The sequence below is a fragment of the Citrobacter sp. RHBSTW-00986 genome (assembly GCF_013783065.1).
Taxonomy (GTDB): domain Bacteria; phylum Pseudomonadota; class Gammaproteobacteria; order Enterobacterales; family Enterobacteriaceae; genus Citrobacter; species Citrobacter braakii.
The window spans coordinates 57672-171330 of sequence record NZ_CP056201.1; the positions used below are offsets into that span (position 1 = coordinate 57672).

Genomic DNA, 113659 nt, shown 5'->3' on the forward strand with positions numbered 1-113659 from the left:
CGGTCTGCAAACTGACTGAACATTTCTTCGCTGGCCTGACAGGGCGGACACCAGGGTGCAGAGAAACGTACCACCGATATTCCTTTGTACTGTTCTATCTGGCGGAAATTATCTTCGTTATAGGATGTTAATGTACGCATGGTGATGACCTCGCAAAGTGAGTGACAATTCAAAAATGGCCGCGTCATGAGAAAAAGTACGGCATGCCCATTGACCTACCTACTAGATGGTTGGTATATTGCCACCCATCAGATGTTTATGCAACTCCAGTGCGCGACGTCCGGTCGATGATACTTCCGGGTTGTGCAAATCCCTGTCGGGATAACTCCTTTTTGCTTTTGTGAGGTACACGATGAGTAAGCTTTTCACCCCCTACAATCTGTCTGGCCTGGCGTTAAAAAACCGTGTAGTCATGGCACCGATGACCCGCACCCGCACCATGAATGACGTGCCGGATGAGGTCGTGGCTTTGTACTATGCACAGCGTGCTTCTGCTGGCCTGCTCATCACCGAAGGGATGCCGGTTTCAGAAGAAGGCCGGGGTTACCTTTATACCCCTGGTATCTACAACGACGAACACGTCCAGGGCTGGCGTAAGGTGACACAAGCGGTTCACGCCAAAGGTGGCCGTATTTTCGCGCAGCTCTGGCACGTCGGCCGTATGTCTCACGTCTCTCTTCAGCCAGGCCACATAGCGCCGGTTTCAGCGGGCACCGTTCAGGCGGTCAATACCACCGTTTTTGCGCTGACCGAATCCGGAGAACCGGGCCCGGTTGTACCAAGCCAGCCACGCGCGCTGGAAACGCATGAAGTGAAACGCATCACTGCAGACTTCGTGCACTCCGCACGCCTGGCGATGGAAGCCGGCTTTGACGGCGTGGAAATCATGGCTGCAAACGGATTCATCTTTGACCAGTTCCTCAGTAGCGAACTGAACACCCGCACCGACGAATACGGCGGCTCGGTGGAAAATCGTCAGCGTTTCCTGCTGGAGACCATTGACGCCGTGGCGGAAGCCGTGGGTAACAGCCACGTTGCCGTGCGCCTGTCACCGTTCGGCCGCATTTATGACCTCGCGCCGTATGAAGGTGAAGAGCAAACCTGGTCAGCCATCACCGACGCGCTCGGTCAGCGGGAACTGGCCTACGTACACCTTTACTATCAGCCGGTGTACACCAAAGCGCCACTTCCGGAAGGATTCCGCCGCCGTTTTCGCAACACGTTTAAAGGCACCATCATCGCTGCCGGCGGGTTTACCCGTGATATCGCAGAGCAGGCTCTGGAAGATGATGAGCTGGATCTGGTGGCATTTGGTGTGCCCTACATCGCTAACCCGGATCTGGTTGAAAGAATGCAAAACGGCTGGCCACTGGCAGAAAGTGACCGCGCCACCTACTACGGCGTCAGTGGTTCCCCGGAAAAAGGCTATACCGATTACCCGGTCTGGCAGGCGCAATAAATCCCATACGGTCGCGGTTCTCTGATAAGTGAGACCCGACCGCCCAAGGTCTTTGAGGAATCATTATGCAAACGCTGAAACCCACCCTTACTATCGATATCTGGTCAGATTTGGTCTGCCCGTGGTGCTGGATTGCTAAAAAAAGATTTGAACAGGGTCTGAATCGCTTTGAATTTCGCGATCAGGTGGTGCTCCGTCATCACAGCTACCGTCTGGCCGGTGGTACTCCCGCTATGCCTTTTAAGGATGCCATCGTTAAAAAACTGGGCAGTCAGCATTCAGCGGAGCTGATGATGAATCAGGTGGGCACCGCCGGTAAATCTGAAGGTCTGATCTACAACTTTGACGGCATGATGTTTGGTGATACAGAAGATGCACACACCCTGCTGGTTGCCGCGCGTAAGGCCGGAATTGCGGACGCGGTGGAAGAACGTTTTTATCACGGCAGTATCACCGAAGGTCGCTCTCTCTTTGACCGTCAGCAGCTCGTTGCAATGGCCGTAGAAGCCGGTATGCCGAAAGCTGACGCTGAAGCCGCCCTGGAAAATGACGATTTTCGCGCCACCGTTTCCGACGATGAAGCCCACGCACAGTCTATTGGCCTCAGCGGCGTTCCGGTTTTTGTGATGAACGAAAAATATGCCATCAGCGGGGCTCAGGCAGCAGATAACTTTTTGAATGCCCTGCGTCAGGTATGGGATGAACAGCAAACCGAATTTTCAGCCACGGCGGGTCAGACCTGCGGAACGGATGGCTGCAGTATTTAATCCGTCAACCGCCGGCAGTTTCACCCTGCCGGCAACGTCTTACCCACCAGTAATGGAGTCAGAAAATGAACACTTTTTTCAAAGGTAAAAAACTGCTCGTCGTCGGCGGTACCAGCGGCATGGGTCTGGCCGTCGCACGCATGGTACTGGAAGCGGGCGGCAGTGTGGTGCTGACCGGGAATAAAAAAGACAAAGCCGAAGCGGTGCAAAAAGAACTGAGTCCTCTGGGACCGGTTGCGGTTATTGCGGCGAACCTGATGACCGAAGAAGGTATGGAAACTATCCGTCGGGAAATTAATGCCCGCCACCGCGATATCAGCCTGATGGTGAATGCCGCCGGGATCTTCATGCCGAAAGGCTTTACCGATCACAGCTTTGACGATTATGACATGTATCTTGCGCTGAACCGCGCCACGTTCTTTATTACGCAGGATGTCGTGAAGAACATGCTCGCCGCGAAGCTCGAAGGGTCTATCGTCAATGTCGGTTCGATTGGCGCCCAGGCAGCACTGGGTGACTCGCCGGCCTCGGCCTATTCAATGGCAAAAGCGGGTCTGCATGCCCTGACGCGTAATCTGGCGATTGAGCTGGCCAGCGCGGGTATTCGTGTCAACGCTGTGTCTCCCGGGATTGTTCATACGCCAATATACGAAGGCTTCATGGACAAAGCGGATATCGCTGATGCTATGAAGTCGTTGAACGATTTCCACCCGCTGGGACGCGTCGGAACTGCCGAAGACGTTGCAAACACTATTCTCTTCCTGTTGTCTGACAAAACCTCATGGGTGACGGGCGCTATCTGGGATGTCGATGCGGGCATCATGGCGGTCAGACGATAACCCCGTGACGCTGGCATGAGCCGCCCCTTTACGGGCGGCATTTTTTTGTCGCCAGAATGTCTTCAGCAGGCTTCACTCAGGATATTCACGACCTGTTTCCGTACCTGGATATAGGCGACAGAGAACAGCACCGCATACGCCATGAGGTAAAACCCGCTCAGCGGACGCCACAGCGATAATGTGGTCCTGGCGTGATAAAAGAGGAAGGGGGACAGGACGAATGCACCACTGGCCAGCCTGAGGCTGCTGAATGAAAGGGGATCAATGTGGCCTCCTTGCAGGGCCAGACGACACAGAATGGAGTTTGCCGCAAATGCCAGCATTGCCAGTGATATTTTAAGAATGAGCGCGCACCTGGCCATTCGAGAAGTCCTCACAAAAATCCTGCAAACTACCATCTAGTTGGAAGCATGGCGTAAGTGATCACCGAACAGGAAGCAATAACCAGCTTTCAAACTGGAAGGTGAGGACAGGCATTCGGAATGAATTCTGTTTCACATCCCCAGTGGAGGACGGAAAACGCGTTATGCCAGATGCAGAGCAGAAGCTTTTTTTTCTCCTGCGATCAAACATATGACATCAGTTTAAGGCCCGGAATATCCTATGAAAAAACTAAAATTTACGTTCAAAAATGCGGCGGGTGAAGAACTGGCCGGATTGCTTGAACTTCCTGAAAATCCTAAAGCGTTTGCGCTGTTAGCTCATTGTTTTACGTGTGGCAAAGACCTCAAAGGCGCGGCGCGTATTGCGCGGAAACTGACAGAGAAAGCTATCGCCGTTCTCCGGTTTGATTTTACTGGTCTGGGAAACAGCGAAGGGGATTTTTCCAACACCAACTTCTCATCCAATATTTCGGACCTGCTTTGCGCGGTAGATTATCTCCGCCGACAGTACGAAGCGCCTTCTTTGCTCATCGGTCATAGCCTGGGGGGATCTGCCATCCTGTCTATCGCCGGCGAAGTTCCTGAGGCAAAGGCCGTTGTCACCATAGGATCACCCGGAGAACTGACACACGTAAAAGGGGTCGGTTCCGGCTGAGGGCGAAATGACACCCTAAGCGTTAGCTCTGTGTCGTTGCACGATGTCAGCGACGGTATTCTTGCTGATACCGAGCTCGCGTGCGATCCAGCGATAGCTGCGTCCCTCGGCCCTCATCGCAACCACCTTAGGCAAAAGTCGGTCTGATTTTGGTCGCACTCCGGCCTGACGACCAAGCCTCTTACCACGTGCCTTCGCAACAGCAAGGCCTGACTTGACCCGCTCGCTGATGAGATCCCGCTCAAACTCCGCAATGCCGGAAAGAAACGTCGCCAGCATTCGTCCATACGGCGACGAAAGATCGAACGCCATTCCATTCATGGCTATCACGGAAACCTTCCAGTTCTCCAGTTCACGTAGCGTATTGAGCAGATCGAGCGTCGAGCGCCCCCACCGGGAAAGCTCAGTGACCAGGATTGCATCAATTTGTCTGGACTGGGCAAGCGCCAGGACTTTCTTTCGCTCGGCCCGGTCGAGTTTAGTTCCTGAACCTGTTTCCTTAAATATTCCCACCACGTCGTAGCCGGCACGGCCGGCGAAGGCTCGCAGATCAAATTCCTGGCGTTCACAAGACTGATCCGCTGTTGAAACCCGGCAGTAAATGGCGGCACGATGTCCCAATTGAACCCTCCTGGATTTTTGTATCGGAACGCCCTGATTTATATGGGCTGGCTGTTGTCCAAAACAGACTATACTTCAAAAGGGACGAATTTGTATGTCACGACGCCATATTTTCACCGAACGGCAGCGAGCAGCGCTGTTCGATCTGCCCACGGACGAACTGTCGCTACTGAAGTTCTACACGCTGGGCGATGATGACCTGGAAAACATTAGGCAGCGCCGCAGACCGGAAAACAGGATTGGCTTTGCCCTGCAACTTTGTGCCTTACGATATCCGGGCCGTGCACTGGCTCCTGGTGAGATGATCCCGCGTGAAGGGGTCAGTTTGGATATCGAAAATTATTGTACTATAAGGGCTTCCCCGGCATGTCAACGCCGGTGTTTACGGTTTCTGTCTGCACTATAGTAAAAAAATAAAGGGGAGAGACTGCGGTACTATAAACGGTCATGATGAATCGTCATCGATTCGGACCCTGATGAAAGACGCTCGTGAGGCTCTAGTTCGTTAGTCGGGTACACTTGCCCTGTACAATAAGCAGATATACCTCACGGGGTCTAACCCTTTATCATCAACGAGTTGCAGAACAGATGGTCATACAGCTTTGTACTTTAGCTGGCTGAGTACAACCTGAAATCATCACCGTAATGCAATGATGCCCAGCACAGTCTTGCATTTTTGGCAGCGATGGCAACAACAGCGCGCCAGTATCCTCTGCGTTCGACCAGTGAGCAGACCCAACGACTGAATAAATCAGTCCTTTTCTCCGCCCCGATCAGTACCGAGCGGGCACCCTGAACCAGAAGTGTTCTCAGATACGAATCGCCAGCTTTCGTTATCCTGCCAAGCTTCGACTTTCCGCCGCTGCTGTACTGCGATGGTGTCAGTCCCAGCCAGGCTGCCAGCTGGCGCCCATTCTTAAAATCATGTGCATTACCGATACTGGCGACCAGCGCACAGGCCGTTGTGGGGCCAACGCCCTTCAATTCCATCAGCCGCTGACTGCGATGATCTGTTTTGGCCATGCGGGACAAAATTCGGTCATATTCAGCGATGTTATCTTCAATGCGAGCAACGTGCTCCAGCAAATCATCAACACATTGCTGAACCTGAAGTGGTAAAGAATTCTTCTGCTCAAAAACTATGTGGCGCAGGGCATCTGTACTTTGTGGGGCGATAACGCCGAATTCAGATATCAACCCCCGGAGACGATTATATGTTGCTGTTTTCTCTTCGATAAAACCCTGTCGGGTACGATGCAGACACTGCATTGCCTGCTGGCTCTCATCCTTAACCGGCACAAACCGCATATGTGGGCGACGAACCGCCTCGCAGATAGCCTGAGCATCAGCTGCATCATTTTTCCCTGATTTACCAGCCATGCGGTAAGGCGATACAAATTTAGCGGCCATCAGACGCGGCTCATGACCATACTGCCGAAACAGTCTTGCCCAGTAATGAGCCCCGGAGCACGCCTCCATCCCGATAACACAGGGCGGCAAACCAGCAATCAGCCCGGGAAGAGCTGCGCGGGTTACTCTGGATTTAACCAGAACGGTTTTGCCATTCTGGTCAACGCAATGAACAGCGAACACATTTTTAGCAAGATCGATACCGACAGTAGTAATGGTCATAACGAATCCCTCCGGGGTTGTGTTTACCCCATGATTGCACAAGAGTTAATCAGGCGCATAATCAGGGGAAGTCCCTTCCATTCGTTAAGCTCATTTTTTAATCATTTCTGGTTTTTTTGGAAACGTAATATTCTGGATGTTAAGACGGTCATGCGGGGACATTGAACACAGATAATCATGTCCAGGTACGAACGTCCCATATAGAGTGTGAGCATTGATCGTGCTGTATTTTCGTTTATAGTAGATAGATTCTGTATCATACAGAGCACGTGGTCAGCACTAAAGTACATTACGCTGACTTATTCTGTTCACTGAGGGCTGAGTACCTGCTTTCAAGGATTTATCTGCTGATCATGCGCATTACGCCACCCTGAGTTTTCCCTTCCTCCGCCGTACTGAGCGAGCCTCAGAACGCACGTAATAACATCCCGTCTGCGGATGTGTTTTATCGTATTTGAAACTTATGTCCTCCGGGGCTAACTACATCTAAAAACTGAGAAATTACTATGTTGCTGTCCTCGACGCGTAAGGACTGGCTGGGTAACGTCCGTGGTGACGTGCTGGCTGGTATTGTTGTCGCGCTCGCACTCATTCCAGAAGCGATCGCCTTTTCCATTATTGCCGGTGTTGACCCTCAGGTGGGGCTTTACTCCGCTTTCTGTATCCCGCTGATTATGGCCTTCTTTGGTGGTCGCCCGGCGATGATATCTTCATCAACGGGGGCAATGGCGCTCCTGATGGTGACCCTGGTGAAGGATCATGGACTACAGTACTTACTGGCTGCCTCCGTACTGACCGGCGTATTCCAGCTGATAGCCGGTTATCTTAAACTCGGCGGGCTCATGCGCTACGTCTCACGCTCCGTGGTGACCGGATTCGTTAATGCACTCGCGATCCTGATTTTCATGGCGCAGTTACCTGAGCTCACCAATGTGACCTGGCATGTTTATGCTATGACGGCAGTAGGGCTCGCCATTATCTACCTCTTCCCGTATCTGAATAAAACAATCCCCTCACCCCTTGTCTGTATCGTGGTGCTTACGGCGATTGCCATATGGCTGCATCTGGACGTGCGTACGGTCGGGGATATGGGCAAACTGCCTGACAGTCTGCCGGTCTTCCTGGTGCCGGATATCCCGCTGAATCTTGATACGCTCCTGATTATTCTCCCTTACTCCGCAGGCCTCGCCATTGTAGGGTTACTGGAATCAATGATGACAGCCACGATTGTGGACGATATGACGGATACCCCCAGTGATAAAAACAGGGAATGCAAGGCTCAGGGCATCGCTAATATCTGCACCTCATTTGTCGGGGGAATGGCGGGCTGTGCAATGATTGGTCAGTCTGTTATCAACGTGAAATCCGGCGGTCGGGGCCGTCTGTCCACCCTCACTGCCGGTGTGGTCCTGCTGTGTATGGTAGTCTTTCTCAGGGACCTGGTCTCGCAAATCCCTATGGCCGCGCTTGTCGCCGTAATGATCATGGTTTCGATTGGTACCTTTTCATGGCGTTCAGTTACCGACCTTAAAAGCCATCCCATTTCTACCAGCGTGGTGATGCTGGCAACAGTGGTGGTGGTGGTGGCCACTCATAATCTGGCATTCGGGGTACTGACCGGTGTGCTTATCGCTTCCCTGAATTTTGCCACTAAAGTGGCGCGTTTTCTGGCTGTCTCTTCAGAACTCAGGGAAGAGTCCCGGCTCTATAAGGTCACCGGGCAGGTGTTCTTTGCCTCCGCCGACCGCTTTATGGCGTATTTTGATTTTCGCGAAGCTGCAGAGAAAGTTGTCATTGATGTTACGCATGCCCATTTCTGGGATATCACGTCGGTCAGCGCACTGGATAAGGTGGTTATTAAATTCCGCAGAGAAGGAACAGACGTTGAGATCCGCGGGATGAACGAAGCAACCCGTACTATCGTTGATCGCTTTGGTGTTCACGATAAACCCGAAGAAATCGAAAAACTGATGGGAGGTCATTAATGTCAGGAATTAATGCTATGGACAACACCGTTATTGCCTGCGTGGATGGATCGTCATCAACACGCGCCGTGTGTGAGTATGCAGCCTGGATTGCCGGGAAGCTTGACGTTCCTCTTGCCCTGCTGCATGTGCTTGAAAAAAATGAACAACCGGCAGTTTCTGACCTTACGGGGGCTATCGGTATTGACAGCCGGGAGCAACTGACGCAGGACCTTGTCCGAATAGAAGGGGAGCGTAACCGCCTGCTGATGACTCAGGGACGCGCCATTCTTGCCGGATGCGCGGAACTGCTCAGCCAGATCGGTATCCCGGATGTTCAGCAACTTCAGAAACATGGCGCACTGGATATCATCCTGGCTGACCTGAAGGGTATTCGTATGATGGTGCTCGGTCGCCGGGGAGCACAGAACCCGGTTGGCAGCAATCTGGAGAGCATTATCCGCCTGCAGAAAAAGCCGGTAATGATTGTACCTGAAACTTTTTCTGTACCTTCAAGAGTCATGTTTGCGTTTGATGGCAGTGAGGAAAGCCGGAGAAACCTGCGTCGACTGACGCTCAGCCCTCTGCTGCAGAGCCTGGAATGTCATATCGTAATGGTTAACGGCGATGCTCATACCCTCGAAGAGGCAAAGCGTAGTCTGCAGTGCGCTGGCATCAGTGCGATATCCCGGTTAGCTGAAGGACGCTCGGTAACGGAGGCGCTTTGTCGTTACGCCGCAGAAAACGGCGTGGATTTGATTGTCATGGGGGCATATGGGCACTCTTCCCTGCGACGTTTTTTCATCGGCAGTAACACAACTGCGATGCTCGAACAGACCAGAGTCCCGCTGTTAATGCTCAGATAAGTCGGAACCCGGAGGAAACTCCGGGAAAACTTAATTCCAGACTGGCATTAAAACCCTGAGTCGGGAAGAAAAGGCGACATTATGAAGAAAATCCTTATGATTGATGAAGTTCTTGCGCTTGCCCGGCTTAGCCAGGTTGCATTTGATAAACCCATAAAATATATGGATGACACGGATGCTGAACTCATCGCTCGTTTTAAAAAAACCATCACACCAGAACTTATTGAGCAGATGTGTCTCAGAATACTTGAGCTTGAAGCGAAGTTTCAGACTTTAAACGAATAAGCGTCAGGAATATGATAACTAAAGGCTGAACAGGGACTGCAGTAAGACGGCCAGCGGTCAGAGAGCAAAAAACGGACCTGAACTGACTGTGATAAGTGAGATATCAGAGTGTAAACTTTACCTGCTGTGGCGGAGCTCCGCGACAGAGATGAAGGTATACCTTCATCTCTGGGTCTGAACTTTTCATTAAAAAAGGGGCTGCCGGGAGTCCTCTACAGAGATCAGAGCTTGATATTTCAGGCAATGAACGAACAGGAATTATTTCCCTGCCTGCAGGTCAGAGCCAGCTTTCGATAATGTCTCTTGATGGTATTCCTCCAGTATGTACAACGATGTTATCAACGACAACCGCCGGGGTCGCCATCACTTTGTGTTTCATTATTTCAGACAGTGACTCCACTTTTTCAAGCTGAATAGCGACGCCTCTCTCATCAGCCACCTGCTGGATAAGGCGGATGGTTGTTTTACAACCGGAACAGCCTGTACCCAGTACTTTTACATGCTTCATTTTATAATCCTCTTCAGGGAATTAACGGGAATACAACGTTAAAAATCCAGCCAACCAGTGTGAAAGAGGTCAACAACAGCAACAGCAGGGTGCACAGTAATTGCCACTTCATCACCTGTTTGAGCAGAATGAACTCAGGAAAGCTGGCAGCCACAGTGCTCATGCAAAAAGCCAGAGTTGTCCCCACTGGCAGGCCGTTCGTGATCAGACTCTCCATCACAGGGATCACACCGGTAGCATTGGAATAGAGAGGTATGCCAACCAGCACAGCTACAGGGACAGTCCACCACTGACCGGCACCGAGATGCGACGCGATCCATCCGTCGGGCACAAATCCATGCAATGCCGCACCAAGTCCTACTCCGAGAATGACCCAGAGCCAGACACGCTTAAAAATGGTGAGAGTTTCCTCTTTAGCAAAGGCATGTCGCTTTGAGAGAGGCATATGCGGTGCCATGGTAGATTGTCGGATCTCATCAGTTTGATGTTGCTGCCCGTCTCTGAGGGCATCGGCGGCAAAATCGGCTAACCAGCGTTCGGCCTTAATCCGATCAAGAAAAGCACCGCCAGCCATACCAACAGCCATTCCGACAGCAATATAAATGAGCGTGAACTTCCATCCGAGCAGGCTGACCAGAAGCAGGACGGCGACTTCATTGATAAGGGGGGATGTGATGAGAAAGGCCATGGTAATCCCGAGGGGGATACCAGCCGAAGTAAACCCCAGAAATACCGGGATACTTGAGCAGGAACAGAACGGAGTAACGGCGCCAAAGCAGGAGCCCAGTAAATACCCCATTCCACGGTGCTTACCTGCAAGATAGTTTCTTACTCTCTCAATATCCAGCGAGGCCCGTAGTATGGCCACAAAGTAGATCATGACCAGCAAGAGAACGAAAATTTTGCTCACGTCTTCGACAAAAAAGTGGATCGCCTCCCCGAGTTTGGTTGCAGGACTCAGACTAAGGCATTCATAGACCAGCCAGGTGGCAAAATCAGTGAAAATCTGGAACATAACGGACAGGCCTCACGACGGTTGTTTTTCGGGAAGACGCTGTTTGACAGAAAAGGATGCAGTTTTTTTCGATTTATTTCATTTGCTGAGAAATGTTATTGAACAGGATTTCACTGCAATAGCTTATCGGTAACCCCAGAAGGGGAAACAGATTCTTCACTTGGGAGTGAAACAACATACCCGACCATACTCATCCAGTCTGATCTGGCAATTGCTGGAAAGTTTCCTATGCAGCCTATCCCTCGCCCGGGATAAACGCGATTTGGTTGCCGCAAGTGTCAGACCATTTCGGTCTGCAAAATCAGCCTGTTTCATCCCCTCAAGATCACAGAGCGTAAGGATAATCCGATCAGACTCTGCCATTTTATCCAGGATGCGGAGCAGACAACCAGCCAGTGAGTCGACAGTTTCAGGCGTATTATCCGGCAATGATAAATCATCGTGGAGAGGCATAAATGGACGCTGCTGGCGGCTTTTATCAATAAGCAGATGCCGGGCAACCTCAAACAGCCAGGCTCTGGCATTCACGATGGCACAGAATTTCCCATGTTGTCGTATTGCCCGGAGAAAGGTTTCCTGTATCAGATCATCAGCATCAGCCTCATTACCCACTTGTCTGAGTAACCAGCAAAGAAGTTCGTGTTCATGCTTCTTCCACGCCTTCATAAGGCAAGGCGGCGTGCCGTTCAGTTGCTCCATTTATGACTCTCTCGTTAAATACACCGCATAGCGGGAGGATATTGGTTCTGATGCTGTCGGGGATGGGGTCCGGGAACTGTCGGTGCCATGATGATGTGATGGACTGATAGCATCCGATCAGTTATCCACCTTTCGGAAACCTCTTCCTGCAACAGGGTATGCTGTCTTGTGTTCAGTATCATGCAGTAAACCGTCATGCGCAATACCATCAATTTCCGCGCATTCGGTTCCGGATAAAACGTCAAAAAAGCGGTCCGGAATCTGCCTGATAAGCCAGCTAGGGGACGTCTCAGAAAACGGAATCTATGGTCACTCCCGTTTTTGCAACACCGATTTTGACGACAAGTTGGCTTGCTTGAATCTATCCGGCGTCTGAATGGGATTTTATTCCCGCGCCTTGATGAGTTCCGCGCCTGATGAACCTCCAGAAAATATACGGCTTCAATGAGCCTTTCCGTTTTACAGGTTCCTCAACAGGCCGGTGGGCCGTTAGTATCATCAATATCAGTATTCGCAAAACCAGATCAGTAATTCTTTAAACCGGTGTATTTCTGCCGTTATGCTACATAAGTTTGCTGTCGTGCCGTTAGGGCCCAGGCTATTCTGGCCAGCTTGTTTGCCAGAGCACAAGTGACGACAAAGTTGCTTTTCCGGCACAGTAAATCCCTGACCCAATCGGCCAATTTGCCAGACTGGTGTTCCAGTTTTTGTATGAATACCCTGGCACATTGAACCAACAAAGTTCGGATCTTTTTATTACCTCGCTTACTAATTCCCAGCAATGTCGTCCTACCTCCCGTGCTGTACTGCCGAGGTACAAGCCCTGTTGCCGCCGCAAAGTCACGGCTGCTGGCGTACTGCTTCCCGTCGCCAATCTCAGTTGAAATAGTACTCGCTGTCAGTGTTCCGACGCAGGGAATGCTCAGCAAGCGCTGTCCAACCTCATCTTCGTCCAACTTTCGTTTCAACTGGGATTCCAAATCTTTAATCTGCTCAACAAGATAGTGATAATGCTGTTGTAATTTCAGCAATAACTGGCTGAGGTAAAGAGGCAAACTATTATCCTCAAGAATGGTACTCAGTCGGCTAATAACGGCAGCTCCTCGGGGAACGCTAATGCCAAATTCCAGCAGAAAAGCATGCATTTGATTGGTTGTTTTTACCTTATCCTGAACCAGGGATTCACGGACACGATGCAGAGCCCGCATTGCCTGCTGAGATTCCGTTCTGGGCTGCACAAAACGCATAGACGGACGCGATGCAGCTTCACAAATAGCTTCGGCGTCGACAAAGTCGTTTTTATTGCTTTTAACGAACGGGCGGACAAATTGTGGTGATATCAGCTTTGGGGAATGCCCCAACTCTTCCAACTTGCGTGCCATAAAGTGAGAACCGCCACAGGCTTCCATTGCGATGGTTGTAGCGGGGCATGTCGCCAAAAATTCGATCAACTTTGGCCGGGTAAATTTTTTACGGTAAACAGCCTTCCCGCGACGATCCTGGCAATGAATATGGAAAGAGTTTTTACCCAGATCGATACCAATGAGCGCAATGTTTTCCATGATAGTTCTCCGAATGAAAGCCTGTCCTCAGCATAGTACCGGGAAGGAGGGAGTGACCATCTCATTAAATAAAGCACGCTAAGCCGGTGGCAGCGGTCGCAATGGCCTGAACTTCCCCGCACCGACCTTGGCACTGCTGCGCCATAGGTAATCGCCGGTCAGGTTGATATGCTCCCACCCCAGCGGGGACAGATAGGGCGAATGATTGGATCACCGCCTTGCCGTCGCTGCTCGCAGCAGCCAGCTTCATGGCCAGCGCCGCCTCGTGAGTCTGCGCGTCAAAGTTTCTGAACTTGGTCGCATCAGCGCCGAGGTAAGCAAGGATGCGCATTTTTTCAGTAAGCGGTGGCTCGGGGTGTGCAGCAACTTTTGGGGCGAGCTGAACGACCTGAACCCATTCCTCCTGCGAAATCGCACCGGTAATAGCCTGCATGTTGCGCCCGAGTTCCTGCATGATCTTGCGTAGCGCCAGTGGCTCAACCTGGGTAGCGTCACCAGCCCAAGCTGGCAACTGAAAACCCCATAAAAGCAGGCAGGCCGTAACGGTCAGGGTGATAGTTCCAAATGCGTGGCTGTGTTTGCGGTGGGTCATGAAATTCTCCTGTAATTCAATCGTTCTCTCATTCGAACTCCCGCCCTTCGCCAGCTTCCTCATGGGTCACGCCGTCGCGGATGTGGTAGATGCGCTTGAATGTGGGGATGATCTTTTCGTCATGGGTGACGACGATGATGGCGGTCTCGAACTTCCGGGCCATGTCGTTGAGGATGCGGATTACAGCCATGGCGCGCTCGGAATCCAGCGGCGCAGTGGGTTCATCGGCCAGGATCACCGGCGGACGATTGACCAGTCCGCGCGCGATGGCGACCCGTTGCTGCTCGCCACCGGAGAGTTGCGAGGGCATTGCGCGAGCTCGGTGTTGCACATCAACCGCTGTGAGCAATTCCAGTGCCTTCGCGCGCGACTCTCCATTCGCGACGCCTGCAAGCATCGGCAGCAGCGCCACGTTGTCGGTGACATCGAGAAACGGAATCAGGTACGGCGCCTGGAAAACGAAACCGATCTTGTCACGCCGTAAGGCGCGCAGGTCGCGGACTTTCCAGCCATCGGCGTAGATCACTTCATCGCCCAGCGTCATGCGACCGGCGGTCGGTTCGATCACCGCACCCAGACACTTGAGCAGCGTGCTCTTGCCGGACCCGGAAGGGCCGATCAGTCCCACCACTTCACCAGGCGCAACATGCATATTCACGTCTCTCAAGGCAAAGACAGCGGTGTCACCATCGCCATACCGCTTGCTTAAACTTTCGATGTGTATCCCTTTGCCACTCATCTCAACCTCCAATGGCTTCGGCCGGATCGACCTTGAGTGCTATGCGAATGGCGACGAGGCTAGCTAGAACGCAGATCACGAGCACGGCAAAAAAACCGGCGACAGAATCCATTGGCGTGAGCAGGACATATTTTGGAAAAGCCGGTGCTGAAAAGGTGGCTGTGATCTTGCCGACCACGAAGCCAATCACGCCCAGGGCGAGCGCCTGCTGCATGATCATCGCGGCGATGGTTCGGTTGCGTGTGCCGATGAGCTTCAACACCGCGATCTCACGGATTTTGTCCATCGTCAGCGAATAGATGATGAAGGCAACGATGGCCGCGCTAACGATGGCCAGAATCACAAGGAACATGCCGATCTGCTTGGCCGAGGTGGCGATCAGCTTGCCGACGAGGATGTCTTCCATCTGTGCCCGGGTGTAGACCGTCAAACGCTTCCAGCGCTGGATGGATTCGGCAACCTCGTCCGGCGCATGACCAGGTTTCAGAGTGACCAGCACGGCATTGACGAACGCGTTGCTGCTCTGTGAAGCAATCACGGCATCCAGCAAACCTGGATCACCGGGTCGATTGAAGACCGGGTTGGCTTCGGTGCGACGCCGGCTTTGCCAGATGGCATCGTTGTCCTTGAGGAACTGGGCCTCCTGGGCATCTTTGAGCGGAATGAATACCATCGGGTCGCCGCTGGACGACACCATGCGCCGTGTCAGCCCCACGACGGTGTAATGATTGCGGCGAATGGCAAGACGATCTCCCAGTTTGAAGCCGGTGGCGATGTCGGCCACAGCCTCGTAGTGACCGCGCGTGATCTGGCGTCCAGCGACGAGATAAGGAGGCCATCCGGGTGTAGCCCCCAACGCACCGGGCGCGATGCCGACCACCATGGTGCGTACATCACTCTCGCCCTTGCGTACCTGCATGGTCAGGTAGGTCGCGTTCGCTGCCTGTGAGACTCCCGGCATGGCGAGAATGGCGCGATACACGTCATCGTTGAGGCTGGACGACTCCGCATAAGGACCCAGAGTATCCTTTTGCACCACCCAAAGGTCAGCGCCACTGTTGTCGAGCAACGCCTTGCCGTCGTCCACCATGCCTCGGTACACCCCAGCCATGACTAGGGTGACGCCGATCAGCAGACCCAGACCGATGCCGGTGAAGACGAATTTCCCCCAGGCATGGAGAATGTCGCGGCCGGCCAGGCTGATCATCGTGAAACTCCCGGGATATGCTCGACCACATGGATGCGGCTGCGCGCCGTCAGTGCCTTTTCGCTATAGGTCACAACCTGGTCCCCATTCTTGAGCCCTTCGCGCACCTGCACGTAACCATTGAGGTCGGAAGTGCCGAGCTTGACCGGGGAGAAATGCAGATCACCATCCACGATTTGCCAGACACCAACTTTATCGCCTTCACGCTGGACGGCAGCGTTGGGGATCAGTGGAGCGGCCGGGAGCGCCGGCAAGTCAACCGTGACTTCGGCCAGTTCACCCACTGGTGGCAAAGGTTCTGGTTTGTTATCGAATGTCACCTTGGCAAGCGTTTCCTCGGTTACCGCGTCGGCCTTGGGTTCCACCCGCAGCACGCGACCTTTCAAGGTCTGGCCACCACGCGAACGCAGGACGATATGAGCCGGCAGCCCCCCAGCCAGCCCCGATGCGCTGATCTGGTCGAAGCGCACATTGATCCACAAACTCTTGGGGTCGATCACTTCCACCACGGCCTGGCCCGCGACGATGGTCGTGCCGGGATCGGCATCGCGCACGGCGACTACACCGTCGACCGGCGCGATCAGGCGCAGATTGCTCCGCTGCGCGACGAGTGCTTCGCGGTCGGAGCGTGCCCGGGCAATATCTTCCCGAGCGGCGGATAGGGCGGCATCGGCGATCTGCAGTTCCTGCCGCTTGGTGGTGACGATTTCCTCGCTGGTCGAGCGCACCGCAAACAATTGCTCATAGCGGCGCGCCTGGGTTTGCGCGTAGGCTTGCCGGGCTTCTGCCTCGCGCAAAGCCGCTTCCGCCCGCTTGAATACAGACTCCTGTGAGCGCACCCGATCATCAAGGTCGACCGGCTCCATCTCGCCGAGCACCTGTCCGGCCTTGACCTGGTCGCCTACATGCACCTCCAGGCGTTTGACGCGCCCGGCAAACGTCGGCCCGATCTTGTAGGTGTAGCGCGCCTCCACCGTGCCGATGCCGAACAGCGCCGGTGTGATAGCCCGTGATTCCACGCTTGCCACCGTCACAGCGACCGGGGCGAGCGGCCCTGATCGCAGACCGACATAAATAAAAAGCACCAGCAAAGGAATGATGACGGCAAGCAGTGCCAGGGTGCGGCCTTGCAAGGGTAACTTTTTCATTGCGCACTCCTTATGCCACGCCGATAAATTGCAAAGACGCGCGGCGCATCGCGGTGCATACGTCCCACATCACCCGCCAACAGCGATTGCATGACCAAGCCCTGGATCGTGCCAATGAACAGCGTTGCCGCCGCCTCGTTGTCAAGCGAGGGAGACAACTCGCCGCTGGCCTTGCCTTTCTCGATGAGACGATGCAAACGTTCGCCGTAGCGCTGAATCAAGGTTTGCACCATGCGCTTGGCCGGTGTCGATTCGGCACGCTGAAGCTCACCAAACATCATTCTTGGCACGCCTGGGTGCTCAGCTACGAATTCGATATGACTCATGAACATCGCCTCCATGGCTGCCAAGGGCGACTCGATTCCTTGTGCGGATCGATCGATTCTGGCTAATAGGCGCTCTGCTACCCACTCCATGACCGCCTGCCAAATGGCTTCCTTGTTCGGGAAGTGCCGAAACAGCGCACCCTGGGTCAAGTTCATGTGTTTAGCGATAGCCGCAGTGGTTATCTCGCTTGGGTTTTGTGAACCGGCAAGCGCCACGACGGACTCGACAGTTACGGCACGACGTTCATCGGCCGGCAGATGCTTTGGATGGGTGTCCACGAGCACTCCTGGTAAGATAGTAATTAATTACTATCTTACCACAAGAGGCAACTCAAACAAGAGAAAACCCGACGTACTCGTCAATATCTAGAGTCTGCAATGGGCTTAACGTGCTTTATTTAATGAGATGGTCACTCCCTCCTTCCCGGTACTATGCTGAGGACAGGCTTTCATTCGGAGAACTATCATGGAAAACATTGCGCTCATTGGTATCGATCTGGGTAAAAACTCTTTCCATATTCATTGCCAGGATCGTCGCGGGAAGGCTGTTTACCGTAAAAAATTTACCCGGCCAAAGTTGATCGAATTTTTGGCGACATGCCCCGCTACAACCATCGCAATGGAAGCCTGTGGCGGTTCTCACTTTATGGCACGCAAGTTGGAAGAGTTGGGGCATTCCCCAAAGCTGATATCACCACAATTTGTCCGCCCGTTCGTTAAAAGCAATAAAAACGACTTTGTCGACGCCGAAGCTATTTGTGAAGCTGCATCGCGTCCGTCTATGCGTTTTGTGCAGCCCAGAACGGAATCTCAGCAGGCAATGCGGGCTCTGCATCGTGTCCGTGAATCCCTGGTTCAGGATAAGGTAAAAACAACCAATCAAATGCATGCTTTTCTGCTGGAATTTGGCATTAGCGTTCCCCGAGGAGCTGCCGTTATTAGCCGACTGAGTACCATTCTTGAGGATAATAGTTTGCCTCTTTACCTCAGCCAGTTATTGCTGAAATTACAACAGCATTATCACTATCTTGTTGAGCAGATTAAAGATTTGGAATCCCAGTTGAAACGAAAGTTGGACGAAGATGAGGTTGGACAGCGCTTGCTGAGCATTCCCTGCGTCGGAACACTGACAGCGAGTACTATTTCAACTGAGATTGGCGACGGGAAGCAGTACGCCAGCAGCCGTGACTTTGCGGCGGCAACAGGGCTTGTACCTCGGCAGTACAGCACGGGAGGTAGGACGACATTGCTGGGAATTAGTAAGCGAGGTAATAAAAAGATCCGAACTTTGTTGGTTCAATGTGCCAGGGTATTCATACAAAAACTGGAACACCAGTCTGGCAAATTGGCCGATTGGGTCAGGGATTTACTGTGCCGGAAAAGCAACTTTGTCGTCACTTGTGCTCTGGCAAACAAGCTGGCCAGAATAGCCTGGGCCCTAACGGCACGACAGCAAACTTATGTAGCATAACGGCAGAAATACACCGGTTTAAAGAATTACTGATCTGGTTTTGCGAATACTGATATTGATGATACTAACGGCCCACCGGCCTGTTGAGGAACCTGTAAAACGGAAAGGCTCATTGAAGCCGTATATTTTCTGGAGGTTCATCAGGCGCGGAACTCATCAAGGCGCGGGAATAAAATCCCATTCAGACGCCGGATAGATTCAAGCAAGCCAACTTGTCGTCAAAATCAGTGTTGCAAAAACGGGAGTGACCATAGATTCGTTTTCTGAGACGACCCCCTTATGGCAGCACTTTAAATTGAGTCTCATACAGTATCTGTTTTCTTTCTCTTCATCTCTCATGACCTGCTGCCCACTTACAGACTCCAGGGTAAAGCAAAAAATTCTCCACCGGTGAGCAGAGTATATTGCATATGCCAGTTTATGAGTGTATATATGGCATATGCCAATAAGGAGCCTTCATGCCAAGACCCAGAATTCCCCGTAACATCTGTGGCCGCCCTGCGGATACCTGTTTTAAGCCCAATGCGCGACCGATGAGCCAGCTTGAACATGTTCATTTAAAAGAAGATGAGTTTGAAGCGTTACGGCTGGTCGATTTACTGGGCATGCAACAGCAGGAAGCGGCTGTTGCAATGGGGGTTTCAAGGCAGACACTGGCCAATGTCCTGAAAGCAGCCCGTTTTAAGGTTGTGGACTGTCTCACTCAGGGCAAGGCCTTAATAATGCACTCTGAAAGGGAAGGAGTTACACAAGATGATCACAGCCATTCCAGTGAATGACGACCGGGTAGCAAATCATTTTACCAAAGCGAGTCACCTTGTCCTGGTGGATGAGCGCGGTGTGGAGCTCAGCCGGACAGAAAATCCCGCGCTGGGCGCAGATTGTTCAGGTAAACGGAAGCTGGTTGACCTGCTGGTTCAACAGCAAGTCAGCCGCGTTGTGGTCCGTAACATCGGGGAACGGATGCTGGGTAAATTACTGGGGCATCAGATCGCGGTGTACCAGACTGACTGTGGTCGTCGTTTGTTCACTGAACTGTGTGATCCGGATACCCGTGTTCTGACTGAACTGAATAAGCCGGAGCAGGGACGCCAGTCCTTTCATCATGAGGCGAAAGGGAAAAAATGCTGTCACTCTGACGGGAACACAGCAGAAAATGCGTGCCAGGGTGGGCGTCAGCATCATCACGGAAACGGGCGCTGTTGCCATTCATGAGTTCATTTCATCACGGGCGGTGATTTTTATCAGACCCGTATTGTGTATAAACCAGGAGCCGGAATGTGTGGAGGAGGCAGTAATGATGCCGGGGGAGCCCCTCAGCTGACTGAATTCCGGATGCCTCCCGTCAGTACAACCGGACGCTGAGCAGAAACAGATGAATTGTTATCTTGATGCCAGAAAGGCCCATACCTGTTGTATGGTCTGTAGTTCCCGCGACAACAACCCTGATACGGTGAACTTAATGTTTTCAGAGCACCCGGATGGCTCTGTATGTGCGGACTACACGGCCAATCACAGGCATCAGGGGTATACGGGTCTTTTACATGGCGGAATGACGAGTACCCTGCTGGATGCAGCAATGACTCATTGTTTGTTCATGCAGGGTGTGCAAGCCCTGACGGCTGAACTGACGGTAAGATTCATTTCACCCGTTTGTACCGGAGACAAACTGATGGTATGTGCCAGACTGCTTGGGCAACGCAGGGGGATTTACCTGCTTGAAGCATGGCTGACAAAAGGACAGCAGACAGTGGCACGTGCCACGGCGAAATTCATTGTTCCGTCGCAGGATATTGCTCTGGCGCATCGCTAGTGTGACAGACGACAGGTGTACCTGGTTATTATAAAAATTTGAGGCGTGTTTTGCTCAGACCGGAAAGAATAATCGCATATCGTATATTCCACTGAAACCGTGTAAGAGGTAGTTATGAGTAAACAAATCATTGATATTGGTATTGCTGAATCATCCCGGGTGGAGATTGCAGACGGTCTGTCCCGGCTTCTTGCTGACACCTATACCCTGTATATAAAAACACATTACTATCACTGGAATGTAACTGGCCCCATGTTTAATAGCTTACATTTAATGTTTGAAAATCAATACAATGAGTTGGCCACCGCCGTTGATGATATTGCTGAACGTATACGCTCGCTCGGATGTTTCGCGCCCGGCACATATCATGAATTTTCACGTTTAACTGCGGTTAATGAAGACAAGGATATTCCGGCAGCAAAAAACATGATTGAAAATCTTGTCCAGGGCCAGGAGACCGTGGTTAAAACCGCACGCTCTTTATTCCCGATCGTTAATAGTGGGAATGATGAAGCCACTGCGGATCTGCTTACACAACGTATCCAGTTGCATGAGAAAACCGCCTGGATGTTGCGTAGCCTGCTTGAATGATGTCACCCGGTAGCAGCAGAGATAAACAGTTTGTCAGCCACAGGCCATTTCTGACGCAGCAGTATCACTGCGTGCCTGTGGCTCTTTTATCTGACCGGAATAGTATAAAAACCGATAAATCAACCAGTAAACCTGTGAGCGGGCAAGTGATTAAACAGTCCGGAAAGGGATTGCCGGCGGGTATATCCGAATCACTGTCGTTTTCCCGTTACAGTTTCGTCCAGGCACTTCATAGCCTCAACAAGTTTATGATCCACTGATAAAACGGTTTGCAGAGAAAGCAGAATCATATTATTCGTTGTTATGGTTTCCTTTACCTGTCCCGGCCTGCGGACAGTAAAGAGTATATAAGGTATTTAACAACGTCATGATCCGGTTATCCCCGATACGGTAATATACCATTTTACCAGCCCGTCGGGTCTCAACCAGCTTCAGGCGGCGCATGACGCCAAGCTGCTGAGACAACGTCGGCTGAGTAATCCCGACCGCCGCTTCGAGTTCGGACACATTCGCTTCTCCCTGGCTTAACTGGCACATCAACAGCAACCGGTCGCTGTTGGCTAGTCCCCGTAAAACATCCGCTGCCCTCAGGGCCGCATTTTTCATATCAGTCTGACGTTTTGTGTCTTCATTCATTTGCATTGATGATTTCTCATATTATGTGTTTTTATATAATATATTTTAGTATACTGATAGTGGCATAATTTTGCCACCGTGTTCGCCAGGTCTGCAGCGTCCAGCTGACCCGGGTAACTAATTATATCTGGTAGGCATTTTGCCCCGAGTGAACAGAGAGGATGTAATGAAAATAGTGATAGTTGGTGGTGTTGCCGGTGGCGCATCCGCTGCAGCCAGGGCTCGCCGGTTGTCAGAGGATGTCAGTATTGTTGTGTTTGAACGGGGAAGCGATGTCTCTTTCGCCAACTGTGGATTGCCTTATCATATAGGCGGAAATATTCCCTTACGGCAGTCACTTATTCTTAAGACTCCGGAGGATTTTAAATCCCGCTTTAACATAGACGTCCGTACCTGCCATGAAGTGACGTCAGTGGATCCGGTTAATAAAACTGTAACAGTTAATAATTTGATCTCAGGCGAGATCCATACCGAAGTATGGGATCGTCTGCTCCTCAGTACCGGAGCCGCGCCGGTTGTCCCTCCTTTGCCCGGGCTACAGCAAGAGGGAGTCTTTACGCTCCGAAATCTTACTGACATGGATGCTATCCTGGCGTGGATTGAGCAACATAACGTCGCTCACACCACGCTTGTCGGGGGGGGGTTCATCGGACTTGAAGTGATGGAGGCTCTGAGCGAACGGGGGATCCGTGTCACTCTGCTGGAGATGGGGGAACAGGTTATGGCTCCGGTTGATCCTGAAATGGCATCAGTCCTGCATCAGGAAATCCGGAATCATGGCGTGGATCTGCGTCTCAGAACGGCACTCACCGAGGTACTGCGGACAGAAACGGGATTCCGCGTTGCACTGTCTGACGGTGGCTTTGTGCAGACCGACATGGTTATTCTCGCCATCGGGGTAAAACCTGAGAACAGCCTTGCCACATTAGCCGGGCTCGAAGTGGGTAAACGTGGAGGCATATGTGTCAATGCTTGTATGCAGACCAGTATCCCTGACATCTACGCCGTGGGGGATGCAGTTGAAACACCTGACCTTGTTTTTCAGGAACCCGCTAATATTCCTCTGGCTGGGCCCGCCAACCGCCAGGGACGCATTGCTGCTGATAACATGCTTGATCACCACAGCCTTTACCATGGCAGTCAGGGGACATCCATTTGTAAGGTATTTTCGCTGAGTATTGGCAGCGTCGGTGCGAATGAAAAGCAACTGAAAGCCCACGGCACCCGATACGAGAAGGTTTACGTCCATGCTGCTGATCATGCCGGTTACTACCCGGGGGCAACGATGATCAGTCTTAAACTGCTGTTCAGCCCCGATACTGGCAAAATTCTCGGGGCCCAGGCGTCAGGGAAAAAAGGGGTTGATAAACGCATCGATGTCCTGGCTGTCGCACAGCGTGCGGGACTTACCGTCAACGATCTTGAGCATCTGGAGCTGACTTATGCTCCTCCTTTTAACAGTGCAAGGGACGTTGTTAACCAGGCTGGAATGGTGGCGGCAAATGTCATCAAGGGAGATACGGTCATCTGTCATGTCCGCGATGTGTTACAACGGGTACCGGGCAGTTATTGTTTACTTGATATTCGCTCTCCTGCAGAACTGAAACAATTTGGCGAATATCCTGACGCGCTATCCATTCCACTGGATTCCCTGCGGGAGAATCTTGAAAAAGTGCCTAAAGATAAAGAGATTTTTATAGGGTGCCAGAGTGGCCTGCGCGGGCATGTGGCATACCGTATTCTTCAGGCCCACGGCTTCAGGACATATAATCTGAGTGGTGGCTTTATAACCTGGCAGGCGGTAACGGAGTCAATAAGTAAATAAGAGATGAGGTGCCATACACATGGCACCCTGAATCGCCACAGGTTTAACAGTGAAGTGGTCTGCTGAATTTGTTCACCTGAACAGAGGTGTGGACTGACCCCGCACCGTTATAAGGACAGTTATGAAAAAAATAACTTTTCAGATCAGGCATATAATGTCAGATTCATGGTCACTATAGGAATGGCAAGGACTGGATTTTCATTTTGCAGCCATCAGGCTGCTTAGTTCAGAGATAGGTCTGTGTAATGCGTAACTTCGTGACTCGATTGAGAGTATGGTTTCCGCCCCCACTCATCTTATTGCTGTTTTTCGTCACTGATGTGTTGACTGCAATCCCGCGTTTTACCTTCGACATCGTGAATATAGTGCTAAGCGTGTTGCTGACCGGTGTTTGTATTACCATTGACCTGCTCCCCGTTGATTAGTACACCCCGATGTTAGTAAGGGGTCTGAGGGCCAATGGAACGAAAACGTACGCTAAGGAAATAACCAATTGTTATAATTGATATTATTCATTCTTCTCTATGAACTGAAAGCCCGCACTAAGCAATGTTTTAGCCTCAAATGACTTTTTTACCTACCCAACTAACGTAACGATCGCACATCAGGTCGTTTTTCAACCGCATAGTGACACCTGCACTCACATGCGAGAAAACACATATGATTTTGACTTCTTGTTTTGGTGGAGAGACAATACCCATTCATAGCAGGAGTACATAATGCCAGAAATTGCATCCCTACAACTTTTCAAAATACTATCTGATGAAACCCGCCTGGGTATCGTGCTACTGCTCAGGGAGATGGGGGAGCTGTGCGTATGCGATCTCTGCACAGCGCTGGAACAATCACAACCCAAGACCTCCCGCCATCTGGCGATGCTTCGGGAAAGTGGCCTGTTGCTGGATCGCAAGCAGGGGAAATGGGTTCATTATCGCTTATCCCCGCATATTCCTTCCTGGGCTGCCCTGGTGATTGAGCAGGCCTGGTTAAGTCAACAGGACGACGTACAGGCCATCGCCCGTAAGCTGGCATCGGCCAACTGCTCTGGCAGCGGTAAGGCTGTTTGTATCTAAAAATTTTGCCTGTACATATATGTTTTTACGAATATGAGGTGTTAAAGATGAAAATGTTAACGGTGTTTGATCCGGCGATGTGCTGCAGTACCGGCGTTTGTGGTTCAGATGTCGATCAGGTTTTGGTCAATTTTTCTGCTGATGTGCAATGGCTGAAAGGGCGTGGGGTTCAGATCGAACGTTATAACCTGGCGCAGCAGCCTATGAGCTTCGTTGAGAACGAAAAAGCGAAAGCATTCCTTGAGGCTTCTGGAGCTGAAGGGCTTCCGCTGCTGTTGCTTGATGGTGAAACGGTGATGGCCGGGCGATACCCAAAACGCGCTGAACTGGCTCGCTGGTTTGGTATACCGCTGGAAAAGGTGGGTTTAGCTTCCACCAGTTGCTGTGGTGGTAAAACTTCCTGTTGTTGAGTATGTCAGGAGGACATATGAAATTCTTAGAGAATATCCCGTCTTACCTGTTTTTCACCGGTAAGGGAGGTGTAGGCAAAACTTCGATTTCCTGCGCAACGGCTATACGTCTGGCTGAACTGGGAAAGCGTGTTCTGCTTGTCAGTACCGACCCGGCTTCCAATGTCGGTCAGGTATTCGATCAGACTATCGGTAACACTATCCAGCCCGTGACTGCTGTGTCTGGTCTTTCGGCTCTGGAGATTGACCCGCAGGACGCCGCCCAGCAATACCGCGCCAGAATCGTTGACCCTATTAAAGGTCTTTTGCCTGATGACGTTGTTAACAGCATCAGTGAACAGCTTTCAGGAGCTTGTACGACAGAGATCGCTGCATTCGACGAGTTTACTGGCTTACTGACTGACGCTTCTCTGCTGACCCGCTTTGATCACATCATTTTTGATACTGCCCCAACTGGCCACACTATTCGCCTTCTTCAGCTTCCCGGAGCCTGGAGCAGCTTCATCGAAAGTAACCCGGATGGTGCTTCCTGTCTTGGTCCAATGGCTGGGCTGGAAAAACAACGCGAGCAATATGCTCATGCGGTTGAGGCATTATCCGATCCTGAACGAACTCGCCTTGTGCTGGTCGCGCGATTGCAAAAATCAACACTGCAGGAAGTCGCTCGTACTCATGACGAATTATCAGCTATTGGCCTTAAAAATCAGTATTTAGTCATTAACGGTGTCCTGCCTGCGAGCGAAGCAGAACGTGATGCACTGGCCGCTGCAATATGGCAACGGGAGCAAGAGGCGCTGGCAAATCTTCCTGCCGGGTTATCTGATTTGCCGACAGACAACTTATACCTGCAGCCGCTGAACATGGTTGGTGTATCCGCATTGAAAGGCCTGCTCAACGAACACGCTGAGATAACATCGCTTCCTGAACAAAGCCCACAGAACAAGCCAGAGAATATGTCGTTGTCTGTCCTGGTTGATGATATCGCCCGCAGTGAACACGGTTTGATTATGCTGATGGGCAAAGGTGGTGTGGGCAAAACCACAATGGCTGCGGCTATCGCCGTCAGTCTGGCGGATAAGGGTTTTGATGTGCATCTCACCACCTCAGATCCTGCTGCACATCTCAGTACAACGCTCAATGGCAGCCTCAAAAATCTGCAGGTCAGCCGAATCAACCCTCACGATGAAACTGAACGCTATCGTCAGCATGTTCTTGAGACGAAAGGCAGGGATCTGGATGAGGCTGGGAAACGGCTGCTCGAAGAGGATTTACGTTCTCCTTGCACAGAAGAGATTGCGGTGTTCCAGGCGTTTTCACGCGTAATTCGTGAAGCTGGCAAACGGTTTGTGGTCATGGATACGGCACCTACCGGGCATACGCTATTACTGCTTGATGCTACCGGGGCTTATCACCGTGAGATTGCCAGGAAGATGGGGGATAAAGGTCATTTTTCCACTCCGATGATGCAGCTTCAGGACCAGGAACGTACCAAAGTTTTGCTGGTCACTCTGCCTGAAACCACACCTGTACTGGAAGCGGCAAACCTGCAGTCCGATCTTGAACGTGCGGGGATTCATCCCTGGGGCTGGATTATCAATAACAGCCTTTCGATTGCACAGACGCAATCGCCGCTGCTTTGCCAGCGCGCCCTACAAGAGCGTCCTCAAATCGAGGTTGTGAAAAACCAGCATGCAAGCCGCATAGCGTTAGTACCGGTAATGGCTGCAGAGCCCACTGGCATCGAGAAACTCAGAGAGCTGGTTGTTTAATTTTTTTTGTATATACAGGGCGGCAAAGCCGTCCTGTCTGGAGGATTTATGTTACTGGCAGGCGCTATTTTTGTCCTGACCATCGTTTTGGTTATCTGGCAACCGAAGGGATTAGGGATCGGCTGGAGTGCGACGCTGGGCGCGGTACTGGCGCTGATCTCTGGCGTAGTCCATTTTGGTGATATCCCTGTAGTGTGGAATATTGTCTGGAATGCGACGGCGACCTTTATTGCCGTGATTATTATCAGCCTTCTGCTCGATGAATCGGGCTTTTTCGAATGGGCGGCGCTGCACGTTTCACGTTGGGGTAACGGTCGCGGGCGTTTGCTGTTTACCTATATCGTTTTGCTCGGCGCAGCGGTGGCGGCACTGTTTGCCAACGATGGTGCGGCATTGATTCTGACGCCAATTGTTATCGCCATGCTGCTTGCATTAGGTTTCAGCAAAGGCACTACGCTGGCATTTGTCATGGCCGCCGGGTTTATTGCCGATACGGCCAGTCTGCCGCTTATCGTGTCCAACCTGGTTAACATCGTTTCTGCAGACTTCTTTGGGCTGGGTTTCACTGAGTATGCGTCGGTAATGGTGCCGGTGGATATCGCAGCCATTATCGCCACGCTGGTGATGCTGCATCTGTTCTTCCGCAAAGATATTCCGCCAACTTACGACCTGGCTCTCCTGAAAGCACCGGCAAAAGCGATTAAAGATCTGGCAACCTTCAGAACCGGCTGGATAGTGTTGATCCTTCTTCTGGTTGGCTTTTTCGTCCTTGAGCCGTTGGGTATCCCGGTCAGTGCGATTGCTGCTGTAGGGGCTGTCATTCTGTTTGCGGTGGCGAAGCGAGGCCATGCCATTAACACTGGCAAAGTGCTTCGCGGTGCGCCATGGCAGATCGTCATATTCTCTCTGGGAATGTATCTGGTGGTCTATGGTCTGCGTAATGCCGGACTAACAGAATACCTCTCCGGTGTGTTGAACGTGCTGGCAGATAAAGGACTTTGGGCCGCGACGTTTGGTACTGGCTTCCTGACGGCTTTCCTCTCTTCCATCATGAACAATATGCCTACCGTGCTGGTTGGTGCTCTCTCTATTGATGGCAGCACTGCAACAGGCGTTATCAAAGAGGCGATGATTTTTGCCAACGTGATTGGCTGCGATCTTGGACCGAAAATTACACCTATTGGTAGCCTGGCAACGTTGCTCTGGCTGCATGTCCTTTCACAGAAGAACATGACCATCACATGGGGATACTATTTCCGCACCGGGATCGTCATGACTCTGCCTGTGCTGTTTGTAACGCTGGCCGCGCTGGCGCTACGTCTCTCTTTCACTTTGTAATGAGATACTGATATGAGCAACATCACCATTTATCACAACCCAGCCTGCGGCACGTCGCGTAATACGCTGGAGATGATCCGCAACAGCGGTATCGAGCCGACCGTTATTCTTTACCTTGAGACTCCACCTTCACGCGATGAGCTGCTCAAACTCATTGCGGATATGGGCATTTCCGTCCGGGCTTTGCTGCGTAAGAACGTCGAGCCGTATGAGGAACTGGGTCTTGCAGAAGATAAATTTACTGACGACCAGCTCATCGACTTTATGCTACAGCATCCGATTCTGATCAACCGTCCGATCGTAGTGACGCCACTGGGAACTAAACTTTGCCGTCCTTCAGAGGTTGTTCTCGATATCCTTCCAGATGCCCAGAAAGCGGCTTTCACCAAGGAAGACGGTGAAAAAGTCGTTGATGATTCAGGTAAAAGACTGAAATAAAGACGAAGGGGGCATTTGCCCCCTTCATTATTACTTCGCCATTTCTTCCAGCAGGTCAATACCAACCGGCTCTTCGCTCTGTAGCGCTGTTAATGCAATACGCTTTGCATACTGCTCTTCCACATCAGAGATGAGAGGCAGCTCGCGGTTCGCCCTGATCTTCAGGAAAGGCGAAGACGGTTGAGCAGCTGCCAGGCTGTTATTAACGACCCATGCCCACGGCTCGATGCCAGCTCGGCGTAGATCCTGCTGCAGGTTAGCGGCTTCCAGTACAGGTGTCGTTTCGGCAAGCGTCACGATAATCACCTTCGTCTTCTCCGGGTCTGCTGCTTTTTCGCTATCACCTGTCTTCGATGTCAGAAAGCGAGAGAATTCGGCTTCATGCTGTCGCCAGAACACACTCATGCAATTGTTGAATGCCTTTACATCACTCATGTTCGTCCTCAAATTTTGCTCAGATTAACCCGGCTCTCATCTTCCAGAATTTTATAAACAGTGGAACGGGCAATACTGAGCCGGCGGGCAATATCTGTTGCACCAGTTCCCTGCTGATGAAGTGCCAGTACACTATTTCTGTCGATGATGCGCTTTCGGCCAAACCGGATACCTTTCAGCCTGGCCTCCTGCCGTCCTTCGTTCGTACGCTCCAGAATCCTCCTGCGTTCGGCCTGGGCTACAGCTGAAAGAATGGTCACAACCATTTTCCCCATTTCACCGTCGGTGCTGATCCCGTCGTCTATGAATCGGACCGCGACTCCCTGAGCGTCGAATTCTTTTATCAGTTGGATCATATCGGCAGTGTCGCGGCCAAGCCGGTCGAGTTTCTTCACCAGGATGACGTCACCTTCCTCCACCTTCATTCGCAGCAGATCCAGTCCTTTCCTGTCGGTAGAACTGCCGGATGCTTTGTCGGTAAATATGCGACTGGCTTTCACCCCCGCCTCTTTAAGCCCCTTGATCTGAATATCGAGGGACTGCTGGCTTGTTGATACCCGTGCGTAACCAAAAAGTCGCATAAAAATGTATCCTAAATCAAATATCGGACAGTGGGTGTCTGTTATAACAAAAAATCGATTTAATAGACACCTAGACAACACCATTTTAGTGTGTCCGAGAATTTATAATATTTCGGACGGTTGCGAAATTGTTAATTCATGACCATCAGGCAGGGAGGCCGGTATGCCCGTCGATTTTCTGACCACTGAGCAGGAACTGAATTATGGTCGCTATGTTGCAGAACCCAATGACGTGCAGCTGGCGCGCTATTTTCATCTTGATGAGCGGGATCTTGCCTTCATTAACCAGCGGCGGGGAAGGCATAACCGGCTGGGAATTGCGCTTCAGCTCACCACCGCCCGTTTTCTGGGCACCTTTCTGACAGACTTAACCCGGGTTCTGCCAGGTGTTCAGCAATTTGTCGCGGTGCAGCTTAATATTCGCCGTCCAGAAGTCCTTACCCGCTACGCAGAACGGGTTACCACCCTCAGAGAGCATACTGCGCTGATTAAGGAATATTACGGTTACCATGAATTTGGCGATTTCCCCTGGTCTTTCCGCCTGAAGCGCCTGCTGTACACCCGCGCATGGCTCAGTAATGAGCGACCCGGCCTTATGTTTGATTTTGCCACCGCGTGGCTGCTTCAGAATAAGGTCCTGCTGCCCGGAGCAACCACACTTGTACGTCTCGTCAGTGAAATACGCGAACGGGCAAATCAGCGGCTGTGGAAGAAACTGGCCGCGTTGCCGGACAGCTGGCAGACCGCCCGCGTGACGGAGCTTCTGGACATTCCTGAGGGGCAGCGTACTTCACCGCTGGAGCAACTGAAAAAGGGACCGGTCACCGTCAGCGGCCCGGCATTTACCGAAGCGCTGGAGCGGTATATCCGGCTGCGAAACCTGGAATTTTCCCGACTGAATTTTACCGGTCTGCCTGCTATACAACTGCGTAATTTGGCCCGTTACGCAGGCATGGCGTCGGTAAAATATATCGCGCGAATGCCACAGCAGAGAAAACTGGCCGTACTCACAGCATTCGTTAAAGCGCAGGAGACTGCGGCGCTGGATGAGGCCGTTGATGTGCTCGATATGCTGATACTGGATATCACTCGTGCGGCGAAGAAAACGGGGCAGAAAAAACGGCTCAGGACGCTTAAAGATCTTGATCGTGCTGCGCTAATATTGGCGCGGGCATGTTCATTGTTGCTGGATGAACAGGCTGACGATGCTGAACTGAGGGAGACCATATTCAACAGCATACCGAAAAGCAGGCTGGCAGAATCCGTCTGCAAGGTAAATGAGCTGGCCCGGCCTCAGAACAACAATTTCCATGACGAAATGGTGGAGCAGTACGGGCGGGTAAAGCGCTTTCTTCCGGCGGTATTGCGCGACCTGCATTTCCAGGCAGCGCCAGCCGGAGAACATACGTTGTCCGCCATTCATTATCTGACCGAACTGAACTGCTCGAAAAAGCGCATCCTGGACAATGCGCCTGAACATATTATTACCGGCCCCTGGAAACGCCTGGTATACGATGCGGAGGGCCGGATACAGCGTGCCGGTTACTCGCTTTGTCTGCTGGAGCGCCTTCAGGATGCACTACGTCGAAGGGACATCTGGCTCGAAAACAGCGATCGCTAGGGAAATCCCCGCGAGAAGCTGTTGCAGGGGGAAGAATGGCAGGCTCAGCGGGTCCCCGTTTGCCGGGCGCTGGGACATCCCACTGATGGACATAAAGGCGTGCAACAGTTGGCGGTCCAGCTAGATGAAACCTGGAAAACCGTCGCATCCCGCTTTGAAGGAAATGCGGAGGTTCATATTTGCCATGACGGTAAACATCCTTCCCTGACTATCAGCAGCCTGGAGAAACTGGAGGAGCCAACATCGTTGCATCGTCTCAACAGTCGGGTAAGGCTGCTACTCCCGCCAGTAGATTTGACGGAACTGTTGCTTGAAATAGATGCCAGAACGGGATTTACACGTGAGTTTACGCATGTCAGTGAATCCGGGGCCCGGGCACAGGATCTGCACATCAGCCTGTGCGCGGTCCTGATGGCAGAGGCCTGCAATATCGGGCTGGAACCGCTGATAAAGCACAATATACCGGCGCTGACGCGCCACCGGCTTAGCTGGGTAAAACAGAATTACCTCCGGGCAGAAACGCTGGTCAGCGCCAATGCCCGCCTGGTTGATTTTCAGTCCACACTGGAGCTTGCTGGCCGCTGGGGTGGTGGCGAAGTGGCTTCAGCTGATGGCATGCGCTTTGTCACGCCGGTGAAAACCGTCAATTCAGGACCTAACAGAAAATATTTTGGTTCCGGACGTGGCATCACCTGGTACAACTTCGTCTCTGATCAGTACTCTGGATTCCACGGCATCGTTGTCCCCGGCACATTACGAGATTCCATTTTTGTGCTGGAAGGCCTTCTGGAGCAGCAGACAGGGCTGAATCCGGTTGAGATCATGACAGACACAGCCGGTACCAGCGACATTATTTTTGGCCTCTTCTGGCTGCTGGGATACCAGTTTTCCCCCCGGCTTGCCGATGCCGGTGAAGCGGTATTCTGGCGAGTGGATAAATCGGCAAATTACGGTGCACTGGACGAACTGGCACGTGGTTGTGCCGATCTGTCGAAAGCCGAGGATCAGTGGGATGAGATGATGCGAACCGCCGGTTCGCTGAAACTGGGCACCATTCATGCTTCAGAACTCATTCGCTCTTTGCTGAAAAGCTCGCGCCCATCAGGGCTGGCACAGGCGATCATGGAAGTGGGGCGCGTCAACAAGACGCTGTACCTTCTTAATTATATTGATGATGAGGATTATCGTCGGCGGATCCTGACGCAGCTAAACCGGGGGGAAGGCCGCCATGCTGTGGCGAGGGCGATCTGCTACGGGCAGCGCGGTGAGATCAGAAAGCGCTATCGTGAAGGTCAGGAAGATCAGCTGGGGGCACTGGGCCTGGTCACTAACGCAGTGGTACTGTGGAACACACTTTATATGCAGGAAGCCCTGAGCTGGATACGCAGTAATGGAGAAGAAATCGGGGTTGAAGATATCGCCCGGTTGTCCCCACTGATGCACGGGCATATCAATATGCTGGGGCATTATACGTTTACGCTACCGGAGGATATTTTGAAGGGGGAACTGAGAGAACTAAATTTCAATTTAAACAATGAATTAACTTCTTAGCGTACGTTTTCGTTCCATTGGCTCTCAAACCCCAAAAAGTGGATAACCGAACAGCATCGGCGCGAGCGCCTCAAAAGTAGCTCCCCACGCTAAAGCGCGGGGCATTCAGAACGGAATCCCTCGATGGCTAACAGCTCGCCTGTTAGCCATCGAGGGATTGGACAAATCCGGCCACGCCGGATACGTCAGCAAATATCGCTGAAGAATTAGCTTACACGCTCGTAAGCGGCTCTTACGACCCGCTAACGCGGAGATACGCCCCAACTGCGGCTTCGGCCTTGTTGTGACCACTCCGACCGCGCACAAAAGCCTCTGAGCCGCTTTTAGCGGAATATGGCTTTGCAGGGTGAAGGGATGGATAGGCGATCCCTTTCGATCCCTCACTGGTATCGGCGGCTAACCCTCGGTGCTACCTGTCATTTCATCCTGCCGCCTTACATGCGCTAACGCGCATAAATCCCCGTTCCTCAGTGGAACGAAAACTCACGCTAACAGGGTAGTGACCGGGTAGCCACGATAACTGCCAACAAAATTAGCTTATAGGTTAATTCTACCTTGTCTGAAATTAGCCTATAGGTTAATATTAATAGAAATGGGAGGTCACATGTTTAGCGTTGTTTATCACCCGGAAGCCAGGGAAGAAGCCACAGCATTACCCGTAAAAATCAGGGTGAAGTTTGACCGTCTCATCGGCAAACTGGAGTATGACGCCCGATTACTGCGGGAGCCGGACACGAAGCCCCTGGGCGATGGACTTTTTGAGATCCGCACGATGGGGACGGACATAGCCAGGGGAATCTGGGTATACCACAAAGGCAATACCATCATCATGCTCCGTGTTTTCATCAAGAAGTCACAGAAAACGCCAGCGAAAGAAATCGATCTCGCCAAAAAGCGGTTAGCGGAGGTACTTAATGAAACTGGTAAGCCATAAAGAACTGCATAACGAGTGGATGCAGGACGATGAATATCGCGCTGCATGGCAGGAAGAAGAACGTAAGGAAAAGCTCAGGGAGCTGCTTGCTGAATGGCGCAAGCATGACAACCTGACAAAAGCGCAGGTTGCTGAACGCATGGGGGTTACACCTCCGGTTATTTCTCGCCTGGAAAACAACATCACCAAAGCCAGCATCGACACACTGACCCGCTACGCTCACGCCTGCGGCATCAAGAAACCTGTCATTGCCCTGTACTGAATAGCCAGCCCTCCGGGGCTGGCCTTTTTGTTTCGGTCAGTCCCAAAATTTTGTTAAAGCAAGTTTAAAATGTCACCTGTTTCTCCAAAGTTGAAATGTCACTTCTAAGCCAATCTATTTATACATAATCTTTACATCTTTCCCCGGTGACAAAGTGCTAATTGGTCTGTAATGTTCAATGTGTGGCAGGCAAGCCGCCGGTGACTTAGGGAAGGTGCGAACAAGTTCCTGATATGAGATCATCATATTCATCCGGAGCGCATCCCAGAGGGACATCATGAGCCATCAACTCACCTTCGCCGATAGTGAATTCAGCACTAAGCGCCGTCAGACCCGAAAAGAGATTTTCCTCTCCCGCATGGAGCAGATTCTGCCATGGCAAAACATGGTGGAAGTCATCGAGCCGTTTTATCCCAAGGCGGGCAATGGCCGACGGCCCTATCCGCTGGAGACCATGCTGCGTATTCACTGCATGCAGCATTGGTACAACCTGAGCGACGGTGCCATGGAAGATGCCCTGTACGAAATCGCCTCCATGCGCCTGTTTGCCCGATTATCCCTGGATAGCGCCCTGCCGGATCGCACCACCATCATGAATTTCCGCCACCTGCTCGAGCAGCATCAACTGGCCCGTCAATTGTTCAAGACCATCAATCGCTGGCTGGCCGAAGCAGGCGTCATGATGACCCAAGGCACTTTGGTGGATGCCACCATCATTGAGGCACCCAGCTCTACCAAGAACAAAGAGCAGCAACGCAATCCGGAGATGCATCAGACCAAGAAAGGCAATCAGTGGCACTTTGGCATGAAGGCCCACATTGGTGTCGATGCCAAGAGTGGCACTGTTGCAAATAGTCGGTGGTGATAAACTTATCATCCCCTTTTGCTGATGGAGCTGCACATGAACCCATTCAAAGGCCGGCATTTTCAGCGTGACATCATTCTGTGGGCCGTACGCTGGTACTGCAAATACGGCATCAGTTACCGTGAGCTGCAGGAGATGCTGGCTGAACGCGGAGTGAATGTCGATCACTCCACGATTTACCGCTGGGTTCAGCGTTATGCGCCTGAAATGGAAAAACGGCTGCGCTGGTACTGGCGTAACCCTTCCGATCTTTGCCCGTGGCACATGGATGAAACCTACGTGAAGGTCAATGGCCGCTGGGCGTATCTGTACCGGGCCGTCGACAGCCGGGGCCGCACTGTCGATTTTTATCTCTCCTCCCGTCGTAACAGCAAAGCTGCATACCGGTTTCTGGGTAAAATCCTCAACAACGTGAAGAAGTGGCAGATCCCGCGATTCATCAACACGGATAAAGCGCCCGCCTATGGTCGCGCGCTTGCTCTGCTCAAACGCGAAGGCCGGTGCCCGTCTGACGTTGAACACCGACAGATTAAGTACCGGAACAACGTGATTGAATGCGATCATGGCAAACTGAAACGGATAATCGGCGCCACGCTGGGATTTAAATCCATGAAGACGGTTTACGCCACCATCAAAGGTATTGAGGTGATGCGTGCACTACGCAAAGGCCAGGCCTCAGCATTTTATTATGGTGATCCCCTGGGCGAAATGCGCCTGGTAAGCAGAGTTTTTGAAATGTAAGGCCTTTGAATAAGACAAAAGGCTGCCTCATCGCTAACTTTGCAACAGTGCCTCTAAATTTAACACATCAAGCGCGACAGGCTTCCCGATGAAATACCCTTGCGCCTCGTCACAGTGATAATGTTTAAGCCTTTTCAACTGCTCCGCCGTTTCCACGCCTTCAGCGGTGACAGCCAGCGAATAGGCTTTGCCAAGGCCGATAATATTCTCAACGATGATTTTGGCGTTTTCCGATTCCTCCATGGCGAACACAAAAGATTTATCCAGCTTTATTCCGTCGAACGGGAAGCGTTTCAGATAGCTTAATGCCGAGTAGCCGGTTCCAAAGTCATCAATCAAAAAGCGTACGCCGATATCCTTCAGCTGCTTCATGGTTTCCAGCGTGATATCCGGATTGGAAATCGTCACGTTTTCGGTAATTTCTAACTCCAGCCGGGACGGTTTAAGCCCCGATTTTTGCAGCGCAGCCTTTACCCGTTTCGCCAGGCCACGGGTATTAAACTCCACCGCCGAAATATTGACCGAAATAACCAAATCGGGCGAGAGATGCACCATATCTTTACAGGCTTTCTCCAGCACCACATCACTCATGGCAACGATCAGGCCCGTCTCTTCCGCAAGCGGGATGAACTGATCCGGCATCAGTAAACCGAGACGCGGATGCTGCCAGCGAACCAGTGCTTCGACAGCAGCGATACGCGAGGTTTTAATGTCGTAACGGGGCTGATAAACCAGCTGAAACTGGTCTGTGCATAACGCTTCACGAAACTCTTTTTCCATTTCCCGGCGCTGAATTAAGTACTCGCCCATGTTGGGTTCGTAAAACACCCAGTTATTGCGACCGGTATTTTTCGCTTTATACAATGCGATATCGGATAACCGAATCAGATCGCTGGCGTTCATTGCATCCTGAGGCGCCAGTGCAATCCCCATACTCACGCTGATATACACTTCATTGCCGTTAACGATAAAAGGCCGGCTTATTTCACTGGCAATGCGCTGGCAGAGCGTCTCTATGTCTTTACGCACATAAATATCCGGCAGAATAAGGATAAACTCATCTCCGCCCTGCCGGGCAACCAGATCGATTTTACGGGTACAGGACCGCAACCGGCTGGCGACTTCATTGAGTAACGCATCGCCCGCATTGTGGCCGAATAAATCATTTACCGGTTTGAATTTATCCAGGTCGAGGCTGATCATGGCCAGGGGATGATCCGGATCGGGTAAAGAACGCAGCTCACCTTCCAGAAACTCTTTCATTCTGACCCGGTTTGGCAGGCCGGTTAATTCATCATGCCGCGATAAATACTCGGCACGCTCCTGCGCCTCCACTTCCAGAGTGACATCGGTCACCGTACCGCGAAAGCCCATAGAACCATCATCCATAATGGCGCGCTTCGCCACCACATTGCAGTAACGCTGATGGCCCTGAGCTGAGAAATAGCGGGCCTTTTTGAGCGTGTAATTACTGCTCGTCTGCGGATTCAGCAGCCAGTGATGAAAAAGGATTTTGTCGCTGTGGATGAAATCCAACATGTTCCGCCCAAGCCAGTCGTCAGAATGATGACCGGTAACGCCGGAAAAACGGTCGGATAACCACGTTAGCCGTGCCTCGCTGTCCGCTTCCCAAATCCAGTCGGTGGTGGCTTCAATGACGTCGCGAAAGCGTCGTTCACTTGCCGTAAGCGCTTGTCGGCTTTGCTCAAGCAGGAAAACATTTTCGTCATTAATTTGCGCTTTGATTAACGCACCACGCCGCATCAACCAGGTAAATGCAATGGTCGATAACATCAGAATGATGATTAACGGCAGCTCCCGGTTCATCAGCGCTGTGCCCGGATCGTCGCTTCGCCACTCAATCAGAATATCGCCATTATCAATGGGTAAAATAAGCTGAGCTTCCCGGTAGTCGGCTTTCAGGTGTGGCTCCATTCTGCCGAACGTATGCGCATTATGAATGCCGTATTTGTTGCCCATTTTCTCCAGTTTAACGGGCGTTAACACGTCGGCGAAAATCAGTACCGAGGCATCTTCCGCCACCGGCGTGATGCTTTCATCGTCTTCCGACGTGATCCGGGCCGCCGCCAGTAAGGTGAGTTGCCCGTTGGTAATCATAGGGCGTGAGACGGCTTTACCCTGGCTTTGTGAGAGGTCGTTAAAAAGTTCTTTGGTGATGTTCCGGTTGAGCCATTTCTCGAAAGGCTGGCTGACAAGATTTCCTTCAATGACGCTATAACGCGTCTCCCCGGCGGGAGACAAAACAAATACGCCTTCATACTGGTAATTCGTGTAAAGCGATTCACCAAGGTTCTGGCTGTCCCATGCCCATTTAACATTCACCTGCTTGTGCAAATTATTATACGCTTCGCCCCAGTCGGCATTATCCATTAAATTTGCGCGTATCTTTTCCTGCCGGTTAGTGAGGGCTTTTTGCAAAAGTAAACTGCTGCGCGCGTCTGCTTTATTATTAAGATTATCCGCGATATATAAAAGACTCACTATTGCCGCCAGAAAGAGACTGCTCAGCAACGCCGCGGTAATAATAAAATTTTTCTTTACTATGCCACTGGTTTCTCCTGAAAAACTACTTACTTTGTTGAAGCGCTGCCAGTTCATTTTCCCCATCTCTTAACGGGTGAGAGTCCATTGTCCTGAAATAGGCACAGCCCGCAGAGGCAGTATCGGCAGAAACGGATTTTTTCTCCAGAATTTTTTGAGCACTTTTTTTTGCTTTAGCTAGGGAAGGTGCGAATAAGGGCACTGTTGCAAAGTTAGCGATGAGGCAGCCTTTTGTCGGTGATGCTAGTGTATGATGGTGTTTTTGAGGTGCTCCAGTGGCTTCTGTTTCTATCAGCTGTCCCTCCTGTTCAGCTACTGACGGGGTGGTGCGTAACGGCAAAAGCACTGCCGGACATCAGCGCTATCTCTGCTCTCACTGCCGTAAAACATGGCAACTGCAGTTCACTTACACCGCTTCTCAACCCGGTACGCACCAGAAAATCATTGATATGGCCATGAATGGCGTTGGATGCCGGGCAACCGCCCGCATTATGGGCGTTGGCCTCAACACGATTTTCCGCCATTTAAAAAACTCAGGCCGCAGTCGGTAACCTCGCGCATACAGCCGGGCAGTGACGTCATCGTCTGCGCGGAAATGGACGAACAGTGGGGATACGTCGGGGCTAAATCGCGCCAGCGCTGGCTGTTTTACGCGTATGACAGGCTCCGGAAGACGGTTGTTGCGCACGTATTCGGTGAACGCACTATGGCGACGCTGGGGCGTCTTATGAGCCTGCTGTCACCCTTTGACGTGGTGATATGGATGACGGATGGCTGGCCGCTGTATGAATCCCGCCTGAAGGGAAAGCTGCACGTAATCAGCAAGCGATATACGCAGCGAATTGAGCGGCATAACCTGAATCTGAGGCAGCACCTGGCACGGCTGGGACGGAAGTCGCTGTCGTTCTCAAAATCGGTGGAGCTGCATGACAAAGTCATCGGGCATTATCTGAACATAAAACACTATCAATAAGTTGGAGTCATTACCGATAATAGTGTCTCGTTGTGTCTGGATAAGCGGATATAACGGCGTTCACCGGTATTTCTTTAATTAAAAAAATGATGTGTATGACTGATTTGTCTTGTGATAAATATCCTTAACAGACGGCGAGCTCGTCCGCCCATTTTGTTGCGGCCTGCATGGTTTCTATAACAGTGAACTCGCTGATATTGAGGGTATTACATATTTTCGCGGTTTCCTCCCAGTTAAGTTTCTCATAACATAACGACAGGGTCAGTATGTCAAAAAGTTCACCTTTATGTTCACAAAGCGCGGCAGTTACGTTTTGCGGGATTGAAATCTGTTTAATTAAATCGTCCATGGGGAGTTCAAGAATGACATCCAGCAATGAAAACAGACCGCATATAAATGCGTTATAGGATAATGAAACATTATTTATTTTTCCGGCAATTAATTCGCAGAATTTTCCGCGAACCATGCTCAGATGATAAAGTTCACTGATGCCGGAACGCCCCATATTTGAAAGGGCGGCCACCGCAACAAACCGCCGGAGTTCTTTGCCCCCCAGATACATCAGCATTTCTTTCAGGGTAAGATTGTCCGCCTGAATTATGCCATGTGAGTTAAACAGCATGTTTCTGACGTAGCGCATGATTTTATATGACAGCGTCAGATCGGTTTTAAGCAGACGTTCGACCGCGGCAAAGTCCGGGTTTTCCCTGTTCACCTCCATCATCAGCCTGGAGAGTGGCAGGGGGTTCTGGGAAAGGCATTTATTTCTGAGGATTTCCGGGCGACTGAAGAAAAATCCCTGGAAAAGCGCGAAACCCGCCCGGCTGTAAAGCTCAAACTCGTCCCTTGTTTCCACTTTTTCAGCAAGGAATTTTATGCCCTGCAGAAGCTGACTTTTTCTGTGGATATATTGCCGGATATCTTCATAGTCATTGTCTCTGACATCAAATTTGATGACAGAAATATACTGCATAAAGCGGTCCCATTCATCATCCATCGTGAAATCATCGAGCGCAAGCTGGTAACCCCTGTCGTGCATATCCTTTACGGCACAGAAAAGCGCATCATCCGGGACTGCATTTTCCAGAATTTCGATGACCACTTTTTCATTCGGCAGCGTATCGCCCAGTCCGTTAATGATCATCTGGTGCGGCACATTAATAAAAGAACTGTGATTGTTGGCTATACGGGGAACAGGGATGCATAAAAACTGGTCAGAAATCATTCTGGACGTGGCGTATTCTGGTGAAACATCGGGAAAGGCATTGTTCATTCCGTCCCTGAAAAGCAGCTCATAAGCGACGGTCTGCATTTTTGTGTCAAAAATAGGCTGGCGTGCGATAAATGAATACATATTCCCGGTCCCCAGGTCAGCGTTATAATTTTTAGAAATGTAACCTTTCTATGGCACTGTTGCAAAGTTAGCGATGAGGCAGCCTTTTGTCTTATTCAAAGGCCTTACATTTCAAAAACTCTGCTTACCAGGCGCATTTCGCCCAGGGGATCACCATAATAAAATGCTGAGGCCTGGCCTTTGCGTAGTGCACGCATCACCTCAATACCTTTGATGGTGGCGTAAACCGTCTTCATGGATTTAAATCCCAGCGTGGCGCCGATTATCCGTTTCAGTTTGCCATGATCGCATTCAATCACGTTGTTCCGGTACTTAATCTGTCGGTGTTCAACGTCAGACGGGCACCGGCCTTCGCGTTTGAGCAGAGCGGGGTCGTCTCAGAAAACGGAATCTATGGTCACTCCCGTTTTTGCAACACTGATTTTGACGACAAGTTGGCTTGCTTGAATCTATCCGGCGTCTGAATGGGATTTTATTCCCGCGCCTTGATGAGTTCCGCGCCTGATGAACCTCCAGAAAATATACGGCTTCAATGAGCCTTTCCGTTTTACAGGTTCCTCAACAGGCCGGTGGGCCGTTAGTATCATCAATATCAGTATTCGCAAAACCAGATCAGTAATTCTTTAAACCGGTGTATTTCTGCCGTTATGCTACATAAGTTTGCTGTCGTGCCGTTAGGGCCCAGGCTATTCTGGCCAGCTTGTTTGCCAGAGCACAAGTGACGACAAAGTTGCTTTTCCGGCACAGTAAATCCCTGACCCAATCGGCCAATTTGCCAGACTGGTGTTCCAGTTTTTGTATGAATACCCTGGCACATTGAACCAACAAAGTTCGGATCTTTTTATTACCTCGCTTACTAATTCCCAGCAATGTCGTCCTACCTCCCGTGCTGTACTGCCGAGGTACAAGCCCTGTTGCCGCCGCAAAGTCACGGCTGCTGGCGTACTGCTTCCCGTCGCCAATCTCAGTTGAAATAGTACTCGCTGTCAGTGTTCCGACGCAGGGAATGCTCAGCAAGCGCTGTCCAACCTCATCTTCGTCCAACTTTCGTTTCAACTGGGATTCCAAATCTTTAATCTGCTCAACAAGATAGTGATAATGCTGTTGTAATTTCAGCAATAACTGGCTGAGGTAAAGAGGCAAACTATTATCCTCAAGAATGGTACTCAGTCGGCTAATAACGGCAGCTCCTCGGGGAACGCTAATGCCAAATTCCAGCAGAAAAGCATGCATTTGATTGGTTGTTTTTACCTTATCCTGAACCAGGGATTCACGGACACGATGCAGAGCCCGCATTGCCTGCTGAGATTCCGTTCTGGGCTGCACAAAACGCATAGACGGACGCGATGCAGCTTCACAAATAGCTTCGGCGTCGACAAAGTCGTTTTTATTGCTTTTAACGAACGGGCGGACAAATTGTGGTGATATCAGCTTTGGGGAATGCCCCAACTCTTCCAACTTGCGTGCCATAAAGTGAGAACCGCCACAGGCTTCCATTGCGATGGTTGTAGCGGGGCATGTCGCCAAAAATTCGATCAACTTTGGCCGGGTAAATTTTTTACGGTAAACAGCCTTCCCGCGACGATCCTGGCAATGAATATGGAAAGAGTTTTTACCCAGATCGATACCAATGAGCGCAATGTTTTCCATGATAGTTCTCCGAATGAAAGCCTGTCCTCAGCATAGTACCGGGAAGGAGGGAGTGACCATCTCATTAAAAATCGTACGCTAAGCCTGCGCTGAGGCCGGCACCCACCGGTACAGCGTAGGAACGGACACGCCGAGGTTCTTGGCCACGTCCTTGGGCGGCACGCCGCTGGCCAGTAGCTTCTTGGCCGACTCGATCTTGCTGTCGGTCATCTTGGGCTTGCGACCGCCCTTGCGGCCAAGCTGACGAGCGACATCCAATCCGGCGCGGGTACGCTCGACTATCAGCTCGCGTTCCATTTCGGCGAGGCTGGCCATGACGTGGAAGAAGAACCGGCCAGAGGGCGTTCCGGTGTCGATGGCGTCAGTCAGGCTCTTGAACTGGGCGCCCTGCTTGTGCAGTTCGCCGACCAGATCGACCAATTGTTTGACGCTGCGCCCCAGGCGATCCAGCTTCCAAACCACCAGGGTGTCACCCTCGCGCAGCATTTCGAGCGTCTTGGCCAAGCCCGGACGGTCGGCCCGCGTGCCGCTCACCTTGTCCTCAAAGACCTTCTGGCATCCAGCCTTGGTCAAGGCTTCGCGTTGCAGTTCAAGATTCTGATCCTGCGTCGAGACGCGCGCATAGCCGATCAACATGGCTTGTCTCGTGCCCGGTCAATCATTTTTCAGCCAAGGCAAAGCCAGCATTGCCTGGAGCCACGACGGAAACGAAGATGAAGGATTCCTTCGAGTCGGTGTTCATGGCTCCGTGAACCTGCCCAGGTTTCGCTACGGCAATTTCTCCGGCCTGGATCTTGGTAACCACACCGCTTCCTTGGTAGTAACCGGCAGAACCAGAAAGAACAGTCCAAGTGTCTTGACCGTGGGGATGAACGTGAGCGGCAATTTCTTGCCCTGGACGAACATGCCAAACAACGATTGTGGACTCTTCAGTTTCAAGCACCACCGATCGAATAGGCTCGCCATCAGATGGGCGGGCAAACTCCGAAATCGCAAATATTCTTGCTGCAATAGACATAGTGACAACCTCCATTTCATACGTATACGGAAACTCTTTTACACGCCAGAGCCAAGGGCCTACGCGGAGAAGATGTCGGCGATACAAGCGATAACGAGGCCCTGCTTCTCGCGTTGCTCCAGCCGCTCGCTGATGGCTTTCATGATTCCATCATGGATCCATCCCATAGTCGTTGCAGTCTTCGTCGTCAGCATCCTGACGCACGGCGGGCAGTTGCTTGAGCAACTCAGGTAGTGCTGCCTGCACGGTGTCCCACACTACATCGAGGTTGATGTCGAAGTAGCCGTGGGCGATGCGGTTGCGCATGCCGCGCATATTGCGCCACGGCACTTGCCCGTGCGCCTGGGCGAACTCGGCATAGCCATCCATCACCTTCGTGACGGCCTCGCCGATGATGATGAGGCTCATGATGACGGCCTGTTGGGTTCGCTTGTCCTCAAGGAAATCCTCCTTGGCCAAGCCCTCCACGAAGCCGCAGGCATCGGCTGCGGCCTGCTGCATGTGGTCCAGGTAGTCGGGTAGTCGGTGGTTCTCGCTCATACCGGCTGCGCCTCCGCGAGTACCTTGGCCCGGAACTTCGGCGGCAGGTCGCCGGGGGTCAGCAGATCGACGTGGAGGCCGAGTAGCGATTCCAGCTCGACTTGCAGACCACCCAAGTCGAACAGCGTCGCACCAGGCAGCGCATCGACCAGCAGATCGATGTCGCTGCCATCGTGGTCGGTGCCATGCAGCACCGAACCGAAGACGCGCGGGTTCGCGGTGCGGAAGCGGCCTACCGCTTCACGCACTGCGCTTCGCTTCATGTCAAGCACAACGGAGGGTCGCATGGGCATCCTTTCTTATCGAAACTCGTTGAGATGATATGCAATCAAGAATAGAATTTCAAGAACTATTTTCGAGAAGCGCAATGCCTTGATTTCCCGTGCCGCGCCGGCTGCCTTGGCGGACTTGTCACAAACCAACGTTTTCAAGAAGAAGGAAACCGCATGCCCCGCCGTTCGATCCTCTCCGCCGCAGAGCGCGACAGTCTGTTGGCGTTGCCAGATACCCAAGACGAACTCATCCGGCACTACACGTTCAGCGAGCCTGACCTGTCACTGATCCGCCAGCGGCGCGGCGACGCCAACCGCCTGGGTGTCGCGGCGCAGTTGTGCTTACTGCGCTTCCCCGGTCAGGGCCTACTGCCCGATGCCGTCGTGCCGGTTCCTCTGCTGCAATGGATCGGACGGCAACTGCGACTCGACGCGACGTGTTGGCCGCAGTATGCCGTGCGGGAGGAAACCCGGCGCGAACACCTGCTCGAACTGCGGACGTACCTGGGCATGGAGCCGTTCGGCCTGGCGCACTATCGGCAGGCTGTCCATGCCACGACCGACTTGGCCTTGCAGACCGACAAGGGCATCGTGCTGGCCAGCAGCGTCCTCGACGCTCTGCGACACCGACACATCATCTTGCCGACGCTGGATGTTGTCGAGCGCGTTTGTGCCGAGGCGATTACCCGCGCCAACCGGCGCATCTACGATGCCTTGGCCGAACCGCTGTCGGACGCGCATCGCCGCCGCCTCGACGATCTGCTCAAACGCCGGGATAACGGCAAGACGACCTGGCTGGCCTGGCTGCGCCAGTCACCGGCAAAGCCGAATTCGCGGCACATGCTCGAACATATCGAACGTCTCAAAGCCTGGCAGGCGCTCGACCTGCCAGCAGGCATCGAGCGGCTGGTTCACCAGAACCGCCTGCTCAAGATCGCCCGCGAAGGTGGCCAGATGACGCCCGCCGATCTGGCGAAGTTCGAGCCGCAGCGGCGCTACGCCACCCTGATGGCGCTTGCCATCGAGGGCATGGCCACCGTCACCGACGAAATCATCGACCTGCACGACCGCATCTTGGGCAAGCTGTTCAATGCCGCCAAGAACAAGCATCAGCAGCAATTCCAGGCGTCCGGCAAGGCGATCAATGCCAAGGTGCGGCTGTTCGGCCGCATCGGGCAGGCGCTGATCGAGGCCAAGCAGAACGGCGGCGATCCGTTCGCCGCCATTGAGGCTGTCATGTCCTGGGACGCTTTCGCCGAGAGCGTCACCGAGGCGCAGAAGCTCGCGCAGCCCGATGACTTCGATTTCCTGCACCGTATTGGCGAGAGCTACGCCACCTTGCGCCGCTACGCGCCGGAATTCCTCGATGTGCTCAAGCTGCGGGCAGCGCCCGCCGCCAAGGATGTGCTCGATGCCATCGAGGTATTGCGCGGCATGAACAGCGACAACGCCCGCAAGGTGCCCGCCGATGCACCGACCAACTTCATCAAGCCGCGCTGGCAGAAGCTGGTGATGACCGACGCCGGTATCGACCGGCGCTACTACGAGCTGTGCGCACTGTCGGAACTCAAGAACTCGCTGCGCTCGGGCGACATCTGGGTGCAGGGTTCACGCCAGTTCAAGGACTTCGAGGACTACCTGGTGCCGCCCGCGAAGTTCGCCAGCCTCAAGCAGACCAGCGAATTGCCGCTGGCCGTGGCCACCGACTGCGACCAGTACCTGCACGACCGGCTGACGCTGCTGGAAACGCAGCTCGCCACCGCAAACTGCATGGCGCAGGCCAATGAGCTGCCAGACGCCATCATCACGGAATCCGGCCTGAAGATCACGCCGCTCGATGCGGCGGTGCCCGACACCGCGCAAGCGCTGATCGACCAGACGGCGATGATCCTGCCGCACGTCAAGATCACCGAACTGCTGCTGGAGGTGGACGAATGGACGGGCTTTACCCGGCACTTCGCGCACCTGAAATCGGGCGACCTGGCCAAGGACAAGAACCTGCTGCTGACCACGATCCTGGCCGACGCGATCAACCTGGGCCTGACCAAGATGGCGGAATCGTGCCCCGGCACGACCTACGCCAAGCTGGCCTGGTTGCAAGCCTGGCACATCCGCGACGAGACCTACGGGGCGGCGCTGGCCGATCTGGTCAACGCGCAGTTCCGGCATCCCTTCGCCGAGCATTGGGGCGACGGCACCACCTCATCGTCGGATGGCCAGAACTTCCGTACCGGCAGCAAGGCCGAGAGCACAGGCCACATCAACCCGAAATACGGCAGCAGCCCTGGGCGGACGTTCTACACCCACATCTCCGACCAGTACGCGCCGTTCCACACCAAGGTCGTGAACGTCGGCGTGCGCGACTCGACCTACGTGCTCGACGGCCTGCTGTACCACGAATCCGATCTGCGCATTGAGGAGCACTACACCGACACGGCGGGCTTCACCGATCACGTCTTCGCGCTGATGCACCTGCTGGGTTTCCGCTTCGCGCCGCGCATCCGCGACTTGGGCGACACCAAGCTCTACATCCCGAAGGGCGACGCCACCTACGAGGCGTTGAAACCCATGATCGGCGGCACGCTCAACATCAAGGCCATTCGCACCCATTGGGATGAAATCCTGCGGCTAGCCACCTCGATCAAGCAGGGCACGGTGACGGCTTCACTGATGCTCAGGAAGCTCGGCAGCTACCCACGCCAGAACGGCCTTGCCGTGGCACTGCGCGAGCTGGGCCGTATCGAGCGCACGCTGTTCATTCTGGACTGGCTGCAAAGCGTCGAGCTGCGCCGCCGCGTGCATGCCGGGCTGAACAAGGGCGAAGCGCGCAACGCGCTGGCCCGCGCCGTGTTCTTCAACCGCCTGGGTGAAATCCGCGACCGCAGTTTCGAGCAGCAACGCTACCGTGCCAGTGGCCTCAACCTGGTGACGGCGGCAGTCGTGTTGTGGAACACGGTCTACCTGGAGCGGGCGACGCATGCCTTGCGTAGCAACGGCCATGCCGTCGATGACACGCTGTTGCAGTACCTGTCGCCGCTGGGCTGGGAGCACGTCAACCTGACCGGCGATTACCTGTGGCGCAGCAGCGCCAAGATCGGCGCGGGCAAGTTCAGGCCGCTACGACCGCTGCAACCAGCTTAGCGTACGATTTTTAATGAGATGGTCACTCCCTCCTTCCCGGTACTATGCTGAGGACAGGCTTTCATTCGGAGAACTATCATGGAAAACATTGCGCTCATTGGTATCGATCTGGGTAAAAACTCTTTCCATATTCATTGCCAGGATCGTCGCGGGAAGGCTGTTTACCGTAAAAAATTTACCCGGCCAAAGTTGATCGAATTTTTGGCGACATGCCCCGCTACAACCATCGCAATGGAAGCCTGTGGCGGTTCTCACTTTATGGCACGCAAGTTGGAAGAGTTGGGGCATTCCCCAAAGCTGATATCACCACAATTTGTCCGCCCGTTCGTTAAAAGCAATAAAAACGACTTTGTCGACGCCGAAGCTATTTGTGAAGCTGCATCGCGTCCGTCTATGCGTTTTGTGCAGCCCAGAACGGAATCTCAGCAGGCAATGCGGGCTCTGCATCGTGTCCGTGAATCCCTGGTTCAGGATAAGGTAAAAACAACCAATCAAATGCATGCTTTTCTGCTGGAATTTGGCATTAGCGTTCCCCGAGGAGCTGCCGTTATTAGCCGACTGAGTACCATTCTTGAGGATAATAGTTTGCCTCTTTACCTCAGCCAGTTATTGCTGAAATTACAACAGCATTATCACTATCTTGTTGAGCAGATTAAAGATTTGGAATCCCAGTTGAAACGAAAGTTGGACGAAGATGAGGTTGGACAGCGCTTGCTGAGCATTCCCTGCGTCGGAACACTGACAGCGAGTACTATTTCAACTGAGATTGGCGACGGGAAGCAGTACGCCAGCAGCCGTGACTTTGCGGCGGCAACAGGGCTTGTACCTCGGCAGTACAGCACGGGAGGTAGGACGACATTGCTGGGAATTAGTAAGCGAGGTAATAAAAAGATCCGAACTTTGTTGGTTCAATGTGCCAGGGTATTCATACAAAAACTGGAACACCAGTCTGGCAAATTGGCCGATTGGGTCAGGGATTTACTGTGCCGGAAAAGCAACTTTGTCGTCACTTGTGCTCTGGCAAACAAGCTGGCCAGAATAGCCTGGGCCCTAACGGCACGACAGCAAACTTATGTAGCATAACGGCAGAAATACACCGGTTTAAAGAATTACTGATCTGGTTTTGCGAATACTGATATTGATGATACTAACGGCCCACCGGCCTGTTGAGGAACCTGTAAAACGGAAAGGCTCATTGAAGCCGTATATTTTCTGGAGGTTCATCAGGCGCGGAACTCATCAAGGCGCGGGAATAAAATCCCATTCAGACGCCGGATAGATTCAAGCAAGCCAACTTGTCGTCAAAATCAGTGTTGCAAAAACGGGAGTGACCATAGATTCCGTTTTCTGAAGCGACCCCTTTTAGCGGAATATGGCTTTGCAGGGTGAAGGGATGGATAGGCGATCCCTTTCGATCCCTCACTGGTATCGGCGGCTAACCCTCGGTGCTACCTGTCATTTCATCCTGCCGCCTTACATGCGCTAACGCGCATAAGTCCCCGTTCCTCAGTGGAACGAAAACTCACGCTAACAGGGTAGTGACCGGGTAGCCACGATAACTGCCAACAAAATTAGCTTATAGGTTAATTCTACCTTGTCTGAAATTAGCCTATAGGTTAATATTAATAGAAATGGGAGGTCACATGTTTAGCGTTGTTTATCACCCGGAAGCCAGGGAAGAAGCCACAGCATTACCCGTAAAAATCAGGGTGAAGTTTGACCGTCTCATCGGCAAACTGGAGTATGACGCCCGATTACTGCGGGAGCCGGACACGAAGCCCCTGGGCGATGGACTTTTTGAGATCCGCACGATGGGGACGGACATAGCCAGGGGAATCTGGGTATACCACAAAGGCAATACCATCATCATGCTCCGTGTTTTCATCAAGAAGTCACAGAAAACGCCAGCGAAAGAAATCGATCTCGCCAAAAAGCGGTTAGCGGAGGTACTTAATGAAACTGGTAAGCCATAAAGAACTGCATAACGAGTGGATGCAGGACGATGAATATCGCGCTGCATGGCAGGAAGAAGAACGTAAGGAAAAGCTCAGGGAGCTGCTTGCTGAATGGCGCAAGCATGACAACCTGACAAAAGCGCAGGTTGCTGAACGCATGGGGGTTACACCTCCGGTTATTTCTCGCCTGGAAAACAACATCACCAAAGCCAGCATCGACACACTGACCCGCTACGCTCACGCCTGCGGCATCAAGAAACCTGTCATTGCCCTGTACTGAATAGCCAGCCCTCCGGGGCTGGCCTTTTTGTTTCGGTCAGTCCCAAAATTTTGTTAAAGCAAGTTTAAAATGTCACCTGTTTCTCCAAAGTTGAAATGTCACTTCTAAGCCAATCTATTTATACATAATCTTTACATCTTTCCCCGGTGACAAAGTGCTAATTGGTCTGTAATGTTCAATGTGTGGCAGGCAAGCCGCCGGTGACTTAGGGAAGGTGCGAACAAGTTCCTGATATGAGATCATCATATTCATCCGGAGCGCATCCCAGAGGGACATCATGAGCCATCAACTCACCTTCGCCGATAGTGAATTCAGCACTAAGCGCCGTCAGACCCGAAAAGAGATTTTCCTCTCCCGCATGGAGCAGATTCTGCCATGGCAGAATATGACCGCTGTCATCGAGCCGTTTTATCCCAAGGCGGGCAATGGCCGACGGCCCTATCCGCTGGAGACCATGCTGCGTATTCACTGCATGCAGCATTGGTACAACCTGAGCGACGGTGCCATGGAAGATGCCCTGTACGAAATCGCCTCCATGCGCCTGTTTGCCCGATTATCCCTGGATAGCGCCCTGCCGGATCGCACCACCATCATGAATTTCCGCCACCTGCTCGAGCAGCATCAACTGGCCCGTCAATTGTTCAAGACCATCAATCGCTGGCTGGCCGAAGCAGGCGTCATGATGACCCAAGGCACTTTGGTGGATGCCACCATCATTGAGGCACCCAGCTCTACCAAGAACAAAGAGCAGCAACGCGATCCGGAGATGCATCAGACCAAGAAAGGCAATCAGTGGCACTTTGGCATGAAGGCCCACATTGGTGTCGATGCCAAGAGTGGCCTGACCCACAGCCTAGTCACCACCGCGGCCAACGAGCATGACCTCAATCAGCTGGGTAATCTGCTTCATGGAGAGGAGCAATTTGTCTCAGCCGATGCCGGCTACCAAGGAGCGCCACAGCGCGAGGAGCTGGCCGAGGTGGATGTGGACTGGCTGATCGCCGAGCGTCCCGGCAGGGTAAAAACCTTGAAGCAGCATCCGCGCAAGAACAAAACGGCCATCAACATCGAATACATGAAAGCCAGCATCCGTGCCAGGGTGGAGCACCCGTTTCGCATCATCAAGCGGCAGTTCGGCTTCGTGAAAGCCAGATACAAGGGGCTGCTGAAAAACGATAACCAACTGGCGATGTTATTCACCCTGGCCAACCTGTTTCGGGTGGACCAAATGATACGTCAGTGGGAGAGATCTCAGTAAAAACCGGAAATAACGCCAGAAATGGTGGAAAAAATAGCCTAAATAGGCTGATTCGATGTGTTTGCGGGAAAAAAATCGGCCCAGATCCGCGAAATTTTAATCAGCGAGTCAGCTTGGGAAGAAATGACCTGCTTATTCGCACCTTCCTTAATATAAAGACACAAGCAGAGACATTTTTGGCACGATATAAAAACGCTAAGTTAAAAAATCACTATGACGTGTTGGGTATCAAATGTTCACTGGCATAAACCTCTGTTTCTGATGTAAAACAGATTTTCTGAGGAGGCGTAAAACCTCCTCGTACTGCGAAATTGATTTAGTGATAGCGATCGATCACGCCAACCAGATAGTGGTCGGTTTGCTGCATGTTGATGCCCGCTTTTTTAGCGCTGCGGACTTCATCCAGAATGATTTGCAACAGCGTCCCGTCCACGATTTCCTCTTTTCTGTATCGCTTCAGGAAGTTAATCGCTGACTTATCGTTTGCTGCCTGGGCGTCTTCCGTCAAAGAGGTCAGCGCATTAATGCGCTTCTGGTAATCGCTTACCGTCTGCTCAAACAGATCTTCCAGCGTGGAAAATTCACCGCACCGGGCGTGTTGCTCCTGTAACACCGGCGTGGCGCCGCTCTGTTTGATGTATTCGTACATGCGCATCATTTGCGTCACCGTATTTTGCGCCTGATGACGCAAAAATAGTGCGGTGCCATTAAGGCTATTCTCGCTGCACCTCTGGCTGAGCTGAAGATACAAATTTGAGGTATAAAACTCCTGATTCATTTGCGCATTCAGTTTTTGAACTATTCCGCTAGCGATCATAGGACTTCCTTATTTCTTGTCATCTCAGAAAACGGTCACTCTTCGAAAAAACAACCAGAATAAAAGCGATTCTTTCGCTTTTTTTATTGCGCCTGGTTACGCAGTCATATTCATTTTAAGTCGGGATGCTCCTTATTTAAATATCCAACCCTACTATCGCATTTCTATCTGGCATTATTCTGTGATGGTGTTTCGATATTCACACTCCCTGTGCCAATCCTTTCTTATCGACAGTAGGAAACTTCCTCCGGCTATTCTGCTGAACACGATTAGGGGCACTGTTGCAAAGTTAGCGATGAGGCAGCCTTTTGTCTTATTCAAAGGCCTTACATTTCAAAAACTCTGCTTACCAGGCGCATTTCGCCCAGGGGATCACCATAATAAAATGCTGAGGCCTGGCCTTTGCGTAGTGCACGCATCACCTCAATACCTTTGAGGGTGGCGTAAGCCGTCTTCATGGATTTAAATCCCAGCGTGGCGCCGATTATCCGTTTCAGTTTGCCATGATCGCATTCAATCACGTTGTTCCGGTACTTAATCTGTCGGTGTTCAACGTCAGACGGGCACCGGCCTTCGCGTTTGAGCAGAGCAAGCGCGCGACCATAGGCGGGCGCTTTATCCGTGTTGATGAATCGCGGGATCTGCCACTTCTTCACGTTGTTGAGGATTTTACCCAGAAACCGGTATGCAGCTTTGCTGTTACGACGGGAGGAGAGATAAAAATCGACAGTGCGGCCCCGGCTGTCGACGGCCCGGTACAGATACGCCCAGCGGCCATTGACCTTCACGTAGGTTTCATCCATGTGCCACGGGCAAAGATCGGAAGGGTTACGCCAGTACCAGCGCAGCCGTTTTTCCATTTCAGGCGCATAACGCTGAACCCAGCGGTAAATCGTGGAGTGATCGACATTCACTCCGCGTTCAGCCAGCATCTCCTGCAGCTCACGGTAACTGATGCCGTATTTGCAGTACCAGCGTACGGCCCACAGAATGATGTCACGCTGAAAATGCCGGCCTTTGAATGGGTTCATGTGCAGCTCCATCAGCAAAAGGGGATGATAAGTTTATCACCACCGACTATTTGCAACAGTGCCGGATTGAGCGGCGTGGCATGGTCAGTCTTCCCGCAGGTACTGGTACAAGGTTTCGCGGCTGATGCCGAAGTCACGGGCCACCAAGGTTTTCTGGTCGCCTGCCGCAACTCGCCGTTTCAACTCGGCAATTTGTTCGCTGTTCAGCGATTTCTTTCGTCCCCGGTAGGCCCCGCGCTGCTTAGCCAGCACGATTCCCTCGCGCTGACGTTCGCGGATCAGAGCGCGCTCGAACTCAGCAAAGGCTCCCATGACCGACAGCATCAGATTGGCCATCGGTGAGTCCTCGCCGGTGAACGTTAGCCCTTCTTTGACGAACTCCATGCGCACGCCCCGTTGTGTCAGCCCTTGGACGATGCGGCGCAGGTCATCAAGGTTGCGTGCCAACCTGTCCATGCTATGCACCACCACGGTGTCGCCCTCGCGGACGAAGGCCAGCAGCCTTTCAAGTTCGGGACGTTGTGTGTCCTTGCCTGAAGCCTTATCGGTGAATACCTTGCCGACTTCTATTTGTTCCAGTTGTCGATCAGGATTCTGGTCGAAGCTGCTGACGCGAACGTAGCCGATACGTTGACCTTGCAAGATGCCTCCAAAGGTAAAAATGTCAGGATGAAATCTATTACCCTTGGCTGAATGTGTCAATAAATATAAATTAATACCCTACTCTGACGTTGTTTGTGCTCAACATCTGACATCAGGTTAGGGTATGCCTCAATCTGACGGTAGCGAGTCGCAGGCGTTCGGATCGGCATCGGTTTCGTTCCCTGTCTTGGCACGCGCTTCGAAGCGTTGATAACACTCCAACCCGCAGAAGTGCTCGACGTATTCCGCGCCTTCCGGGGTGAAGGCGGCATCGAGCGGGATTTCCTTGCAGCACACGCAGCAACTGGTGGTGGTCGAGTCACTTGCATTCATGGTGGCACCCCTCCATTGACTGACGAAGACGGCGAATGCCGCCGCCGGCATTGGCTTCGCGAACAGGAAGCCTTGTCCTGTGTCGCAGTCCGCTTGTCGCAATAGATCAAGACTCGCCGATGTTTCCACGCCTTCAGCCACCACATCCATGCCCAGCCCGTGCGCAAGCTGAATCACGGTGTGCACGATGGTTTGGTCGCGGCGGTCGTTGGCGAGCCCGGCGACAAACGATTGGTCGATCTTGAGCGTGCTGATTGGGCAGCACTTCAGATGTTGCAGACAGGAATACCCCGTCCCGAAGTCATCGGCGGCGAAGCGCACACCGATCTGCCGCAAGGCGTCCAGGGCGGGGAAGATCGCCGGATCACCAAACGCGACCGATTCGGTCAGCTCGATTTCGAGATACTCGGCGGGCAACTCGGCATCAGCCAGCACGCCCTTTACCCACCCGTCGAAGTCCGGTCCCACTTGGCTCGCCGAAACATTGACGGCCAGCCGGAACGGTCGCCATGCCAGCATTCGCCAGTCACGCATCTGGCGGCAGGCTTCGCCCAGCACCCAAGCGCCGATTTCAGGCATCAGGCCGGACGATTCGACCACGGGCAGGAACTGGCCCGGTGGCAATAGTCCAAGCGTCGGATGACGCCAGCGCAACAGGGCTTCCGCGCCGACAATCCCACCACTGCGCAGATCGACGACGGGCTGGTAGTGCAGTTCAAGCTGCCCGCGCTCGACCGCTTGGGCCAGTTCCGGCGTCGTCCATCCATCCGGCCGGAAAGCGCTCATTCTCTTTCCCTGAATGCCCGCAACGCCCGCGACAGGGACAGAAGGAACAGGCCGGTCAAACCGAGCGCCGCGATGACCCAATGCTCGCCGAGGAAAGCACCGGCGGTTGTGCCGGCCAGCACGACAGCGAGGATGGGCAGGTGGCAGGGGCAAGTCAGCACAGCCAGTCCGCCCCACAGGTAGCCGGTGATCGGTTTGTGCGTCTCGGACGGCAAGCGCTCGGGGTTGTTCATGGCAGACTCTCCGCGTGCTGTGCCGGCTCGGTCGGCAGGGTGGCCAACTGCACTTCCAGATCGGCCAACGCTTCGCGCCGACGCTCGACGAACTGACGCAGCAGGGCAAGCTGCGCGGCCGCTTCGTCGCCGTCCGCCGCATCCAGCGCCCGGCACAGCCGCGCCAGCGCGTCGAGGCCGATGCCCGCCTCGAAGGCCGCCCGCACGAAGCACAGCCGTTGCAAGGCGGCGTCATCGAACAAGCCGTAGCCGCCTGGTGTGCACGCCACCGGGCGCAGCAATCCGCGCAGCAGGTAGTCGCGCACGATATGCACGCTCACCCCGGCATCAAGAGCCAGCCGGGACACCGTGTAGGCGTTCATTGAACACCTCCTTTTTCTCACCCGGCGCAGCAGGAAAGCTGCTTCACATCCTTGTTGAAGGTCTGCGCCGCGAGCTTCAACCCCTCGACCATCGTCAGGTAGGGGAACAACTGGTCGGCCAGTTCCTGCACCGTCATGCGGTTGCGAATGGCCAGAGCCGCCGTCTGGATCAGTTCACCCGCTTCCGGCGCGACCGCCTGTACGCCGATCAGCCGATGGCTGCCTTCCTCGATAACCAACTTGATGAAGCCGCGTGTGTCGAAGTTGGCGAGCGCACGCGGCACGTTGTCCAAGGTCAAGGTGCGGCTGTCGGTCTCGATCCCGTCGTGGTGGGCTTCCGCCTCGCTGTAGCCCACGGTCGCCACTTGCGGATCGGTGAACACCACGGCCGGCATTGCGGTCAGGTCGAGCGCCGCATCGCCGCCGGTCATGTTGATCGCGGCACGGGTGCCGGCCGCTGCCGCCACATAGACGAACTGCGGCTGGTCGGTGCAGTCGCCGGCCGCGTAGATGTTCGGGTTGCTCGTGCGCATGCCTTGGTCGATGACGATGGCACCTTGCGCATTGACAGTGACCCCCGCTGCGTCCAGCGCGAGGCTGCGCGTGTTCGGTGTCCGACCGGTGGCAACCAGCAGTTTGTCGGCGCGCAATTCACCGTGCGTGGTGGTCAGCACGAATTCACCGTCCATATGGGCGACCTGGCTGGCTTGCGTGTGCTCCAGCACCTCGATGCCCTCGGCACGGAAAGCGGCTGTCACCGCCTCGCCGATGGCCGGGTCTTCACGGAAGAACAAGGTATTGCGCGCCAGGACCGTGACCTTGCTGCCCAGCCGGGCAAAGGCTTGCGCCAGCTCCAGCGCCACCACCGACGAGCCGATTACGGCAAGGCGTTCGGGAATGGTGTCGCTCGCCAGGGCCTCGGTGGAAGTCCAGTAGGGTGACTCTTTCAAGCCCGGAATCGGCGGGACCGCCGGGCTGGCACCCGTGGCGACCAGGCAGCGGTCGAACATCACGACGCGCTCGCCACCCTCGTTCAAACGGACGGTAAGGCTCTGGTCGTCCTTGAAGCGCGCCTCACCGTGCACAACGGTGATGGCCGGATTACCGCCCAGGATGCCTTCGTACTTGGCGTGCCGCAGTTCGTCGACGCGGGCCTGCTGCTGGGCCAGCAGCTTACTGCGGTCAATCGTAGGCACAGTTGCCGCAATACCGCCATCGAACGGGCTTTCCCGGCGCAGATGGGCGATGTGGGCGGCGCGGATCATGATCTTGGACGGCACACAGCCGACATTGACGCAGGTGCCGCCGATGGTGCCGCGCTCGATCAGCGTGACCTGCGCGCCTTGCTCGACGGCCTTCAGCGCCGCCGCCATCGCGGCTCCACCGCTGCCAATGACCGCTACCTGCACCGGGGGCTCGTTGCCACTGTGCTTTTCGGCGGCGGCCATCCATCCCCGCACCTTGTCGAGCAGTCCGACGCGGTTGTCCGCCAGTGGCGCATCGGCTAGCGTTGCCTTGTAGCCCAGTCCGGCCACGGCGGCAGTCAGCGCGTCCGGCGATGTGCCCGGCACGATGGCGAGTTGCGCTGTGCCCTTCGGATAGGACACCAGCGCCGACTGCACGCCTGGCACTTTTTCCAGCGCTTCCTTGACGTGCGCCGCGCACGAGTCGCAAGTCATGCCGGTGATTTTTAGATGGGTCATGCAACAGATCCTTTATCGTTTGTGGCGCCAGACAATGACGTCCGTTGTGCTGCGGTGCCGTTTTCAGTGACTCACTGCTTGACGCTGGACGGATAGCCCGCGTCTGCGGTTGCCTTGGTCAGCTTCTGCACGCTGGTCTTGGCATCGTCGAAGGTGACGACCGCTTGGCGTGTCTCGAAAGTCACGTCAACTTTGCTGACGCCTTCGACCTTGGAAATCGCCTTCTTGACAGTGATCGGGCAGGCGGAGCAGGTCATGCCCGGTACGGACAGCGTGACGGTCTGGGTGGCGGCCCAGACGGGGGCAACAACGGCGGCGAGGGCGAGGGAGGCAAACAGTTTCTTCATGGTGAACTCCGATCAGTAGAAAAATGGCATGACGTAGGGAAATCCGAGCGCGACCAGAACCAGCGCGGCCACGATCCAGAAAATGAGCTTGTAAGTAGCTCGCACTTGGGGAATCGCGCAGACCTCACCCGGTTTGCAGGCCGCTGCCTGCCGGTAGATGCGCCGCCAGGCGAAGAACAACGCCACCAGCGCCACGCCGATAAAGATGGGGCGATAGGGTTCCAACACCGCCAAGTTGCCGATCCAAGCGCCGCTGAACCCCAAGGCGATCAGAACCAACGGCCCGAGGCAGCAAGCCGAGGCGAGGATGGCGGCAAGCCCTCCAGTGAAGAGCGCGCCGCGCCCGGTTTTTGGTTCAGACATGCGCTTGTCCTTTCGAATTGAAATTGGATAGCGTAACCTTACTTCCGTACTCATGTACGGAGTCAAGCGATATGGAAAACAATTTGGAGAACCTGACCATTGGCGTTTTCGCCAAGGCGGCCGGGGTCAATGTGGAGACCATCCGTTTCTATCAGCGCAAGGGCTTGTTGCTGGAGCCTGACAAGCCCTATGGCAGCATCCGCCGCTATGGCGAGGCGGATGTAACGCGGGTGCGCTTCGTGAAATCAGCCCAGCGGCTGGGCTTCAGCCTGGATGAGATCGCCGAGCTGCTGCGGCTGGAGGATGGCACCCATTGCGAGGAAGCCAGCAGTCTGGCCGAGCACAAGCTCAAGGACGTGCGCGAGAAAATGGCTGACCTGGCGCGCATGGAGGCCGTGCTGTCTGAGTTGGTGTGCGCCTGCCATGCGCGAAGGGGGAACGTTTCCTGCCCGCTGATCGCGTCACTACAGGGTGGAGCAAGCTTGGCAGGTTCGGCTATGCCTTAGCGTGCTTTATTTAATGAGATGGTCACTCCCTCCTTCCCGGTACTATGCTGAGGACAGGCTTTCATTCGGAGAACTATCATGGAAAACATTGCGCTCATTGGTATCGATCTGGGTAAAAACTCTTTCCATATTCATTGCCAGGATCGTCGCGGGAAGGCTGTTTACCGTAAAAAATTTACCCGGCCAAAGTTGATCGAATTTTTGGCGACATGCCCCGCTACAACCATCGCAATGGAAGCCTGTGGCGGTTCTCACTTTATGGCACGCAAGTTGGAAGAGTTGGGGCATTCCCCAAAGCTGATATCACCACAATTTGTCCGCCCGTTCGTTAAAAGCAATAAAAACGACTTTGTCGACGCCGAAGCTATTTGTGAAGCTGCATCGCGTCCGTCTATGCGTTTTGTGCAGCCCAGAACGGAATCTCAGCAGGCAATGCGGGCTCTGCATCGTGTCCGTGAATCCCTGGTTCAGGATAAGGTAAAAACAACCAATCAAATGCATGCTTTTCTGCTGGAATTTGGCATTAGCGTTCCCCGAGGAGCTGCCGTTATTAGCCGACTGAGTACCATTCTTGAGGATAATAGTTTGCCTCTTTACCTCAGCCAGTTATTGCTGAAATTACAACAGCATTATCACTATCTTGTTGAGCAGATTAAAGATTTGGAATCCCAGTTGAAACGAAAGTTGGACGAAGATGAGGTTGGACAGCGCTTGCTGAGCATTCCCTGCGTCGGAACACTGACAGCGAGTACTATTTCAACTGAGATTGGCGACGGGAAGCAGTACGCCAGCAGCCGTGACTTTGCGGCGGCAACAGGGCTTGTACCTCGGCAGTACAGCACGGGAGGTAGGACGACATTGCTGGGAATTAGTAAGCGAGGTAATAAAAAGATCCGAACTTTGTTGGTTCAATGTGCCAGGGTATTCATACAAAAACTGGAACACCAGTCTGGCAAATTGGCCGATTGGGTCAGGGATTTACTGTGCCGGAAAAGCAACTTTGTCGTCACTTGTGCTCTGGCAAACAAGCTGGCCAGAATAGCCTGGGCCCTAACGGCACGACAGCAAACTTATGTAGCATAACGGCAGAAATACACCGGTTTAAAGAATTACTGATCTGGTTTTGCGAATACTGATATTGATGATACTAACGGCCCACCGGCCTGTTGAGGAACCTGTAAAACGGAAAGGCTCATTGAAGCCGTATATTTTCTGGAGGTTCATCAGGCGCGGAACTCATCAAGGCGCGGGAATAAAATCCCATTCAGACGCCGGATAGATTCAAGCAAGCCAACTTGTCGTCAAAATCAGTGTTGCAAAAACGGGAGTGACCATAGATTCCGTTTTCTGAGGCGACCCCAAGATGATCTCCGGCAGTATTTCAGCGACGTCCTCTACAGCCTGAAAACCACTGCCGGCGACGGATATATTCATGTCCTGGTCGAGCACCAGTCAACGCCGGACAAACATATGGCTTTCCGCCTGATACGCTATGCGGTGGCCGCCATGCAGAGACACCTGGAGGCAGGGCATAAAAAGTTACCACTGGTGATACCGGTGCTGTTCTATACGGGTAAGCGCAGCCCTTATCCGTACTCCACCCACTGGCTGGATGAATTTGACGATCCGGCGCTGGCTGGCAAACTCTACAGCAGCGCTTTCCCGCTGGTTGACGTTACCGTCATTCCTGATGAGGAAATCGCTGGCCACCGCAGCATGGCCGCTCTGACCCTGCTGCAGAAACACATTCATCAGCGGGACCTGGCAGAACTGGTTGACCGGCTGGTGCCCATTTTGCTGGCCGGATATCTGTCTTCATCGCTGGTAATATCGCTGGTACACTATATAGTGCAGGCAGGCGAAACATCCGACGCCGAAGCCTTTGTACGCGAACTGGCACAGCGTGTGCCGCAACACGGAGACGCACTTATGACCATCGCACAGCAGCTTGAACAGAAGGGCATCGAGAAGGGCATTCAGCTCGGTGAACAGCGCGGTATTGAAAAAGGCCGTTCAGAAGGGGAACGCCAGGCTACATTGAAAATAGCACGTACCATGCTGCAGAACGGCATCGACCGCAATACCGTCATAAAAATGACCGGTCTGACTGAACACGACCTAGCGCAAATCCGCCACTAATCATCCTTTTCTTATCCTCCCTGTCTGGCCATCAGCGTAAACTGGTGGGGCAGGGAGGCGTCATGCGCTGACACCGCCTGCCAGCCACATCGGTTAAGCAGCTTGATCACGCCTGCAACATTCCCCGTCAGCTGGGCCATCAGTGGGTTAACCTGATGACCATCATCATCAAAAGCGACATCAAGATTAGACCGGGAGAGATAAACGCTGTTTACTCCAGCGTTCAGTGCAACGGCATACCGGCCGGACCATTCCCGATCGCTTAGCAGGTGGTAGTTCCAGCGCATGTCTTTTACGGTTTCCAGGGCATATGTCAGCCGGAATAGATCGTTCTGCCCAGACAGCTCGCCGATGCAGGAGCACCAGAGGTAATTCAGTTTGCTGGACAGCTTCGCACCGACACCCAACTGGCGCCCCTGTTTCAGAAGCCACTCGATGTCGGGAGCGACATCACGCGAAAAACGACGTTGCTTCAGCGCAGTCGCCAGCCAGCGGGTGAGAAAGAGGTTTTCCTGTGCCGGTGACAGCACATTGCCGTTTTGTCTGGCCAGCGCAAGCGCCACCAGGGCACACCATGCCAGATGGCCCGATTTTTCTGTCAGCGTCACTCAGCTCCCTTATCCTTATATTCAGCCTGCAAAATGCTGGCGGTTTCCTGTTAACGTTCATGCTGAGTGTAGTTTAAGCGAAACAGTGGCGGAGTTGCATCCGGAAACACCTGCACCTGCATCCGCACAACAGATGGCCCGGCAATGATACATTTCTGCATAATGGTAAAACCAACCCAAGCACAGCCATCACCGAAAACCCCTCGTCGGTTCAGAACTGGCTTCTGAACCGACGAGGGGTTGGACAAGCCCGTCGGGCGCGGCAGGCCGTTATCAGGACTCATAGAGCGCCTTTCAGCATAGCCACCGCCTCGGTCTCCGGCATCTGAAATTGCACCCGGTGGCGCGCCGCGACATCAAGCGCAAACACCTTCGTATACACCTCTGTCGAGCTGACCGACTTGTGTCCCATTAAACTCTGCAGCACCTTCAGCGGGATACCAGCGTACAGCATATGCATGGCGTAGGAATGGCGGAACGTATGCGGGGTCACCGGCACCGAGAACGTTACTCCGTCGGCAGCAGCAGCATCAACGGCTTCGCCGATCCAGGTTCGCACGGTCCGGTCGGTGATGTCCCAGATGCGGGCCTTCTCGGTTCTGCCGGTGCGTTTATTGCGTCGCTCAAGCGGTATCTTCAGCGTAGCCACCATCATCTGCAGCTGGCTGATGTACTGGCTGTCTGAAAGCGGAACCAGGCGATGCGCCTGGATGCCGGCTGGCGCGCGGCCTGCCGTTCTGGCCGCTTTCTCGGCCCGTTGTTTGAGGGTAGCCAGCTGCACAAACGGCCAGGGCGGCGCCAGGGAAAAATCGCTTCGGGTCAGAGCCAGCGCCTCATTAATACGCGCGCCGGTATTCCAGAGCGTCGCCAGCAGCATCTTACGGTGCAGATCCGGGACATAATGGAGCAGGGCGCTGATCTCCGGTGCCAGCAGGTATTTCGGGAGCTCATCCTGGACAATCGCCATCTGGCGCAGGGCCAGCGCCGCCGGGTAATCGATGGCCACCGGTAGCTGCGCCGTGGACAATACAGAGACGCCGGGCAGGGCCGGAAGCATGGGATTACTCATTATGTTCAGCCGCACGCGCATCAGCAACATCCTGAGTCCGGGCTTCCGCCACGTCCTTCAGTACCAGTGACCAGCCGCCTTTAAACCATCCCCCCGGATCTTCGCCACTGAGTACCTGCTGCAGCCAGCAGGAAGGGGAACGACGCTTTGCTTCACGGAACCAGACCGGATGGTGCTGTCCCATCACGGACCAGAAATCAAAATCCGGCTCCGGGGGGGAGAACACATACGTATTCATGACTAGATTTCCGCAGTGTTGTCTGAGGAACAACAAAAATTCTTTCAGGTTTCCGTACCCCCCCGACCCCATACCGGCACCGAGGAAAAACGCCTCTGTGACCACTCCGGCAGTGATACGACCGTTCTGCTCATGCTGGCGCAGGACCATCAGGGTGCCATCATGGCGCCCACCATCGATGCGGATGAATTCAAAGACATACCGTTCATCATCGTCCGGGAAGAAAAATCCCTCCCAGCTGACACCGGAATACGTCCCCAGTATCACCAGCGGGAACATCATCCCGTCACCGGTGGTCAGCCAGTCTGCACTGGTGCCGAACCGGCTTTCAATCCGTTCAGCCAGAGCAAGGGTTAACTCGCCGGCGCCATCGATACAGTCCAGGAGCAGTCCCGGGGATACATTTAACCAGTGTGCTATCCGTACCTGGTCGGCGATGCGTGTCGGCCCGACATGCCCTGAACCGGGGAAAAAACCGTCAGCGGACAGGCGATCAAACAGGGCTCGCAGACGCCCGCCACATTCCTTCTGCCACTGTTGCCGGCTGGAGAGGATTGCGGGTGAGATGGTCCCGACAGGATACTGTCTGGCCAGCGCCAGGCGGATCTCCCCTTCGAGGGAACGTTCATTTTTCATTGCTGACTGCTCAATGCGTGCAAACAGCGCATCATCCACATTTCTGGCCTGGATCTTCGCCATGACTTCCTCCTTATACAAAATGTATTCAGTGGCGGTAAAAATATGCAGGAGCGAACATGAGGCTTTATTTACCATTAATGAATAATATGTATACATTATGATTCTTTTTGCATACAAGTAAAGAAAAGTGCATTTGATAAGCAATAAAACAGTCACGTCGTTAAATTACCGGACGGCGGTTATCGGATGATCCGATTTTCCTGAATATAAGAGGTTTCCGGAAGTGTACCACGGTCACTGAATAAGCGAAGCGGTCTTTTCTGTCACTATATGCCGGGTCACGGGAAAGAGTTAAACACTATATATAGAAGAAAAGGCAGCTGCTGACGTGGCACATGTTGTGTTTCTCTGCCGCCACGCCCCGGTAGTGTTCTGAAAGATCCGGAACAGCCAGAAATCGGATCTGCGAAATAAGGAAGACAGATTGCTGCATGATGAGCAATGAAAAGACGGAATTATGTACACTAAAGTCATTAATGCAATTATGTCATCCTGATTATTTTTTATTGCCCATCACGCAATAATAACCGGAGCATCATGCACCGGGGAGATTTCACCCGCCGTGTTGTCTTTCTGACCACCTGAGGGGGCCCGGAAAAAATCTCAGCCGGCGGGAACAACCTGGTTACAAAGTACGCTACGATGGAAAGGCTCAGAAAAGACAGGGATACCTGACCCTGCCAGCTTTCAGTGAGAGATGAATACAACAACCCGCCGCCAAGTCAAACAACTTAACCAGCCTAACCCATCGATGTCTTTACTCCCAAAGGCCCCGCTACCTTCCATCAGAATTTAACAGGCCAGGGCATCATCGGCTTTACTTTTGTCGGCTCCATGATATTTGCTGCTAAGGCAACTTTACCTGTCATTTATATTAATAAATGCTAGTAGTCCAGGGAGCGCCCCCTCGCGTGCTTATTGTTAACATTTTAAGCAAAAATGCCTTCACACCCGCGCCGCAAAAAAGTGAAGGTCATTAATGCTGAGCTGAGACAGCTTCTTTGTCACGGGTAATGCCTCTGCCTTGTTGGTAACGATGAATGGTGAGATAATGACCGAATAAACTGGCCGTGAAATTGGGACGCAGCCTGTCGATCTGGTATCGTTCAAGAAGAGACTTATTTAAATGTGCAATCACAGCAACAAACTCTTTGGGGTACTGCAGGCCCCAGAGTTTTCCAGATCTGGGGAAAAAAAGAAAGCACGGGACTTAAAGACAGAGCCCTTTCACAACAATGCCGAGTATCGAGTTTTAGATTTTCAGAGTGACTATTGTATAACAGGGTAATGAATATGATTAAAAAAATTTGTGAAGTGATTAATGGAGAGTACGTCTGTGACATTGATATCAGTGTGGAGGAATGGAAATATTTATTAGCGAACAAAAATATTTTTGATGAAAAAAGTATTGTAGCGTTAAAAAAATGGTTCATTGAACCAAATCATTCCTGCACATGTTTCGATATTGGTAGGAAGTACGACCTACACAGCATGAGTGCTAATGGTGTTATTAATGGATTGGGTGGAAGAGTTCAAAAAAAGCTTGGCAGATTCGAGGTTGAAGGAGTCGGAAAAATAGCATCTGGCACAAAATTCATTACAGTCATGAAGAGTAAAGAAATTGACGGAAAGCCAAAAAGAAACTTATGGACCATTCGTGAAGAACTTGTTCAGGCAATTAAAGAATTAGATTTTTTCTGTATGAATGAAAGCACCAACAGCGAGTTTTACTCGGACGATGAACTGATCAATGCCATAGAGGAAAATAATGATTTTGACAAGGCTCAGACATTTGAATATAGCGGAAAAGCTAAACCCAGGAAAAATGCTATAGAAGTTAAAAATGAGCGCTTGTACCCAAGGAATAAGGCTGTATCAAAAAACGCACTAAACAAAGCTGGTTACAGATGTGAAGTCGATAGCAAACATCCAACGTTCAGAAGGCGAAATACCCCCTTAAATTACACTGAACCTCATCACATCGTCCCGATGTCTAAGCAAGATCATTTTGAGATTTCTCTTGATGTTGAAGAAAATATAATCTCGCTATGTTGCAATTGCCATAAACAAATCCACCTGGGCCAGGGATTTGAAGATATGCTGGAGAAAATATATACAGAGAGGGAGGGGTTATTAAAAAAAGTCGGTATCGATATATCACTAGAAAATCTGGTTCTTTTTTACAAAATGGGGAGTAAGTGAGTTTCAATTGAGGGTAATGCCTCACTTTATTGTTAGTAATGAATGGCTAAATAGTGACTGCTCCCCGCCCTGTCTGAACTGACCCCATAAAGTTGGACGGTTTTAATCAGGCTGCCGCTTGTAATTCCAGTATGCCCCTGCGTTCAATGTTAATCGCCGCATTGATGTCGCGGTCATGTTCAACTCTGCATTCAGGACATTGCCAGATGCGTTTATTTAATGGCATCTCCGGCATTTTGTGGCTACAGCAGTGACAGGTTTTTGAGCTGGCGAACCATTGATCCAGCTTCACCAGATGCACGCCTTTCTCTGCTGCTTTGTATTCCAGCTTTGTGATGAATCCAGACCATCCCGCATCGCCTATAGCTCGTGCCAGATGGTGGTTTTTCATCATGTTTGCTGCTTTCAGCGTTTCCACAATTACCGCTTGGCTTTCGTCAACAATTGTTCTGGAGAGTTTGTGCTGGAAGTCAGCGCGAGTATTGGCTACCCGTTCGTGCACTCCTGCAAGCTGTACGCGGGCTTTATGCCGGTTAGCGCTACCCTTTTTCTTACGGGATAACGCTTTCTGTTTACGTCGCAGGTTGCGACTGGCGTTGATGAGATAGCGGGGGTTCGGGGTTTTGTCACCATTCGATTTAATGGCGTAGTGCGACAGGCCCATATCAAGGCCTGTAACATTTGAGATCAATGCTGGCTTTGCAGGTGCCTCCGCTCCGTCATCACAAAGTATTGAAGCGTAATATTTCCCGGTGGCGCTACGGCTCAAAGTGATACTTTTCACAGTACCCACAGTTTCACGATGTAAACGCGCTTCGATCGGTGAGATTTTCGGTATTTTTATCGCACTATCAAGGACTTTTATACCAACACAATGATAGCTCGATTGTCTGCCGTTTTTGCGTTTGAACGCCGGGAAACGCGATTTCAGTTTCGGATTGAAAAAGTTGGAGAATGCCACATCGAGGTTAATTACCGCCTGCTGCAAAGCCATAGAGTCATAGGCTTTAAGCCATGCGTATTTACGGGATTTTTTTGCTACCGCAAGCAACGGCTTGAGGTCTTTACGGGGGTTTAAACTCACACCATGGCGCTGGTAGGCGTGTTTCTTGATATGCAGAGCTTTGTTGTACGCAAAGCGAACCGCTCCAAACTGAGCATTGAGAAAATCTGCCTGTTCAGGTGTCGGATAAATGCGTACTTTTGTAGCTCTTAACATAGTCAGTGCTCGTTGATATAATCCTTCTATTTTATCATCTTAATGGAATATATCAATTGAGTGGTCATGATGATTTATTGGCAGGTTTCCTCCGCAAGCGCCACAGTGTCAGTAAACTGGTTGTGCACCTTATTTTTACGACAAAGTATCGACGTAAACTATTCGATGGACAGATGATCGCTCAGTTGGTGTCCAACTTTTGGGGTGCAGTTCATGAAGGACGGGGTTTTACGGCGCATCGGATAAAGCTAGCCTGGAGCGCTGACAGCACATGACCAGAGAAGAGGATGAGCAACGAGCGCATACCACGTTGATGACCGGTATAGAAATTCCTTTAAAACTAAGTTCCATAAAGATGAGTAATTACTGGCGAGATAATCTGCAAGCAAAATTAGCTCAGGCGCATATCACACGGCTCAGTACATAAGTTTGGGTCTTTAAAATGAAAAACCCGAAATCAATCGGGTTTTAATTAATTAACGTTTAACAGGCTCCCGTGCCCGGGAGTGATTTAACATTACGCTTGCCGTGGCGCTTTTGCAATTGTTATTTGTTACTGCCAAGCCATTTATTCATCAGATCGATTTCTCCTTTCTGAGCATTAATGATGTCCTGCGCGAGCTTTCTCATTTCTGGATCTTTTCCGTATTTAAGCTCGGTCTCAGCCATGGCTACTGCCCCTTCATGGTGCGCAATCATACCTTTTGCAAAGGCCTTGTCGGGATCAGACTCATTAACGGCAGTCATCATTTTGTTATGCATGTCTTTCATGCCTGTCATATATTCCTGTGACGATGCTGATGGAGACATATCAGACATTTTCATTTCAGAGTGTTCGGCGGAAATTGCCGGCAGAGATAACATGGATACAACAAAAAATGCGGTTTTGATTTTCATATAATCAATCCTTTTCAGGTAGGTACCGGTTAATTGTAGCCGAGTCAGATAAAAAAGCCCCCTGATGGGGGCAAAATGCAGCAACATATCCGGTTAAGGAAAACTCTATCAAGGAAAGGGTAACAGCACGCTCACACAACAACACTACAGACCATAACTCATCCAGCCTTGCTCATGCGACGATGTGCTTCGGCCATGGCCTGATGCGGGCCGGACTGACCATTATTCATGAATTCATGGGCAACCGCGGCTCTTTCATGCTCATCCATCGCCGCGTACGATGTTGACGGTCCGGTAGCGTCAACGGTGTTGATTCCTGTCATCTTCTGGTGACTTTCCACCATTTTCTGGTGCGCATCTGCTGAACCATTCTTCATGGTTTCATGGACAATAATGGCTTGTTCATGCTGGTCCATACTGGCCATCCGAGGGGCTGAACCCTGGATCGCGACAGGTGCAGAAGCAGACTGCATCTGATGAGCCGGAGCCTGTGCGTTATTAACACGCTCATGGATATTCACGGTTTCAGTGGCCCATGCCGTAGAAATTAAGCCAAAGCCAAACACAGTTGCTATTACGATATTTTTCATGGTAATTCTCCATTTCTCAATTAGTGATGTCCGGGAATTACGATCTGAGTATTCAGTTACATCGCTGAACAATACTCGGGAGAGCGTAATTCTTCGGGGGATAGCTGTATATTCATATCCTACGCCATATATGAACAGAACAGCCTTCCTGATAAGTTGCACTAATTATATCGAATGGCTTCTGTTTGCTGCATGACAGGTTAATGACATCTTTGTCATTTAAATCTTTATTCTTAGTGTTGAGGATCCGGGAGCATTTTCTCCAGCCTGGGCACAGATAAAATGAAACGTGTTGAGCGTATATCCGATTCCACATGCACTCTTCCGTGATGTGCTTCCACGATTGACTTCACAATCGCAAGGCCGATGCCACTGCCTTCTCCTTTTCGTTGTCTGGACGGATCCACCCGATAAAAACGGTCAAACAGCCTTGATAAATGCTCTTCAGGGATTGGTTTCCCCGGATTTTCAATCACAAGGTCAAAAAAACTCTCTTGCTCTCTTATTGAGACGGTGATTGCCTGTCCCTCCGGGGTATAACGCAGGGCATTGGATAACAGATTATTGATCGCTCTTCTGAACATTTGTGGATCTCCCTCAACCAGGCAGGGCATCCCGTTAAATTTGAGCGTGATATTGCGTTCTTCGGCCCAGGCTTCGAAAAACTCGAAGACTTTCATGACTTCTGCTCTGAGGTCAAACCGGACCCTGTCAGGTATCAGCTGATTATTATCCGCCTGCGCCAGGAACAGCATGTCGCTGACCATTTTGGTCATCCGGTTATACTCTTCAAGGCTTGAATAGAGGACATCCTCAAGTTCCTTCTGGGTTCGATCCTGACTCAGCGCGATTTCAGTCTGTGTCACCAGATTGGTGATGGGCGTTCTGATCTCGTGCGCGATATCGGCAGAGAAATTGGCCTGGCGGGTAAAAACATCCTCAATCTTTCCAATCATATGATTGAACGAGATAACCAGCTGCTCCAGCTCAATGGGAACGCGTGTCGGTTCCAGCCGTGCATCAAGATTCTCGGAGGTGATGCTTTTAATGGCATTGCTGACATTACGAAGGGGCAGGTGCCCCTGACGGACAGCGATGCGAATGATCAGAACAATCAGCAGGCTTATCACGACGGCGATTGCAATCAGGTTTTTTTTCAGCGCATCGAGGTAATGGAGATGGAAATTAATCGAGAGGCCAGTCAGCATGACATAGTTCTGCTGTTTGCCCTGAAATATCGCCTGGCCAGAGGAGGCGATAATCCGGTATGTTTCCATCTTCATTTCAGACCCGGTATCCATCGGTCTCGCAGGATCCTCCACCGTCCAGAGAAAGACATCCCGTGCGCGGCTGTGCTCGCTAAAATCTGCTGAATTCACGGCCGGGCGTAGTGCTGCCCCCTGCGCTGAACTAAAGAGCACCTCTCCCTGGGGTGTAAGGAGCAAAAAGGCAACGTTGCGGTAGCTGGCAATCGATTCCTTTATTTTGCTTACTTTTTTTTCATCAGGATCTGCCGGAGACTGCAATATACGGTTCAGTGTGGTGCTGATTTGTTGAAGATCGCTGACGTCCTGCTCGGCGAAATGATTTTCAACGGAATGCAGCATAAACCAGGTAAAGGCAATAAAAGCCAGTATCGTAGACAGGCTGATAAAAAAGGTCAGTCTGAGAGCGAGTGAGAAAGGCCGTCTGGACAACCTGTTACGCATCGGGGACCTCCAGCATGTAGCCCACGCCCCGGACTGTCTGGATCAGCTTTGTCTCATAATCGTTGTCTATTTTAGCGCGAAGTCGTTTTACTGCGACATCAATCGCGTTAGTGTCACTGTCAAAATTCATGTCCCAGACCTGGGAGGCAATCAGGGAGCGGGGCAGAACTTCTCCCTGATGGCGAATGAAAAATTCCAGCAGGCTGAACTCCTTACTGGTGAGCACAATACGGTTCCCGGCACGACTGACTTTTCTGGAGACGAGATCAACCGAGAGGTCAGCCACCTTAAACTGGCTTTCGGTGATCATCGTGTTACCCCGCCTCAGAAGGGTTCTCACCCTGGCGAGAAGTTCGGCAAACGCAAAGGGTTTAACCAGATAATCGTCCGCACCCAGCTCAAGTCCTTTGACCCTGTGTTCAATTGTGCCGAGGGCCGTCAGCAGTAGGACTGGCATCCCCTTTCCGGCAGTGCGCAGCATACGGATGATATCCCAGCCGTTGACATCAGGCAGCATGATATCCAGGATGACTAAATCATACTCAGCTGTCATGGCGAGATGATATCCGGTAAGACCATTATCAGCGTGATCCACTACGAACCCTGCCTCTGTAAGCCCCTTGCTGAGATATTCACCTGTTTTAATTTCGTCTTCGACGATCAATATTTTCATCTTACTCCCCGGCTGGCTGCTAATGTCATTCTATTGCACCCACGATCGATATCAACGGATTACAGCAAAAATGACAACATTGTCATTATCCTGTCACCCGACAAACAGAGAGCGTTCGGTATAGTATCCCTATCAATAATCTGGACTTCATTTGAACCATTTACCAGGTCGGCCTGGACGAGAAGCGTTATGTTCAAATTAAAATTACTTAGCATCAGCACGATATTCATCCTTGCAGGCTGTGTCTCTCTGGCACCTGAATACCAGCGCCCGGCAGCACCGGTACCCCAGCAGTTTTCACTGTCCCGTAACAGCCTCACGCCAGCAGTGAGTAGCTATCAGGATACAGGCTGGCGTAACTTTTTTGTCGATCCCCAGGTTACCCGGCTGATTACTGAAGCCCTGAATAATAACCGTGATTTGAGAATGGCCACCCTGAAGGTTGAAGAGGCCCGGGCACAGTTCAACGTCACGGATGCAGATCGTTACCCACAGCTGAATGCCTCCTCCGGGATAACATATAGCGGTGGACTGAAAGGCGACAAACCGACGACACAGGAATACGATGCGGGAATGGAGCTCAGCTATGAGCTCGATTTTTTCGGCAAGCTTAAGAACATGAGTGAAGCTGACCGCCAGAACTATTTTGCCAGCGAAGAAGCCCGTCGGGCCGTACACATCCTGCTGGTCTCCAGCGTTTCACAGAGCTATTTCAGCCAGCAACTGGCTTATGAACAACTCCGTATCGCGCGTGAAACGCTCAAGAATTATGAACAGTCCTATGGTTTTGTTGAGCAACAGCTGGTGACCGGGAGTACGAACGTCCTGGCGCTTGAACAGGCCAGAGGACAAATCGAAAGCACCCGAGCAGAAATAGCCAAAAGAGAAGGCGATCTGGCACAGGCAAACAATGCCCTGCAACTTGTGCTGGGCACGTACCGTGCACTACCGTCAGAAAAAGGGATGGCCAGCGGTGAAATCGCACCAGTAAAACTGCCACCAAACCTGTCCTCACAAATTTTGCTGCAGCGCCCGGATATCATGGAAGCGGAATACCAGCTAAAAGCCGCTGATGCCAGCATTGGCGCAGCGCGAGCAGCCTTTTTCCCGTCCATTTCGCTGACGAGTGGGCTTTCGACAAGCAGCACGGAATTATCCAGCCTTTTCACTCCCGCGAGCGGAATGTGGAATTTTATCCCTAAAATTGAAATTCCTATTTTTAATGCCGGAAGGAACAAAGCCAATCTGAAACTGGCTGAAATTCGCCAGCAACAATCGGTGGTTAATTACGAACAAAAAATTCAGTCAGCATTTAAGGATGTTTCCGACACGCTTGCGCTGCGGGACAGCCTTAGCCAGCAGCTTGAGGCACAGCAGCGTTATCTCGACTCACTCCAGATAACGCTCCAGCGCGCCAGAGGATTATATTCCAGTGGTGCGGTCAGTTACATAGAAGTACTGGATGCTGAACGTTCTTTGTTCACAACACAGCAAGCTATTCTCGATCTTACCTATTCACGACAGGTTAATGAAATTAATCTGTTCACCGCATTGGGTGGCGGCTGGGTAGAGTAATTTTGCTAATTAAACAATCAGGAAATTAAAAATGCGTAATTCAATTAAAGCGGTTGTATTTGGTGCTCTCTCCGTCATGTTTTCTGCCGGCCTTCATGCTGAAGCACATCAGCACGGAGAGATGAATACCGCCGACGATGCCATGCCACAGAAAGTTATCGAGGGAACGGGAATTGTAAAAGATATTGATCTATCGAGTAAAAAGATCACTATTTCCCATGAGGCTATTCCTGCAGTCGGTTGGCCAGCAATGACCATGCGTTTTACCTTTATCAATCCTGATGTGAGTATCACGGCTTTGAAAGCTGGCAGCCACGTTGATTTTTCGTTTGTTCAGCAGGGTAATGTCTCTTTACTTAAAAGTATTAAAGATACGCAATCCTGATTGACAGTCTGGAACGAATACATCCTATGTGCCTGTAAAATAACAAAGCCTTCACGATGAATTAATGGCCAGGTGCATAGTTCAGGAATTTGATTTTTCAGCGAGAAATTGTATGGCTTCTTTAAAGATAAAATATGCTGCAATGATTATCAGCAGCCTCATAGCAGGAGGGCTGATATCTGTTACTGCCTGGAATTATATACATTCAGCAGAAAAGACAGAAAAGACAGCGTCAGAACGCAAGGTTCTTTTCTGGTATGACCCAATGAAACCAGATACTAAATTTGACAAACCGGGTAAATCCCCCTTCATGGATATGGATCTGATTCCAAAATATGCGGACGAAAACGAAAGTAACAGCAGTAGCGGGATCCGCATTGACCCAACTCAGGTTCAGAACCTGGGATTAAAAACACAGAAAGTCGCTCGTGGAGCACTGAATTACTCCCAGACTATTCCGGCTAACGTCAGTTATAACGAATATCAGTTTGTCATTGTGCAGGCGCGTTCTGACGGTTTTGTCGAAAAAGTGTATCCCCTGACGATTGGCGATCATGTAAAGAAAGGCACTCCGCTTATCGATATCACCATTCCTGAATGGGTCGAGGCACAAAGTGAGTTCCTGCTGTTATCCGGGACCGCCGGTACTCCGACACAGTTGAAGGGGGTACTGGAGCGGCTTCGTCTGGCTGGCATGCCGGAAGAGGATATACAGAGGCTGCGTTCAACCCGCACAATCCAGACCCGCTTTACCATTAAAGCACCTATTGATGGTGTCATTACTGCGTTTGACCTGCGTACCGGAATGAATATTTCGAAAGATAAAGTCGTGGCTCAGATCCAGGGAATGGACCCGGTCTGGATCAGTGCTGCCGTACCAGAATCTATCGCCTATCTACTGAAAGATACGTCGCAGTTTGAAATTTCGGTACCGGCTTATCCGGATAAAACATTCCATGTCGAAAAATGGAACATTCTTCCCAGCGTTGACCAGACAACCCGTACGCTTCAGGTCCGTCTCCAGGTTTCTAATAAGGATGAGTTTCTCAAGCCGGGCATGAATGCCTATCTGAAACTGAATACCCAGAGCCAGGAGATGCTGCTGATACCAAGCCAGGCCGTTATTGATACCGGTAAAGAACAGCGCGTGATTACTGTCGATGGTGAAGGCCAGTTTGTGCCGAAGCGGATCCACGTTCTGCATGAATCACAGCAACAGTCCGGCATTGGCTCCGGTCTGAATGAAGGCGATACCGTAGTAGTCAGCGGCCTGTTCCTCATTGACTCCGAAGCCAACATTACGGGCGCACTTGAACGTATGCGTCACCCTGAAAAAACAGAAAACAGTATGCCAGCCATGCCTGATCAGCCTGTCAATATGCATTCAGGGCACTGAGGAGACGACGATGATTGAATGGATTATCCGGCGCTCTGTCGCCAACCGTTTCCTGGTCATGATGGGAGCCCTGTTTCTCAGCATCTGGGGCACATGGACGATTATTAACACACCGGTTGATGCCTTGCCTGACCTGTCAGATGTGCAGGTCATAATTAAAACCAGCTATCCCGGTCAGGCTCCGCAGATTGTAGAAAACCAGGTCACTTATCCGCTTACCACCACCATGCTGTCCGTCCCTGGTGCAAAGACCGTGCGCGGGTTTTCTCAGTTTGGTGATTCATATGTATATGTCATTTTTGAAGACGGGACCGATCTCTACTGGGCCCGTTCTCGCGTGCTGGAATACCTGAATCAGGTTCAGGGAAAACTGCCTGCCGGTGTGAGCTCTGAAATTGGCCCTGATGCCACGGGTGTGGGCTGGATTTTTGAATATGCGCTGGTCGATCGCAGCGGAAAACACGATCTTTCTGAATTGCGTTCCCTGCAGGACTGGTTCCTGAAGTTTGAGCTGAAAACCATCCCGAACGTGGCAGAGGTGGCCTCGGTGGGCGGCGTGGTGAAACAGTACCAGATCCAAGTGAATCCGGTAAAGCTGTCCCAGTACGGTATCAGCCTGCCAGAGGTTAAGCAGGCCCTTGAATCGTCTAACCAGGAAGCCGGTGGCTCATCCGTTGAAATGGCGGAAGCCGAGTACATGGTCCGTGCCAGCGGATATCTTCAGAGCATTGATGATTTCAATAATATCGTACTGAAAACCGGCGAGAACGGCGTGCCGGTTTATCTGCGGGATGTTGCCCGCGTGCAGACCGGGCCAGAAATGCGGCGCGGTATTGCCGAGCTTAACGGACAAGGGGAAGTCGCCGGCGGCGTGGTGATCCTGCGGTCGGGTAAAAATGCGCGCGACGTTATCACCGCTGTGAGAGATAAACTGGATACGCTGAAGGCCAGCCTGCCGGAAGGCGTTGAGATCGTGACCACCTACGATCGCAGCCAGTTAATCGACCGGGCCATTGATAACCTCAGCTACAAACTCCTGGAAGAGTTTATCGTAGTGGCTATTGTCTGCGCCCTGTTCCTGTGGCACGTACGTTCTGCCCTGGTGGCGATTATTTCTCTGCCACTTGGCCTGTGTATCGCCTTTATCGTCATGCACTTCCAGGGACTGAACGCCAATATCATGTCGCTGGGAGGGATAGCGATTGCCGTCGGTGCGATGGTGGATGCCGCCATTGTGATGATTGAAAATGCGCATAAACGGCTTGAGGAGTGGGATCATCAGCATCCGGGAGTCCAGATTGACAACGAAACCCGCTGGAAAGTCATTACTAACGCCTCTGTGGAAGTAGGCCCCGCGCTATTTATCAGCCTGCTGATTATCACCCTGTCCTTTATTCCTATCTTCACCCTGGAAGGGCAGGAAGGGCGCCTGTTTGGCCCACTGGCGTTCACGAAAACCTATTCCATGGCGGGTGCGGCCGCGCTGGCCATCATCGTCATTCCGATTTTGATGGGATTCTGGATCCGGGGGAAAATTCCTGCAGAGACCAGTAACCCTCTGAACCGGCTGCTGATTAAAGCATATCATCCGTTGCTGTTGCGGGTTCTTCACTGGCCAAAAACAACACTGCTGGTTGCGGCCTTGTCCATTTTCACCGTTATCTGGCCACTGAGTAAGGTGGGCGGTGAGTTTCTGCCGAAGATTAACGAAGGCGACCTGTTGTACATGCCGTCGACGTTGCCGGGAGTCTCTCCGGCAGAAGCTGCAGCACTCCTGCAGACGACGGACAAGTTAATCAAAAGCGTTCCTGAAGTGGCCTCTGTATTTGGCAAGACCGGTAAAGCAGAGACCGCAACGGATTCCGCGCCGCTCGAAATGGTGGAAACCACGATCCAGCTCAAACCTGAGGATCAGTGGCGTCCAGGCATGACGATTGACAAGATTATTGACGAACTCGACAAGACCGTCCGTTTACCGGGTCTGGCAAACCTCTGGGTGCCGCCAATCCGTAACCGTATTGATATGCTCTCAACCGGGATCAAAAGCCCGATAGGTATCAAGGTATCCGGGACTGTTCTGTCCGATATCGATGCAACGGCACAGAGTATCGAGACGGTAGCCAAAACCGTGCCGGGCGTGGTGTCTGCCCTGGCTGAGCGACTAGAGGGCGGGCGCTACATCGATATCGATATCAACCGGGAAAAAGCCTCCCGCTACGGTATGACGGTAGGTGATGTCCAGCTCTTCGTCTCATCAGCCATCGGCGGCGCGATGGTAGGAGAAACGGTGGAAGGCGTGGCCCGATACCCGATTAATATCCGCTATCCGCAGGATTACCGGAACAGTCCAAATGCGTTGAAACAGATGCCGATCCTGACCCCGATGAAGCAGCAGATCACGCTGGCCGATGTCGCGGATATTAAGGTCGTTTCAGGGCCGACTATGCTGAAAACGGAAAATGCCCGTCCAGCCAGCTGGATTTACATTGACGCGCGTGGCAGGGATATGGTGTCGGTGGTTAATGACATTAAAACGGCTATCAGTCAGAAGGTGAAACTTAGACCGGGTACCAGCGTGTCATTCTCCGGCCAGTTTGAACTGCTTGAACACGCCAACAAGAAACTGAAGCTGATGGTACCAATGACGGTGATGATTATTTTCATCCTGTTGTATCTGGCATTCCGTCGAGCAGATGAGGCCTTACTTATCCTGATGAGTCTGCCGTTTGCACTGGTTGGTGGGATATGGTTCCTGTACTGGCAGGGCTTCCATATGTCTGTGGCGACAGGAACCGGGTTTATCGCCCTGGCAGGGGTGGCAGCAGAGTTTGGCGTGGTCATGCTGATGTATCTGCGTCATGCCATTGAAGCTCACCCGGAATTGTCCCGTAAAGAGACGTTCACACCGGAAGGTCTTGATGAAGCCCTCTATCATGGTGCCGTACTGCGTGTCCGGCCGAAAGCCATGACCGTGGCGGTGATCATTGCGGGTCTGCTGCCCATACTCTGGGGAACCGGCGCAGGTTCGGAAGTCATGAGCCGTATTGCGGCCCCCATGATTGGTGGGATGATCACGGCTCCGCTGCTGTCCCTGTTCATTATTCCTGCCGCCTACAAACTAATCTGGCTGCGCAGACATAAAAAAAGCGTGTCATAACCCTGAAAGGGCGCCCCATATGGGTGCCCTTCTGTACAGATTCACCCTGACGTCAGGGTTTATATCGATAATATACAGAGGTGAGTATGAAAAAAGTGGTTCTAATGGTCCTGGCTCTCGGCCTTTCACTGCCTGCGATGGCGAGTGAAAAAGTGATTGATATGTACAAATCTGAAAACTGTGGCTGTTGTTCCCTGTGGGGCAAGGCGATGGAAAAAGACGGGTTTGAAGTGCGAACTCACGTCATGAATGATCAGGCGCTGTCAGCCCTGAAAGAAAAGCATGCTGTTCCTGCAGGACTACGAAGTTGTCATACCGCGGTTGCCGGTAATTTGATCATTGAAGGCCATGTGCCTGCGACAACGATACATAAAGCAATGCAGTCTGGTTCGGGTATACACGGTCTCGCCACCCCCGGTATGCCTGCAGGAAGTCCGGGAATGGAGATGGGAGCCCGGAAAGAGGCTTACGATGTTATCGCATTCTCACCGGATGGAAGTAAAATAGTCTTCCAGCGAATCGAATAGTCAGCGGAACGGCTGATAACGGGACGCCGGCAGCAAGCACTCCTGTGCCGGCGACATTCGTGGTAATCGCATCCATGACATACCCTGAAGACAGAAGATGCTTCAGGTATGCATAAGGAGAGTTACTGTGAAAAATGACAATGCAGTGCAACACAACAACCAGAGTGCTTCTGAACAGACATTATCCCCGGACGAGAGTCACGTATTGCATAAGGTGAGAGATCCCGTGTGCGGGATGGAAATCCTGCCCGATAAGGCGCACAGCAGCATTCGATACCAGGACTATCAGCTTTATTTCTGCTCCGCCAGCTGTGAGAGCAAATTTAAAGCCCATCCCGATCGTTATCTTACCGAAGATGCCAGTGAACGTTCCCATCACCATCACCACGAAGTCAACCCTGATCAGATAAAACAGCCTCACCACCAGGCGGAGAAAGATACTTCTGGAGGTGTGTGGACATGTCCGATGCACCCGGAGATACGCCGTAGTGGTCCCGGAAGCTGTCCTGTCTGTGGAATGGCACTGGAACCGCTCGTAGCCACGGCATCCACGGGGCCGAGTGATGAACTTCGCGACATGACAAGACGCTTCTGGCTGGGGTTGTTGCTGGCGTTTCCGGTTCTGATACTCGAAATGGGATCTCATCTGTTTCCCGCTTTGAGGAATACAGTACCGCCACAGTACAACACGTGGCTGCAGTTACTTCTGGCCTCTCCTGTCGTGTTGTGGTGTGGCTGGCCATTCTTCGCCCGGGCCGGAATGTCGTTGCGTAACCGCTCCCTGAATATGTTTACTCTCGTTGCAATGGGGACCGGTGTAGCCTGGGTGTACAGCGTCATTGCAACCGTCTTCCCTTCCTGGTTTCCTGCATCGTTCAGAAACATGGATGGCCTGGTGGCCGTTTATTTTGAAGCCGCCGCTGTTATCACGGTGCTTGTTCTGCTGGGACAGGTCCTTGAATTACGCGCAAGGGAACAAACGTCGGGCGCCATTACCGCACTTCTGAACCTTGCTCCCAAAACCGCCAGACGACTGGATGATGATGGTCATGAAACGGACATTAATGCTGAAGATGTCCTGCCTGGCGATAAGCTCCGCATCAGGCCTGGAGAGAGTGTTCCGGTCGACGGTATCGTGATCAAAGGCAAAACAGCCATTGATGAATCGATGGTAACCGGGGAGTCAATGCCGGTTACCAAAACGGAGGGTGACCCTGTCATCGGCGGGACCATTAATCAGACAGGTAGTCTTATCATCCGTGCAGAGAAAGTCGGTGATGAAACGATGCTCTCACGAATTGTTCAGATGGTCGCTGATGCACAGCGTTCGCGTGCCCCCATCCAGAGAATGGCTGACAGCGTCTCAGGCTGGTTTGTTCCTCTGGTGATACTTATCGCGGTTGTTGCTTTCGTGATCTGGTCTGTCTGGGGGCCCGAGCCCAAGGTAGCGCACGGTCTGATTGCTGCTGTATCGGTCCTGATTATTGCCTGTCCCTGTGCGCTTGGGCTGGCCACGCCGATGTCGATAATGGTGGGGGTAGGCAAAGGAGCCCAGGCCGGGGTGTTAATCAAGAATGCCGAAGCGCTGGAGCGCCTTGAAAAAGTGGACACGCTGGTTGTCGATAAAACAGGCACGCTCACGGAAGGTGCGCCGACGGTGACAGGGATTATCAGTCTCAGTCCGGGTGGTGAAACATCTCTTTTACGTGTAACGGCCGCAGTGGAAAAAGGCTCGCAGCATCCGCTGGGTATGGCAGTAGTTAAAGCAGCACAGGAAAAGGGGATCGCGATACCCGCAGTCACTAATTTCAATGCCCCGTCGGGTAAAGGTGTCTCAGGCGATGTTGAAGGTCAACGGGTTGTTATCGGTAATGAGCTGGTTATGCAGGAAAACAGGATCGTTATTGATAATCAAAAGGCCGTTGCAGATACGTTGCGGATGGAAGGCGCTACCGTTATCTATGTGGCTACAGACGGGCACCTTGCAGGCCTGATAGCTATCTCGGATCCCGTGAAAGCAACTACGCCGGATGCGCTAAAAGCGTTACGTCAGGCGGGGATCCGCATTGTTATGCTCACCGGGGATAACCAGCTTACTGCTGAAGCAGTCGCACGGAAACTGGGAATAGATGAGGTTGAAGCCGGGATTCTGCCTGATGGCAAAAAAGCAGTGATAACCCGACTGAAAGAGTCTGGTCATGTGGTTGCGATGGCCGGAGACGGTGTGAATGATGCCCCGGCGTTGGCGGCGGCTGACGTGGGTATAGCCATGGGAACGGGTACAGATGTGGCAATAGAAAGTGCCGGCGTTACCCTTCTCAAAGGCGATTTGATGATACTGAACAGAGCACGTCATCTGTCAGAAATCACCATGACAAATATCCGGCAGAATCTGTTTTTTGCATTTATCTACAACGCACTTGGCGTGCCCGTGGCTGCTGGTCTGCTTTACCCGGTATATGGAATACTGCTGTCGCCAGTTATTGCGGCGGCGGCCATGGCTCTTTCCTCCGTCAGCGTCATTGTAAATGCGTTGCGTCTGAAAAGGGTCAGGCTCGGGAAATAACCCTGAATGAAGAGCCAGTTACGAACAGAAGGAGTCCGGAATGAAAAGTACAACTTATGCTCTTATTGCAGTCGCCGCGATCGCGGCATTTGCCCTCCTGCGCGAACACTGGTCACATGTGGCAGGTTACTGGCCATATCTGTTATTGCTGGTCTGCCCGCTAATGCATCTTTTCCACGGACACGGAGGGCATGGAGATCATCAACATCACGGAAGTGAAAACGATAAAAAAAATTAATCCGGCAGACGGGGCCGCGTCGCGGTCCCGTTATCAGTCCAGGTATCGTTCGTAGTCTCTGGCATGCGCAAAGGCATGCTGTTCGAGTTTGTTATCAGCGGGTACCGCTGCCCGGAACGCCAGCGAGTTAACAGGATTGTTATTGATGACCAGCTCGTAATGTAGATGAGGACCGGATGAACGTCCGCTGTTACCGGATAACGCAATAGCGCCTCCCCGGGTAACCCTGGCCCCTTTAGTAACGAGTATTTTATTGAGGTGGAGATAGCGAGTTTTAACACCGGCTTTTCCCGTTACTTCAACAAAATATCCCATAGTACTGTTGTATTCGGCCCGGGTGATTTTTCCGTCGATGACGCTAACTATTTTCGTGTTCATGGGCATGGAATAATCAATGCCATTATGGGGACTCACTTTTCCCGATACCGGGTTAAGTCTTGCAGGATTGAAAGGCGAACTTAGTCTTGCTGTGGTCGGTAACGGATAATCGAGACTGCCTTTCCCGGAAGTATCGGAAAGGTTATAGAACTTTTTGTCTGATATACGATACGCCGTGTAATTAAATGAACCGGACGTAAATTTATAGGCTACGACACGTGATTTTCCCGCTTTCTTTTGCAGTACGAGTTTTAATGATTCATTTTTTTTCAAATGCCGAAGATTAAACCGGGAAGGCAAAGAGCGCTGAAGGGTAGCGATCTCGTTCGATTCCAGGCCCGAGCGGGTGGCTGAAAGGTAGGCATTTTCTTTTACGACATCGGTAGAATACATTTACTGGAATTCGCCGTTAGCATGAACACTGCGGCGTATGCTAGGGGTTTTCTGGAGGCGTGTCATCTGTCAGTTAATCGGGAGCACCGTTGATGGTCATCATTTTTGTAACATATCTTGTTTCCCGTTTGCTCCTGAAGCTCTGGGAACTGTATGACAGGCCCGATAGTGATGAGTAGCGTTAATTATGCAGGTCACTATGCCGTAACCCCGCATAGTGACCTGCCAGTAAAATCGTCACCTCATCCCAGGGGGGAGCAGAAGTCGCTTACTGCTTGCCGCTTTCATACAATTCTCGAAGTTTTTTTGCCTGTATTTGATGAGCTTCGGCACCTGCATTATTGACACTCTCATGTATAAGTGCAGCTTTCTCACCGGCATTCAGTTCGCTAAAGGATAAGTTTTTTGTGTTTGCTTCACTTTCGTTCAGCATTTTTTTATGTTCCTCAATCATTTTTTGATGTGGATAAGAAGCGCTATTATTCATAAATGAATGAGCAATAATAGCTCTTTCATGTTCATTCATTTCAGAAAACGGAGTCGCTATATCTTTATTTTTTTCATCAGTATTCTGTTCATGCGTAGCCGCGTTCACATGGGAAATTGCAGAGGCATTATTGACGAAACGATGTGCGTCGTGCGCAATGTTACTGGACTGGGCAAAAACCGCCCCGGATAATAAAGAGGTTAACGCAGTGACAGCAATTAATGTTTTCATAATAAAATACCTTTCCTGACAAATAAAAAGAGGCTCACATAATCATATATAAAAATAACAGACACGTGGGAAAGATGACATAAATGTAATATAGCCAGTTACATTACACAATTGTAATGAATTTGTTTTGTAAGGTGTGCTAGCTTCATTTCATTGCAGGAGAATGAATCTAATTCAAATCGGTTCTCTATCTCTGCCATTAACCATATTTTAATTAAGGGATCGCCATGCAACTCAAAACGTCTCGACGAACTTTCCTGAAGGGGTTGACCCTCTCTGGTGTAGCCGGAAGTCTTGGCGTATGGAGCTTCAATGCACGTTCCAGTCTGAGCCTGCCACCTGCAGCATCCCTGGAGGGTACTCAGTTTGACCTGACCATTGGTGAAACGACCGTCAATATCACCGGCAGTCAGCGCCAGGCCAAAACCATCAATGGCGGCCTGCCGGGGCCCGTCCTTCGCTGGAAAGAAGGTGAAACTATTACCCTGAAGGTCAAAAACCGGCTCAATGAGCAGACATCCATTCACTGGCACGGCATTATTCTTCCGGCCAATATGGATGGTGTACCGGGACTGAGTTTTATGGGCATCGAGCCTGATGACACCTACGTCTACACCTTCAAGGTTAAGCAGAACGGGACTTACTGGTACCACAGCCATTCCGGTCTTCAGGAACAGGAAGGGGTATACGGTGCCATTATTATCGATGCCCAGGAGCCTGAACCTTTTGCTTACGATCGTGAGCATGTGATCATGTTGTCTGACTGGACCGATGAAAATCCTCAGCATCTGCTGAAAAAATTAAAAAAACAGTCGGATTACTACAATTTCAATAAACCAACCGTTGGCTCTTTTTTCCGTGATGTGAATACCAGGGGGCTGTCAGCCACCATTGCCGATCGGAAAATGTGGGCTGAAATGAAAATGAATCCAACTGACCTCGCGGATGTCAGCGGTTACACCTACACCTATCTCATGAACGGACAGGCCCCGCTGAAAAACTGGACCGGACTGTTCCGTCCGGGTGAAAAAATACGCTTACGGTTTATCAACGGCTCGGCAATGACCTATTTCGATATCCGCATTCCCGGGCTCAAAATGTCGGTTGTGGCTGCAGATGGTCAGTATGTCAATCCGGTCACCGTTGACGAATTCAGGATTGCAGTTGCCGAAACCTATGATGTCATCGTGGAGCCGCAGGGTGAGGCCTATACCATCTTCGCACAATCCATGGACAGAACCGGTTACGCTCGCGGGACTCTGGCCACAAGAGAGGGGTTAAGTGCTGCCGTTCCCGCTCTCGATCCTCGTCCTCTTCTGACCATGGAAGATATGGGTATGGGAGGAATGGGACATGATATGGCAGGAATGGATCACAGCCAGATGGGAGGCATGGATAACAGCGGACAGATGATGTCTATGGATGGCGCTGACCTGCCGGAAAGCGGGACATCCTCCGCGCCAGTGGACCACAGCAACATGGCCGGTATGGATCATTCCCAGATGGCCGGAATGCCGGGAATGCAAAGTCATCCTGCGTCAGAAACGGATAACCCGCTGGTTGATATGCAGGCGATGAGCGTCTCTTCGAAATTAAACGATCCGGGTATTGGTCTTCGAAATAACGGAAGAAAGGTTCTCACGTACGCGGATTTGAAAAGCCGCTTTGAGGATCCTGACGGACGTGAACCCGGACGAACGATAGAACTGCATTTAACCGGGCACATGGAAAAGTTTGCCTGGTCATTTAATGGCATTAAGTTTTCCGATGCCGCACCTGTGCTGCTGAAATACGGTGAGCGACTCAGAATCACGCTGGTCAACGATACCATGATGACTCACCCCATTCACCTGCATGGTATGTGGAGCGATCTGGAAGATGAAAACGGTAATTTCATGGTGCGTAAACATACAATAGATGTTCCTCCTGGTACCAAACGCAGTTACAGAGTGACAGCAGATGCGCTTGGCCGCTGGGCATATCACTGCCATTTGCTCTATCACATGGAAATGGGAATGTTTCGTGAAGTTCGGGTGGAGGAATGATGCGAATGAAGAGAAATTTTAAGGCCATACCGGTTTTGTTCGCCGGTTTGTTTACCTCACAGGTTTCGATCGCAGCGGGCTCAGTGTCTGCAGACCCCCACGCCGGGCACGACATGTCAGCTATGCAGATGTCAGCGGATGAGAACTTCACTGAGATGACGTCCATGGAGCCCGTTGTGACAGAGAGCAGAACGCCAATTCCGCCAGTTACCAATGCCGACCGAAAGGCTGCATTCGGCAATTTACAGGGGCATGCAATTCACGACAGTGCAATTAATTATCTGGTTCTGCTGGATCAGCTTGAATGGCAACGGTCGGATAACAGCAACAATTTCAGCTGGAGCGTTAACAGCTGGATCGGAGGCGACACAGACCGGCTTTGGCTAAAGAGCGAAGGTGAACGAAGCGGGGGAAAAACAGAGACGGCAGAAGCCCAGTTACTCTGGGGACATGCGGTTGGCCCATGGTGGGATTTGGTTGCGGGTGTCAGGCAGGAATTCAGACCTGAGTCAGCCCAGACCTGGGCTGCTGTCGGTTTTCAGGGACTTGCGCTCTATAATTTTGAGTCTGAAATTACGGGTTTTGTCAGTAATGGTGGAAAAGCCGCTCTGCGTCTGGGAGGAGAATACGACGTTTTACTTACTAACCGGCTCATACTCCAGCCATCCTATGAGGTGAATTTCTACAGTCAGGATGATGAATCGCGGGGGCGCGGCAGGGGATTAGCTGACACAGAGCTGGGGCTCCGGTTGCGCTATGAAATACGCCGCGAGTTTGCACCCTATGTAGGCGTCTCCTGGAATCAGCTTTACGGGAAAACATCCGATATGGCGAAAAGAGAGGGTGAGAAAGACCATCAGGTAGTATTCCTGGCGGGAGCCAGAATCTGGTTTTAATGCATTGACTTAAAACACTCAACTAAACAGGTAAATAATATGTCGATTTTACATAAAGCCACTCTTACAGGTGGCCTGGTTCTGGGCGTCGCTTTTTCTGCTATGGCCCATCCGGAATTAAAAAGCTCGGTTCCACAGGCTGATTCAGCTGTAGCGGCCCCGGAAAAGATTCAGCTAAATTTCACGGAAAATCTGACCGTGAAATTCTCAGGTGCAAAATTAACGATGACGGGTATGAAAGGCATGTCATCACATTCTCCGATGCCAGTCGCGGCAAAAGTGGCACCAGGCGCTGACCCTAAATCGATGGTCATTATTCCGCGAGAACCTTTACCCGCTGGCACTTATCGTGTTGACTGGCGCGCGGTTTCTTCAGATACGCACCCGATTACCGGTAATTACACTTTCACAGTGAAGTAATATCATGAACGAACTGATTATGATTGTTATTCGTTTTCTTCTTTATCTTGATTTGATGGTAATATTTGGATTGCCATTTTTTCAGATATATGGAATAAGCGGTGTAAGACATGAAGCGTATAACCTGACTAATTTCAGGTCGTTTATAACCTTTGCTGTTGTTGCAGGCATCATTCTTACTGGCATTAATATGCTCCTGGTATCTAATGCCATGAGCGGAGTAACTGATCTCAGAGAATTATCCATCCATATTATCGAGATGGTTATAGAAGAAACTGATGTAGGTATTAGCTGGATTGTCAGGCTCTGTGCCCTGTTTACCACACTCGGTGCTTTGTTCCTTTACACTAATAAGAGAGTATTGTCCTGCCTGCTAATGACGATGAGTGGGGGCGTGGCGCTGGCTACACTTGCCTGGGGAGGACACGCCGTCATGCATGACGGTCTGCATTACTACCTCCATTTACTGGGCGATCTAACTCATCTCGGCGCTGCAGGTGCCTGGACAGGTGCTCTGGTTGCATTTGCTATCCTGCTGATGCGCAGAAACGCGCATAATGCACAGAGCGTCAGTGTGATATCTGACTCTCTGGCAAAATTTGCAACCGCAGGAACGGTGATTGTTGTGGCTCTGATCCTGAGTGCGCTGGTCAACTATCTGTATATTGCTGAAGGTAACTTAACCCCCTTGTTCAACAGTGCCTGGGGGGGCATATTGCTTGCTAAAACGGCTCTGTTTGTTCTGATGCTTCTGCTGGCTGCAGCAAACCGGTTTCACCTTGGCCCCCGCCTTGAAGTTATGGTCAGGGAAGGGAATTATGTTCGCAGCGTTGCCATGATGCGAAACAGCATCCTGACAGAATTCTTCGTTGCGGTCGCCATTCTGGGGGCTGTATCTTGGCTAGGAACGCTTGCTCCGTCTCAGGCAAGCTAGTGATCCGTAATATTTTTACCATCATATCATCGAGTTAACCATGCAGCGTATTTTAATCGTTGAAGACGAACATAAAACAGGTAGTTACCTGCAGCAGGGACTGGTTGAGGAGGGCTATCAGGCCGATCTCTTTGATAATGGCCGCGATGGTCTCGGGGCCGCGTCGAAAGGACAGTATGATTTGATAATACTGGACGTGATGCTGCCTTTCCTCGACGGGTGGCAAATCATCAGCGCACTGAGGGAGTCCGGGCACGAAGAACCGGTCCTGTTTTTAACCGCAAAGGACAACGTACGGGACAAAGTGAAAGGGCTGGAGCTTGGCGCAGATGACTATCTTATCAAGCCCTTCGATTTTACAGAGCTGGTTGCACGGGTAAGAACCTTATTGCGCCGGGCCCGTTCACAGACTGCCACGGTTTGCACCATAGCTGACATGACCGTCGATATGGTGCGGCGGACAGTGACACGCTCAGGTAAAAAGATCCATCTCACCGGCAAAGAATACGTTCTGCTTGAACTGCTGCTGCAACGCACCGGAGAAGTGTTACCCAGAAGTCTTATCTCGTCACTGGTCTGGAATATAAATTTTGACAGTGATACGAATGTGATAGATGTTGCCGTGAGACGGCTCAGAAGCAAAATTGACGATGACTATGAGCCAAAACTGATCCATACCGTGCGCGGTGCCGGATATATTCTGGAGATCAGAGAAGAGTGAGATTCAAAATTTCCCTGACCACGCGCCTGAGTCTGATTTTTTCTGCAGTTATGCTGACTGTATGGTGGTTATCAAGTTTTTTACTGATTAGCACCCTTAATGGCTATTTCGATAATCAGGATCGGGATTTTCTGACAGGTAAACTTCAGCTTACTGAAGAGTTTCTGAAAGCAGAAACGTTCCAAAATAAAACTGATATTAAATCATTATCAGAAAAAATAAATGATGCGATGATAGGGCACAGTGGATTATTCATATCTATAAAAAACATGGAAAATGAAAAAATCGTGGAGCTGTATGCTAAAAATTCTGCGGTCCCTGAGATCCTGTTAAATAAGTCAGGTGATATTCTCGACTATATGATCCAGACTGAAGAAAATAATACTGTTTACCGCAGCATCTCACGTCGGGTTGCAGTGACTCCGGAACAGGGTAAAAGCAAACATTTCATCATTACGGTTGCCACGGATACAGGGTATCACACCCTGTTTATGGACAAACTCAGCACCTGGCTGTTCTGGTTCAATATAGGTCTGGTCTTTATTTCAATTTTTCTGGGCTGGCTGACCACACGTATTGGTCTGAAACCGTTACGGGAAATGACCAGCCTGGCTTCCTCCATGACGGTGCATAGCCTGGATCAGCGTCTTAATCCCGATCTGGCTCCGCCGGAAATCTCTGAGACCATGCAGGAGTTCAATAACATGTTCGATCGCCTGGAGGGGTCATTCCGGAAACTGTCAGATTTCTCGTCTGACATCGCGCATGAATTGCGCACACCGGTCAGTAATCTGATGATGCAGACGCAGTTTGCACTGGCTAAGGAAAGGGAGGTTTCGCATTACCGCGAAATTTTATTCGCTAACCTGGAAGAACTGAAAAGGTTGTCACGAATGACCAGTGACATGCTTTTTCTGGCACGTTCAGAGCATGGTCTGCTGCAGCTGGAGAAACATGATGTGGATCTGGCCGCCGAACTGAATGAATTACGTGAGTTATTCGAGCCCCTGGCAGACGAAACAGGAAAGACAATCACGGTTGAAGGAGAGGGCGTTGTTGCCGGAGACAGCGATATGCTGCGACGTGCTTTCAGTAACCTGCTCTCCAATGCTATCAAGTATTCTCCCGATAACACCTGTACAGCGATACGCCTTGAGCGTGACAGTGACTGTGTGAACGTGATGATTACCAATACGATGTCTGGCCCGGTTCCCGCTAATCTTGAACGTTTGTTTGACCGGTTCTATCGCGCAGACTCATCAAGGGTCCACAACACGGAAGGCGCGGGGCTGGGATTATCAATTACAAGGTCGATCATTCATGCTCACGGCGGCGAGCTGTCAGCAGAACAGCAGGGGCGGGAAATTGTGTTCAAAGTGCGCCTGTTAATGGATTAATCCCGTTATTCAGGAGAAACCTGAAAGGTGACAAAATTGTCATCATTCAGTCACGCGATAAACAGAGGCGGTTTTTTATAATCAGTCATAAATCAGGACCAGCGTGATAACCCAATCGCCCGGTTCCTGGAGTGATGATTAACCAGCCCTGTAATCAAATGCTTTAGCATTGATTGTTCGGGTATGAAAACACCGGAGACCCAACCATGAAAAAGATTCTTGTATCCTTTATTGCCATGATGGCTGTCGCTTCATCTGCCATGGCTTCAGAGACAATGAACATGCATGACCAGGTAAATAATGCCCAGGCACCGGCCCATCAGATGCAGTCTTCAACTGTTAAAAGCACAGTTGAGGGAGAGAGCATGAAAATGATGGATATGAATGACCACGATAAGGCAGCAATGTCCCATGAAATGATGCAAAACAGTAATTCTGCCGCTCACCAGGACATGGCTGAAATGCATAAAAAAATGATGAATGCTAAACCAGGGGCTACCAACGAAACAGCAAAGTCATTTTCTGAAATGAGCGAGCATGAGAAGGCCGCAGTAGTGCATGAGAAGGCGAATAATGGTCAGTCTTCCGTTGTTCACCAGCAGCAGGCTGAAAAGCATCGCAGTCAGATCACCCAGAATTAACCCGCAGCTCCACTTGTAAGACCCTCATTTGACGCCAAATTCACTGGCTTACGCTCCTGCCCGGGAGCGTTTTTTTTATGCTTCACTACAATGTAGCCGTGAAGCCAACAACGACTATTTGTCCCCCACTCCACAGAGCATGTTTTCTATCCTTACATGAAATAGCCCTCCCATATAGATACGAAAAAACATATGTGTTTTTTGACTTTTAGCCTCAGAAGCGCGAAACTCGCCATTCAAAGCAGGAGAGTATAATGACACAAATTTCATCCCTACAACTTTTCAAAATCCTATCTGATGAGACCCGTCTGGGTATCGTACTGCTGCTCAGAGAGATGGGAGAGCTATGCGTGTGCGATCTCTGCACGGCACTGGAACAGTCACAACCCAAGATCTCCCGCCATCTGGCGATGCTTCGGGAATGTGGACTGTTGCTGGATCGCAAACAGGGCAAGTGGGTTCACTACCGCTTATCCCCACATATTCCTTCCTGGGCCGCTCAGGTGATTGAGCGTAAGCGTCGTCTCAGCACCGTCTGGCAGATCCTGAAATTCCTGAGAGGATAATGGACACCAAATATGGTGGACGCTATCCATGAAATCATTAACCGCAGTGCGTAAAAAAAGCCCTAATTATCCCGTTGAGTTCAAAATCAAAATGGTTGAACTCTCGCATCGACCAGAGATCTCCGTAGCGCAACTCGCTCGTGAGCATGGGATCAACGATAATTTGCTGTTCAAGTGGCGCCAGTACTGGCGCGAAGGAAAACTACGTCCTCCTTCAACAACAGAAAACAACGTGCCTGAGCTGCTCCCGATAACACTTGATGCCGAAGATGTTGTCCCTGCAACCTCCCCCGGTCACAACCTGTAGCTGCTGCGGCACCTGAATCACTCAATATCAGCTGTGAAGTGACGTTCCGGCACGGATCACTCCGTCTGAATGGTGCCATCAGCGAAAATATCCTGAACCTGCTGATACGGGAGCTCAAACGTTGATCCCATTACCATCAGGGACAAAGATCTGGCTGGTCGCTGGCATCACCGATATGAGAAACGGCTTCAACGGCCTGGCGGCAAAGGTGCAGACGATGCTGAAAGACGATCCGATGTCAGGTCACGTTTTTATCTTCCGTGGGCGTAATGGCAGTCAGGTAAAGCTCCTCTGGTCTACCGGCGATGGACTGTGTCTGCTGACCAAACGGCTGGAGCGCGGCCGCTTCGCCTGGCCGTCAGCCCGGGATGGCAAAGTGTTCCTCACACCGGCACAGCTGGCGATGCTCCTTGAAGGTATCGACTGGCGGCAGCCTAAAAGACTGCTTACGTCACTGACTATGTTGTAGGCCTCTTTATCCTGGTCGACGCTGAATGAGCCTGGTAATATACCCGGTATGAACAGCTTACTTCCTGACGATATCGATGAACTGAAACGTCTCCTTGCCGAACAGGAGGCGCTGAACCGTGCCCTTCTGGAAAAGCTGAACGAGCGTGAACGCGAAATAGATCACCTGCAGGCGCAACTGGATAAGCTGCGCCGGATGAACTTCGGCAGCCGCTCCGAAAAAGTCTCCCGCCGTATCGCGAAGATGGAAGCCGACCTTAAGCAGTTGCAGAAAGAAAGCGATACCCTTACCGGCCGGGTGGATGACCCGGCCGTGCAGCGCCCGCTGCGGCAGACCCGTACCCGCAAACCGTTCCCTGAATCACTTCCCCGTGACGAAAAACGGCTGCTGCCGGCAGCGTCATGCTGCCCGGAATGTGGTGGTGCGCTGAGTTACCCGGGTGAAGATGCCGCCGAACAGCTGGAGCTGATGCGCAGCGCCTTCCGGGTTATCCGGACAGTACGTGAAAAGCATGCCTGTACTCAGTGCGATGCCATCGTGCAGGCCCCCGCGCCTTCACGGCCCATCGAGCGGGGTATCGCAGGACCGGGGCTGCTGGCCCGCGTGCTGAGTTCAAAGTATGCAGAGCACACCCCGCTGTACCGCCAGTCTGAAATATACGGCCGCCGGGGTGTGGAGCTGAGCCGCTCACTGCTGTCGGGCTGGGTGGATGCGTGTTGCCGACTACTGTCACCGCTGGAAGGGGCGCTTCAGGACTATGTGCTGACTGACGGTAAGCTCCATGCTGATGACACGCCTGTCCCGGTGCTGTTGCCAGGTAATAAGAAAACGAAGACCGGGCGGTTGTGGACGTACGTTCGTGACGACCGTAACGCCGGGTCAGAGCTGGCGCCGGCAGTGTGGTTCGCTTACAGCCCGGACAGAAAAGGTATCCACCCGCAGAGCCATCTCGCTGGCTTCAGCGGTGTTCTGCAGGCGGATGCGTACGCCGGGTTCAACGAACTGTACCGCAATGGACAGATAACGGAAGCTGCCTGCTGGGCTCATGCCCGCCGCAAGATCCACGATGTGCACGTTCGCACCCCGTCAGCGCTGACGGAGGAAGCCCTGAAACGGATCGGTGAGTTATATGCCATCGAGGCGGAAATAAGGGGGATGCCGGCGAAGCGACGCCTTGCAGAACGTCAGCAAAAAGCTAAACCGCGGCTGAAATCCGGAAAGCTGGCTGCGTGAAAAGGTGAAAACGCTGTCGCGACACTCAGAACTGGCGAAAGCGTTCACGTACGTACTGAACCAGTGGCCGGCGCTGGCTTACTATACTGACGACGGCTGGGCCGAGGCAGATAACAACATAGCTGAGAATGCGCTACGGATGGTCAGCCTGGGCCGCAAAAACTACCTGTTCTTCGGTTCGGATCATGGAGGAGAGCGGGGAGCGCTGCTGTACAGCCTGATCGGGACATGCAAACTGAACGGAGTGGAGCCAGAAAGCTACCTTCGCCATGTGCTTGATGTTATAGCTGACTGGCCGATAAACCGGGTCAGCGAACTACTCCCCTGGCGCGTAGCACTGCCAACTGAATAACACATCCCCGTCAATACGGTTCTCGCTGCACGCTTACGATTGAGCAGGCCTGGTTAAGCCAACAGGACGACGTGCAGACCATCGCCCGTAAGCTGGCATCAGCCAACTGCTCTGGAAGCGGTAAGGCTGTTTGTATCTAAAAAATTTGCCTGAACATATATGATTTTACGAATGTGAGGTATCAAAGATGAAAACGTTAACCGTGTTTGATCCGGCGATGTGCTGCAGTACCGGCGTTTGTGGTTCAGATGTTGATCAGGTTCTGGTCGATTTTTCTGCTGATGTGCAATGGCTGAAAGGGCGTGGGGTTCAGATCGAACGTTACAACCTGGCGCAACAGCCGATGAGCTTCGTTGAGAACGCTAAAGCGAAAGCATTCCTTGAAGCTTCTGGAGCCGAAGGGCTTCCGCTGCTGTTGCTGGATGGCGAAACGGTGATGGCAGGGCGTTATCCCAAACGTGCTGAACTGGCTCGCTGGTTAGGTATTCCGCTGGAGAAAGTGGGCGTGGCTCCGACAAGCTGCTGTGGTGGTAACACTTCCTGTTGTTGAGTATGTCAGGAGAACATATGCATTTTTTACAGAATATCCCGCCTTACCTGTTTTTCACTGGCAAAGGAGGAGTAGGTAAAACCTCAATTTCCTGCGCTACAGCTATACGCCTGGCAGAACAGGGCAAGCGCGTCCTGCTTGTCAGTACCGATCCGGCTTCTAACGTTGGTCAGGTATTCGATCAGACTATCGGGAAAACTATCCAGCCCGTGACTGCTGTGTCTGGTCTTTCGGCTCTGGAGATTGACCCGCAGGATGCCGCCCAGCAATACCGCGCCAGAATCGTTGACCCTATTAAAGGTCTTTTGCCTGATGACGTTGTTAACAGCATCAGTGAACAGCTTTCAGGAGCTTGTACGACAGAGATTGCTGCGTTCGACGAGTTTACTGGCTTACTGACCGACGCTTCTCTGCTGACCCGCTTCGATCACATCATTTTTGATACTGCCCCAACGGGCCACACTATTCGCCTTCTTCAGCTTCCCGGAGCCTGGAGCAGCTTCATCGAAAGTAACCCAGATGGTGCTTCCTGTCTTGGGCCGATGGCGGGGCTGGAAAAGCAGCGTGAGCAATATGCTCATGCGGTTGAGGCATTATCCGATCCTGAACGAACTCGCCTTGTGCTGGTCGCGCGATTGCAAAAATCAACACTGCAGGAAGTCGCTCGTACTCATGGCGAATTATCAGCTATTGGCCTTAAAAATCAGTATTTAGTCATTAACGGTGTCCTGCCTGCGAGCGAAACAGAACGTGATGCACTGGCCGCTGCAATATGGCAACGGGAGCAAGAGGCGCTGGCAAATCTTCCTGCCAGATTATCTGATTTGCCGACAGACAACTTATACCTTCAGCCGCTGAACATGGTTGGTGTGTCCGCATTGAAAGGCCTGCTCAACGAACACGCTGAGATAACATCGCTTCCTGAACAAAGCACACAGAACAAGCCAGAGAATATGTCGTTGTCTGTCCTGGTTGATGATATCGCCCGCAGTGAACACGGTTTGATTATGCTGATGGGCAAAGGTGGTGTGGGTAAAACCACAATGGCTGCGGCTATCGCCGTCAGTCTGGCGGATAAGGGTTTTGATGTGCATCTCACCACCTCAGATCCTGCTGCACATCTCAGTACAACGCTCAATGGCAGCCTTAAAAATCTGCAGGTCGGCCGAATCAACCCTCACGATGAAACTGAACGCTATCGTCAGCATGTTCTTGAGACGAAAGGCAGGGATCTGGATGAGGCCGGGAAGCGGCTGCTCGAAGAGGATTTACGTTCTCCTTGCACAGAAGAGATTGCGGTGTTCCAGGCGTTCTCACGCGTCATCCGTGAAGCAGGCAAACGGTTTGTGGTCATGGATACGGCACCGACCGGGCATACGCTATTACTGCTTGATGCGACCGGGGCTTATCACCGTGAGATTGCCAGGAAGATGGAGGATAAAGGTCATTTTACCACTCCGATGATGCAGCTTCAGGACCCGGAACGTACCAAAGTCTTGCTGGTCACTCTGCCTGAAACCACACCTGTACTGGAAGCGGCAAACCTGCAGTCCGATCTTGAACGTGCGGGGATTCATCCCTGGGGCTGGATTATCAATAACAGCCTTTCGATTGCACAGACGCAATCGCCGCTGCTTTGCCAGCGCGCCCGACAAGAGCTTCCTCAAATCGAGGTTGTGAAAAACCAGCATGCAAGCTGCATAGCGTTAGTACCGGTAATGGCTGCAGAGCCCACTGGCATCGAGAAACTCAGAGAGCTGGCCGTTTAATTTTTTTGTATATACAGGGCGGCAAAGCCGTCCTGTCTGGAGGATTTATGTTACTGGCAGGCGCTATTTTTGTCCTGACCATCGTTTTGGTTATCTGGCAACCGAAGGGATTAGGGATCGGCTGGAGTGCGACGCTGGGCGCGGTACTGGCGCTGATATCTGATGTAGTCCATTTTGGTGATATCCCTGTAGTGTGGAATATCATCTGGAATGCGACGGCGACCTTTATTGCCGTGATTATTATGGGTAAGCGGATTAAATGGTTGATCTTACCGGCACTGTTGCAAAGTTAGCGATGAGGCAGCCTTTTGTCTTATTCAAAGGCCTTACATTTCAAAAACTCTGCTTACCAGGCGCATTTCGCCCAGGGGATCACCATAATAAAATGCTGAGGCCTGGCCTTTGCGTAGTGCACGCATCACCTCAATACCTTTGATGGTGGCGTAAGCCGTCTTCATGGATTTAAATCCCAGCGTGGCGCCGATTATCCGTTTCAGTTTGCCATGATCGCATTCAATCACGTTGTTCCGGTACTTAATCTGTCGGTGTTCAACGTCAGACGGGCACCGGCCTTCGCGTTTGAGCAGAGCAAGCGCGCGACCATAGGCGGGCGCTTTATCCGTGTTGATGAATCGCGGGATCTGCCACTTCTTCACGTTGTTGAGGATTTTACCCAGAAACCGGTATGCAGCTTTGCTGTTACGACGGGAGGAGAGATAAAAATCGACAGTGCGGCCCCGGCTGTCGACGGCCCGGTACAGATACGCCCAGCGGCCATTGACCTTCACGTAGGTTTCATCCATGTGCCACGGGCAAAGATCGGAAGGGTTACGCCAGTACCAGCGCAGCCGTTTTTCCATTTCAGGCGCATAACGCTGAACCCAGCGGTAAATCGTGGAGTGATCGACATTCACTCCGCGTTCAGCCAGCATCTCCTGCAGCTCACGGTAACTGATGCCGTATTTGCAGTACCAGCGTACGGCCCACAGAATGATGTCACGCTGAAAATGCCGGCCTTTGAATGGGTTCATGTGCAGCTCCATCAGCAAAAGGGGATGATAAGTTTATCACCACCGACTATTTGCAACAGTGCCGATACGATACATTCAGTTTCTCTCACTTAACGGCAGGACTTTAACCAGCTGCCCGGCGTTGGCGCCGAGCGTACGCAGATGATCGTCGCTATCGGTGACGTGTCCGGTAGCCAGCGGCGCGTCCGCCGGCAGCTGGGCATGAGTGAGGGCTATCTCGCCGGACGCGCTGAGCCCGATACCCACCCGCAGGGGCGAGCTTCTGGCCGCCAGGGAGCCCAGCGCAGCGGCGTCACCGCCTCCGTCATAGGTTATGGTCTGGCAGGGGACCCCCTGCTCCTCCAGCCCCCAGCACAGCTCATTGATGGCGCCGGCATGGTGCCCGCGCGGATCGTAAAACAGGCGTACGCCTGGCGGTGAAAGCGACATGACGGTCCCCTCGTTAACACTCAGAATGCCTGGCGGAAAATCGCGGCAATCTCCTGCTCGTTGCCTTTACGCGGGTTCGAGAACGCATTGCCGTCTTTCAGAGCCATCTCAGCCATGTAGGGGAAGTCGGCCTCTTTTACTCCCAGATCGCGCAGATGCTGCGGAATACCGATATCCATCGACAGACGCGTGATAGCGGCGATGGCTTTTTCCGCCGCGTCGAGAGTGGACAGTCCGGTGATATTTTCGCCCATCAGTTCAGCAATCTCGGCGAATTTCTCCGGGTTGGCGATCAGGTTGTAGCGGGCCACATGCGGCAGCAGGACAGCGTTGGCCACGCCGTGCGGCATGTCGTACAGGCCGCCCAGCTGGTGCGCCATGGCGTGCACGTAGCCGAGGTTGGCGTTATTGAAAGCCATCCCGGCCAGCAGAGAGGCATAGGCCATGTTTTCCCGCGCCTGCAGATTGCTGCCGAGGGCCACGGCCTGGCGCAGGTTGCGGGCGATGAGGCGGATCGCCTGCATGGCGGCGGCGTCCGTCACCGGGTTAGCGTCTTTGGAGATATAGGCCTCTACGGCGTGGGTCAGGGCATCCATCCCGGTCGCCGCGGTCAGGGCGGCCGGTTTACCGATCATCAGCAGCGGATCGTTGATAGAGACCGACGGCAGGTTGCGCCAGCTGACGATCACAAACTTCACTTTGGTTTCGGTGTTGGTCAGGACGCAGTGGCGGGTGACCTCGCTGGCGGTGCCGGCGGTGGTATTGACCGCGACGATAGGCGGCAGCGGGTTGGTCAGGGTCTCGATTCCGGCATACTGGTACAGATCGCCCTCATGGGTGGCGGCGATGCCGATGCCTTTGCCGCAATCGTGCGGGCTGCCGCCGCCCACGGTGACGATGATGTCGCACTGTTCGCGGCGAAACACGGCGAGGCCGTCGCGCACGTTGGTGTCTTTCGGGTTCGGCTCGACGCCGTCAAAGATCGCCACCTCGATCCCGGCCTCCCGCAGATAATGCAGGGTTTTGTCCACCGCGCCATCTTTAATTGCCCGCAGGCCTTTGTCGGTGACCAGCAGGGCTTTTTTCCCCCCCAGCAGCTGGCAGCGTTCGCCGACTACGGAAATGGCGTTGGGGCCAAAAAAGTTAACGTTTGGCACCAGATAATCAAACATACGATAGCTCATAATATACCTTCTCGCTTCAGGTTGTATGGGTCCACCACATATTGCAATTTTTACTCTCACGTAAAATATAGTCCACTGGCGTCATCAGTTCGAGTGATTTATGTGGCCTTTTGCTGTTATACAGCACCAGATATTCAGCCATTCTTTGATTAAACAAATTCAGGTCCTCAAAAAGCAACAATTCATTGAATTCAATAAATTGTTCTCTAAGGAAGGTGCGAATAAGCAGGTCATTTCTTCCCAAGCTGACTCGCTGATTAAAATTTCGCGGATCTGGGCCGATTTTTTTCCCGCAAACACATCGAATCAGCCTATTTAGGCTATTTTTTCCACCATTTCTGGCGTTATTTCCGGTTTTTACTGAGATCTCTCCCACTGACGTATCATTTGGTCCACCCGAAACAGGTTGGCCAGGGTGAATAACATCGCCAGTTGGTTATCGTTTTTCAGCAGCCCCTTGTATCTGGCTTTCACGAAGCCGAACTGCCGCTTGATGATGCGAAACGGGTGCTCCACCCTGGCACGGATGCTGGCTTTCATGTATTCGATGTTGATGGCCGTTTTGTTCTTGCGCGGATGCTGCTTCAAGGTTTTTACCCTGCCGGGACGCCCGGCGATCAGCCAGTCCACATCCACCTCGGCCAGCTCCTCGCGCTGTGGCGCTCCTTGGTAGCCGGCATCGGCTGAGACAAATTGCTCCTCTCCATGAAGCAGATTACCCAGCTGATTGAGGTCATGCTCGTTGGCCGCGGTGGTGACCAGGCTGTGGGTCAGGCCACTCTTGGCATCGACACCAATGTGGGCCTTCATGCCAAAGTGCCACTGATTGCCTTTCTTGGTCTGATGCATCTCCGGATCGCGTTGCTGCTCTTTGTTCTTGGTAGAGCTGGGTGCCTCAATGATGATGGCATCCACCAAAGTGCCTTGGGTCATCATGACGCCTGCTTCGGCCAGCCAGCGATTGATGGTCTTGAACAATTGACGGGCCAGTTGATGCTGCTCGAGCAGGTGGCGGAAATTCATGATGGTGGTGCGATCCGGCAGGGCGCTATCCAGGGATAATCGGGCAAACAGGCGCATGGAGGCGATTTCGTACAGGGCATCTTCCATGGCACCGTCGCTCAGGTTGTACCAATGCTGCATGCAGTGAATACGCAGCATGGTCTCCAGCGGATAGGGCCGTCGGCCATTGCCCGCCTTGGGATAAAACGGCTCGATGACAGCGGTCATATTCTGCCATGGCAGAATATGACCGCTGTCATCGGGCACTGTTGCAAATAGTCGGTGGTGATAAACTTATCATCCCCTTTTGCTGATGGAGCTGCACATGAACCCATTCAAAGGCCGGCATTTTCAGCGTGACATCATTCTGTGGGCCGTACGCTGGTACTGCAAATACGGCATCAGTTACCGTGAGCTGCAGGAGATGCTGGCTGAACGCGGAGTGAATGTCGATCACTCCACGATTTACCGCTGGGTTCAGCGTTATGCGCCTGAAATGGAAAAACGGCTGCGCTGGTACTGGCGTAACCCTTCCGATCTTTGCCCGTGGCACATGGATGAAACCTACGTGAAGGTCAATGGCCGCTGGGCGTATCTGTACCGGGCCGTCGACAGCCGGGGCCGCACTGTCGATTTTTATCTCTCCTCCCGTCGTAACAGCAAAGCTGCATACCGGTTTCTGGGTAAAATCCTCAACAACGTGAAGAAGTGGCAGATCCCGCGATTCATCAACACGGATAAAGCGCCCGCCTATGGTCGCGCGCTTGCTCTGCTCAAACGCGAAGGCCGGTGCCCGTCTGACGTTGAACACCGACAGATTAAGTACCGGAACAACGTGATTGAATGCGATCATGGCAAACTGAAACGGATAATCGGCGCCACGCTGGGATTTAAATCCATGAAGACGGCTTACGCCACCATCAAAGGTATTGAGGTGATGCGTGCACTACGCAAAGGCCAGGCCTCAGCATTTTATTATGGTGATCCCCTGGGCGAAATGCGCCTGGTAAGCAGAGTTTTTGAAATGTAAGGCCTTTGAATAAGACAAAAGGCTGCCTCATCGCTAACTTTGCAACAGTGCCAAAAATCCCACCCTCTGATGCGCTGCTGAAGCATATCGCCAGCAGGCTAAAGCTTACCGGGGATCTCTGGCCCGCTTACCTTTCCGGCAGGGATACGACCCGGCGTGAGCATTTAACCGAACTGTACCGCTATCTTGGCGTAAAGGCGTTCACCGGCAAAATACAGCAAGACTGTATTACACACCTGCTTTCGATGGCGACGCGCACCGATAAAGGTATTCTCCTGGCCGAAGAGTTACTGGTCTGGCTCCGGCAGAACAACGTGATCATCCCCGCGATTGACGTCGTGGAGCGTACCTGTGCGGAGGCCATGGCTGGCGGCGATAAAATCGTATTTCAGACCCTGAATGCCCCGTTAACTCCGGCCCACAGGGATGCCCTGGATCGTTTACTGGAGTCATCAGATAATCAGCCTTCCAGGCTGACATGGCTTCTGCAACCGCCGGGTAAAATCAATGGTAAGAACGTGCTGCAACATCTTGATCGGCTCAGTAGCATTGAATCGCTGGCATTACCTGAAGGTATAGATCGTACCATTCACCAGAACAGGTTGCTGAAACTTGCGCGGGAAGGCCGAAAGATGAGTAGCCGGGATTTGACCCGATTTTCAGCAGCCCGGCGTCATGCGATCCTGGTGTGCGTGCTGGAAGAAGCCAGAGCCACACTGACAGACGAAGTAATTGAGCTGCATGAGCGAATGCTGAACAGCCTTTTCAGCAAAGCCAAAAGAACACAGGCTGAGCGCCTTCAGCAGACCGGAAAGCTGATCCAGTCAAAACTGAGGCAGTATATCGATGTCGGTCAGGCGCTGTCTGATGCCCGTGATTCCGGTGGAGATCCATGGCTCGCAATAGAAAACATACTCCCATGGCATGAATTTGTCGCCAGTCTGGAGGAAACACGCCATCTCGCCAGAAAAAATAATTTTGACCCGCTGCATATTATTACCGAGAAATACAGCACATTACGGAAATATGCCCCGCGCATGTTGTCCGCTTTACAGTTAGTCGCAACCCCGGCCGCGCAACCTCTGGCTGATGCACTGGTTGTGATCAAGGAGATGTACCGGAAGCAGTTACGTAAAGTTCCGGCGGCAGCGCCGCTTGAGTTTGTCCCTGAAAGCTGGCGCAAGGTGGTGATTACACCTGCGGGTATTGACCGGCAGTACTATGAATTTTGTGCGCTCAGCGAGCTTAAGGGGGCGTTGCGCTCCGGGGATATCTGGGTTAAAGGCTCGCGCCGCTACAAAAATTTTGATGATTACCTCATCCCCGAAAAGGACTTTGACAAACTCACGCCGGCCCTGCCACTGCCCGTATCTGCTGATTATCATGAGTACATTACCAGCCGTATGACCCTGCTTCAGTCCAGACTTGAAGAGGTCAATGCCATGGCTGCCCTTGGTGAACTGCCTGATGTGGAAATATCTGACAGGGGCGTAAAAGTCTCTCCGCTGGATAACTGCGTTCCGGCGCAGGTTTCACCGCTGGCAGAGCTGGTTTACAGCATGCTACCGCGACCTAAAATCACGGAAATTCTCGATGAGGTAAACAGCTGGACGACGTTTACCCGACATTTTTCGCATATAAAAAATGACATTACCCGTCCCGATACCCGACTGCTCCTCACCACCATTCTTGCGGATGGCATCAACCTTGGTCTGACCAAAATGGCGGAAGCCTGTCCCGGAAGCACCAAATCATCACTCGAAGATATTCAGGCATGGTACATCCGTGATGAAACTTATTCAGCCGCTCTTGCAGAGCTGGTAAATGCGCAGGGAAAAAGGTCTCTGGCGGCATTCTGGGGAGACGGGACAGCGTCATCATCAGACGGACAAAATTTCAGAACAGGCAGCTCAGGCCGCTACGCAGGGCAGGTTAACCCGAAATATGGGCAGGAGCCTGGACGTCAGTTTTATACCCATATATCGGATCAATACAGCCCGTTTTACACCTGCATAATCAGCCGGGTCAGGGATTCAACCCATGTTCTCGATGGCTTGCTGTACCACGAAAGCGACCTGGAAATCAGGGAGCATTACACCGATACTGCGGGTTTCACCGATCATGTCTTTGCCCTGATGCATCTGCTGGGATTTGCGTTCTGTCCACGAATCAGGGATCTCCACGACAAGAAACTGTTTATCAAAGGGAAAGCAGACCAATACCCGGCGCTTCAGTCACTGATATCAACGACCAGCCTGAATCTGAAAGAGATCGAAATTCACTGGCGTGAAGTGCTGCGTCTGGCAACCTCGATAAAGCAGGGAACCGTGACGGCATCCCTGATGCTGAAAAAGCTTGCCAGCTACCCCAAGCAAAACGGACTTGCCAAAGCATTGAGAGAAATTGGCCGTATTGAACGAACGCTGTTTATGCTCGACTGGTTCCGCGATCCGGCACTGCGTCGGCGTGTACAGGCGGGACTGAATAAAGGAGAAGCCCGTAACGCGCTGGCGCGTGCGGTATTCCTGCACCGGCTGGGTGAAATCAGGGACCGAAAACCGGAAAATCAGAGCTATCGCGCCAGTGGACTAACGCTCCTGACAGCTGCCATATCCCTGTGGAATACCGTCTATATGGAAAGAGCGGTCGATGCGCTGAAGCGTAAAGGGGTGAAGATCAACGAGCAACTGCTGTCGCATTTGTCGCCCTTAGGCTGGGAGCACATCAATCTGACAGGAGATTATATCTGGAAAAGCAACCGGATACCCGCTTCCGGTAAGTTTCGTCGGCTGAGGCCAGCTAAAGTAGAAAGGTCAAAAAACAACCTTAACGAATGGAAGGGACTTCCCCTGATTATGCGCCTGATTAACTCTTGTGCAATTATGGGGTACACATCGTCCCGGAGGAATTCGTTATGACTATCACGACTGTCGGTATCGATCTTGCTAAAAATGTGTTTGCTGTTCACGGTGTTGATCAAAATGGTAGAACTGTTCTGGTTAAGCCTAAAGTATCGCGTGCTGCACTTCCTGAGTTAATTGCAAGTTTGCCTCCCTGTGTTATCGGGATGGAAGCATGCTCCGGGGCTCACTACTGGGCAAGATTGTTTCGGCAGTATGGTCATGAGCCACGTCTGATGGCTGCTAAGTTTGTATCGCCTTATCGTATGGCCGGAAAATCAGGAAAAAATGATGCAGCTGATGCTCAGGCTATCTGTGAAGCTGTTCGTCGTCCGCATATGCGGTTCGTACCAGTGAAAGACGAAAGCCAGCAGGCCATGCAGTGTTTACATCGTACCCGTCAGGGTTTTATCGAAGAGAAAACAGCAACGTATAATCGTCTGCGAGGATTGATATCTGAATTCGGTGTCATCGCGCCACAAAGTGCTGATGCCCTGCGCCACATGGTTTCTGTGCAGAAGAGCTCTTTACCGCTTCAGGTTCAGCAATGTGTTGATGATTTGATGGAACACGTTGATCGCATTGAAGCTAACATCACTGAATATGACCGAATTTTGTCCCACATAGCCAAAACAGATCATCGCAGTCAGCGGCTGATGGAGCTAAAGGGCGTTGGTCCCACAACGGCCTGTGCACTGGTCGCCAGTATCGGTAATGCACATGATTTTAAAAATGGACGTCAACTGGCAGCTCGGCTGGGGCTGACGCCATCACAATACAGCAGCGGGGGAAAGTCGAAACTCGGCAGGATCACAAAAGCCGGTGATTCGTATCTGCGAACGCTTCTGGTTCAGGGGGCTCGTTCAGTGCTTATTGGCGCCGGGAAAAGGACTGACTCATTCAGCCGTTGGGTTTGTATGTTGGTTGAGCGCAGAGGGTACTGGCGGGCTGTTGTGGCCATCGCCGCCAAAAATGCGCGGCTGTGTTGGGCATCACTACATTACGGTGATGATTTCCGGCTGTACTCAGTCAACTAAAGCTCGAAGCTGTATAACCATCTGACCTGCAATTCGTTGATGATAAAGGGTTAGACCCCGTGAGGCCTATCTGGCTATTGTACAGGATATACGTATCCGCTTAACGAACAAGAACCTCACGCGCGTCTTTCATCAGGGCCCGAATCGATGACGATTCATCATGGCCGTTTATAGTACCGCAGTCTCTCCCCTTTATTTTTACTGAAGAGCAGACAGAAACCATAAATACCGGCTTTGACATGCCGGGGAAGTCCTTATAGTACAATAATTTTCGATATCCAAACTGACCCCAAGTAAGGACGGTCGCGCCTGTGGTGGTTTTATCTCCGTGGAGCGCCTGGCCCCGGCCATAATTGTTAGTTCGATACCCCATGAGTCACGCCTCCGGGTATTGCCAGAAAGTCGGGGGCTTCAGCCATACCTTTGCGCGATAACAGCACTAATCTGTCCTGCGGGGTCGAGACAATTTCATCCCCGTTATCCAGTACGCTGCCCACCAGCGCGAGCCCTTTCTCGAAGTGTGTAGCTTTCTGGCCAGCGCTTGAAACAATCCGTGCAGATGAACCATCGGTATAAGTGACTGCATCACCCTCCACTGCGATTTTGACCATTTGACCGTTGCCTAGATCCATAACCCTGGCGCTATCAACAGCGGTTACGACACCACCTCGCGCAGTCAGGCTTCCCTCGACCGCAACACGCCAGATTGCTGTTACCGGGTGTTGGCGATCCCTTTCAGCGTTCTGCTCAATAATTTGTCGAGCATCCACATCCATTGCGGCCAGATCAGCGTCAGAGAAAGGGGATTTGTCAAAGTCGGCCAGCATTTGTTGAGTTGCTTCATTTGTAAACTGCTTCATCGTTATTACTCCTTATAAAATGTACGGATAAATTCCGAATTGTATACGAAGTAAGCACGAGTAAATTCTGAAAATGAACTGAGGAATCATATGGTTGCAATTTGTTATGTGCAGTTACCCACTTCTGGACAAGTGATAAGAAAAACCTGAAGAGTGATAGCGGAAAATAACTTTCGGAAAAGGAGGTGCGAAAATTCCTGGCTCCTGTCTATAATACTGTATGGATATACAGCACCACGAAGAGCAGAGCATTATGAAACTTATCCCAGTGACACAACAATCACCAGGCCAATTCCCGTTGTTCGTTGAGCCTGTCAGCGCAGGTTTCCCTTCAGTCGCTTCCGATTATGTTGATGAATTTATTGATCTAAATACTCACCTCATCAAACATCCATCTGCAACCTACTTCTTACGAGTAACAGGTTCATCGATGGTAGAGGCACGTATTCACGAAGGCGATCTGGTCATCGTGGATAGCTCACTTGAGGCGAAAGAGGGGGATATTGTGATTGCGACCGTTGATGGTGATTTCACCATTAAGCGGTTGCAGCTAAGCCCGGCTCCCGCGCTACTGCCAATGAATAGCCGGATGTCACCGATCTATCTGAAAGAAGGCGAAGAACTGGCCATTTTTGGCGTGGTGACCTTCATCGTGTACAAGGCCTTGTGATGTTCTGCCTGGTGGATTGCAACTCATTTTACGCCTCCTGCGAGAGAGTCTTTCGGCCCGATCTGGTGAACAAGCCAATTGTATGCCTTTCGAACAATGATGGCATGGTCGTGGCACGTTCAGCGGAAGCTAAAAAATTAGGTATCCAGAATGGTGACGTGTACTTCCAGAAGAAAGCATTCTTTGAAGCTAACGGTGTACATGTTTTCAGTTCTAACTATGCCTTGTACGCGGAGATCTCCCGTAGGGTGTGTGAGACATTATTTAAATTCTCCAGTAATACTGAGGTCTACAGTATTGATGAAGTTTTCCTTTCGTTTGAAGGAATGCAGAAAAATTATAATTTTGATGACTATGGAAGAGAAATAAAGAAAACCGTATTAAAGAGCACCCATATACCCGTGGGGGTGGGCATATCGACAACTAAAACTTTGGCAAAACTAGCAAATAAAGCTGCAAAAACATGGACTAAAACAGGCGGAGTGGTTGATCTCAGCAGTCCAGAAAGACAACGTAAATTATTGCCATATATTGACGTAAGCGATGTCTGGGGGGTGGGCCGGAGATATGCCACCAGACTGAACAGCATGGGCATCAGGACTGCTCTCGATCTGGCCAATGCGCCAACATCGCTTATCCGTAACACATTTGGAGTCGTACTGGAGCGAACGCAGCGCGAATTGAATGGCGAGTCCTGCATAGCCCTGGAAGAGGTGAGGAAGGTTAAGCAGCAGATCATCAGCTCGCGTTCATTCGGCCAGAAAATAGAGCACTACGAAGCAATGCACCAGGCGGTGTGTGAGTATGCCGAACGTGCAGGCGAGAAGCTGCGCGAAGAGAAGCAATACTGTCGCTGCATAACGGTTTTTATTGGCACAAGTTACTATTCGAAAACGGCCCCTTACAGTGGCCAGCAGACAGTCAAGCTGGAAAACCCCACCGCCGATACCCGGGAAATCATTGCGGCTGCGGTCGCAGGGCTCCGGCATATCTGGCAGGAGGGATACCGATACCATAAAGCCGGAGTGATGCTATCTGACTTTTATGATAGCGCCACCAGCCAGCTCGATTTGTTTGGTGAGAACCGACTCTTTGCCAATGGTGAAGCGTTGATGGGCGTGATGGATAGAATTAACCGGTCAGGTCGGGGGAAATTATGGTTTGCGGGCCAGGGCATCGACAAAGACTGGACGATGCGGCGGGAGTTATTGTCACCATCCTATCTCACTAACATTAATGAAATCCCTCGCGTCAGGATTGGCTAATCAGCAGTGAAAACTTCATTCGTCATCGATAAAATTCGTCTGTAAACAAAACGAACTTGATATACTCGGTTTCGCTTGTTATGAGTATGTATGTACATACAGTCCTCCGTGCAGCGGAGGGAGTTTAGAGCCCTTTTTCGGGGATAGAAATGAATATCTCAACAACTTTCCAGACGCTGGAGAGCGAGATCACACAACTTCGTGGAGTGCTGGGTTCCCGGCTTCCGCTCAAGGCGAGTGTCTGCGTCCTGCCAGCCGTTGCTGATGGCGAAGAAGATATGGCCATCGAACACATCATGCCTGAGCTGAAACAGGGACACGATGCTGTCCATGCTGCCTGCGCGGCATACGCTGACCTGCATATCAGGGATGGCTATTCGCAGAAGTCCGCTCGGCGCACTACCGGCGTATTATGGTACGACAATACAGATGCGGAATTCTCTCAGCTGGTTACCCGTTTGGTGACATCCATCAACCAGCATAAAGAGAGCATTCAACGCCACATCATCGAAAACTACGGTGGTGATCGCCGACCGGAATACATGCGCTTCAACGCGCTGCATAGCGCCTGCCCTGGTGTCATGACCCTGCATCTCTATCGGCAGCTGCGTATGTTTGATAATGCTAACGTCAATCTGGTCAGTTTCGGCTGGAGGCAAAAGACGCTTTTTAGCAGGGTTAACAAAATCGAGTTGCTCCAGAAGATGGGCAAGGACATCGAGGAAGATGAAGATAAATCAGTCAGACTCAACTCGTTGATTAAGGCTATTGCGCGTGTACCGGAAGAAAAGCTTCGCTTACGCCGTCCGGTTAAAGTGCATCCAGCTGCAAACATCGCGATGGCTGATCCTGAACACCCCGACCAGATACTGCGTCTTTCTGCCGCTTCATCTATGCCGTTCATTATCATTCAGGATGAGCACGTGAAAATTCGGCCATTGCCAGAGTTCGTGGCCAATGAAGTAAAGCCGAGGAGTAACCGCCTCAAGACAGATGTGATCGGTATATTCCACGGCGAAAGTATCGAAATGATTCTCTGACCACACCGGCCAAAGGACTGGCCGTATTCCCCCCTCATAATTTCGTCACTCGCCGTCCATGCCATACCCTGAAACTAATATTGAAAATTCATTATGTTCAGCAAGGAATGTGGCGTGAAATACTTTGAATGTGCGCTCAGGTTCAGAATCGCCCCAGGTGACGTGTATGGGATCCACCAGCAACTGGATAAGGTAGTCCAGGAACGTTCTGGGTCGCGACTCCCATACACCTTCTACTCTCGCAAACAAAGTGCCTCCGACACCCAGGTTGTTCTGAGAACGGCTGTTGCACTCGGGCTCCCTGGCGAAGTCATGAAGGAAATCATGTTTGTGTCTGGCCAGAAAATTCGAATCTGCGGCTCGCTGGCCACTATTCGACGCGAGGAAGCTGGAGGCCGGAAAAGAGAGATTTGTCCACCTGCCCATGAACTCCCGGATTATATCCACTATCACCTGGAACGGGCCGGAGTGATCTGTGGACGGTTACGTATCGTTCGAAGCACCAAGTTCCATATTATTAAGCCCGGGAGCGTTGGCCGTACATCCCACAAGATCATTGTACCGATGAGCCAGTACGATGCTGAATGCGTGATTGAAGATGTCGGCGCACTTGAACAGGCATACGCTTTCGGGATCGGCAGAAAGCGGATATTCGGCTTTGGCTATATGAACAGCATCGAAGTGCTTTCCTGAACAGGCCATTAAGCATAGTTATTATCTGAATTTCAAACCGACTCGCAAACTTACGGCATTAACACTTCTGATACACCCTTTAAATGCTGTAAACTGTTGTAGCCCTTACTAAATCGTAAGAGTGGGGATTTGCAGCCCCGACTAATGACACGCCGTTCATGTACTTGAACGGTTCGCACTCGCTCGCCTGTTTTTTGTCAATGGTGGGTCGGGGCGTGGGAGCCTTACGGCTCGCCAGTCGTCATTAGCTGGTACTGCAAACCATGTTCCGATTCACCACCAAAGGAAATGGAGATGGAAAAACAGGACTGGCATAAGGCAGACATCATAGCTGCGCTACATAAGAAAGGTTTGTCACTTGCCTCACTGAGTAGGGCTAACGGTCTTTCAAGCAGCACTCTGGCAAATGCACTGACACGTGACTGGCCTAGAGGCGAGATCATCATCGCTAATGCAATTGGTGAAGAACCTCAAGAAATATGGCCAACCCGATATTTTGATAAGGCAGGAATGCCGATCAAGAGAATCATAAGAAAACCGGTTTAAATGAAAAAGGCTGGCATTTTTGCTGGCCTTATATACCTCCTGGCTCTGCTACTGAAACCACTAACACCGATCAAATGGTCATCAGCGAAATACCCCGTTCATTTCTATTGACCTCTTTACCTCCATGTAATCAAATTGATGGAATAATAACGGTTACGAGAGACAAACTGATGACGGTGTTATCTGCCCCTGAAATGCGCTTTGGAACCAAACAGGATGTTCCCTTTATCATAGCGGTGATTCGCGACGGTATGCGGGATGGGTATTTTAACTTTGATGATGATGACGGACTGTCTCAGTTCGAAAGTCAGATCTCAGAAGCCATTGCCAGGCGGGAACGGGGAGAGAATTGCGCCGATTTCTTGTTTGTCTTTGATGCTCAACATAATGGCGCAGCGATAGGTTTTGCCCTACTGACGGGCAAAAATGGTGCAAATGGACTGGCTTCACATCTGGAAATCAGGATGTTTGGTGTTACCAGGAGTCAAAGACAAAAAGGATTTGGGCGCTCCATGTTGCAAAGTATTCTGGATGCTACTCCCGGCCATAAAGTGGAGGCATCCTGTCTTCCTGCATCAGTTGTCATGGCCAGGATGCTGACTAATGCGGGTTTTCACGTCAAAGAGATAAGCCCGTTTGGAAAGCGTACTTTCAGACGCTAATGTAAAATTCAGATAAAAAAACCGGCTGACGAATTCAGTCGGTTTAGTAATCCTGCAAAAGGATGCTGGACAGCGACGGACGACTTCAGAGCTGTGGCAATGGCCCCTGGTTATCTTCAGTCGCAGCCTGGTCTTTATCCGGGGTGGCCGTTGCAGTCCGCGAGGCATCAAATGAGACCGTTGGGTCGCTGAGAGTCAGGATGCCAGTGTCTTCAACTTCTCGCGTTGTCAGCGTAAGCTCAGATTTACTGTCATCACACTTATTCGTTTTCTCCGCCAGTGCCTTGCACCAGATATAACGACCTCTCTGGGCATCAGAGACTGAAGGCTCTCCATATTTCTCGATCGCCGACTTCAGTAAGAGATCAGGGTTGCTGAATGAAAAGCGGATTTTGTAAGCCACCGGCTCAATGGGGTCAACTGCCGTATCGGGGATAAAATAGACCACCGTCTCCTGGTGAGCATCTCCCCAGAAAATACTATTCAATGAGTTGTTACTGTAGCGCTTTTGAATTTCTTCACCAGCAGACTGGCCAAGTTTGTCAGTGATAGCAGTGATCGCTTCAGAAGCTGTCATCCGCAGGCTTACCGGCCCTATAGAAAAAGACATAACATCAAAGCTATTCAGGGGGGTAATGGTGCTTTCTGGAGCGGTAGATGAATCGGGTACGTCATCACTGTACAGACTGTCATCCCCCGGAGAAGGCGTTACAGGTGCTGAATTTTGGATGTCAGGTGTGTAGCTGGGATCGGGAGCGTATAGGCCCATTGTATCATTCTGTACAGCAGAATATACCGAAGCGGTCGGCAGGACGGTAAGGAGCGCAAGGGCGCAGTATCCAAGGTATCTGGTCATATTCACCTCGTCAGTAGCAGTTGTCCTACTGTAACAGCGCGAGGTTTGAGAACATCATGGAAATGGGGTCAAAGCGGGGCGAAAAACAAGCCTGATTCACATGGCTTACGTAGCAGCATGGAGATCTCCTGAAGTCGGAGAAAATGAGTCAGATAACGCGAATATCGAAAATGGAACGAAGTACTTAATTACCTAACAGGAGGTACATGTTAACCTGACGAACATTGCTTACTGCCTATTTGTAGATTCAGGCTACAGGGAGAATCCAAGTGCCAAACTGCATACCCCTTAATCCGGTATTACCTAAAAACTTCGACGATACACCTAATGAAAAGCGCTCAAAGTCTCAGCTTGATGCCTGGTGGGATCATCCATATGGCATTACTTGCCCGGACGGGAAAATCACTGTTCGATGCCTGAATGGAGGAGCTTGGGATCGTTCGACAGTGCTGGGAGTAGCGGACAATTACGAAGAAGCCTGCGAGCTCGCAGAGCGCGAGCAATCAGCATGGGTCAAACGCCGTGCGGAGCCAATATTCTACTATAGCGGTGAAGCTCCATTCAGAGCGATAAGGGATGCACAACGTCCTGATCAGGAGCAGACCTTTGTCGCGTCTTTTGACACGCAAGATGAGCTAATCAGCTGGCTTAATAGTCAGAAAACCAGTTAATACCAAGTCTGGAAGTCTGCTTCTCAACAGACTTCCACATTTGATTATCAAGCTCCCCATAATTTGGGTTCAGTATAAACATTCCATTACGTTCTATTCCCCTCATTACATTCATCTATCCGTAAATTTCGTTAGCCAGCACATCGGGGTGATACTGATGTCAGGTAAACAAAACGGATGCAAAAATGCAGACATGTTCGGAAGTCCTGGCGGTTGAAATATTCAATCAAGTTGGACGTGAGGCAGCTATTGCTCAATATAACTTAATTTGTGAAATAGCCCAGCGACGTTACGAAGACAGCCTGGCCAAATATGGTTCCGTGCCAGCTGGTTTCACCGCGCTCAATTTCCTCCATCCGGCAGAACTTCAGGAGCGTTACATCCTGGGGTTGGGAATTCAGCTTTGTATCGATGAGCAGCATGAAGCCAGGGAACGGGTTTTAGCTCGCTGCCTGGCAAGAAAAAGGGCCGCATAAACAGGTGATAAAACAACTCAGCTATAGCTGAACACGCACTAATTGGCTATGTTAACAAAACGAACAAGGTGGCGATTATGTACAGTGAATCTATCGATCGTGCTATCAGTATCCTCAAGGACGCGGGCGAAAAAATCGGTATGGAACTGGGTAGTAATGTGACATCTCAGGAATCAGAACTGCTTGAGGATGCGCTGGTGGGCCTGACTAAAGTTAAAGGGCAACTCTGCGGTAATCACTCCTTAACTGATGTAAAAGCGGACGTCGTGCCTTTTAGTCTCAGTTCGACGAAGAACGTCGATAGCCCGCATTAATTAACAACCACCAACTGGACGGAAGGGATATGACTGAAGACAACGCCGGTAGTGTTTCTGGAAAAGCACAGAACGCCCCAAAAGCAAATGCCCACCTGGACAGGCTCTTTGATTTCATTGTGACAGAAATCAAAGAGCAGGGTGCAGCACCGTCTTACGAGCAGATCTGTTCTTCTCTGGGGTATTCAAAAGGGCTCGTTTCCCGGCGTATCCGGCAGTTGCATGACCAGGGACGAATCATTATCGATGGTGAAAGAAAGTCTATGACGCTGCGCGTAGCGAAAGGACAAGGTCATGATGACATTGCCGAACTCCCGGACATGACCAGTGACAGGAAAGCAATCATCACGTATGTCAAAAAATACATGAACAGAAATGGTGGCCGTGGGCCATCAGTTCACGCAATAGGGAAAGCGCTCGGCTTCTCGAATAACAAGGCGCGTAGACATGTGGACTATCTCGACGAAGTAGAGAGGGTACGTTACAGCCCTCATCTTAATGAAGTAATCGTTATCAATCAGGGTGATTACGTTAAAATTACCCAGGACAACGATGAACCACCGAGCCCGGCAGAAGGTTAGCCATGATTCGCATATGGAGAGAAGTTGTAAACGTAAAGGTTCAGGACGGGAGCCGTAACGGACGAATCTGGTTTCTTGAACTTTCGTGTGGCCATCATGCTGTCAGACGTATACCTCGATTACGTCTGCATAATCTGACGCAATTCGAACGACTTGAGCCACCAGCTAAATGTCACTGTGTATTGTGTGAAATAGATGCTATTGCAGGACAAAAATAGCAATAAACACAACATAAAAGCCCTCAATTTGTCCCCATTGTTTTTAGCCTGACAGCATTGGTACTGATAGCCTAATCATATTTAAACGCATAACCCTATGGTGGACATATGAAAAAAGCTGTTTTTGGCCTTTTAGCACTATTGCCCTTCATAACCAGCGCAGAATCGATCGATCCGAACGATTTCTATGCTCAGCAGCCTTCTCAAAACTACCAACAACCTGCTGCCAGCGAGCAACAGGACGATGCTGACAATTCCAGTGACCAGACAGCTGCGATCGTATTGAACCTGGAAAGTTACAAACCGCTGGGGAATTTTGTAGTCCCCCAGGGAGTAGAACGCCCATTCATTGGTCTTATTAACAGCAAAATTTTCATACTGTCTGAGCAACCAGATAAACGCTTGGCTGGCCTATGGATAGGTCGTAGTCAGGATGGTCGTGAAGCACTTTGTGGTTACCTGAACAACAGTATGCAGGTCAGAAAATGTTATTACATCTTATATCGTGAGTAAAAAATGGGGCCGTAGCCCCATTTATTTTAATGTTTGAATGAGGGTATAAAGGGTATTACTGGATTTGTTCCTAGCGAAGCTAATTCGTTAGGCGCAAGATAACGTCGCAGTTCAGTAATCAATATATCAACTGATTTATCCCAGCCATCTCTCACAATGTTTAGAATGTGCCGAGCTGGATAATGTGTTAGAAAAGGATGGTTGGGGCCAAATTTATTAAGGTGTTCAATAGTACCTATTGCATCGAGATAATCTGTAACAAGATGGTGTTCTGACTCAAAAATAGCGACAAATTTATAACCATCAGCAGCGTTTACCCACTGGCAAGTACAGTCATTAAGCTGAAATTGATTAGAACGTTTTTCCCCCTTGGGTTTAGGATTGACTCCAATACCAAAAGACAAATACAAACCTTTCCTTCCCCAGAAGGCCGGTCTCTTCAAGTCCTGACCATTGTTTCCTTCGACCTCTCCAAGAATGCCAAACAAAGTAGCTGATTCTTGGTTAGGATTCGTTCTCATACGGAAAAGAATGCATAGATCTGCAAACTTTAAGCTATTATAAACTGAATTATAAAAGACATTCTCATGGCCAAGTAGATAAGGATTATGCTCTACCGCAAAATTAGTGCCACTTCTAAAGTCACGGCAGCTAATGAATACACCAAACTGGCTCATATTAGCGAGGATATCGACATTGCGATAATCAGACAAATTAATAAGTATAGTATTTAAGACTTCTCTACCTTCATAACTCATCAGATAGTGGCAGAGCAAATTTTGTAGACCGAAGTTTCTGAACTGATCTTTAATTAAAGAAAAATATCCTTCACCAGCTAATGAAACTAGGTTTCTCATTGTTGGTGTATGTTTCCCCATGAGAGGGGAATTAAAACGTACCTTCATCCGGTTATTATCATAAAGGGTTTCAATAATTGAGCAAAAGTGCATCGCCCAATACGCGTTGTTATCACCAATTAAACCGGGTTTCACTACAGTAGTTTTAGAAAAATCCATTCTGTCTCCAAAGCAGTAATCAGTCACTCATAACACGATATTTGCAGTGAAAGTTATATCTGTAAGCAAATTTCGTCAGCTGTTAGCGTCGTATTAGGCTTAGTAAAAAGCCGGAGGTAGATATGCCTAAAGACGATGTTGCAACAATCATAATCCAGAATGGGTTGACGCATAAAGTAAATGTGATCTGCAAATTCAGCGCACAAATCGACAATCAAATGTTCTCATTCATCATCCATCGCACATTAAGCGTATGTCGATATGCGCTTGTCTGTAAGGCAACAGGCCAAAGAATTGCAGTTCTTGATACCAGTCGAGTAAAGGCACTTGGTATGGAAGCAGCAGGTAAACTAGCGCTATCAGATCTGGCCTCATCATTAGGCGAGACTAGACTTGCTGCGATTCTGACAAATTCACTTCAGAGCAGGAGCGCGGCAAGTGAGTGATTTAATCGACGATAACTTTATTATTCCTGCACTGAGTAGCATAGCAGGCATCACCACGCCACTATCAGGACAAACGTACAGGAACGCTCCAGATATCGACATATCTTGCTATGACGTGATAATCATTTGCCTTAGCGGCGGAAAAGACTCCATAGCCTGCCTTCTCCACTTAATTGACATCGGGGTCGATCTGTCCAGGGTGGAACTCTGGCATCACGATGTTGATGGCCGCGAGGGAAGTACTTTAATGGACTGGCCATTTATGGCCGACTACAACCGCAAAATAGCTTCAACATTTCAGATACCGTTGATGTTCTCCTGGCTTCAGGGAGGAATGGAAGGTGAGATGCTGAAAGAGAATGGCTACAGTCGCCCGCAATGTATCGAAACCCCAGATGGATTAATAATCGCGGAACGTGATATCCAGCGAAGCACTCCCGCCACGCGACTTCGGTTCCCTCAGCAATCACCAAGCCTTAAAACACGTTGGTGCTCATCAGCACTAAAAATTGATGTTGGTCGGCGAGCACTCACAAATCAGAGACGCTTTGACGGAAAAAAGGTGCTTTTTATTACGGGGGAAAGGAGAGCGGAAAGCTCTAATAGATTCAATTACTTACAACTGGAGCCACATACCAGCAGTTGCAAAAAAAGACAAGTTGATGCCTGGAGGCCAGTACTTGAATGGTCTGAAGAACAAGTCTGGGAGATTTTAGCAAAACATCGTGTTACAGCCCCAGTACCGTATCGTCTTGGATGGGGTCGCAGTTCATGCTTAACGTGTATATACAACAGT

At 51.5% G+C, this 113659-nt stretch carries 109 protein-coding genes and 15 pseudogenes (2 of these 124 only partly in view); 73 read left to right on the top strand and 51 right to left on the bottom strand.

Translation table 11 applies throughout. The features are described from left to right. Positions 1–140 carry the start of a co-chaperone YbbN gene (locus HV345_RS24080; protein ID WP_023304047.1) on the bottom strand. The gene continues 190 nt to the left of window position 1, outside the view, so 140 of the gene's 330 nt are visible here — the first part of the coding sequence; it begins with the start codon at positions 138–140; the stop codon falls past the left edge of the window. 212 nt (positions 141–352) lie between these two features. On the opposite strand from HV345_RS24080, the gene HV345_RS24085 reads away from it, so the two are divergent. From HV345_RS24085 to HV345_RS24095, 3 genes are all read left to right on the top strand, one after another. After that, complete coding sequence (locus HV345_RS24085; RefSeq protein WP_006687059.1) at positions 353–1459, top strand: alkene reductase; 1107 nt, start codon at positions 353–355, stop codon at positions 1457–1459. Positions 1460–1524: 65 nt separating this feature from the next. Next, positions 1525–2226 carry a DsbA family oxidoreductase gene (locus HV345_RS24090; protein WP_023304046.1) on the top strand — a complete coding sequence of 234 codons (702 nt, stop codon included), beginning with the start codon at positions 1525–1527 and terminating at the stop codon, positions 2224–2226. Between the two features lie 65 nt (positions 2227–2291). Continuing rightward, complete coding sequence (locus HV345_RS24095; protein ID WP_023307210.1) at positions 2292–3065, top strand: SDR family NAD(P)-dependent oxidoreductase; 774 nt, start codon at positions 2292–2294, stop codon at positions 3063–3065. Positions 3066–3127: 62 nt separating this feature from the next. Here HV345_RS24095 and HV345_RS24100 read toward each other — a convergent pair whose 3' ends face one another. Further along, complete coding sequence (locus HV345_RS24100; RefSeq protein WP_023307211.1) at positions 3128–3427, bottom strand: hypothetical protein; 300 nt, start codon at positions 3425–3427, stop codon at positions 3128–3130. 241 nt (positions 3428–3668) lie between these two features. Between HV345_RS24100 and HV345_RS24105 the strand changes: the two are divergent. After that, positions 3669–4085, top strand: a pseudogene (locus HV345_RS24105) (alpha/beta hydrolase); the annotation flags it as partial. Positions 4086–4118: 33 nt separating this feature from the next. Here HV345_RS24105 and HV345_RS24110 read toward each other — a convergent pair. After that, entirely contained in the window at positions 4119–4724 is a 606-nt protein-coding gene (locus HV345_RS24110; protein ID WP_000509966.1) for a recombinase family protein, read from the bottom strand. A gap of 94 nt (positions 4725–4818) precedes the next feature. Between HV345_RS24110 and HV345_RS24115 the strand changes: the two are divergent. Then, a pseudogene (locus HV345_RS24115) lies at positions 4819–5034 on the top strand (DUF4158 domain-containing protein); the annotation flags it as partial. A gap of 299 nt (positions 5035–5333) precedes the next feature. On the opposite strand, the gene HV345_RS24120 reads toward HV345_RS24115, so the two are convergent. After that, a complete protein-coding gene (locus HV345_RS24120; protein ID WP_001567660.1) occupies positions 5334–6356 on the bottom strand; it encodes an IS110 family transposase in 1023 nt (340 codons plus the stop codon). 506 nt (positions 6357–6862) lie between these two features. Here HV345_RS24120 and HV345_RS24125 point away from each other — a divergent pair. From HV345_RS24125 to HV345_RS24135, 3 genes are all read left to right on the top strand, one after another. Then, positions 6863–8341, top strand: a complete 1479-nt coding sequence (locus HV345_RS24125) for a SulP family inorganic anion transporter (protein ID WP_046499366.1) — start codon at positions 6863–6865, stop codon at positions 8339–8341. 17 nt (positions 8342–8358) lie between these two features. Next, positions 8359–9186 carry a universal stress protein gene (locus HV345_RS24130; protein ID WP_064380711.1) on the top strand — a complete coding sequence of 276 codons (828 nt, stop codon included), beginning with the start codon at positions 8359–8361 and terminating at the stop codon, positions 9184–9186. An 81-nt stretch (positions 9187–9267) separates the two neighbouring features. After that, the gene (locus tag HV345_RS24135) at positions 9268–9471 is read left to right on the top strand and encodes a hypothetical protein (RefSeq protein WP_021314636.1); all 204 of its coding nucleotides are present in this window, start codon (positions 9268–9270) and stop codon (positions 9469–9471) included. A 277-nt stretch (positions 9472–9748) separates the two neighbouring features. On the opposite strand, the gene HV345_RS24140 is transcribed toward HV345_RS24135, so the two are convergent. The 9 genes and pseudogenes from HV345_RS24140 to HV345_RS24180 form a co-directional block, all read right to left on the bottom strand. Continuing rightward, positions 9749–9979 (bottom strand): thioredoxin family protein, encoded by a 231-nt coding sequence (locus HV345_RS24140; RefSeq protein ID WP_021314637.1) that lies wholly within the window; start codon positions 9977–9979, stop codon positions 9749–9751. 13 nt (positions 9980–9992) lie between these two features. After that, on the bottom strand, positions 9993–10994 hold the full coding sequence (locus HV345_RS24145; RefSeq protein WP_032951239.1) for a permease: 1002 nt from the start codon (positions 10992–10994) through the stop codon (positions 9993–9995). 156 nt (positions 10995–11150) lie between these two features. Next, positions 11151–11693 (bottom strand): sigma-70 family RNA polymerase sigma factor, encoded by a 543-nt coding sequence (locus HV345_RS24150; protein WP_046499350.1) that lies wholly within the window; start codon positions 11691–11693, stop codon positions 11151–11153. Between the two features lie 557 nt (positions 11694–12250). Beyond that, positions 12251–13255, bottom strand: coding sequence for an IS110-like element IS4321 family transposase (locus tag HV345_RS24155; protein ID WP_000427623.1), 1005 nt, complete (start codon positions 13253–13255; stop codon positions 12251–12253). Positions 13256–13406: 151 nt separating this feature from the next. Then, positions 13407–13847: pseudogene (locus tag HV345_RS24160) on the bottom strand (cytochrome C); the annotation flags it as partial. 28 nt (positions 13848–13875) lie between these two features. After that, positions 13876–14586 carry an ABC transporter ATP-binding protein gene (locus HV345_RS24165; protein WP_046499345.1) on the bottom strand — a complete coding sequence of 237 codons (711 nt, stop codon included), beginning with the start codon at positions 14584–14586 and terminating at the stop codon, positions 13876–13878. Position 14587: 1 nt separating this feature from the next. Beyond that, positions 14588–15793: an ABC transporter permease gene (locus HV345_RS24170; RefSeq protein ID WP_022652303.1), complete on the bottom strand. Its 1206-nt coding sequence runs from the start codon at positions 15791–15793 to the stop codon at positions 14588–14590. Beyond that, positions 15790–16941: an efflux RND transporter periplasmic adaptor subunit gene (locus tag HV345_RS24175; RefSeq protein WP_016236501.1), complete on the bottom strand. Its 1152-nt coding sequence runs from the start codon at positions 16939–16941 to the stop codon at positions 15790–15792. The genes HV345_RS24170 and HV345_RS24175 overlap by 4 nt, the downstream gene beginning before the upstream one ends. Continuing rightward, a complete protein-coding gene (locus HV345_RS24180; RefSeq protein WP_004393990.1) occupies positions 16938–17546 on the bottom strand; it encodes a TetR/AcrR family transcriptional regulator in 609 nt (202 codons plus the stop codon). The genes HV345_RS24175 and HV345_RS24180 overlap by 4 nt, the downstream gene beginning before the upstream one ends. Before the next feature lie 187 nt (positions 17547–17733). On the opposite strand from HV345_RS24180, the gene HV345_RS24185 reads away from it, so the two are divergent. From HV345_RS24185 to HV345_RS24205, 5 genes are all read left to right on the top strand, one after another. Beyond that, the gene (locus tag HV345_RS24185) at positions 17734–18738 is read left to right on the top strand and encodes an IS110-like element IS4321 family transposase (protein ID WP_000427623.1); all 1005 of its coding nucleotides are present in this window, start codon (positions 17734–17736) and stop codon (positions 18736–18738) included. Positions 18739–19196: 458 nt separating this feature from the next. Continuing rightward, positions 19197–19517, top strand: a complete 321-nt coding sequence (locus HV345_RS24190; RefSeq protein ID WP_001137910.1) for a DUF134 domain-containing protein — start codon at positions 19197–19199, stop codon at positions 19515–19517. After that, positions 19492–19953, top strand: a complete 462-nt coding sequence (locus HV345_RS24195; RefSeq protein ID WP_000626969.1) for a NifB/NifX family molybdenum-iron cluster-binding protein — start codon at positions 19492–19494, stop codon at positions 19951–19953. Before HV345_RS24190 ends, HV345_RS24195 begins: the two co-directional genes overlap by 26 nt. A 337-nt stretch (positions 19954–20290) precedes the next feature. Then, a complete protein-coding gene (locus tag HV345_RS26570; protein WP_017901299.1) occupies positions 20291–20551 on the top strand; it encodes a PaaI family thioesterase in 261 nt (86 codons plus the stop codon). A gap of 114 nt (positions 20552–20665) precedes the next feature. Beyond that, positions 20666–21142, top strand: coding sequence for a Dps family protein (locus tag HV345_RS24205; RefSeq protein WP_072259269.1), 477 nt, complete (start codon positions 20666–20668; stop codon positions 21140–21142). A 291-nt stretch (positions 21143–21433) separates the two neighbouring features. Here the strand turns inward: HV345_RS24205 and HV345_RS24210 are convergent, their stop codons facing one another. Further along, the gene (locus HV345_RS24210; RefSeq protein WP_040115257.1) at positions 21434–21784 is read right to left on the bottom strand and encodes a helix-turn-helix transcriptional regulator; all 351 of its coding nucleotides are present in this window, start codon (positions 21782–21784) and stop codon (positions 21434–21436) included. 160 nt (positions 21785–21944) lie between these two features. Here HV345_RS24210 and HV345_RS24215 point away from each other — a divergent pair, with 160 nt between their 5' ends. The 6 genes from HV345_RS24215 (at position 21945) to arsC (ending at position 28631) form a co-directional block, all read left to right on the top strand. Beyond that, positions 21945–23603: an FAD-dependent oxidoreductase gene (locus HV345_RS24215; protein WP_040115255.1), complete on the top strand. Its 1659-nt coding sequence runs from the start codon at positions 21945–21947 to the stop codon at positions 23601–23603. A gap of 719 nt (positions 23604–24322) precedes the next feature. Beyond that, positions 24323–24676 (top strand): As(III)-sensing metalloregulatory transcriptional repressor ArsR, encoded by a 354-nt coding sequence (arsR, locus tag HV345_RS24220; RefSeq protein WP_001114073.1) that lies wholly within the window; start codon positions 24323–24325, stop codon positions 24674–24676. Between the two features lie 47 nt (positions 24677–24723). Next, positions 24724–25086 carry an arsenite efflux transporter metallochaperone ArsD gene (gene arsD, locus HV345_RS24225; protein WP_000783215.1) on the top strand — a complete coding sequence of 121 codons (363 nt, stop codon included), beginning with the start codon at positions 24724–24726 and terminating at the stop codon, positions 25084–25086. A gap of 17 nt (positions 25087–25103) precedes the next feature. Beyond that, positions 25104–26855, top strand: a complete 1752-nt coding sequence (arsA, locus tag HV345_RS24230; protein WP_181636723.1) for an arsenite efflux transporter ATPase subunit ArsA — start codon at positions 25104–25106, stop codon at positions 26853–26855. Between the two features lie 48 nt (positions 26856–26903). Continuing rightward, positions 26904–28193 carry an arsenite efflux transporter membrane subunit ArsB gene (gene arsB, locus HV345_RS24235; protein ID WP_000922630.1) on the top strand — a complete coding sequence of 430 codons (1290 nt, stop codon included), beginning with the start codon at positions 26904–26906 and terminating at the stop codon, positions 28191–28193. A gap of 12 nt (positions 28194–28205) precedes the next feature. After that, entirely contained in the window at positions 28206–28631 is a 426-nt protein-coding gene (gene arsC, locus HV345_RS24240) for a glutaredoxin-dependent arsenate reductase (protein ID WP_000065758.1), read from the top strand. 30 nt (positions 28632–28661) lie between these two features. On the opposite strand, the pseudogene HV345_RS24245 reads toward arsC, so the two are convergent. Further along, positions 28662–28955: pseudogene (locus tag HV345_RS24245) on the bottom strand (ArsA-related P-loop ATPase); the annotation flags it as partial. Positions 28956–29074: 119 nt separating this feature from the next. After that, complete coding sequence (locus HV345_RS24250) at positions 29075–29647, bottom strand: recombinase family protein (RefSeq protein ID WP_001556711.1); 573 nt, start codon at positions 29645–29647, stop codon at positions 29075–29077. 163 nt (positions 29648–29810) lie between these two features. On the opposite strand from HV345_RS24250, the pseudogene HV345_RS24255 reads away from it, so the two are divergent. From HV345_RS24255 to HV345_RS24275, 5 genes and pseudogenes are all read left to right on the top strand, one after another. Then, positions 29811–32819 (top strand): annotated as a pseudogene (locus HV345_RS24255) (Tn3 family transposase). A 604-nt stretch (positions 32820–33423) separates the two neighbouring features. Beyond that, complete coding sequence (locus HV345_RS24260; RefSeq protein WP_000493286.1) at positions 33424–33753, top strand: type II toxin-antitoxin system RelE/ParE family toxin; 330 nt, start codon at positions 33424–33426, stop codon at positions 33751–33753. Then, positions 33734–34015, top strand: coding sequence for a helix-turn-helix transcriptional regulator (locus HV345_RS24265; protein ID WP_000780222.1), 282 nt, complete (start codon positions 33734–33736; stop codon positions 34013–34015). The genes HV345_RS24260 and HV345_RS24265 overlap by 20 nt, the downstream gene beginning before the upstream one ends. 277 nt (positions 34016–34292) lie before the next feature. Continuing rightward, positions 34293–34856 (top strand): annotated as a pseudogene (locus HV345_RS24270) (IS5-like element IS5B family transposase); the annotation flags it as partial. A gap of 60 nt (positions 34857–34916) precedes the next feature. After that, positions 34917–35621, top strand: a complete 705-nt coding sequence (locus HV345_RS24275) for an IS6-like element IS26 family transposase (protein ID WP_023312637.1) — start codon at positions 34917–34919, stop codon at positions 35619–35621. Between the two features lie 33 nt (positions 35622–35654). On the opposite strand, the gene HV345_RS24280 is transcribed toward HV345_RS24275, so the two are convergent. Next, positions 35655–38240, bottom strand: coding sequence for an EAL domain-containing protein (locus HV345_RS24280; protein ID WP_181636724.1), 2586 nt, complete (start codon positions 38238–38240; stop codon positions 35655–35657). 218 nt (positions 38241–38458) lie between these two features. On the opposite strand from HV345_RS24280, the gene HV345_RS24285 reads away from it, so the two are divergent. Next, positions 38459–39156, top strand: a protein-coding gene (locus tag HV345_RS24285) for an IS1-like element IS1B family transposase (RefSeq protein ID WP_095033700.1) whose coding sequence is annotated in 2 segments (ribosomal slippage) — positions 38459–38708 and positions 38708–39156 — 699 coding nt in all. Because the reading frame shifts where the segments join, the coding sequence is not laid out codon by codon here. A gap of 124 nt (positions 39157–39280) precedes the next feature. Here the strand turns inward: HV345_RS24285 and HV345_RS24290 are convergent. The 7 genes and pseudogenes from HV345_RS24290 to HV345_RS24320 form a co-directional block, all read right to left on the bottom strand. Then, on the bottom strand, positions 39281–40510 hold the full coding sequence (locus HV345_RS24290) for an EAL and HDOD domain-containing protein (protein WP_016241607.1): 1230 nt from the start codon (positions 40508–40510) through the stop codon (positions 39281–39283). 104 nt (positions 40511–40614) lie between these two features. Further along, positions 40615–40878: pseudogene (locus HV345_RS24295) on the bottom strand (DDE-type integrase/transposase/recombinase); the annotation flags it as partial. 277 nt (positions 40879–41155) lie between these two features. After that, entirely contained in the window at positions 41156–42160 is a 1005-nt protein-coding gene (locus tag HV345_RS24300) for an IS110-like element IS4321 family transposase (protein WP_000427623.1), read from the bottom strand. Between the two features lie 78 nt (positions 42161–42238). Next, positions 42239–42796, bottom strand: coding sequence for a recombinase family protein (locus tag HV345_RS24305; protein WP_061351473.1), 558 nt, complete (start codon positions 42794–42796; stop codon positions 42239–42241). A gap of 22 nt (positions 42797–42818) precedes the next feature. Further along, on the bottom strand, positions 42819–43178 hold the full coding sequence (locus HV345_RS24310) for a cupin domain-containing protein (RefSeq protein ID WP_061351474.1): 360 nt from the start codon (positions 43176–43178) through the stop codon (positions 42819–42821). Positions 43179–43328: 150 nt separating this feature from the next. Beyond that, on the bottom strand, positions 43329–43718 hold the full coding sequence (locus tag HV345_RS24315) for a DUF86 domain-containing protein (RefSeq protein ID WP_061351475.1): 390 nt from the start codon (positions 43716–43718) through the stop codon (positions 43329–43331). Beyond that, on the bottom strand, positions 43715–44005 hold the full coding sequence (locus tag HV345_RS24320; protein ID WP_061351476.1) for a nucleotidyltransferase family protein: 291 nt from the start codon (positions 44003–44005) through the stop codon (positions 43715–43717). The genes HV345_RS24315 and HV345_RS24320 overlap by 4 nt, the downstream gene beginning before the upstream one ends. A 159-nt stretch (positions 44006–44164) precedes the next feature. Here HV345_RS24320 and HV345_RS24325 point away from each other — a divergent pair, with 159 nt between their 5' ends. From HV345_RS24325 to HV345_RS24345, 5 genes are all read left to right on the top strand, one after another. After that, positions 44165–47131 (top strand): Tn3 family transposase, encoded by a 2967-nt coding sequence (locus HV345_RS24325; RefSeq protein ID WP_061351477.1) that lies wholly within the window; start codon positions 44165–44167, stop codon positions 47129–47131. A 78-nt stretch (positions 47132–47209) separates the two neighbouring features. Then, positions 47210–48214: an IS110-like element IS4321 family transposase gene (locus HV345_RS24330; RefSeq protein WP_000427623.1), complete on the top strand. Its 1005-nt coding sequence runs from the start codon at positions 47210–47212 to the stop codon at positions 48212–48214. A gap of 560 nt (positions 48215–48774) precedes the next feature. After that, positions 48775–49104, top strand: a complete 330-nt coding sequence (locus tag HV345_RS24335; RefSeq protein WP_000493286.1) for a type II toxin-antitoxin system RelE/ParE family toxin — start codon at positions 48775–48777, stop codon at positions 49102–49104. Beyond that, positions 49085–49366: a helix-turn-helix transcriptional regulator gene (locus HV345_RS24340; protein WP_000780222.1), complete on the top strand. Its 282-nt coding sequence runs from the start codon at positions 49085–49087 to the stop codon at positions 49364–49366. The genes HV345_RS24335 and HV345_RS24340 overlap by 20 nt, the downstream gene beginning before the upstream one ends. A gap of 277 nt (positions 49367–49643) precedes the next feature. After that, complete coding sequence (locus HV345_RS24345; RefSeq protein WP_000019450.1) at positions 49644–50624, top strand: IS5-like element ISKpn26 family transposase; 981 nt, start codon at positions 49644–49646, stop codon at positions 50622–50624. Positions 50625–50940: 316 nt separating this feature from the next. Here the strand turns inward: HV345_RS24345 and HV345_RS24350 are convergent, their stop codons facing one another. The 9 genes from HV345_RS24350 to merT form a co-directional block, all read right to left on the bottom strand. Further along, positions 50941–51441 (bottom strand): non-heme ferritin-like protein, encoded by a 501-nt coding sequence (locus HV345_RS24350; protein WP_001752509.1) that lies wholly within the window; start codon positions 51439–51441, stop codon positions 50941–50943. 326 nt (positions 51442–51767) lie between these two features. Then, complete coding sequence (locus tag HV345_RS24355) at positions 51768–52472, bottom strand: IS6-like element IS26 family transposase (RefSeq protein WP_181636725.1); 705 nt, start codon at positions 52470–52472, stop codon at positions 51768–51770. An 84-nt stretch (positions 52473–52556) separates the two neighbouring features. Further along, complete coding sequence (locus HV345_RS24360) at positions 52557–53114, bottom strand: recombinase family protein (protein WP_001162010.1); 558 nt, start codon at positions 53112–53114, stop codon at positions 52557–52559. A 129-nt stretch (positions 53115–53243) separates the two neighbouring features. Further along, positions 53244–54233 carry a DUF3330 domain-containing protein gene (locus HV345_RS24365; RefSeq protein ID WP_003132006.1) on the bottom strand — a complete coding sequence of 330 codons (990 nt, stop codon included), beginning with the start codon at positions 54231–54233 and terminating at the stop codon, positions 53244–53246. Beyond that, on the bottom strand, positions 54230–54466 hold the full coding sequence (gene merE, locus HV345_RS24370) for a broad-spectrum mercury transporter MerE (protein WP_003132004.1): 237 nt from the start codon (positions 54464–54466) through the stop codon (positions 54230–54232). The genes HV345_RS24365 and merE overlap by 4 nt, the downstream gene beginning before the upstream one ends. Continuing rightward, complete coding sequence (merD, locus tag HV345_RS24375) at positions 54463–54828, bottom strand: mercury resistance co-regulator MerD (protein WP_000995360.1); 366 nt, start codon at positions 54826–54828, stop codon at positions 54463–54465. Before merD ends, merE begins: the two co-directional genes overlap by 4 nt. Positions 54829–54845: 17 nt before the next feature. Then, entirely contained in the window at positions 54846–56531 is a 1686-nt protein-coding gene (merA, locus tag HV345_RS24380) for a mercury(II) reductase (RefSeq protein WP_003156770.1), read from the bottom strand. 71 nt (positions 56532–56602) lie between these two features. After that, complete coding sequence (gene merP / locus HV345_RS24385; protein ID WP_003131987.1) at positions 56603–56878, bottom strand: mercury resistance system periplasmic binding protein MerP; 276 nt, start codon at positions 56876–56878, stop codon at positions 56603–56605. A gap of 12 nt (positions 56879–56890) precedes the next feature. After that, entirely contained in the window at positions 56891–57241 is a 351-nt protein-coding gene (merT, locus tag HV345_RS24390) for a mercuric ion transporter MerT (RefSeq protein WP_003131974.1), read from the bottom strand. 71 nt (positions 57242–57312) lie between these two features. Here merT and HV345_RS24395 point away from each other — a divergent pair, with 71 nt between their 5' ends. The 3 genes and pseudogenes from HV345_RS24395 to HV345_RS24405 all read left to right on the top strand — a co-directional run. Then, the gene (locus HV345_RS24395) at positions 57313–57747 is read left to right on the top strand and encodes a mercury resistance transcriptional regulator MerR (RefSeq protein WP_003131969.1); all 435 of its coding nucleotides are present in this window, start codon (positions 57313–57315) and stop codon (positions 57745–57747) included. A 78-nt stretch (positions 57748–57825) separates the two neighbouring features. After that, entirely contained in the window at positions 57826–58830 is a 1005-nt protein-coding gene (locus HV345_RS24400) for an IS110-like element IS4321 family transposase (protein WP_000427623.1), read from the top strand. Between the two features lie 276 nt (positions 58831–59106). Beyond that, positions 59107–59886, top strand: a pseudogene (locus tag HV345_RS24405) (Rpn family recombination-promoting nuclease/putative transposase); the annotation flags it as partial. Between the two features lie 11 nt (positions 59887–59897). Here HV345_RS24405 and HV345_RS24410 read toward each other — a convergent pair. From HV345_RS24410 to HV345_RS24420, 3 genes are all read right to left on the bottom strand, one after another. Beyond that, positions 59898–60494 carry a DUF2913 family protein gene (locus tag HV345_RS24410; protein WP_048227261.1) on the bottom strand — a complete coding sequence of 199 codons (597 nt, stop codon included), beginning with the start codon at positions 60492–60494 and terminating at the stop codon, positions 59898–59900. A 280-nt stretch (positions 60495–60774) separates the two neighbouring features. Beyond that, a complete protein-coding gene (locus HV345_RS24415; RefSeq protein WP_048227271.1) occupies positions 60775–61551 on the bottom strand; it encodes a site-specific integrase in 777 nt (258 codons plus the stop codon). Between the two features lie 4 nt (positions 61552–61555). Beyond that, positions 61556–62500, bottom strand: a complete 945-nt coding sequence (locus tag HV345_RS24420; protein ID WP_048227259.1) for a hypothetical protein — start codon at positions 62498–62500, stop codon at positions 61556–61558. Between the two features lie 1293 nt (positions 62501–63793). Here HV345_RS24420 and HV345_RS24425 point away from each other — a divergent pair. After that, entirely contained in the window at positions 63794–64702 is a 909-nt protein-coding gene (locus HV345_RS24425) for an HNH endonuclease (protein ID WP_063145600.1), read from the top strand. A gap of 106 nt (positions 64703–64808) precedes the next feature. On the opposite strand, the gene HV345_RS24430 is transcribed toward HV345_RS24425, so the two are convergent. After that, positions 64809–65921, bottom strand: a complete 1113-nt coding sequence (locus tag HV345_RS24430) for an RNA-guided endonuclease TnpB family protein (protein WP_063145599.1) — start codon at positions 65919–65921, stop codon at positions 64809–64811. Positions 65922–65977: 56 nt separating this feature from the next. On the opposite strand from HV345_RS24430, the pseudogene HV345_RS24435 reads away from it, so the two are divergent. After that, positions 65978–66130 (top strand): annotated as a pseudogene (locus HV345_RS24435) (IS200/IS605 family transposase); the annotation flags it as partial. A 337-nt stretch (positions 66131–66467) separates the two neighbouring features. Here the strand turns inward: HV345_RS24435 and HV345_RS24440 are convergent. From HV345_RS24440 to silR, 4 genes are all read right to left on the bottom strand, one after another. Then, on the bottom strand, positions 66468–66818 hold the full coding sequence (locus HV345_RS24440) for a DUF305 domain-containing protein (protein ID WP_048227256.1): 351 nt from the start codon (positions 66816–66818) through the stop codon (positions 66468–66470). A 158-nt stretch (positions 66819–66976) separates the two neighbouring features. Next, positions 66977–67408 carry a silver-binding protein SilE gene (gene silE, locus HV345_RS24445; protein ID WP_048227255.1) on the bottom strand — a complete coding sequence of 144 codons (432 nt, stop codon included), beginning with the start codon at positions 67406–67408 and terminating at the stop codon, positions 66977–66979. Between the two features lie 233 nt (positions 67409–67641). Next, positions 67642–69117: a copper/silver sensor histidine kinase SilS gene (silS, locus tag HV345_RS24450; protein ID WP_048227254.1), complete on the bottom strand. Its 1476-nt coding sequence runs from the start codon at positions 69115–69117 to the stop codon at positions 67642–67644. Further along, positions 69110–69790 carry a copper/silver response regulator transcription factor SilR gene (silR, locus tag HV345_RS24455; protein ID WP_048227253.1) on the bottom strand — a complete coding sequence of 227 codons (681 nt, stop codon included), beginning with the start codon at positions 69788–69790 and terminating at the stop codon, positions 69110–69112. Before silR ends, silS begins: the two co-directional genes overlap by 8 nt. Positions 69791–69979: 189 nt before the next feature. Here silR and silC point away from each other — a divergent pair, with 189 nt between their 5' ends. The 7 genes from silC to HV345_RS24490 all read left to right on the top strand — a co-directional run bounded on the left by silC (position 69980) and on the right by HV345_RS24490 (position 79634). Beyond that, on the top strand, positions 69980–71365 hold the full coding sequence (silC, locus tag HV345_RS24460) for a Cu(+)/Ag(+) efflux RND transporter outer membrane channel SilC (protein WP_048227252.1): 1386 nt from the start codon (positions 69980–69982) through the stop codon (positions 71363–71365). A 31-nt stretch (positions 71366–71396) separates the two neighbouring features. Further along, positions 71397–71750 carry a cation efflux system protein CusF gene (cusF, locus tag HV345_RS24465; RefSeq protein ID WP_048227251.1) on the top strand — a complete coding sequence of 118 codons (354 nt, stop codon included), beginning with the start codon at positions 71397–71399 and terminating at the stop codon, positions 71748–71750. Between the two features lie 112 nt (positions 71751–71862). Beyond that, on the top strand, positions 71863–73146 hold the full coding sequence (locus HV345_RS24470) for an efflux RND transporter periplasmic adaptor subunit (protein ID WP_048227250.1): 1284 nt from the start codon (positions 71863–71865) through the stop codon (positions 73144–73146). Between the two features lie 10 nt (positions 73147–73156). Beyond that, positions 73157–76303: a Cu(+)/Ag(+) efflux RND transporter permease subunit SilA gene (gene silA / locus HV345_RS24475; protein ID WP_023321963.1), complete on the top strand. Its 3147-nt coding sequence runs from the start codon at positions 73157–73159 to the stop codon at positions 76301–76303. An 86-nt stretch (positions 76304–76389) separates the two neighbouring features. Then, positions 76390–76830 (top strand): DUF411 domain-containing protein, encoded by a 441-nt coding sequence (locus HV345_RS24480; protein WP_048227249.1) that lies wholly within the window; start codon positions 76390–76392, stop codon positions 76828–76830. Positions 76831–76927: 97 nt separating this feature from the next. Then, complete coding sequence (gene silP, locus HV345_RS24485; protein ID WP_141711933.1) at positions 76928–79396, top strand: Ag(+)-translocating P-type ATPase SilP; 2469 nt, start codon at positions 76928–76930, stop codon at positions 79394–79396. A 40-nt stretch (positions 79397–79436) separates the two neighbouring features. Next, positions 79437–79634, top strand: coding sequence for a DUF2933 domain-containing protein (locus HV345_RS24490; protein ID WP_000843494.1), 198 nt, complete (start codon positions 79437–79439; stop codon positions 79632–79634). Positions 79635–79667: 33 nt separating this feature from the next. On the opposite strand, the gene HV345_RS24495 is transcribed toward HV345_RS24490, so the two are convergent. Continuing rightward, positions 79668–80405, bottom strand: a complete 738-nt coding sequence (locus HV345_RS24495; RefSeq protein WP_032951218.1) for a peptidoglycan DD-metalloendopeptidase family protein — start codon at positions 80403–80405, stop codon at positions 79668–79670. Positions 80406–80673: 268 nt separating this feature from the next. Continuing rightward, entirely contained in the window at positions 80674–81123 is a 450-nt protein-coding gene (locus tag HV345_RS24500; protein WP_008786776.1) for a hypothetical protein, read from the bottom strand. A gap of 227 nt (positions 81124–81350) precedes the next feature. Between HV345_RS24500 and pcoA the strand changes: the two genes are divergently transcribed. The 15 genes and pseudogenes from pcoA to HV345_RS24575 form a co-directional block, all read left to right on the top strand. Further along, the gene (gene pcoA, locus HV345_RS24505; protein ID WP_181636714.1) at positions 81351–83168 is read left to right on the top strand and encodes a multicopper oxidase PcoA; all 1818 of its coding nucleotides are present in this window, start codon (positions 81351–81353) and stop codon (positions 83166–83168) included. 5 nt (positions 83169–83173) lie between these two features. Continuing rightward, a complete protein-coding gene (gene pcoB / locus HV345_RS24510; protein ID WP_074147394.1) occupies positions 83174–84064 on the top strand; it encodes a copper resistance outer membrane transporter PcoB in 891 nt (296 codons plus the stop codon). A gap of 39 nt (positions 84065–84103) precedes the next feature. Beyond that, positions 84104–84484 carry a copper resistance system metallochaperone PcoC gene (gene pcoC, locus HV345_RS24515; RefSeq protein ID WP_032951225.1) on the top strand — a complete coding sequence of 127 codons (381 nt, stop codon included), beginning with the start codon at positions 84104–84106 and terminating at the stop codon, positions 84482–84484. A 55-nt stretch (positions 84485–84539) separates the two neighbouring features. Next, positions 84540–85418, top strand: a complete 879-nt coding sequence (gene pcoD, locus HV345_RS24520) for a copper resistance inner membrane protein PcoD (protein ID WP_230586310.1) — start codon at positions 84540–84542, stop codon at positions 85416–85418. Between the two features lie 40 nt (positions 85419–85458). Further along, complete coding sequence (gene pcoR / locus HV345_RS24525; RefSeq protein ID WP_008786781.1) at positions 85459–86139, top strand: copper response regulator transcription factor PcoR; 681 nt, start codon at positions 85459–85461, stop codon at positions 86137–86139. Further along, positions 86136–87536, top strand: a complete 1401-nt coding sequence (gene pcoS / locus HV345_RS24530; RefSeq protein ID WP_008786782.1) for a copper resistance membrane spanning protein PcoS — start codon at positions 86136–86138, stop codon at positions 87534–87536. Before pcoR ends, pcoS begins: the two co-directional genes overlap by 4 nt. A 206-nt stretch (positions 87537–87742) precedes the next feature. Continuing rightward, positions 87743–88177, top strand: coding sequence for a hypothetical protein (locus tag HV345_RS24535; RefSeq protein ID WP_008786783.1), 435 nt, complete (start codon positions 87743–87745; stop codon positions 88175–88177). Between the two features lie 254 nt (positions 88178–88431). After that, positions 88432–88692, top strand: a pseudogene (locus HV345_RS24540) (metalloregulator ArsR/SmtB family transcription factor); the annotation flags it as partial. A gap of 79 nt (positions 88693–88771) precedes the next feature. Continuing rightward, entirely contained in the window at positions 88772–89050 is a 279-nt protein-coding gene (locus tag HV345_RS24545; RefSeq protein WP_142674217.1) for a transposase, read from the top strand. 121 nt (positions 89051–89171) lie between these two features. Then, entirely contained in the window at positions 89172–89519 is a 348-nt protein-coding gene (gene tnpB, locus HV345_RS24550; protein WP_021563201.1) for an IS66 family insertion sequence element accessory protein TnpB, read from the top strand. Between the two features lie 48 nt (positions 89520–89567). Next, positions 89568–91104 (top strand): annotated as a pseudogene (locus tag HV345_RS24555) (IS66-like element ISKpn24 family transposase). Between the two features lie 20 nt (positions 91105–91124). Beyond that, positions 91125–91244 (top strand): annotated as a pseudogene (locus tag HV345_RS24560) (transcriptional regulator); the annotation flags it as partial. Positions 91245–91291: 47 nt separating this feature from the next. Further along, positions 91292–91654 (top strand): arsenite efflux transporter metallochaperone ArsD, encoded by a 363-nt coding sequence (arsD, locus tag HV345_RS24565; RefSeq protein ID WP_008786785.1) that lies wholly within the window; start codon positions 91292–91294, stop codon positions 91652–91654. 17 nt (positions 91655–91671) lie between these two features. After that, positions 91672–93423, top strand: coding sequence for an arsenite efflux transporter ATPase subunit ArsA (gene arsA, locus HV345_RS24570; RefSeq protein ID WP_057066686.1), 1752 nt, complete (start codon positions 91672–91674; stop codon positions 93421–93423). A 47-nt stretch (positions 93424–93470) separates the two neighbouring features. Further along, positions 93471–93668 (top strand): annotated as a pseudogene (locus HV345_RS24575) (ArsB/NhaD family transporter); the annotation flags it as partial. A gap of 81 nt (positions 93669–93749) precedes the next feature. On the opposite strand, the gene HV345_RS24580 reads toward HV345_RS24575, so the two are convergent. The 5 genes and pseudogenes from HV345_RS24580 to HV345_RS24600 all read right to left on the bottom strand — a co-directional run bounded on the left by HV345_RS24580 (position 93750) and on the right by HV345_RS24600 (position 97336). Further along, complete coding sequence (locus HV345_RS24580; RefSeq protein WP_001067855.1) at positions 93750–94454, bottom strand: IS6-like element IS26 family transposase; 705 nt, start codon at positions 94452–94454, stop codon at positions 93750–93752. A gap of 75 nt (positions 94455–94529) precedes the next feature. Continuing rightward, complete coding sequence (locus HV345_RS24585) at positions 94530–94883, bottom strand: glycerol dehydratase reactivase beta/small subunit family protein (protein ID WP_086801900.1); 354 nt, start codon at positions 94881–94883, stop codon at positions 94530–94532. A 20-nt stretch (positions 94884–94903) separates the two neighbouring features. After that, positions 94904–96067: a 1,3-propanediol dehydrogenase gene (dhaT, locus tag HV345_RS24590; protein ID WP_023336801.1), complete on the bottom strand. Its 1164-nt coding sequence runs from the start codon at positions 96065–96067 to the stop codon at positions 94904–94906. A 16-nt stretch (positions 96068–96083) separates the two neighbouring features. Further along, positions 96084–96278: pseudogene (locus HV345_RS24595) on the bottom strand (IS3 family transposase); the annotation flags it as partial. Between the two features lie 146 nt (positions 96279–96424). Beyond that, positions 96425–97336: an IS5 family transposase gene (locus HV345_RS24600; RefSeq protein WP_181636716.1), complete on the bottom strand. Its 912-nt coding sequence runs from the start codon at positions 97334–97336 to the stop codon at positions 96425–96427. A gap of 58 nt (positions 97337–97394) precedes the next feature. Between HV345_RS24600 and HV345_RS24605 the strand changes: the two genes are divergently transcribed. The 3 genes and pseudogenes from HV345_RS24605 to HV345_RS24615 all read left to right on the top strand — a co-directional run bounded on the left by HV345_RS24605 (position 97395) and on the right by HV345_RS24615 (position 102036). Next, on the top strand, positions 97395–98099 hold the full coding sequence (locus tag HV345_RS24605) for an IS6-like element IS26 family transposase (protein WP_001067855.1): 705 nt from the start codon (positions 97395–97397) through the stop codon (positions 98097–98099). Positions 98100–98137: 38 nt separating this feature from the next. Then, positions 98138–100929: pseudogene (locus tag HV345_RS24610) on the top strand (Tn3 family transposase); the annotation flags it as partial. Positions 100930–101013: 84 nt separating this feature from the next. After that, entirely contained in the window at positions 101014–102036 is a 1023-nt protein-coding gene (locus tag HV345_RS24615; protein WP_181636717.1) for an IS110 family transposase, read from the top strand. 356 nt (positions 102037–102392) lie between these two features. On the opposite strand, the gene HV345_RS24620 is transcribed toward HV345_RS24615, so the two are convergent. After that, positions 102393–102896, bottom strand: a complete 504-nt coding sequence (locus HV345_RS24620) for a hypothetical protein (protein ID WP_007372141.1) — start codon at positions 102894–102896, stop codon at positions 102393–102395. Between the two features lie 253 nt (positions 102897–103149). Here HV345_RS24620 and umuD point away from each other — a divergent pair, with 253 nt between their 5' ends. The 6 genes from umuD to HV345_RS24650 all read left to right on the top strand — a co-directional run bounded on the left by umuD (position 103150) and on the right by HV345_RS24650 (position 107772). Beyond that, the gene (gene umuD / locus HV345_RS24625) at positions 103150–103566 is read left to right on the top strand and encodes a translesion error-prone DNA polymerase V autoproteolytic subunit (RefSeq protein ID WP_008786793.1); all 417 of its coding nucleotides are present in this window, start codon (positions 103150–103152) and stop codon (positions 103564–103566) included. After that, positions 103566–104831 (top strand): translesion error-prone DNA polymerase V subunit UmuC, encoded by a 1266-nt coding sequence (umuC, locus tag HV345_RS24630; RefSeq protein ID WP_009652912.1) that lies wholly within the window; start codon positions 103566–103568, stop codon positions 104829–104831. The genes umuD and umuC overlap by 1 nt, the downstream gene beginning before the upstream one ends. A 149-nt stretch (positions 104832–104980) precedes the next feature. Continuing rightward, positions 104981–105871, top strand: coding sequence for a DNA replication terminus site-binding protein (locus HV345_RS24635; protein ID WP_007372144.1), 891 nt, complete (start codon positions 104981–104983; stop codon positions 105869–105871). Between the two features lie 312 nt (positions 105872–106183). Next, positions 106184–106564, top strand: a complete 381-nt coding sequence (locus tag HV345_RS24640) for a type I-E CRISPR-associated protein Cas6/Cse3/CasE (RefSeq protein WP_127649377.1) — start codon at positions 106184–106186, stop codon at positions 106562–106564. A gap of 288 nt (positions 106565–106852) precedes the next feature. Further along, positions 106853–107110, top strand: coding sequence for a helix-turn-helix transcriptional regulator (locus tag HV345_RS24645; protein ID WP_001333498.1), 258 nt, complete (start codon positions 106853–106855; stop codon positions 107108–107110). Positions 107111–107280: 170 nt separating this feature from the next. Beyond that, positions 107281–107772, top strand: coding sequence for a GNAT family N-acetyltransferase (locus tag HV345_RS24650; RefSeq protein ID WP_000217395.1), 492 nt, complete (start codon positions 107281–107283; stop codon positions 107770–107772). 85 nt (positions 107773–107857) lie between these two features. Here HV345_RS24650 and HV345_RS26575 read toward each other — a convergent pair whose 3' ends face one another. Further along, entirely contained in the window at positions 107858–108541 is a 684-nt protein-coding gene (locus HV345_RS26575; RefSeq protein WP_008786796.1) for a hypothetical protein, read from the bottom strand. Between the two features lie 356 nt (positions 108542–108897). Between HV345_RS26575 and HV345_RS24660 the strand changes: the two genes are divergently transcribed. From HV345_RS24660 to HV345_RS24680, 5 genes are all read left to right on the top strand, one after another. Further along, a complete protein-coding gene (locus HV345_RS24660) occupies positions 108898–109299 on the top strand; it encodes a hypothetical protein (RefSeq protein ID WP_008786797.1) in 402 nt (133 codons plus the stop codon). A 185-nt stretch (positions 109300–109484) separates the two neighbouring features. Next, positions 109485–109775, top strand: a complete 291-nt coding sequence (locus tag HV345_RS24665; RefSeq protein ID WP_007372147.1) for a hypothetical protein — start codon at positions 109485–109487, stop codon at positions 109773–109775. A 77-nt stretch (positions 109776–109852) separates the two neighbouring features. Next, positions 109853–110089 carry a hypothetical protein gene (locus tag HV345_RS24670; protein ID WP_007372148.1) on the top strand — a complete coding sequence of 79 codons (237 nt, stop codon included), beginning with the start codon at positions 109853–109855 and terminating at the stop codon, positions 110087–110089. 29 nt (positions 110090–110118) lie between these two features. Further along, on the top strand, positions 110119–110670 hold the full coding sequence (locus HV345_RS24675; protein ID WP_007372149.1) for a hypothetical protein: 552 nt from the start codon (positions 110119–110121) through the stop codon (positions 110668–110670). A 326-nt stretch (positions 110671–110996) separates the two neighbouring features. Beyond that, positions 110997–111401, top strand: coding sequence for a hypothetical protein (locus HV345_RS24680; RefSeq protein ID WP_008786799.1), 405 nt, complete (start codon positions 110997–110999; stop codon positions 111399–111401). Positions 111402–111427: 26 nt separating this feature from the next. Here the strand turns inward: HV345_RS24680 and HV345_RS24685 are convergent, their stop codons facing one another. Then, complete coding sequence (locus tag HV345_RS24685) at positions 111428–112417, bottom strand: hypothetical protein (protein WP_007372150.1); 990 nt, start codon at positions 112415–112417, stop codon at positions 111428–111430. A 122-nt stretch (positions 112418–112539) separates the two neighbouring features. Between HV345_RS24685 and HV345_RS24690 the strand changes: the two genes are divergently transcribed. Next, on the top strand, positions 112540–112863 hold the full coding sequence (locus HV345_RS24690) for a hypothetical protein (RefSeq protein WP_020996132.1): 324 nt from the start codon (positions 112540–112542) through the stop codon (positions 112861–112863). Next, positions 112856–113659: the 5' portion of a phosphoadenosine phosphosulfate reductase family protein gene (locus HV345_RS24695; RefSeq protein WP_007372151.1), read on the top strand. It continues 267 nt past the right edge of the window; 804 of the gene's 1071 nt are visible here — the first part of the coding sequence; it begins with the start codon at positions 112856–112858; its stop codon lies beyond the right edge, outside the window. The genes HV345_RS24690 and HV345_RS24695 overlap by 8 nt, the downstream gene beginning before the upstream one ends.

Excerpts from the sequence above, each read along its gene's own strand:
- HV345_RS24085 (WP_006687059.1), top strand. The coding sequence starts at position 353 with ATGAGTAAGCTTTTCACCCCCTACAATCTGTCTGGCCTGGCGTTAAAA.
- HV345_RS24090 (WP_023304046.1), top strand. The coding sequence starts at position 1,525 with ATGCAAACGCTGAAACCCACCCTTACTATCGATATCTGGTCAGATTTG.
- HV345_RS24095 (WP_023307210.1), top strand. The coding sequence starts at position 2,292 with ATGAACACTTTTTTCAAAGGTAAAAAACTGCTCGTCGTCGGCGGTACC.
- HV345_RS24100 (WP_023307211.1), bottom strand. The coding sequence starts at position 3,427 with ATGGCCAGGTGCGCGCTCATTCTTAAAATATCACTGGCAATGCTGGCA.
- HV345_RS24120 (WP_001567660.1), bottom strand. The coding sequence starts at position 6,356 with ATGACCATTACTACTGTCGGTATCGATCTTGCTAAAAATGTGTTCGCT.
- HV345_RS24125 (WP_046499366.1), top strand. The coding sequence starts at position 6,863 with ATGTTGCTGTCCTCGACGCGTAAGGACTGGCTGGGTAACGTCCGTGGT.
- HV345_RS24130 (WP_064380711.1), top strand. The coding sequence starts at position 8,359 with ATGGACAACACCGTTATTGCCTGCGTGGATGGATCGTCATCAACACGC.
- HV345_RS24135 (WP_021314636.1), top strand. The coding sequence starts at position 9,268 with ATGAAGAAAATCCTTATGATTGATGAAGTTCTTGCGCTTGCCCGGCTT.
- HV345_RS24140 (WP_021314637.1), bottom strand. The coding sequence starts at position 9,979 with ATGAAGCATGTAAAAGTACTGGGTACAGGCTGTTCCGGTTGTAAAACA.
- HV345_RS24145 (WP_032951239.1), bottom strand. The coding sequence starts at position 10,994 with ATGTTCCAGATTTTCACTGATTTTGCCACCTGGCTGGTCTATGAATGC.
- HV345_RS24150 (WP_046499350.1), bottom strand. The coding sequence starts at position 11,693 with ATGGAGCAACTGAACGGCACGCCGCCTTGCCTTATGAAGGCGTGGAAG.
- HV345_RS24155 (WP_000427623.1), bottom strand. The coding sequence starts at position 13,255 with ATGGAAAACATTGCGCTCATTGGTATCGATCTGGGTAAAAACTCTTTC.
- HV345_RS24165 (WP_046499345.1), bottom strand. The coding sequence starts at position 14,586 with ATGAGTGGCAAAGGGATACACATCGAAAGTTTAAGCAAGCGGTATGGC.
- HV345_RS24170 (WP_022652303.1), bottom strand. The coding sequence starts at position 15,793 with ATGATCAGCCTGGCCGGCCGCGACATTCTCCATGCCTGGGGGAAATTC.
- HV345_RS24175 (WP_016236501.1), bottom strand. The coding sequence starts at position 16,941 with ATGAAAAAGTTACCCTTGCAAGGCCGCACCCTGGCACTGCTTGCCGTC.
- HV345_RS24185 (WP_000427623.1), top strand. The coding sequence starts at position 17,734 with ATGGAAAACATTGCGCTCATTGGTATCGATCTGGGTAAAAACTCTTTC.
- HV345_RS24190 (WP_001137910.1), top strand. The coding sequence starts at position 19,197 with ATGCCAAGACCCAGAATTCCCCGTAACATCTGTGGCCGCCCTGCGGAT.
- HV345_RS24195 (WP_000626969.1), top strand. The coding sequence starts at position 19,492 with ATGATCACAGCCATTCCAGTGAATGACGACCGGGTAGCAAATCATTTT.
- HV345_RS26570 (WP_017901299.1), top strand. The coding sequence starts at position 20,291 with ATGACGAGTACCCTGCTGGATGCAGCAATGACTCATTGTTTGTTCATG.
- HV345_RS24205 (WP_072259269.1), top strand. The coding sequence starts at position 20,666 with ATGAGTAAACAAATCATTGATATTGGTATTGCTGAATCATCCCGGGTG.
- HV345_RS24210 (WP_040115257.1), bottom strand. The coding sequence starts at position 21,784 with ATGCAAATGAATGAAGACACAAAACGTCAGACTGATATGAAAAATGCG.
- HV345_RS24215 (WP_040115255.1), top strand. The coding sequence starts at position 21,945 with ATGAAAATAGTGATAGTTGGTGGTGTTGCCGGTGGCGCATCCGCTGCA.
- arsR (WP_001114073.1), top strand. The coding sequence starts at position 24,323 with ATGCCAGAAATTGCATCCCTACAACTTTTCAAAATACTATCTGATGAA.
- arsD (WP_000783215.1), top strand. The coding sequence starts at position 24,724 with ATGAAAATGTTAACGGTGTTTGATCCGGCGATGTGCTGCAGTACCGGC.
- arsA (WP_181636723.1), top strand. The coding sequence starts at position 25,104 with ATGAAATTCTTAGAGAATATCCCGTCTTACCTGTTTTTCACCGGTAAG.
- arsB (WP_000922630.1), top strand. The coding sequence starts at position 26,904 with ATGTTACTGGCAGGCGCTATTTTTGTCCTGACCATCGTTTTGGTTATC.
- arsC (WP_000065758.1), top strand. The coding sequence starts at position 28,206 with ATGAGCAACATCACCATTTATCACAACCCAGCCTGCGGCACGTCGCGT.
- HV345_RS24250 (WP_001556711.1), bottom strand. The coding sequence starts at position 29,647 with ATGCGACTTTTTGGTTACGCACGGGTATCAACAAGCCAGCAGTCCCTC.
- HV345_RS24260 (WP_000493286.1), top strand. The coding sequence starts at position 33,424 with ATGTTTAGCGTTGTTTATCACCCGGAAGCCAGGGAAGAAGCCACAGCA.
- HV345_RS24265 (WP_000780222.1), top strand. The coding sequence starts at position 33,734 with ATGAAACTGGTAAGCCATAAAGAACTGCATAACGAGTGGATGCAGGAC.
- HV345_RS24275 (WP_023312637.1), top strand. The coding sequence starts at position 34,917 with ATGAACCCATTCAAAGGCCGGCATTTTCAGCGTGACATCATTCTGTGG.
- HV345_RS24280 (WP_181636724.1), bottom strand. The coding sequence starts at position 38,240 with ATGAACTGGCAGCGCTTCAACAAAGTAAGTAGTTTTTCAGGAGAAACC.
- HV345_RS24290 (WP_016241607.1), bottom strand. The coding sequence starts at position 40,510 with ATGTATTCATTTATCGCACGCCAGCCTATTTTTGACACAAAAATGCAG.
- HV345_RS24300 (WP_000427623.1), bottom strand. The coding sequence starts at position 42,160 with ATGGAAAACATTGCGCTCATTGGTATCGATCTGGGTAAAAACTCTTTC.
- HV345_RS24305 (WP_061351473.1), bottom strand. The coding sequence starts at position 42,796 with ATGTTGATCGGCTATGCGCGCGTCTCGACGCAGGATCAGAATCTTGAA.
- HV345_RS24310 (WP_061351474.1), bottom strand. The coding sequence starts at position 43,178 with ATGTCTATTGCAGCAAGAATATTTGCGATTTCGGAGTTTGCCCGCCCA.
- HV345_RS24315 (WP_061351475.1), bottom strand. The coding sequence starts at position 43,718 with ATGAGCGAGAACCACCGACTACCCGACTACCTGGACCACATGCAGCAG.
- HV345_RS24320 (WP_061351476.1), bottom strand. The coding sequence starts at position 44,005 with ATGCGACCCTCCGTTGTGCTTGACATGAAGCGAAGCGCAGTGCGTGAA.
- HV345_RS24325 (WP_061351477.1), top strand. The coding sequence starts at position 44,165 with ATGCCCCGCCGTTCGATCCTCTCCGCCGCAGAGCGCGACAGTCTGTTG.
- HV345_RS24330 (WP_000427623.1), top strand. The coding sequence starts at position 47,210 with ATGGAAAACATTGCGCTCATTGGTATCGATCTGGGTAAAAACTCTTTC.
- HV345_RS24335 (WP_000493286.1), top strand. The coding sequence starts at position 48,775 with ATGTTTAGCGTTGTTTATCACCCGGAAGCCAGGGAAGAAGCCACAGCA.
- HV345_RS24340 (WP_000780222.1), top strand. The coding sequence starts at position 49,085 with ATGAAACTGGTAAGCCATAAAGAACTGCATAACGAGTGGATGCAGGAC.
- HV345_RS24345 (WP_000019450.1), top strand. The coding sequence starts at position 49,644 with ATGAGCCATCAACTCACCTTCGCCGATAGTGAATTCAGCACTAAGCGC.
- HV345_RS24350 (WP_001752509.1), bottom strand. The coding sequence starts at position 51,441 with ATGATCGCTAGCGGAATAGTTCAAAAACTGAATGCGCAAATGAATCAG.
- HV345_RS24355 (WP_181636725.1), bottom strand. The coding sequence starts at position 52,472 with ATGAACCCATTCAAAGGCCGGCATTTTCAGCGTGACATCATTCTGTGG.
- HV345_RS24365 (WP_003132006.1), bottom strand. The coding sequence starts at position 54,233 with ATGAGCGCTTTCCGGCCGGATGGATGGACGACGCCGGAACTGGCCCAA.
- merE (WP_003132004.1), bottom strand. The coding sequence starts at position 54,466 with ATGAACAACCCCGAGCGCTTGCCGTCCGAGACGCACAAACCGATCACC.
- merD (WP_000995360.1), bottom strand. The coding sequence starts at position 54,828 with ATGAACGCCTACACGGTGTCCCGGCTGGCTCTTGATGCCGGGGTGAGC.
- merA (WP_003156770.1), bottom strand. The coding sequence starts at position 56,531 with ATGACCCATCTAAAAATCACCGGCATGACTTGCGACTCGTGCGCGGCG.
- merP (WP_003131987.1), bottom strand. The coding sequence starts at position 56,878 with ATGAAGAAACTGTTTGCCTCCCTCGCCCTCGCCGCCGTTGTTGCCCCC.
- merT (WP_003131974.1), bottom strand. The coding sequence starts at position 57,241 with ATGTCTGAACCAAAAACCGGGCGCGGCGCGCTCTTCACTGGAGGGCTT.
- HV345_RS24395 (WP_003131969.1), top strand. The coding sequence starts at position 57,313 with ATGGAAAACAATTTGGAGAACCTGACCATTGGCGTTTTCGCCAAGGCG.
- HV345_RS24400 (WP_000427623.1), top strand. The coding sequence starts at position 57,826 with ATGGAAAACATTGCGCTCATTGGTATCGATCTGGGTAAAAACTCTTTC.
- HV345_RS24415 (WP_048227271.1), bottom strand. The coding sequence starts at position 61,551 with ATGCTTCCGGCCCTGCCCGGCGTCTCTGTATTGTCCACGGCGCAGCTA.
- HV345_RS24420 (WP_048227259.1), bottom strand. The coding sequence starts at position 62,500 with ATGGCGAAGATCCAGGCCAGAAATGTGGATGATGCGCTGTTTGCACGC.
- HV345_RS24425 (WP_063145600.1), top strand. The coding sequence starts at position 63,794 with ATGATTAAAAAAATTTGTGAAGTGATTAATGGAGAGTACGTCTGTGAC.
- HV345_RS24430 (WP_063145599.1), bottom strand. The coding sequence starts at position 65,921 with ATGTTAAGAGCTACAAAAGTACGCATTTATCCGACACCTGAACAGGCA.
- HV345_RS24440 (WP_048227256.1), bottom strand. The coding sequence starts at position 66,818 with ATGAAAATCAAAACCGCATTTTTTGTTGTATCCATGTTATCTCTGCCG.
- silE (WP_048227255.1), bottom strand. The coding sequence starts at position 67,408 with ATGAAAAATATCGTAATAGCAACTGTGTTTGGCTTTGGCTTAATTTCT.
- silS (WP_048227254.1), bottom strand. The coding sequence starts at position 69,117 with ATGCGTAACAGGTTGTCCAGACGGCCTTTCTCACTCGCTCTCAGACTG.
- silR (WP_048227253.1), bottom strand. The coding sequence starts at position 69,790 with ATGAAAATATTGATCGTCGAAGACGAAATTAAAACAGGTGAATATCTC.
- silC (WP_048227252.1), top strand. The coding sequence starts at position 69,980 with ATGTTCAAATTAAAATTACTTAGCATCAGCACGATATTCATCCTTGCA.
- cusF (WP_048227251.1), top strand. The coding sequence starts at position 71,397 with ATGCGTAATTCAATTAAAGCGGTTGTATTTGGTGCTCTCTCCGTCATG.
- HV345_RS24470 (WP_048227250.1), top strand. The coding sequence starts at position 71,863 with ATGGCTTCTTTAAAGATAAAATATGCTGCAATGATTATCAGCAGCCTC.
- silA (WP_023321963.1), top strand. The coding sequence starts at position 73,157 with ATGATTGAATGGATTATCCGGCGCTCTGTCGCCAACCGTTTCCTGGTC.
- HV345_RS24480 (WP_048227249.1), top strand. The coding sequence starts at position 76,390 with ATGAAAAAAGTGGTTCTAATGGTCCTGGCTCTCGGCCTTTCACTGCCT.
- silP (WP_141711933.1), top strand. The coding sequence starts at position 76,928 with ATGCTTCAGGTATGCATAAGGAGAGTTACTGTGAAAAATGACAATGCA.
- HV345_RS24490 (WP_000843494.1), top strand. The coding sequence starts at position 79,437 with ATGAAAAGTACAACTTATGCTCTTATTGCAGTCGCCGCGATCGCGGCA.
- HV345_RS24495 (WP_032951218.1), bottom strand. The coding sequence starts at position 80,405 with ATGTATTCTACCGATGTCGTAAAAGAAAATGCCTACCTTTCAGCCACC.
- HV345_RS24500 (WP_008786776.1), bottom strand. The coding sequence starts at position 81,123 with ATGAAAACATTAATTGCTGTCACTGCGTTAACCTCTTTATTATCCGGG.
- pcoA (WP_181636714.1), top strand. The coding sequence starts at position 81,351 with ATGCAACTCAAAACGTCTCGACGAACTTTCCTGAAGGGGTTGACCCTC.
- pcoB (WP_074147394.1), top strand. The coding sequence starts at position 83,174 with ATGAAGAGAAATTTTAAGGCCATACCGGTTTTGTTCGCCGGTTTGTTT.
- pcoC (WP_032951225.1), top strand. The coding sequence starts at position 84,104 with ATGTCGATTTTACATAAAGCCACTCTTACAGGTGGCCTGGTTCTGGGC.
- pcoD (WP_230586310.1), top strand. The coding sequence starts at position 84,540 with ATGGTAATATTTGGATTGCCATTTTTTCAGATATATGGAATAAGCGGT.
- pcoR (WP_008786781.1), top strand. The coding sequence starts at position 85,459 with ATGCAGCGTATTTTAATCGTTGAAGACGAACATAAAACAGGTAGTTAC.
- HV345_RS24535 (WP_008786783.1), top strand. The coding sequence starts at position 87,743 with ATGAAAAAGATTCTTGTATCCTTTATTGCCATGATGGCTGTCGCTTCA.
- HV345_RS24545 (WP_142674217.1), top strand. The coding sequence starts at position 88,772 with ATGAAATCATTAACCGCAGTGCGTAAAAAAAGCCCTAATTATCCCGTT.
- arsD (WP_008786785.1), top strand. The coding sequence starts at position 91,292 with ATGAAAACGTTAACCGTGTTTGATCCGGCGATGTGCTGCAGTACCGGC.
- arsA (WP_057066686.1), top strand. The coding sequence starts at position 91,672 with ATGCATTTTTTACAGAATATCCCGCCTTACCTGTTTTTCACTGGCAAA.
- HV345_RS24580 (WP_001067855.1), bottom strand. The coding sequence starts at position 94,454 with ATGAACCCATTCAAAGGCCGGCATTTTCAGCGTGACATCATTCTGTGG.
- HV345_RS24585 (WP_086801900.1), bottom strand. The coding sequence starts at position 94,883 with ATGTCGCTTTCACCGCCAGGCGTACGCCTGTTTTACGATCCGCGCGGG.
- dhaT (WP_023336801.1), bottom strand. The coding sequence starts at position 96,067 with ATGAGCTATCGTATGTTTGATTATCTGGTGCCAAACGTTAACTTTTTT.
- HV345_RS24605 (WP_001067855.1), top strand. The coding sequence starts at position 97,395 with ATGAACCCATTCAAAGGCCGGCATTTTCAGCGTGACATCATTCTGTGG.
- HV345_RS24615 (WP_181636717.1), top strand. The coding sequence starts at position 101,014 with ATGACTATCACGACTGTCGGTATCGATCTTGCTAAAAATGTGTTTGCT.
- HV345_RS24620 (WP_007372141.1), bottom strand. The coding sequence starts at position 102,896 with ATGAAGCAGTTTACAAATGAAGCAACTCAACAAATGCTGGCCGACTTT.
- umuD (WP_008786793.1), top strand. The coding sequence starts at position 103,150 with ATGAAACTTATCCCAGTGACACAACAATCACCAGGCCAATTCCCGTTG.
- umuC (WP_009652912.1), top strand. The coding sequence starts at position 103,566 with ATGTTCTGCCTGGTGGATTGCAACTCATTTTACGCCTCCTGCGAGAGA.
- HV345_RS24635 (WP_007372144.1), top strand. The coding sequence starts at position 104,981 with ATGAATATCTCAACAACTTTCCAGACGCTGGAGAGCGAGATCACACAA.
- HV345_RS24640 (WP_127649377.1), top strand. The coding sequence starts at position 106,184 with ATGAAGGAAATCATGTTTGTGTCTGGCCAGAAAATTCGAATCTGCGGC.
- HV345_RS24645 (WP_001333498.1), top strand. The coding sequence starts at position 106,853 with ATGGAGATGGAAAAACAGGACTGGCATAAGGCAGACATCATAGCTGCG.
- HV345_RS24650 (WP_000217395.1), top strand. The coding sequence starts at position 107,281 with ATGACGGTGTTATCTGCCCCTGAAATGCGCTTTGGAACCAAACAGGAT.
- HV345_RS26575 (WP_008786796.1), bottom strand. The coding sequence starts at position 108,541 with ATGGGCCTATACGCTCCCGATCCCAGCTACACACCTGACATCCAAAAT.
- HV345_RS24665 (WP_007372147.1), top strand. The coding sequence starts at position 109,485 with ATGCAGACATGTTCGGAAGTCCTGGCGGTTGAAATATTCAATCAAGTT.
- HV345_RS24670 (WP_007372148.1), top strand. The coding sequence starts at position 109,853 with ATGTACAGTGAATCTATCGATCGTGCTATCAGTATCCTCAAGGACGCG.
- HV345_RS24675 (WP_007372149.1), top strand. The coding sequence starts at position 110,119 with ATGACTGAAGACAACGCCGGTAGTGTTTCTGGAAAAGCACAGAACGCC.
- HV345_RS24680 (WP_008786799.1), top strand. The coding sequence starts at position 110,997 with ATGAAAAAAGCTGTTTTTGGCCTTTTAGCACTATTGCCCTTCATAACC.
- HV345_RS24685 (WP_007372150.1), bottom strand. The coding sequence starts at position 112,417 with ATGGATTTTTCTAAAACTACTGTAGTGAAACCCGGTTTAATTGGTGAT.
- HV345_RS24690 (WP_020996132.1), top strand. The coding sequence starts at position 112,540 with ATGCCTAAAGACGATGTTGCAACAATCATAATCCAGAATGGGTTGACG.